This window comes from Cupriavidus sp. DL-D2, assembly GCF_039710735.1.
GTDB lineage: Bacteria > Pseudomonadota > Gammaproteobacteria > Burkholderiales > Burkholderiaceae > Cupriavidus.
In genome coordinates this window covers 1-109027 of the sequence record NZ_JBDKXK010000030.1, presented here as the reverse complement: position 1 = coordinate 109027, position 109027 = coordinate 1, and the positions used below count along the sequence as shown (strand labels likewise).

Sequence of the window (109027 nt, the reverse complement as noted above, 5' to 3'; positions counted from 1 at the left end):
AGCACGCTGACGCGCTGGGCCGACGTCACCGCCAGCGCCCGGACCTTGCCCGACTGGATCGCGCCCAGGCTGGGCGAACTCTGGTTGAAGAAGAAATCGACCTCGCCCGAAAGCAATGCCGTCATCGCCGGCCCCTGCCCCTTGTACGGAATGTGCATGTAGCTGGTCTTGGAGGCTGTGGCGAACTGGGTGCCGGCCAGATGGCCCGAAGCGCCGTTGCCGGTAGACGCGTAGTTCAGCTTGCCCGGCTCCTTGCGCGCCGCATTCAGCAGATCCTGGCAGGTCTTGATCTCGGGATGCTTTTCCGGATTCACCAGCAGGATATTGGGCAGCGTTCCCAATAATGCAATTCGCGAAAAATCATTCACCACATCGAATTGCAACTTCGAATATAGGGCTGGATTAATGGCGTGCGTGCCGGCCGTTCCCAACAGGAAGGTATAACCATCCGGCTTTGCCTGCGCGACCAGGCTGGAGGCGATATTCCCTCCGGCACCCGGTCGATTATCCGAAATCACCGGCACGTTGTACTCCCGGGTCAGTTCGGCACCCAGCTTGCGCGCGTAGATGTCTGTGGCGGCACCGCCAGGGAAGCCGCTGACGATGGCGATGGTGCTCTGCGGCCACGCAGCGGTGTCTTGCGCGGAGGCAGCGGCAGACCCGAGCATCAGTGGCAAGCCGAGCGGAAAAATGAGCGGGAAAGCAAGCAGGGAGGCGGGAATCGAGGCAAGTCGGTGCAACGTCATGGTAACGCTCCAAGGCAGGTGGTGGGGGGCACGGTGGAGACCGGGGCAATCGCTCCGGCCCTGCACTCCGTCCTGTATACAGACTTTAATTATTGATCTGTATTCTGTAAAGCGTTATGCTGCGCTTCACCGTTGCACCGAGAATGAATCCCTGTTCTGGGTCATCGGCACCGAATCAGCGCAAAAATCGCACACCCCGGGTACACCCGGATATCGCCGCCCTGCCAACCATTCATTGCCGAGCAGAAACAATGACTTTCACCCTTTCCGCCGTCGCTTCCCGCACTGTTTCCGAAAATCCCTCGACCGATACTGGTGCATGGCGCGCCGTATTCGTCGACGCCAATCCCACACTGTCGGAAGTGTCTTCACGCCTGCACCGGGCCGATGATCTGCCGCTGACCATCAACCGCCAGCCCAACATCACCCCCGCCGAGCTGCCCGCAGCGCTGGCCGGCGCGCCCATCGCCATCGTCGATCACACGCACCTGCCCACCGACATTGCCCGGCAGTGCGAGGGACTGAAGCACGTGGTGTTCCTGGGCACCGGCCCGCGCAGCTACATGAACCCCGAGGAGCTCGCGGACATCGGCATCACCGTGCATACGATCAAGGGCTATGGCGACACGGCCGTGGCCGAGTGCGCGTTCGGGCTGATGTGGGCAGCGGCGCGAAATTTCGGGCGCATGGATCGCGAGATGCGCGCCGGCAACTGGTTGCGCTCGGACGCCCTGCAACTGACGGGCAAGACGCTGGGTCTGGTGGGCTTCGGGGGTATCGCGCAGGAACTGGCGCGGCTGGCGCGCGGCATCGGCATGCGTGTCATCGCATGGAACCGCACGCCGAAGACCCACGACGGCGTGGAGTTTGTCGAGCTGGATTCCCTGCTGGCGCAGAGCGATGTGGTCTCGCTGCACCTGCTGCTGACGGACGAAACGCGTGGCCTGATCACCGCGGAGCGGATCGCGTCGATGCGCGATGGCGCCATCCTCGTCAACACGGCGCGCGGTGCGCTGGTGGATGAGGCCGCCATGATCGCGGCGCTGGAGAGCGGCAAGCTCGCCCATGCCGGGCTCGACGTCTTCACGGTGGAACCGATGCCCGCCGGCCACGTGCTGACCACCCTGCCCAATGTCACGCTGTCCGCCCATTCGGCATTCCGGACGCCCGAAGCCAACAACAACCTGATCGGCGCCGCGCTGGACCACTGCCGCCGCATCGTCAAGACGCAAGCCTGAGGCCGCCATGACCCGTACTTCCGCATCGACCGCACCCATCACTCGCCTGGACCAGAACCATCGCCGCAGCCGCGCCGTGATCGCCAACGGCATGGTCTTCCTGGCCGGTCAGGTAGCCGACGACAAGACTGGCGACATCGCCGTGCAGGCGCGCCAGGCGCTGGCCAAGGTGGACGCCCTGCTGGCCGAGGCAGGTACGGCCAAACGCCACGCACTGACTGCGCAGATCTGGCTGGCCGACATGGCCGATTTCGACGGATTCAATGCGGTCTGGGACGCCTGGGTGGCTCCTGGCGAAACGCCCACACGCTGCTGCGGCAAGGTGGAACTGGCCGACCCCGCCTACCGCGTCGAGATCGTCATCACTGCCCTGCTGGCATAACGAAGGGACCCAAATCATGATTTCCACGACCGATCCGCATCGCAACCGCAAGCCGCTCAATATCGGCGACGAGGAATGGGCGGTACGCGTGCAGTTGGCCGCCGCGTACCGGCTGGCCGCCAAGTTCAAGTTGACGGACCTGATCTACACGCACATCTCGGTGCGCGTGCCGGGCACGACCGACCAGTTCCTGATCAACCCCCACGGCTGGTTCTTCGACGAGATCACGGCCTCGGCCCTGGTCAAGATCGACACGGAAGGCCGGCCCATCGGCGACAACCGCTTCGAGGTCAACGCCGCGGGCTTCACGATCCATAGCGCCCTGCACCAGAGCCGTCACGATGTGGAGTGCGTGGTACACCTGCACACCGATGCGGGCATGGCCGTTGCCGCGCTGGAATGCGGACTGCTGCCGCTGAACCAGATCAGCATGCAGTTCTACAACCGCGTGAACTATCACGATTACGAGGGGATTTCACTGGATCTCGACGAGCGCTCGCGCATCGTGGCGTCGATGCGCGATGCCAACTACCTGATCCTGCGCAACCATGGCCTGCTGACCACGGGACGCTCGGTAGCCGAGGCGTTCACGCGCATGTTCTACCTGAACCGTGCCTGCGAGATCCAGGTGCAGACGCTGTCCATGGGCCAGAAGGTCACGATCCCTTCACCCGAAGTCTGCGAGCACGCGGCAAAGCAGCACGATGACTACGCCTATCTCGACACGGTCCACCTGGACCGCGAATGGACAGCGTTGCTGCGGCTGCTGGACCGGGATGGCGGCGACTATCGCTGCTGATCCGGCGTGGCGACGGCAAGGGCGGCCCCGGCACGATGCACGTGTCGGGGCCGCCCTGCGGCAGGCTACGAACGTCAGGCCGTCTCGATGGTCGGCTCGCAGTCGACCGGGAAGTTGAACGAATTGGCGATGTAGCACTTGTCGTGCGCATCATGATGCAGGCGCGTCGCCAGTGCCACGTCGTCGCCTGCACGGATCACCACGCGCGGGTGGAGCACGATGCCGGTGAACGCGCCGCGTTCGCCTTCGCGCATGGTGCCGTGCGCCTCGTCCTCGTAGGACAGCACGACGATGCCGGCTTCCGCGCAGAGATGCAGATACCAGAGCTTGTGGCAGGCCGATGCGGAGGCCACCAGCAGGTCTTCTGGATTCCAGCGCGCTGGATCGCCAAGGAAAGCGGGATCGGACGAACCGTCGATCGGCGGCTTGGCACCGGCCCGGATCACATAGTCACGACGATAGCTGCGGTACGAAGACGTGCCCGAGCCGGTGTTACCGGTCCACTGCACGTTGACACGGTAGTGATGTTCGCGGTTTGCCACGATGGTTTCCTGGTCTGCCTGGGTGGGAGACCGCCATCATAGCCGGGCGAGAATGCCTCCGGACATCGCATCGATGGCGCGCGACGCCACGTCCTGAACCATATTGCCAGGCAGCACATCGCCGAGCGGCGTGGCAAGCATCAGGGCGCCGGTCAAGGCACCGCCGATGGTGCCGGCAATCGCGCCGGTCAGCAGATAGCGGCGGCTGGTTTCCAGGAATGTGGACTTGGTCGTTGCGCAGAGACTCATGCCTGCTCCTCACGAGGAATCGATGGACGTTTCAGTCGGGCTTGAAACCGCCCGAAGACGGCCCCGACAACAGGGAAACATCGTATCCGCCGCGCCGCTTCCTGACTGCTGTACATGAGGAAGAGCCACCCCAACCGCCTGCGTATCCACCCCTATCCTTTCGGATAGGGTGGGCTTACCAAGAGGCGTGCCCCGCACAAGTTCTGTGCGGGAAGCGTCTTTGGCTGGCGCCTCAGATATGCGTGAAGACCGCTTCCTTCGGCAGGCGCGATTTCGGCAGTCCGGCGTTGAAGTCCTTCTCGCTGCGATAGCCCAGCGAGACCAGCACCACGCTGGTGAGGCCGCGTTCGCGCAGCTTCAGCGACTCGTCGAGCGCGGCAGCATCGAAGCCTTCCATCGGCGTGGCATCGATACCGAGCATGCCCGCGCCCAGCAGCAACCCGCCCAGTGCGAGGTAGACCTGCTTCTCCATCCACTGCGGTACGTCGCGCAGTGCGTAGCGGTGCAGGTCCACATAGCCGCGGCGGCTCTTGTCCTGGCCGGCACGCGCGGCGTCGTCCTTGAAGCGGCCATCGATCGCCTCCTGTGCCAGTACCGCATTCAGGTGCGCTTCATCGAGATCGGCGCGCATGCACAACGCAATCACGTGCGAGGCATCGGTGACCTTCGGATGGTTGTAGGCAAAGCCACCCGTCGTGGCCTTCGCGATCTGCTCGCGGCCTTCCGGCGTCGATGCCACCACGAAATGCCACGGCTGCGAGTTGACCGAGGACGGGCTGAAATGCAGCCAGTTCAGCAGTTTGTCCACCTGCTCCTGCGGCAGGCTGCGGCCACCTTCGTAAGCCTTGACGGTATGGCGGGAAAGTACGGCGTCGTTGAAGTCCATGGATCGTCCTGTCTGGATGGAAACTAAAAAAGCGGGAGATTACCGGATTGGCGCGGCGGCTCAGAAGCCTTCGAGCACGATCTTGCCGCGAGCGCGGCTGCTTTCGATCAGTGCATGGGCGCGTCGCAGGTTCTCGGCGTTGATCGTGCCGAAGTGCTCGCCGATGGTGGTGCGCAGCACGCCCTCGTCCACCAGCGCAGCCACGCGATTCAGGATCTCGTGCTGGCACACCATGTCGGGCGTCTCGAACAGCGAGCGCGTGAACATCAGTTCCCAATGCAGCGAGGCGGCCTTGCGCTTGAGCGGCACCACATCGAGCGTCTTCGGGTCATCGATCACGCCAAGCCGGCCTTGCGGCGCCAGCGCCTCGACGATCTGGGGATAGTGGTCGTCGGTATGGGTCAGGCTGGCCACGTATTCCACCTGCGGCGCGCCCATTGCACGCAGCCCTTCGAGCAATGGCCGCGTGTGGTCGATCACGTCATGCGCGCCGAGTTCGCGGATCCATGCTTCGGTCTCCGGACGCGAGGCCGTGCCGATCACGCGCAGCTTGGTCAGCTTGCGCGCAAGCTGCGTCAGGATCGATCCCACGCCACCGGCCGCACCGACGATCAGCAGCGAAGCCCCCTCGCCGCCGCCTTCCGGCACGCCGAGGCGATCGAACAACAGCTCCCAGGCGGTAAGCGATGTCAGCGGCAGCGCGGCGGCATCGGCATCCGACAGCGTCGTCGGTTTGCGTCCGGCGATCCGCTCATCGACCAGCCCATACTCGGCATAGGCTCCGGGGCGCGTGATCGAACCGGCGTAGTAGACGGTGTCGCCGGGCTGGAACAGTGTGACATCAGGACCGATGGCTTCCACGATACCCACGGCATCCCAGCCGAGGATGCGCGGGGTATCGGTGGGAGAACCGGCACGAACCTTGGTGTCCACCGGGTTCACGGAAATGGCCTGGATCTTCACGAGCAAGTCGCGCAAACCGGGCTCGGGCCGGGCAATCTCGGCTTCGTAAAGCGATTTGGGATCTGCAATGGGCAGGCCGTGCTGGCTGTAGACAATGGCTTTCATTGAAATTCTCCGGGCCGGGTAGATGGGATGCGAGGCATGGACAGCATCTTCGCCACTGCGGAGTTATTTAAAAACTGGGAGAATCGGGCAGGACTTTCTCTTCTGGCGTGAAAATGATCCGACTCGAAGACTTGCAGCTTTTCGTGCGCACCGCCGCGCTGGGCAGTTTTTCCAATGCGGCGCGCGAGGCTGATCTGCTGCCTGGGCAGGTCAGTGCAGCCATCCAGCGGCTGGAGAAGGAACTCGATATCCGGCTGTTCGCGCGCTCCACGCGCAGCCTGCGGCTGACTGCCGAGGGCGAGCAGTACCTGCCTTATGCCGATGAAGTGCTATCCACGCTGAGAGAAGGCCGCGACCGCCTGCATGGCGAGCAGAAGGCGCTGCAGGGCACGCTCAAGATCGCCGCGCCCTCTGACCTTGGCCGCAATGTCCTGTTGCCGATGCTCACGGCGTTCCGCGAGGCGCATCCTAAGCTGGTGCTGCGGTTGTCGGTCTCCGACCAGGTGACCGATGTGTTCCGCGATCCCGTGGACATCGCCATCCGCTATGGCGTGAATGAGGGCGCCACCTACGTGGCGTTGCCGCTGGCCGAGCACAACCGGCGCGTGCTGGTGGCGTCGCCCGAGTATCTGCAACGGCATGGCCGGCCTGCTGCGCTGGACGACCTGCTGATGCACCAGTGCCTGCCATTCGTGCTGGGTGGCCGCGTCTACGACCGATGGACGTTTCCGGCCGCCGGCATGCGCCGGCAGATCACGGTCAAAGGTGTGCTGCTATGCGACGACGCGGAAATTGCGCGCCGCTGGGCCATCGATGGACGGGGCGTCGCCTACAAATCGTGGATCGATGTCTGCGACGACGTGGAACAGGGCCGGCTGGAACTCCTGCTGCCGGACCAGCCCGGAGAGCCGGTACCGCTAAACCTGATCTGCCCGCACCGGCGGCAGTTTTCGCCCGCCGTGCGCTACCTGCACGCGGCGCTGCGCGAGCGGTTGCAGGCCATCAGCAACCGGCTCGCGGTGCATACGCGTTATCAAGGCGTCTGAACATTACTGACCGACCTTCTCCCAGCCCACGACCTGCCACTTGAACCGCGACGATTCGCCGATTTCCGAGGTATAGGTCATCTGCATCTTGCCGCCCTTCGCATAGATATCGAGGCGCGGCGCGTTCGGCAGGTCCAGCCACAGCGAATCGTTGTGGAACGACCACGTGCCGCACCACACGCAACGGTCCCCTGTCTGGTCTCCGGGCTGATGGAAGTTGAAACGGCCATCCGCGTCGATCTCCAGGTAGTCGAAGGCCCGATAGAAACTCAATAGCATCCGCTGCCCGGTGTACGCGGCGGCCGTCTGCTCCGGCGTGGCGGGAGCACCGAGATCGGATGGCGGACGCACCGTTGCGCCGTAGATTTTCCACTTGCCGATGAAATCGGCCTTGGCGGGCAGATACTCCGCTGCTGCGGCTGTGGCCGGATTGGCCTGCGCCGGTGCGGCATTGCCGAACGTGGCTGCCACGGCGAATGTGGCGGCAATGAGAGGAAGCGTGAAGGTCTTGATTGGCATAACGGAGGAGACGGCCTGGCGCCCGAGCGAATCGCCCCGGCCCACGGAAAGCCCCGCAGCCTAACGCTGATTCGCCAAAACCAAAGCGCCGAAGAGCCGTGATAAATATGGCGTTTTCGCCATATTGTAGCGTAGACGTGGCGCATAAAGATAACTATGATGCACACGCATGGTGCGTTGCCAGCCAATGCGTGACGCCCTGCCCGGACGGCCCGCCGTCCGCTCGTAGCAAAGGCGTCACAAGGCGCCATCACATCAGGAAGCAGCAATGAAAGCGAAGTCCCTCCGCACCCTCGCCGTGGCCGCGCTGGCCGTGGCCAGCACCGCGCACGCCGCCACCAAGCCCACGCCCGAGGCCGTCACGGACCTGTTCCTCCGAACCCTGGTTCTTTCGGACACGGCAGCCATGCAGTCGCTTAACGACTACACGCGCCCGGTGCGCAAGGCCAACAAGGCCGATGGCGACTTCATCAACATCCCGGACACGGTGCAGGCCGACAAGGACTACGCCAAGGATCTGGCGCCGGTGATGCTGGAGCAGGTGAAGCTCTCCGACAAAGACAAGGCTGCGCTCGTGCCGGCAGTGGAAAAGCTGATGCAAAGCGTGCGCGATGCGCAGAAGCGTTCGGTATGCACGGTCGGCAAGTCCGAGCCGATCACGCAAGACGTACCGAAGAACATGCTGGCCGTCAGCGTGGCGTTCGACTGCAAGGTGGTAAGCCCGCCGGAGAAGATCTCGGGTTTCCTGCAGCGCGCCTCGAAGAGCAGCTGGAACACCGCGCAATACCGCGAAGCCATCGACAAGCTGCGCGTGGGCTATGAGAACGCCCCGTTGACGCAAGCGTGGCAAGGCGCCCTGCCGCTGACCGCCGAAAAGAAGAACGGCGTGTGGCAGAACATCTTCCCGCGTGAGTCGATCGACGTCGCCGAAGTGCTGTTCTGATTTGCCAGTGGCCGCCGGGGGCCATGCGGCAACGTGCCGCGCCCCGGCGAGATCATGCGCGACACCGATCGTGCGGAACAGCCATCACCAGACACGCAAGTTTCCGGTCCTGCGCGTGGCATCACGCGGCGCATAGCTGGGATTTCGTCTCGCTGACGCAGCACCGTCCGGCATGGGACATCGTGGTGTGGCTGCTGTCGATCGTGGGCCTTGTGATGTCGGTCAGCGGTGTCGTGGTGGGCTGGCGCAGACTGCGCCGCTGAAAGACCATGCGCGGCGCGCCGCGTTCCACAGTGCGGCGTCGTGTCACATAGGCCGCCTGTCAGCGCATTCATACAATGCCTGCTCTCACATGAACGTGCCCGCACCACGCGCGGCACGCAATGCCGCAGGCCAATGATCGTTATCCGAAAAACTGCTATCGCCGCCGCCGTGGCGATGCTCGGCGTTCCCGCTTTCAGTCCCGCCTATGCTCAAGGCACGGAAGCCCCGGTGCATGAGCTGACGCCCGTCACGGTGACCGCCGCCACGGCGCCCACTGTGCAGCAGGAACCTGCCTCGGTCGGCTCCAACCTCGGTCTCACGCCGATGCAGACACCCGCCAGCGTGGATGTCATCACGCGCGAACAGATCGAGGAGCGCGGGGACGCATCGGTGGTCGATGCTGTCAGCCGCGCGCCCGGCCTGTCGAACCTCGGCCACCCGGGCAACGGCGGCTCCGCGCTCTCGGCGCGCGGCTTCACGGATGCGTCGTCGGTGATGCGCCTGTACGACGGCACGCGCCAGTACGGCGGCATCGGCGTGACCTTCCCATTCGATACCTGGTCCGTGGAACGCATTGAAGTGCTACGCGGCCCGGCCTCGGTCATCTATGGCGAAGGCGCCATCGGCGGCGTGGTCAACGTGGTGCCGAAGAAGCCTACGCGCGGCCCCATCGTGAACGAGATCCAGGCGACGGTGGGCAGCAACAACACGCAGAGGCTGGGCATCGGCAGCGGCGGCGCGATCAACGAAGAATGGTCGTACCGGCTGGACGTCAGCGGCAACCGCTCGGACGGCTGGGTCGATTTCGGCAACTCGCGCGACCTCACGCTCTCGGGCGCGCTGCAATGGGATCCCACGCCCGAGCTGAGCCTGAAACTCAGTTACGCCAAGGGATGGCAGGAACCCGAGCGGTACTTCGGCGTGCCGCTCGTCAACGGCCAGCAGGACGACAGCCTGCGTCGCAAGAACTACAACGTGGCCGACAGCCAGATCAAGTTCGACGACCAGTGGACGGAGCTCGCGGCCAAGTGGACGCCCAGCGCCAACCTCACCGTGCAGTCGCGGCTCTACTACATCGACAGCAAACGACACTGGCGCAACGCCGAGTACTACAACTACCTGCCCGCCAGCGGATTGATCGAGCGCTCCAGCTATACCGAAATCCTGCACGACCAGTGGCAGGTGGGCAACACCACCAGCGCCACGTACCGCCACGACGTGGGCGGCATGAAGAACACGATCTCGGCCGGCTTCGACGTCAACCGCGCATCGTTCCGCCACACCAACAACTCGCCCTACTCGGGCACGTCCACGGTAGACCCCTATGCGTTCGACCGCGGCACGTTCATCAACGTGGCGGGCACGGCGCCGAAGTACAACAACGAGGCCACGCAATATGCGTTCTTCGCCGAGGACCGGCTGGAGATCACGCCGAAATGGTCGGTATTGGCTGGCCTGCGCTACGACCATGCCGATATCCGGCGCCATGACCTGGTGACGAACCAGCAGGCATACGACAAGAGTTTTTCCAACGTAGGCTGGCGTGCTGGCACGGTCTACAACCTGACGAGCAACCTCGCGATCTATGCACAGTATTCGGAGGCGGCCGATCCGGTCAGCGCGCTGCTGATGCTCTCGCCGGCCAACAGCAACTTCGGGCTGGCCACGGGCCGGCAGGTCGAGGCCGGGATCAAGCAGAACTTCCTCCACAACAAGGGCGAGTGGACGTTCGCCGCGTACCACATCGTCAAGAAGAACCTGGTCACGCGCGACGTGCTGAACCCCTCGCTCAGCGTGCAGGTGGGCGAGCAGTCCACCAAGGGCATCGAGGCCACGGTGGGCGTGGAGTTCCTGCCGGGCTGGCGTGTCGATGCCAACGCGGCGCTGCTGCAGGCGCGCTATGACGACTTCACGGAATCGGTGGGCGGCACCCCCGTCTCGCGCGCGGGCAACGTGCCTACCGACGTGCCGGAACGCCTGGCCAATGTCTGGCTGACCTGGCGCTTCCTGCCGGGCTGGACGGCCGGCACCGGTATCCGCTACGTGGGCCGCCGCTTCGCGGATCGGGCCAACACGCTGGAGATGCCGGGCTACACCACCACCGACGTGCTGCTGCAATGGCGCCCCCGCCGCGACACCACGCTGTCACTGCGCGGCTTCAACATCTTCGACCGCCAGTACGCCACCACGGCGTACTACAACCCCACGCAATGGCTGCAAGGCACGGGCCGGCGCTTCGAGGTGACGGTGAACTACAAGTTCTAGGGTTTGGGCGTCCCAGCTACACGTCGGGTTGCCGCCCGGGCAAACCGGCGTTTACTATCTCTTCGCGGGTCAGATCCGGCTCCTGCCAACAACGTTGACACCTCAACCACGAGGTGATTACCCATCACAGGAAACCAGGCGATGAGAAAGGCCACCAAGAAGAAGTACCTGAAAGCACTGAACCAGAGCCTGCGCGAGGAAGCTGGCAAGGAGTTCGGCGCGACTTTCGTGTTTCATCCCGTTGGCGCCAAGCCGAAGGACGCCACCGGCGTGACGGCGAGCGGTGAGGCAGACGCGGCGATGCTGGAAGTCATGGACCGCGTCCAGGCCCGCGTGTCGGCGGCGTTCGACAAACCGTCCGCATCGGCGTGACAGCGGGGCAACGACGCCCGTCCGTCGAGCCGCTGCTTCCGGCGGGCACCAAACCCTCCAGCCCCACCGGCGAGTTTCCCACCTTCGAGACCTCCGATTTCGCGGGCGACGGATCGTTCTATTTCGATCTCGTGAAACTGGAGGATCGGGACGATATTCCGCGCGGCTTCCTGCACCGGCACAACTACTACCACCTGCTCTGGATGACCCGGGCCAGCGGTACGCACATGCTGGACTTCGCGCATTTCGATGTGCGCGACCACTCGGTCTTCTTTCTGTCGCCGGGGCAGGTCCATGCATGGATGTCGTCGGTCAAACCCTACGGCTACGTGCTGAACTTCAGCACGGACTTCTTCGCCCGAATGTTTCCGCGTGCGGACGACGTGGCCAGGTTTCCGTTCTTCCACCCCACGCGCGGCAATAGCGCCCTGTATCTCTCGCAGGCCGAGCATGACAGCATGCTGCCGCTGCTCGACGAGATGGACCGCGAGGCGCGCGATCGGCAACCCGGCTTTACCGATGTGGTGCAAGCCTGCCTGCTGATCCTGCTCACGCGTCTACGCCGGCTGATTCCCGACGACGATCACGCCACCGATATCGGTCCGCACCAGGCATTGACGCGGCGCTTCACCGTGCTGGTGGAAACGCACTACCTGCGCTTCGATACCATCGGGCAGTACGCCGAGGCGCTCAGCGTGAGCGAGCGCCAACTGAACGATGCGGTCAAGCGGACAGTAGCCCGCACGGCCAGCCAGGTGGTGCAGGAGCGCGTGGTGCTGGAAGCCAAGCGCTGGCTCAGCAATACCGAAACGGGCATCGCCGAGATTGCCTTCCGCCTGAATATCGAGGACCCCGCCTATTTCGCCCGCTTCTTCAAGAAGCAGACCGGCCTGACACCGGGCGATTTCCGCAAGAAATATTGCCGCCCGCTGGAGTGATCTGGACTGACGCGCAAAAAAGTCCAATACAACGTCTGATCCGTCCTAACGCCGCTGCCACGCGATTGCGTACAGTCTGTGCTCATGGTGCAGCCGAACGCCGGGGATCACGCCCGCATCGGCATGTCATAAGAAAACCAGAGGCACAGGAGACAGACATGTTCAAAGCAACCGCCCGGTTGCGGGGCCTTGCCGTGGCCGCCGCATTGGCGATCACGACCTTCAACGCCATGGCGGACTATCCGGATCGCCCCTTGCGCATCATCGTGCCCTTCGCCGCTGGCGGCGCCACCGATGTGATCGCGCGCACCGTGGCACAGGCCATGTCCGCCCGGCTCGGCCAGTCAGTCGTGGTGGAAAACAAGGCCGGCGCCAACGGTAATATCGGCGCCGTTGCAGCTGCGCGTTCGGATGCCGATGGCTATACGCTGCTGATGGCCACGTCGAGCCACGCCATCAACGCCTCGCTCTATCAAAAGCTCAACTACAGTCTCACGAAGGACTTCGTGGGCCTGTCCAACCTGGCCTCGGTCCCGCTGCTGCTGGTGGTCAACCCCTCGGTACCGGTCAAATCCGCCAGCGAACTCGCCGCCTATGCGAAGAAGAACGCAGGCAGCGTCAACTATGCATCGGGCGGCACCGGCACCGCATCGCACCTGGCCGGCGAGCAGTTCAGCACGCTGGCGGGCGCCAAGATGACACACGTCGCCTACAAGGGCGGCTCGCAGGCGCTCAATGACGTGATGGGCGGTCAGGTCCAGGTCATGTTCGCCAACCTGCCCGAGGTGCTCTCGCAGGTGCAGGGCGGCAAGCTCAAGGCACTGGCCGTGACCGGCAACAAGCGCCACGCCGCGCTGCCGGACGTACCAGCCTTCTCGGAGACGCCGTTCCCCAACATGACCGCGCGCTCGTGGTTCGGCCTGTTCGCACCGGCTGGCACGCCACCGGCGGCCGTGGAGAAACTCTCCCACGCCATCGTCCAGAGCGTGGCGGACCCCGCCGTCAAGGATCGACTCAAAGGTCTTGGCGCCGACCCCGTGGGCGACGACCAGGCAGCATTCCAGAAGTACGTGAACCAGGAAGTGACGCGCTGGGCCGTGCTTGTCAAACAGTCCGGCGCCACCGTCGACTGAATTTACTGAATGACTTTTAATCCGAGGTAACCCATGCTGTTCGACGTCCGCACCTACACCTGCCATCCCGGCACGATCAAGAAACACCTGGCGCTGTACGCCGAACATGGGTTCGCGGTCCAGAGCCAGCACCTTGGCAAGCCGCTGGCTTACCTGCAGACCGAGACCGGCAACGTCAACAGCTACATGCATATCTGGGTCTATGACAGCGCCGCCGATCGCGAAGCCAAGCGCCAGGCGCTGCAGAAGGACCCGGCCTGGGCAACTTACCTGAAGATGAGCGCCGAAGCGGGCTACCTGATCAGCCAGGAGAACAAGTTGATGACGCCGGTGTCGTTCTTCCAGCCGTAAATACCGGCATTCACCCGCATCACCCGTAGTCCTGAAGGGGAGAGCATCGCGCTCTCCCCTTTTTTCATTGCTGTGCCCCGCGTCCGCGACCGTGTAAACTCCCCCCTTTTTTTCATCCTGCCGACATGACGCAAGTGCCACAGCGCACGGGTTTCAGCGGCCCGAAACTGCTCCGCCTGTTGGCGCGCCTGACCGACGCCGGAACCTCCGGCGCCGCGCCATCGCTGTCCGCCGTGATGAGCCGGTGGCTGGGCTGGACCGACGCCATTGCGCTGTCAACCGCCCTGTCGACCCCGCCGGGCAGCCATTCGGCCGATGTGCCGTCCCGCGCACCGGTGCGCGGAAATGCCAGCGTGAACCTGGACGCCGCCGGCACACACGTGCGCAACATGCTGACCGTGGCGATTACCGGACAAGGCGCCTCGTCAGACAGCCGTCGCCGCATGCCGGCGCGTCAGATTGCGCCCGATCCGGTCGACGTGGATTTCGCCGTCCATCGCCAGCGCTACGTCACGCTGCAAATGCAGATGGAGCGCGAGATTGCTGGCCTGCGCGCGCGACTGCGCACGGCGCTGGCATCGAAATCGCCGCAGGCTGCAAGGCTGGCGATGCTGGATTCGGTCATGGAACAGGTGCTCGGCGCACGCGAACAGGCCGTGCTGGCCGCCGTGCCCGGCATGTTGGAACCGCATTTCACCAGGCTGCGCGGCGCGGAAGGCGCGTGGCTGAACGTGTTTCGCACGGATATGCAGAGCGTGCTGCTGGCCGAGCTGGAAATCCGCTTCCAGCCCGTGGATGCGTTGCTCGCTGCCCTGCGCGAAAACTGATCGACTGACGATTGGAAAGATATGAACAGACACCTCACACCACTCGTCGCACCCGTAGTCTTTCTGGCCGGTCTGGCCGTCGTGGGCTGGGTCGGTTTCGGCTATGCCGGGACGAATGCGCTGGCGCTGGCCGTCACGCTGCTGATCGGCGGGTTCTACGTCGGCGGCGCGCTGGAACTGCACCGCTATCGGCAGGCCACGCCCACGCTGACCACCGCGCTGGCTGACCTTACCGCGCCACCGGCCAGCCTTGGCGCTTGGCTGGACCGCCTGCATCCGAGCCTGCGCAACGCCGTGCGCCTGCGCGTGGAGGGCGAGCGCGTGGCGCTGCCCGGGCCGTCGATGACACCGTACCTCGTGGGCCTGCTCGTGCTGCTCGGTATGCTCGGCACGTTCCTCGGCATGGTGGGCACGCTGCGCACCACCGGCGTGGCGCTGGAGAGTGCCTCCGACCTGCAGGCCATCCGCGCCTCGCTGGCGGCCCCTGTGAAGAGCCTTGGCTTTGCGTTCGGCACATCGGTGGCAGGCGTGGCCACCTCGGCCATGCTGGGCTTGCTCTCGACGCTTGCCCGCCGCGAGCGCGTGCAGGCAGCCCAGCGGCTGGATGAGCGTATCGCCACCACGCTGCGCGTGCATTCCCGCCATCACCAGAACGAGACGGTCTTCGCGCTGCTGCAACGACAGGCCGAACTGATGCCCGCACTCGTGGATCGGCTCGATACCATGGCCGTGGCGATGACCCGACAGAGCGAAGCACTCGGCGAGCGCCTGTCGGCCAGCCAGGACACCTTCCATGCGCGTACCGACCTCGCCTATGCACAGCTCGCCGATACCGTGGGGCAATCGCTGAAGGAAGGCATTGCCGACAGTGCCCGCGCGGCCAGCGCAGCGATCCAGCCAGCCGTGGACACGACGATGGCGGGCCTTGCGCGCGAAGCCACCGCACTGCGCGATACCGTGCGCGATGCGCTGCATGAATCGATTCAGGTGACGCTGATGCAAACCGTTCAGCAGCATCTCGACGGTGTCTCCAAACGTTTCGACACCACCACAACCACCGTTGCCGAGACCCTGCGCAGCGCACTGGCCGATCAGCGGCAAGCCAACACGGCGTTGACCTCCGAACTGCGCACTTCGCTCGATGGCTTTACTGAGACTTTCTCGCAGCGCTCTGCAGCACTGGTCGATGGCATCGGCACACGTCTTGATGCGGCAACCACACGTGCAGCGCAGACGTGGGACACCGCCCTGACGCGCCTCGAACAAACGGGCGAAGCACTCGCCAGCGCCAACCGCGAGGCCATGACCGAAGCCTCCACGGTCTTCGCGCAACACACGGCAGGTATCGCCGATACGGTCAGCCAGGGGCACGCGAATCTGCAATCGCAACTGGCCGCGCAGGAAACTGCACGCCAGACGGCCCTCGCCACGCGCGACGAACAACGCCTCACCGCCTGGCACGAAACGCTCGCTGCCATGGCCGCCACGATGCGCGAGCAATGGCAGCAGGCCAGCACGCAATCGGCCGATCACCAGCGCGAGATCCGCGACGCCCTCACCCAGACCGCCGCCGATATTGCCACGCACACGCAGCAGCAAGCCAGCGGCACCATTGCCGAGGTCGCGCGTCTTGCGCAGATTGCCACCGAGGCGCCGAAGGCCGCCGCCGATGTCATCGCCGAACTGCGCCAGAAACTCACTGACGGCATGGCGCGTGACAACGTCATGCTGGAGGAACGTGGTCGCCTGCTGGAGACTCTCGGCACCCTGCTCGACGCCGTGAACCACGCTTCCACCGAACAACGCACCGTTGTTGACGGACTCGTCACCACCACCGCCGACCTGCTGGAACGCGTAGGCACGCGCTTCACCGAACAGGTGGCGCAGGAGACGGGCAAGCTCGATGGCATCGCCGCGCAGGTCACCGGCAGTGCGGTAGAGGTGGCGAGCCTGGGCGAGGCATTCGGCGCAGCCGTGCAACAGTTCAGCGCATCGAACGACAAACTCGCGGAGCACCTGATCCGTATCGAAGGCGCGCTCGACAAGTCGATGGCGCGTAGCGACGAACAACTGGCCTACTACGTGGCGCAAGCGCGTGAAGTGGTGGATCTCAGCATGCTGTCGCAGAAGCAGATCCTGGAGAACCTGCAGCAGTTCTCCGCGCAGCAGGCTGGCGCGGAGGCAGCATGACGGACGATTTCGATGCCGGCGTAGAGCCGACCGTTCCGGCCTGGGCTGTGTTCGGTGACCTGATGTCGGTCATGCTGGGCGCCTTCGTCCTGGTGCTGCTGGGTGTCATCGGCGTGCAGATGGAGCTGTCAGCGCGCCTGGAAAACGAGGTCAAGCATCGACAGGAAGAACTGAAACGGCGCCAGACGCTGGAAGAGGCGCTTGCCGGACCGCTGTCGGCTGGCCGCGTCACGCTCAAGGATGGGCGTATCGGCATCAGCGGCAACGTGCTCTTTGCGCTGAACTCGGACCAGTTGCAGCCGGAAGGCCGCACCCTGCTCAAGAGCCTGGCCGAGCCGCTATCGGCCTATCTTGGCGCACGCGACGAAATCCTGATGGTGAGCGGCTTCACCGACGATCAGCAGGTGCGCGAAGGCAACCGTCGCTTTGCCGATAACCTCGAGCTGTCGGCCCAGCGCGCACTCACCGTGACCCGTGCGCTGATCGATGCAGGCGTGCCCGCTTCCTCGATCTTCTCGGCGGCATTCGGCGCGCAGCAGCCGGTGGCATCGAACGCCACCGAAGAGAGCCGCGCGAAGAATCGTCGCGTGGAAATCGCGCCGGTGCCGAGAGTGTCGGGTGATGCGAAACCCCATGCATAGCGAAGCCGCAAGCGATCACGACACCCTGCTCGACGACTGGCGCAACACCGGCGCCGATCGTTTGGACCCGGTACGTTTTCGCCTGATCGAGGCGATGGCGAGACGCGCACGCGACCACAACGGCGAAACGGGACGGCTGCTGCAATCGCGTATCGCGCAATTGGTTGCCGAGTATCGTGAAGCATTGACGCGCGCCTCGACCGAGACATCGCCAACCGAATCCCCCACGCCATCATCCCCCGCACTCGCCGACCTCGCAGCGCTCACGAGACGACTCGGTGCGCGCACGCATGCGATGGCAGTACCCGCCGCCACCGCATCGCATCGCTTGCACGCCACAGAGCCTGCACTGGCCGACTACTTCCGCGACACGTTTGCACGCGTCAGTGTAGACCGCCAGTTGCGCGAATCACAGGCCGTCGTACCGGAAAACGCAGGACCGCTGAACACGAACCAACTCGTGCATCGCGCGCTCTCGCTGATGCAGGAAGTCTCGCCCGGCTATCTGGAGCAGTTCCTGTCGTACGTGGATGCCCTGGCATGGCTGGAAGGTATGCACACGATCTCGCTCGTGCCCGAGAAGAGGACGCGTGCGAAGGCGGGCAAGGCGCCGAGCGCGTAGGAAACTGCGCGCGGAGGATGAGGCCGTGGACGGCGTTGGTGTACACATAGCGACGCGTCGCGCATACAAAGCGAAACGCCCGTAGTAATATGCTCGGCATTGCATCCTGTGTCCTTCCCCACCCACATGCCAGAAGAAAAGAAGAGCCTGTCCGAAACCATCCGCACCGCCATCGAGCAGGACATTCTCTCGGGCAAGCTGCCCAGCGGCAGTCAGTTGGAAGAACAACAGCTTCTGGCACGTTTCAATGTCTCGCGCACGCCCGTGCGCGAGGCGCTGATCCAGTTGGAGTCTGCTGGGCTGGTCGATCTGGTGCCGCGCCAGGGCGCAATCGTCAAGTCGATCTCGTTGCGCGAGTACGTTGCCATGAGCGAGATCCTCGTGCAACTCGAAGCCCTCGCGGCGAGGCTCGCTGCGCGGCGTATGTCTGCGGCGCAGCGTCAACAGATGCAGGATGCCTACGAAGCCTGCAAGCGCGCGGCGGAAACTGCGGATTCGGATGCCTATCGCACCGCAAACGACCTGTTTCATCGCGTGATCTACGAAGCCAGTTGCAACGACATCCTGTCGCGCCAGATCCGCACGATGCGCGCACGCATGCGCGGGATGCGCGATCTGCGTTTCCAGAAGCCTGCGCGTATCCTGGCATCGCTTGAGGAACACGGACACGTGATGCGCGCCATTCTCGAAGGCAGCGAAGAGGCGGCAGGCGACGCGATGATCCGGCACATCGCCACGGGCGGCGACGTCTATGCGGACATGATCGCCTCGATGCCCGCCGAGGCCGACACGCGCAAGCGCACGCGCGGCTCCTCCGATACCGAGTAAATCCGTGCAGCTTAGTTGAGCTTCACGCCAGCCTGAACGAGCCGCTCCAGCGCGTTCTTGCCATCGGCGGCGGCCCATTTGCCGAACTCTGCCGGCGATGGGGACAACGACACCTCGCTGCCATTGCCAGCCAGCTTCGCGCGGATCTGCGGATCTGCCATCACCTTCGTCGTCGCGGCAAAGATCCGGTCCCGGATCGCCGGAGGCAAACCCGCAGGGCCATAGAGCCCGAACCAGAACGTGAAGTTGAAACCGGGCAAACCCGACTCCGCCAGCGATGGCAATCCGGGCGCCACCTCCGACGGCTTGGGCGTGGTCACGCCAATCATCTTGATCATGCCTTGCGTGCCCATCGGCAGGACCGAGGCCGCAGTGCCAAACGACAACTGAACCTCTCCTGCAGCAACCGCTTGCAGCGCCGGCGCGCCGCCCTTGTATGGCACGTGCGTCATCGGCACGCCGGTGGCCCTCTCGAACTGCAAGCCTGCCACGTGGGGAGATCCACCGATGCCCGACGACGAATAGTTGAACGCGCCGGGCTTGGTGCGCGCCTTGGCAATGAGTCCCTTCAGGTCCGAGACCCCAAGATTCCGATTGACCGCGAGGATCAGCGGCGAAACCGTCAGTCGAGTGATCGGCGTAAAGGCATCGCTCTTGTAGCGAGCGTTAAAGAGATGCTGGTCGATGCCATACAACGTGGCGGTCGCCAGGCCAAGCGTATAGCCGTCCGGCGCGGCGCCTGCCAGCGCCACAGAGGCCAGCGTACTGCTGGCGCCCGGCTTGTTCTCCACGACGATGGGCTGCCCCAGTTCCTTCGTTAGCGCCTCGCCCAACACGCGTGCCACCACATCCGCCGCGCCTGCGGGCGTATAGCCGACCAGCAGCCGGATCGGCCGGTTCGGGTAGTCATCGGCACGCGCGGCAAGCGGCGCCATCCCTGCGGCGATGCTGGCCGATACCACCAGCGCAGCGCGCATCTTCAACAGTCTTCTTGTCATGTGTTGTTGTCTCCTCGGTTCGCGGATCGGTCCGCGTCAGACCGCGACGTTGCTCTCGCGTAGCCTTTCGATGGTCGTGTCGTCCAAACCCAGCGATCGCAATATGTCGTGCGTATGCTGGCCAGGATCCGGCGCGGCACTGTCGAACTGCTCGGGATGCGGCGCTGCCGACAGGTTGATCGGAGAACGCAGCAAGGACAGCGATCCCAATAACGGATGCTCTGCAGGGCGCGTCATGCCCAGATGCCGCACCTGCGGATCTTCGAATGCCTCACCGATATCCAGCACCGGCCCGCACGGCACACCGGCCGCATTCAACCGCGTGGTGAGTTCGTTCACGGAGAACCCGGCGATGCATCGCTCGATGCCCGCCTCCACGCGCTCCCGATGTTCGATGCGCCCCGCTGCCGTATGCAGTGCGGTATCGGCAAGCAGCCAGTCGGCATTCAGCGCCTCACAGAAATTGCTCCACATCCGATCCGTGCTGGCCGCGATGTTCACCACGCCATCCTGGCAACGATAAGTGCCCATGGGGACAAGCGTGGGATGTGCGTTGCCCTGCTGCGTCGGCACGACGCGCTCCACCGTATAGCGCGCGCCCTGGAAATCGAGCTTGTTCAGCATGGCTTCGATCAGCGAGGTATGCACCCATTGCCCGCGTCCGGTACGCTCGCGATGCAGCAGCGCCAGCAGGATGCCCTGCCCCAGAAACATGCCCGCCGTGGTATCCGATATCGCTATCCCCACGCGCACCGGCCCCTGCCCCGGCATACCCGTCACCGAACTGAGCCCGCACATGCCCTGGACGATCTGATCGAGCCCCGGCCGCTCGCAATACGGGCCGTCCTGCCCGAACCCCGAGATGCTCGCCAGGATGATGCGCGGATTGATCGCGCTGAGCGCCTCGTACGTCAGCCCCAGCCGCTCCTTGACCACGGCGCGGAAGTTCTCCACCACGATGTCGGCCTTCGCCACGAGCGACTGGAAGATCTCGCGCCCTTCCGGCGTCTTGAGGTCCAGGCAGAGGCTGCGCTTGTTGCGGTGAAGGTTCTGCTCATCCGACCCGCGCCTGCGTCCAGTCACCGAACCGCGATCGCGCAGCGGCGGCGGTTCGATACGTATGACATCGGCGCCCCAATCCGCCAGCAGACGGACGGCGACCGGACCGGCTCGGGCGATGGACAGGTCGAGGACCGTGGTGCCGGATAAAGGAAGTTCTGTGCGCATCGGTGGAACTCATCCTGTGACAATCGACGCAAAAGTATACGGATAACACTCATATGAATACGTATACGGACTTACCATGATGCGAATTCGCCGCCTTTGCTCTACGATGGCAGCGCTTTCCCGGTTCCATGCATCGATTTATCCGCACCGTTCCGCATGTTTCCGGCCGCCCCAAGAACAAGTCCAAGCATGGATTCTCCGTATGCAGACACTGGCATTCCGTATAGCGAAACACGGCGAACCTGACGTACTGGAACGCTGCACGGTCACCGTCGATGCCCCTGGCCCCGGTGAAATCCAGATCGCGCAGGCAGCTATCGGCCTGAACTTCGCCGATATCTATCAGCGCCGGGGCGCGCACGGGCCGCACAGCGCCACGCCTTTTCCGGTCACGCTGGGTTCGGTTGGCGCGGGAACGGTCACGACAATCGGGTCAGGGGTTGACGGGTTTCAGGTGGGGCAGCGCGTGGCCTATATGTATCCCGGCGCGTATCAGGTCGTCCGCAATGTGCCGGCGGATCGTGTCGTCGCACTGCCTGACGATATTCCGCTCGACGTAGCGGGTGCCACGCTGCTGCGCGGCCTCACCGCCGAATACCTGCTGCGGCGGCTCTACGTGGTGAAGCCCGGCGATGTCGTGCTGGTGCATGCCGCAGCCGGTGGCATGGGTGTTCTGCTCTCGCAATGGGCGCGCTCGTTGGGCGCCACGGTGATCGGCACGGTGGGCAGCGAGGCCAAACGCCAGGTCGCCTTGGATCACGGCTGCCATCACGTGATCGACTACCGGAATACGGACTTCGCCAGTGAAGTGCTGAAGCTGACCGATGGCAAGGGCGTGGCGGTGGTCTACGACGCTGTGGGCAAGGACGTCTTCCTGCCCTCGCTCCAGTGTCTGCAGCCATGCGGCATGGCCATCAACTACGGCACCGCGTCCGGCGATGTCGAGGCATTCGATCTGCAACGCCTGCACGCCAGGTCGCTGATCGTGGCGCGGCCCACGCTGCGAACCTTCATTGCCGATGCGGCATCGCTCAGGCGCGCGGCACAGGTGCTGTTCGATGCGGTGACCACCGGGGCGCTACGGCTTGAAGTGGGCCAACGATTCGCATTCGACGATGTGCGGATTGCACACGAGATGCTGGAGAGCCGCCGCACCATCGGCTCGACCGTACTGATTCCTTGATCACGACAGGACGCCACATATGAAGCTATTCCATGGATGGCTGTCCAGTGCCTCGCGTCGCGTACGGTTGTGTCTCGCAGAAAAGGGCATCGCCTACGAGAGCGTGCCGGTGGATCTCGCCGCGCAGGAACACCACTCTCCCGCGTTTCTCGCCATGAATCCGAATGGTGTGGTACCCGCGCTGGTCCTCGACGATGGCCGCTTTCTCTACGAGAGTTCCACCATCTGCGAATACCTCGACGAGACATTCCCGACGCCCTCGCTACGTCCCGCAGACGCTTATGTCCGCGCGCAGATGCGCAACTTCGTGCGCTGGACCGACGACCACGCACTGCCCCACCTGTTGATCCTCAACTGGAGCCTGGCGCTGCAACCGGTGGCCTCGCAATGGAGCGACGATGCGCTGGCCACGCGGCTGGCGAGAATCCCGACGGCATCGCGGCGCGAAGCCTGGCTGCGCATCGCCCGCAAGCCCTACACCGACGACGAGAAGCGCCAGGCACTGGAAAGCCTGCTGGCGTTGATGCCCAAGATGGAGACGTCGCTGGTCAACCACCCCTGGCTAATGGGCGACGACTACTCGCTCGCAGACATCGCCGCCGTGCCTTTTGTGGCGCGCATCGCCGAACTTGCACCGCAGGCGCTGACACCTGCTGTCTCGGACTGGTGGCGGCGCATCCAGGATCGCCCCGCCTTCGCGCTGGCCAACATCCACAGCTTCAACGCCGCCCTGCAGGCACGCAGCGCGATGGTGCAGTGAGGCATGACCCATCACTTCTGACAGGACCGCTTATGCAAAACGAAGGCTCGCTGCCCACGCTCGACATCGAAGGCCACATTGCCACGCTGACGTTGCGCCGTCCCGATGTTGCCAACCGGCTGGGCCCGGACGATCTTGAGGCGCTGCACCAGCACGTACAGACCGTCAATCAAAGCGAAGCGCGCGTCCTGCGACTGCGCAGCACCGGCAAGTACTTCTGCAGCGGCTTCGATATCGGCAAGCTCGCCGCCGGCCAACGCGGCGTCGGATTCGAACCGCTGGTGAATGCGGTCGAAGACTGCCGCGCCGTCACCATCGCGGAAATCCAGGGCGGCGTATACGGGGGCGGCACCGACCTCTCACTCGCCTGCGACTTCCGGATCGGCACACATGCCACGGAGATGTTCATGCCCGCGGCGCGGCTGGGCCTGCATTTCTACGAACGCGGCATGCGCCGCTACGTCACGCGACTCGGGCTGAACCATGCGAAACGGCTGTTCCTGACCGCCGAGCGCATTCAAGCCTCGGACATGCTGGCATGCGGCTTCCTGACCGAGCTGGTCGCGCAGGACGCCCTGCAGGCGCACGTGGATACGCTGAGCGACACCATCGCCGATCTCGCGCCGCTGGCCGTCCAAGGCATGAAGCGGCATCTGAATGCCATCGCCTGCGGTACGCTCGATGCGGAGGCACTGGCCAACGACATCCGCAGGTCCACCCAGTCGGAGGATATTCGCGAGGGTGCCATGGCGTGGAAAGAAAAGCGGCGCCCGAACTTCCTGGGCCGGTAATCGCAAAGAACAAAAAAACAAGGAGACAACATGGGCAATCAGGGACCCACTTTCACGCGTCGCCAGTGGCTCGCCACTGCAGGCGCACTCGCCGCTACCACGACTCTTCCTACCTCCGCACAGGGGTTGGATGAAAGCTCGGTGTTCTCGATCGTCGAGACCGCCGACGGCAAGGTGCGCGGGCTGAAGTCGGGCGGCATCCACGTATTCAAGGGCGTGCGATACGGTGCGGATACGTCTGGAGCCAACCGCTTCCAGCCGCCGCAGCCGGTATCGCAGTGGACCGGCGTGCGCGACGCCACCGCCTACGGCAACTACGCTCCGCAAATGCCTGCGGATCGTCGGATCGCCTACGCGGACCTGATCGCCTACGACCTGCAGCCCGGTGGCATGGGCGAAGACTGCCTTGTCCTGAATCTCTGGACGCCCTCGCCTTCCTCATCTGCAAAGCGCCCGGTGCTTGTGCATCTGCATGGCGGCGGCTTCTATGCGGGGTCGGGCAATTCGCCGCAGTTCGATGGCGAGAAGATGGCGCGCTTTGGCGATGCAGTCTTCATCACGGTCAATCATCGTCTCGGCGCCTTCGGCTATCTCAATCTGGCCGAAGTGGGCGGCGAGCGTTACGCGCAATCCGGTGCAACGGGCATGCTCGATATCGTGGCGGCGCTGCGATGGATACGCGAAAACGTCAGCGCGTTCGGCGGCGATCCATCGCGCGTACTTGTCTTCGGCCAGTCAGGTGGCGGTCTGAAAACCAGCACGCTGATGGCCATGCCTTCCGCGCAGGGCCTGTTTCATCGTGCGGGCGTCATGAGCGGCTCGGGCATTCACACGATGACGGCTGCGCAATCCGCCACCATCGCCGAGAAGTATCTCGGTGCGCTGCAGATCGGCAAGTCATCGCTCGATCGCCTCCACACCCTGCCCTTCCAGCAATTGCTGGCCGCGCAGATACTCTTCGAGAAGGCCGACCGCGCCAAGGGTGAAGCCCCGCGTGCGTTCTCGCCCGTGGTGGATGGCGTGGCCATTCCCCGCCATCCCTTCGATCCCGATGCGCCCGCCATCTCGTCGTCGGTGCCGATGATCATCAGCACCACGCTCGATGAGCGCGCATACCGGCAGATCAACTTCGATCTCGATGACGCAGGATTGCTGAAGTTCGCGCAAGCCCGCGTCGGTGAAGACGCCGCGCGCCTGCTGAAGATGTATCGCGACGAAGACCCGCACGCCACGCCATTCGTGCTGCAAGCACGCCTCGACACGGACATGACATTCCGACGCGGTGCGCAATTGCAGGCCGACCGCAAGGCAACCCTCGCCACGAAGGGCGGCGCCCCGGTGTGGACCTACCTGTGGAAAACGCCCAGCCCCGCATACGGCGGCCGCTATGGCGCCCCGCACGGCGTGGATATCGGCCCAAGCCTGCACGACATCCGCATGGGCCTGAACGGTCCCAGCGAGACGAACCTTCGCATGGCCGATCAACTCGCCAGCGCATGGGTGCAGTTCGCTGCAACCGGCGATCCGAACAACGCGCGCACGCCGCAATGGCCCGCCTATACGACGGCAAAGCGGAGCACGCTCGTGTTCGACAAGGATGCCGCGCACACACAGGCACAGGACGATCCACGGCGCGCGTTCAGGGAGTATTGGGCAAGGCAGATGTAGGCCCCGCCCCCCAGCTCATCGCGACTTCCCTGCCCCCCGCCGCCGGACGATGACTTCGGCAAGTGCCTGCAGGTTGAACGGCTTGGCCAGGCAGGCATCGCAGCCTGCCTCCCGCGCCAGGGGTTCTTCCTGCGGCACGGGTCGGCCGGTGACCGCAACTATCGGAATGTCAGCACAACGGGGGAGCCGTCGCAATTGCCTGACAAGCGAATAGCCGTCCATGTCGGGCAGATCCACGTCCGTGACCACCAGATCGAAAACCGATTCGTTCGCGATTTTCTCCGCCTGGGTGGCGTTGGGCACACCCGTGACGCGCGCTTCGTACAGCGCAAACAGGTCCGACATCGCCTGCAACGAGTCCTCGTGATCCTCCACCAGCAAGACACGCAGGTTGGCGAACAGGGAAAGGTCGGCCGGCCTGTCGCCTGCCTGTCGATGGGCGAAGGACGCGTCCGTAGGCAGCCATACCGCGAAGCGCGTCCCCTGCCCTCTGCCATCCGAGAATACCTCGGCGCGTCCGCCATGCAGTTCCGCAAGCTGACGTACCAGCGACAGGCCAATGCCGAGACCATGGGTCCGCGCACGTGAGGTCACGTCGCGCGCCTGCTGGAACATGTCGAAGACGGTGCCGAGCGATTCACTGGCGATACCCACGCCGGTATCGATAACCTCCAGGCTGATCGCCACGGCCGTACGCTGCAGCCGGATGACCACCTTGCCGCCAGCCGGCGTGAACTTCAACGCATTGGTGACCAGGTTCCACGTGATCTGTTCGAGCCGGACGCGGTCGCCGTGGATGATGAATGGCTCGGGTGGTGCATCGACTTCCAGTACGATGCCCGCCCGGGTGAAATCCGCCTGCACGGCTTCCACGATGGCCTGCACGACGCCTCGCATATCGATGGGTGCAAAGCGCAGCGTGAGCTTGCCGGTCTGGATGCGCGAGAAATCCAGCAGGTCGTCGATGATCTGCGCCTGGGTCAGCACGGATTTCTGGATCGAGTCCGACACCTCCTGCACACGCCGGATATGCTGCGCCTCCGGAATGCGGGCCAGCATTTCCGCCTTCATATGAATCAGGTTCAGCGGGTTCTTGAGTTCGTGCGACAGGATCGCGATGAACTCGTCCTTCAGGCGACTGAGCTTGCGAACTTCGGAGTGGTCGGCGCGCTCCTGCGCCAGCACCATGTCCTTCTGCCCTTCCATCAGCTTGCGCCGGGTGGCGTCGTGGACGATCTTCGTGAAACCGGAGAAGCCCGGTACGTCGATGCGGCTCAGGAAGCCGCTGCAGAACACCGGCTCGCCACTCTTGGTGGCGTGCCAGCGTTCGTCTTCGGCGCGCCCGTTGGTCCGCGCCTTGTTCCGTTCGTGCAACGGCATGTCCGCCGCGACATCCTCGGCCGTGAAGATGGCATCGAGCGGCTTGCCCAGCATCTCTTCGGAGCGGAACCCGAAGATGCGCGTGGCACCCACGTTCCAGCTCACGATCATGCCCTGATCGTCCAGCAGGATGATGGCGAAGTCGTGCGTCTCCTGCGCGGCCAGCTTCAATTTTTCCTCACTGACGCGCGCGGCATTCTGCGCGGCCTTCTGCTCGGAAATGTCGATCAGCGCCAGCACCGCGCCGTCGATGCGGTCGTCATCGGTGCGGTACGGAATGACGCGGGCGAGGAAGGTCCGGCCATCCTTGCTGCGCACTTCCTTCTCGGCTTTCTTGAGGGATTCGAACGCGGCCCGCAGGTCCTCGACCATGTCGGGGTAATCGAGCCGGTGCGTCAGATGCTGCAGCGGCCGGCCACGGTCTCCGGGCAGGATGTTGAACAGCGTCTCCGCCGGCGACGTATTGCGCTTGATGTTGAGCGTACGGTCGACGAACACCGTTGCCACGCCCACTAGTGCAATCAGGTTCTGCAAGTCGTCGCTGACGCGGGCGGCTTCCTGCACCTTGGCGAGCAACTCGGAGTTGACGGTCACAAGCTCCTCGTTGAGCGATTGCAGTTCCTCGCGGCTCGCTTCCAGTTCCTCGGTGGCGGAGCGCAACTCCTCGTTCATCGCCTGCAGCTCTTCGTTCGACGCGCGGAGCTCTTCCGTGGAGTTCTGCACATCCTCCAGCGACGTGCGCAGGCGAGCCTCGCTGCCATCGAGTGCCTGCCGCAGGGTATCCATGGTCTCCTCGCCTGCTGGGTCCTCGGCCGCCGATTCGCCCTCGGGCAGCGGCGTCAGGATGTCGCAGGTAATCGAGATCAGGTCTTCGTCCCGCGCCCGATCGCGGTAGACGCGGAATGACAGGTCGACCATCGCCTCGCCGGACGCCGTGGCCATGGGCACAGCGCTCTCGTCGCGCCGCCCCCGCACGCCGGTGCAATGCCGGATGGCCGCGCGGATTCGGGCGTGCGCATCTTCCCGGATGATGTCGAAGAGGTTAACCGCCCGCGCATGCTGCGGATCGGCCGTCAGCCGGATGGCATTGGCCGACCGGTGAACGATGGTGCCGTCCGTGTGGATCACGATGATGGGTGGCCCGAACAGTTCCAGCGATCGCGCCTGGCCCGGCGGCGTGGCAGCCATCTGTTTCACATCGATTGGCATGGAGAAATACGTTTGGCCGCCCCCGGAATAGGTATGCGCCTGCAGGCTGGCATACGTGGCCAGCCCCGAGCTCACCGCGCCGGGTTGCGCCCGATAGATGCGCTTGTGCTTGAGCACCGGGGTGAAAAGCTCCTGGGCGAAATCCGCGGATTCCGCCGTGCCGAGGAACAGCAGGCCGTTGGGCCGCAGCGAAAAATGAAACGCCTCCAGGACCTGGGTCTGCGCGCGGCGGTCCAGGTAGATCAGCAGATTGCGGCACGACACGAGATCGACGCGCGAGAAAGGGGGATCGTGCAGCAGGTTGTGCGCCGCGAAAATCACCGTGTCGCGCAGCGACTTCACCAGGCGATAGCGGTCGCCTTCCTTGTTGAAATACTGTGCCAGCCGCGCCTCCGGAATGTCGTTGGCAATCGCGGCCGGATAGCTGGCGGCGCGTGCGATGGCGATGGCATGCTCGTCCACATCGCTGGCATAGACCGTGATGCGCGGCCGATGGGGCAGGCGTCGTGCGAATTCGTCCAGGATGATGGCGACGGAGAAGGCCTCCTCCCCGGTGGCGCAGGCGGGCACCCAGGCGCGTATCTCTTCCCGGTCGTGGAGCCTGCGCAGCAGCTCCTTGCGCAGGGTGTCCTCCAGCGCGTCGAAGGCTTCCGCATCTCGGAAGAAGTTCGTCACCCCAATCAGCAAGTCGGCCAGCAGCTTCGAGGTTTCCTCGGGCATCGCGACGAGGTACTGCCGATACTCCTGCACCGTCTGCTGCCCGTTGACCTGCATGCGGCGCTCAATCCGCCGCAGGATCGTCCCGCGCTTGTAGTTCGAGAAATCGTGACGGGTGCGCGACCGCAGCGTATCGAGGATGTCGTCCACCGCCTTGTCCGACGAGGGCGACAACTGGGACTCTTCGGTGTCGTCGTCCGCAGCGTCGGACGGCGAAGGCAAATCGATGGCGGCGGCATTTCTCGCCAGTTCCAGCAGGCGCGGCACGATCTCCATGACCGGCAACACCAGATCCACATCCCCCGTGGCGATGGCATTGCGCGGCATTTCAGCGTACTCGGCTTCGGCGGGGTCCTGGGCGATGGTGATGCCGCCCCGCTCGCGCACCCGCGCGATGCCAACGGACCCATCGGCGCCGGAGCCGGACAGCAGGACGGCTACCGCTCGGTCCCCATGGGCATCGGCCAGGCTCCGAAAGAACACGTCGATGCTGGTGGGCGGCAGACGTGGCGGTTCGGGATCGGTCAGGCGCAGATACCCGTCCACCATCGAGAGCAGCTTGCCAGGGGGAATGACGTAGACGTTTTCCTTTTCCAGCGGCACCGAATGGGCCACCTGACGCACGCGCAGATTGGTGACGTTCTGGATGACGTCGTGCGCGTGGCTCGTGTGATCCGGCGACAGATGCAACACCACCACGAACGCCGCGCCCGTGGACGAGGGCGTGGACTCGAACAGTTGCAGAAGCGCCGGCACGCCCCCAGCGGAGGCGCCAATCCCGACCACCGGAAAGTCAGGGCCGGAATGTTTGCGACCGATTGCGCTGCTGCTGGCTATTGCCATGATGTCTCCGAGCCCTCTGCGGCGCAGTACGGCGCCGCGCGATACGTTCTGCTGCCTGATTGGCGATGACGAGAGACATTCCCTCCGGAAGCACGGAGCGCCACCACGCCAAACGCCAGGATGCGCGGCGGATTCTAGCCTATTCCAGATCACATGCGGGCGTGGGTATGCCGCGAACCGGACGGGCAGCACCCGTCCGCCATGCCCTCATGCTCCGCCTTTTTCGCGCCATTGGCAAAGGTATGGAATTTGCGTCGCTCGCATGCCTTCGATCCCCATCCCATGGCGGACACGGCAAGCAGCGTACTTGATGCAAATTCCCCACGGAGAACCGACATGGACAAGTCAAAAGTACCAGTCGAACAACGCCAGGCCATCGGCCTGCTGATGGACGACCATCGCGCCGTCAAGAAACTGTTCAAGCAGTTCGAAGCGGCATCCGGCCTGGCCGAGAAGCGATCCATCGCCCAGGAAACCTGCCAGCAACTGACAGTCCACGCGCAGATCGAGGAGGAGATTTTCTATCCCGCCCTGCGCGGCGCCTCAGACAAGCTCGACGACATGCTCGATGAAGCCAAGGTCGAACATGGCGTTGCCAAGGACCTGATCGCCGCCATCGAGCAGGATGACGCGGAGATGCTGGAGGCCAACTACAAGGTGTTGACGGAATACGTGGGACACCATGTGGAAGAAGAGGAAGGCGAACTCTTTCCTGCGGTGATCAAGGCAAAGATCGACTTGCGCGACGTTGCCACGCAGCTTGAATCCCGCAAGATGGAGTTGCTTGGGCAGCCGGCCTGATGGTTGGTGTGTGCGGTGGCCCTGGGAGTCTGATTTCAACTCCCAGGGCCGGCCCCAAGGCGCCCCACCGTCTACACCCTTGCCATTCCGTCTTTCCGGAATCGATAGTGCATCCTTGAAAGGGCCTCTCAAAGAACTTCCCTACCATCGCTCTCGACCGTGATGACCCTGTCATGGCAATCACACACCAATCTGGAGCGATCATGAAACTGTCCACCCTTTCCGTAGCGCTGGCATTCCTCGCCGTACCCCTGATCTCCTCCGCAGCCACTAGCGATGCAAAGACCGACGCAAAAACCGTGAAGCCGTTCAAGATGTCCTGCGAGGACTTCCTGTCGGTGAGCGAAGCCTACAAGCCGGCAGTTGTCTACTGGGTAGCCAGTGTCGACAAGCACGGCGTTCGCGAGAACGACGAGATCGTGGTGGATGAACCGCAGATCGTGGACAAGCTCGTAGACGAGTGCAAGAAGACGCCGAAGCAGAACTTCGCCAGCAAGGTGAAGTCGTGGGTCAAGCAACGCGTCCTGTGGGTCGAGAGCAAGGTCTGACAGGCACCGGGGGCGATGTCCGCCGCCCCCGATCGTGGCAGCCGCGCGCTTCTGTGCTTAAATGCCGGCTGTTAGCGCCCGACTGCCACGCCCCTGTTTCTCCCAGCGTCGGGCCTCGATATCATCATGGCCGACACCGACACCACCTGGCAATACTCCGAGCACATGCACGCCGACGTCACGCAGACGATCGTCAGCCGTGCCCTGCCGTACTCGCCAGTCGGTATCACCCGCGTCAACACCAACCGGCGCCACTCCGGCTTGACGGACCCGTACGAACGGGAATCCGCTTACCTCGTCATTCTTCAACTGCAGCCGTTCGGAGAGCAGGAACTGTGGCTCGCGGGCAAACCCGCGCCGCACGTACCTTATGGCGCGGGCTGGCTGGCCATCTACGACCTTGAGCGCAACTGGTCGGCCAACCTGATCGGCGAGTATGACTGCATGCAGTTCTATATCCCACAGGCCGCACTGACCGAAACCGCCAAGGATCTGGGTATCCGCGCCGTGCAACACCTGCATTGCCCGCCGCATCTTGCCGTGGCCGACCCCGTGGTCCACCACCTGAGCCTGGCGCTGCTTCCCGCGCTGGCGCATCCCGACCACGCCTCGGCGTTGTTCGTCGACCACATGGCGCTGGCGCTGCGCGCTCATCTTGTGCAGCACTACAGCGGCGTGCAAGTGCCATCGCGCCGCGTGCAGGCCGGGCTGGCCCCGTGGCAGGAGGAACGCGCCAAGGCACTGATCATGGCGCACCTCGACGGTGAAGTCCTGCTGGAAACCCTGGCGGAAGCCTGCGGCGTCTCGCGTGCGCACTTCGCCAAAGCCTTTCGTACGAGCGTGGGCATGCCGCCGCATCGCTGGATGGTGTTGCAGCGGATCGAACGCGCGCAGCACTACCTGCACCACACCCAATTGCCGCTTGGCGAAATCGCCCAACTGTGCGGCTTTGCCGATCAGAGCCATTTCACACGGACCTTCGGCCGGGTGGTCGGTGCCAATCCGCGCGAATGGCGCCGACAGAAGCGACATTGACGCGAGATTGACCCGTCAATGGCACCTCGCGTGCGGCACATTGCGGGGACCAAGCACACGTTTGTACAAAAGCGGCACAGCGGTTCTATCCACTGGCGGCATCGGCTCGTAAAGTCCAGCATGCCACTGGATTCAAAGGACTTGCCGCATGATCGCCGCCGAACACTCTTACCCCGCCGCGCGCCGTGATGCCCCTTCGCCCACCTCGGAGGCGGTTCAACTGGTGCGCGACATGGCGCAGGCATTCGAGCAGCGCATCCTGGCGGCCGAAGCCGCATCCTGTGGCAATGCTGACGCCCTGCATACCATGCGGCATTGGGAATCCCATCTCGTCCACCTGTCGCGCGTGTCCACGCTCGGCACGCTGGCCGCATCCATCGCCCATGAAATCCGCCAGCCGCTGACCACGATCCAGGTGGAAACGTATGCGATCCAGCGCTGGATGCACCGCGAGATCCCGAATCTGGCGGAGATCGACGAAGGGGTGCGCCGTATCCAGGGAGAGTCCGAACGCGCCGAACGCGTGATACGCAGCCTGCGCGCACTGATGCGTTGCGAACCCGCTTCCAGCCAGCCGTTTGCCATCGGCACGGCCATTGCCGATGTCCTGCCCCTGATCGAAGCGGCGCTCCAGGAGGCCAACATCGCCACCGAGATCGACATCGAGGCCGGCTTGCCCCTGATCCAGGGAGATCGTGTCCAGATCCAGCAGGTCGTGCTGAACCTGCTGCTCAATGCCATGGACGCCGTGCGCCATTGCCCGCAAGGCACGGCCGCGCTGCGGCTGTCGGCGCGGCGGCATGGCGTCTGCCAGGTGGTCATCGCGATCACCGACAACGGCAAAGGCATCGTACCGGCGGATCTGGAACGCGTCTTCACGCCCTTCTTCAGTACGCGGGCGGACGGCATGGGAGTGGGACTGGCCATCTGCCGGCTGATCGCGGAGGCCCACGGCGGCAACATCCATGCAACGAGCCAGCCCGGCCACACCACGATCACGATGCATCTGCCTGCCATCCGCGAAGCGGCAAATAGCTGACAGATGCTTCTCTTTGCCTATCGCAGCAACCGCTTCATCGCGTTCAGCAGCGATGCGGTGTCCGGTTCCCCGTCATATCGTGTGCCATTCAGGAACAGCGTAGGGGTGCCATTGACGCCGCTGTGCATGCCGCCACGGAAATCGGCTTCCACCTTGCTCTCGAAGTCGCCGGCGAATGCCCGCTGCGTCAGGGCGTCGGGCACGCCCAGGTCGCGCGCATAGCGCAGCAGATCCTCGTCTTCCAGTGCGGACTGGTTCTCGTAGAGCCGGTCGTGCATCGCCCAGAACTTGCCAGCCTGCCCCGCCGCCTCGCTCACCAGCGCCGCGGCACCGGCATGCGGATGCATGTCCACAAGCGGAAAATGCCGGAAGACTACCGCCAGGCGGGGCCCTAGCGCCTGCTGCAGATTCTTGATGACGAGATACATGCGCCCGCAGTACGGGCATTCGAAATCGCCATACTCGACCATGACGATGGGCGCATCCGCTGCACCCTGGATGTGGTCGGCGGGACCGACGGGAACCGTGAGGCGGGTCATGACAACTCCTTGTCCAGTGTCTGCGTATCCGATTGCAATTGACCGAGGGCGGCGAGCACCCCATCGACGCCGGGATTGATCGCCAGCGGCGACACATAGCTCCAGCGAATCATGCCGTCGCCGTCGATCACGAACAGGGCGCGTTCCGATGTGCCATCCGTCTCGCGATAGACGCCAAAAGCTCGCGCCACGCCACCCTTCGGCTCGAAATCGGCCAGCAGCGGGAAGTGCAGTTTTTTCTGGTCGGCGAAAGCGACGTGACTCCATACGCTGTCTACCGAGATGCCAAGCAGCACGGCGCCATGGGACGCAATCTCATGGCGGGCCGCATTGAACAGGCTCATTTCATCGCCACAGACCGGACTCCAGTCCGCCGGATAGAAAGCGATCACGACGGGGCGGCCCCGTAGCTCATGCAGCGACACCGTCTGGTCGGGCGTGGCATGCAGGCGGAAATCGGGCGCCTGCTCCCCTTGCTTGAGACATGCGGCTGGTAGCGCCATGGGAAGCTCCTTCATGAGGCGGTGCGAGTGGAATGACGACGCGTGGCGTGTGTCGCGCAACGCCGCGTCCGTCGCCTCATTGTTATCGACCCGCCGAAGCCGGGTTGGCTCGTCCGCCCGACGGTTTTCGTATGCGAACGACTTCGCGCCGTGTGTGGCAGCGTGCCACTACGACAAAGGTCGTAGTCCCATAGGCCCAAGCTCGCAGGTATAGTTGCGGGTCCCGTTGTCGTTCCCTCGTGTAGCCCCCGTCGTGTAGTCCCCTTACACCCTGTCAGCCCGAAGATGGAAAATCTGGATCTGGAGGCGACCATCGCCTGGACCCATGCAATTGGGTCCAACCTGAACGTGGAAGGGGTCGTGCGATCCTTTCTGCTGGCCGCCATGCAACGGTTTCGGGCACGGCAAGTGGGCATGTTCTTCTGCGACCCCGTTGGCGGACATTTCCTGCCGGAAGCCCGCATCTTGTCGGCAAACGGACCGGAGCGGCTCCCCATTGGGGCCGACCGCCTCCCGCTGGCCTTGGCAAGCGACGTCCTCCAGACCACGCAAGGCTCGCCGCAGGTGGCTGTTCCCACCAATTCCTCGGTGGTTTGCCTGCCTGCCGAAACCGCCGGCAATGTCGTGGCGATTGTGTTTGTCGATCGACCCAACGCACTGACACCGGCGGAGCAAGCCGAATTCCGTTTCCTCGCCTCGCTCGCTGCCACGTCGCTGCACAATGCCCGGGTCCACGAGGCGGCAGCGCGGCAATCGCATGTCCGCGAGGTGCTCAACACCAACATTCTCGGCATCGTCGTCTGGGAGCGCGGCGGCAGGATTCTGGAAGCCAACGAAGCCTTCATGAAGATCGTCGGCTATGCTGGCCATGAGAGTTCGCTGCCGGCTTCGCTGGATGCCTTGACGCCCGAGGAATGGAAGCCGGTCATTCGCAATCGGGAAGCACAGTTCAGCGGCGGTGGCGTGCTTCCCCCCCTGGAACGCGAGTTCTTCCGCCGCGATGGCAGCCGCGCGCCGGTGCTGGTGACCGCTACGCGTCTCGATGAGGAATCGCTGCAACGCGTGACCTTCGTGCTGGACCTTTCGGAAAGAAGGCGAGCGGAAGAGGATCTTGAAAACGCCCGGGCCGAACTTGCCCACGTCTCCAAGGTCACCGCACTGACCGCGCTCGCAGGGTCGATCGCGCACGAGATCAACCAGCCGCTCATGGCCATCGTGGCGTATGGCAGCGCGGCCATCCGCTGGCTGAACAAGGAAACGCCCAATGTCGATGAAGCGCGCGACTCCATCGAGCGTCTGGTGCTGGAAGGCCACCGCGCCGGCGCCATCATCCTGGGCATCCTCCCCCTCTTGAAGAAGCACGCGGAGAGAACGGAGCCGCTGGACCTGAATGCCCTCGTGAAAACCACGGTCCAGATCTTCCAGCCCGATGCCGTGCGGTCGAAAGTCCGCATCCAGCTCGACCTCGCCGCACAGCTTCCGCAGATCGTCGGCGACAAGCTGCAGCTCCAGCAGTTGATCGGCAACCTGGTGGTGAATGGGCTGGAGGCCATGGCGGGCCTGACGCCCGACGCAAGGTTGCTTTCCATTTGCTCCGCGCAGCGGGGAGACTGGGTGGAGGTTTCCGTTCGCGATTCCGGCAAGGGGCTGGGCGCGGAAGCCACGGAGCGCATCTTCGAGCCGCTTTTCACCACCAAGGAGGAAGGACTCGGCATGGGGCTGAGCGTCTGCAAGCTGATTGTCGAGGCGCACGCCGGGCGACTGTGGGTCAGTCGCGACGAAGCCGGCCACACTGCTTTCCGGTTTGCCTTGCCGGTCATGTCGCCGCTGCATTTGCCCCCGATGACCGATACGGCATCGACGAAATAAGCGGGCATTCCCAAAGCCGCACCTGGCGTCATCGGCTCACGATGGATGCGATTCGAAACGAAACAGCAAGCCCCCGCCGTTCGATCGATCCCCTTCATCGATACAGGAGCCGCATCATGGCCAATAACGCCAGCAACGCCGATAACGCCGATAATGCCGAATACGCAGGTAACACCGACAACGCGATCGTCCAGCCCGTCCGGGGCACCCGAGGCGCCACCGATCCCGGCCCGCGCAATGTCGCACTGGATCTGCAGAACCCCGACATCCTCATGCCGCCGGACACCGACAACGGGTCCATCCCCAACCTGAAGTTCCCGTTTGCGATGGCCCACAACCGCCTGGAAGATGGCGGCTGGGCGCGCGAAGTTACCGTGCGCGAACTGCCCATCGCCAAGTCGATGGCGGGCGTGAACATGCGCCTCGATGCCGGCGTGGTGCGCGAACTGCATTGGCACAAGGAAGCCGAGTGGGCCTACATCCTGCAAGGCAACGTGCGGCTCACCGTGGTGGACTCGGACTACAGCGTGGTGGTTGACGATCTGAAGCCGGGCGACGTATGGCTCATTCCCACCGGCATCCCGCACTCGATCCAGGGACTGGAAGGCGGTTGCGAATTCCTGCTGGTGTTCGACGACGGCAACTTCTCGGAAAACGAGACGCTGCTGATCACCGAGTTCATGGCGCACACGCCGCCGAGCGTGCTGGCGAAGAACTTCGGCATCGATGCCGAGCACTTTGCCAACATTCCCAAATCCGAGAAATACATCTTCCGCCAGCCAGTACCCGAGCCGCTCGACGTGGTGCTGCAGCAACTGCCCGACCGTCCACCCGCGCTGGCCTACACGTGGCATGCATCGGAGCACGCCCCGGCGCGCTACGAGGGCGGCTCCGTCAAGACCATCGATTCGCGCGATTTCCCTGCCACCACGCTGTCGGCGCTCATCATCGAACTGGAGCCGGGCGGCCTGCGCGAACTGCACTGGCACCCCGATGCCGACGAGTGGCAGTACTACCTCGAAGGCGAGGCCCGCATGACGGTGTTCGACGCCACGTCGAAGGCACGCACGTTCAACTTCCAGGCCGGCGATGTGGGCTTCGTGCCACGCACGATGGGGCACTACATCGAGAACATCGGCACCACGACGATGCGGGTGATCAACGTGTTCAACAGCAAGCATTGCACCGACATCTCGCTGAACCAGTGGATGGCGTTGACACCGCCTGCGCTGGTGCAGGGTCACCTTGACCTGGATGACGTGGCGATGGCCTCACTGCGACGCGATCGCCGGCCCGTGGTGCCGGGCACGCCGCCAGACAAGAACTGATCGCGCCTCCACATCGCGCATCGAGCATGAGCTGTCGATGAAACGTCCGCCCCTGTGGCGGACGTTTTGCTTCTGGAGCGTGCGCAACGAAAACCCGTTCCCGATGCCGGAAGCACGCCACCGATGGAATCCGTATTCTGGGGTCTGTCACCACCGCACCACCACACCACCACACCACCACACCACCATCACACAAGGACACATCATGAGCTACATCACCACGCAGGATGGCACCCGTCTCTTCTACAAGGACTGGGGCACTGGCCGCCCGGTTGTCTTCTCCCACGGCTGGCCGCTCGACGCCGACGCATGGGACGCCCAGATGCTGTTCCTGGTGCAGAAGGGCTTCCGCGTCATCGCCCACGACCGTCGCGGCCACGGCCGTTCGGACCAGCCTGCGCAAGGCAACGACATGGATACCTACGCCGATGACCTGGCTGCCGTGTTGAACGCGCTCGACATCAAGGAGGCCACGCTGGTGGGCCACTCCACCGGCGGCGGCGAAGTGGCGCATTACATCGGTCGCCACGGCACCGCACGCGTGGCCAAGGCAGTGCTGATCGGCGCGGTGCCGCCGATCATGATCAAGACGGAAAAGAATCCGGGCGGCCTGCCGCTGGAAGTGTTCGACGGCATCCGCGCGGGCGTGGCCGGCAACCGTTCGCAGTTCTACAAGGAACTGGCGCTGCCGTTCTTTGGCTTCAACCGTCCGGGCGCAAAGGTCAGCCAGGGCACGATCGATACGTTCTGGGCACAGGGCATGCTGGGCGGCGTTCTGGCCCACTACCTGTGCGTGAAGGAATTCTCGGAAGTGGACTACACCGAGGACCTGAAGAAGATGACGATCCCCACACTGATCCTGCATGGCGACGATGACCAGATCGTGCCGATCGACGATGCGGGCCGACTGTCGGTCAAGATCGCGCCCAATGCGACGCTCAAGGTCATTCCCGGTGCGCCGCATGGCATGTGCTTCACGCGTGCCGACGAAATCAATGCGGAGCTGCTGGCGTTCCTGAACGCTTGAGTATCGCCACGGCGGGAGATGCGGGCATCGTTGAAATGCCCGCATCTCCCGCGCTTGCGTTCTTACTGTTTGGCGCGTTACTTCGGTTCCACCGCGCACAGTCCAAGCTGCTGCGCCTGGAGCACGAGTTCCGCAAAATTCCTGGCGTTCATCTTCCTCATCACGTTGCCGCGATGAATCTTCACGGTGACTTCGCTGATGCCCAGTTCAGCGGCAATCTGCTTGTTGAGCAGACCGGTTGCCGCATAACCCAGCACCTGGCTCTCGCGCGCAGTCAGCGTCTTGTAGCATGCCGCGATCTGCAACTGCTTTTCCCGTCCGGCGCGGATCGTGCGATGCTTGTCCAGCGAGCCATTGATCGCATCCAGCAAGTCCTGGTCGCGAATCGGTTTCGGCAGGAAATCGTGCGCCCCCGCCTTCATCGCCGTAACGCTCATGGCGATGTCGCCAAAGCCGGTCATGAAGACGATCGGCGCATCGACATCGAGCGCCGCCAGCTTGGACTGCAGGTCCAGTCCGCTCTGCCCGCGCAACCGCACATCGAGCAGGATGCACGTGGGTACGTCCGGAAAGCGGAACGACAGCAACTCGGTTGCCGACTCGAACAGCGCCACTTCGAAGCCCACCGACCTGAGCAGGTTGTCCAGGCTCTTGCGAAGCGGCTCATCATCATCCACGACCAGTATCAGACCTGGACCCTGTTCCACTTCATCAAGTTTCATGTCACCCACCGTTGGCTCCGATTGGCTGGAGCATTGTTTAACTGCCGTTACCGCGCCGTGCCGCAAGGCCAAGTTCCCGGCCCATGATCACCAGATCGGCAAACGTCTGCGCCTGCATCTTCCGCATCGCCTCCCGGCGATGGATCTTCACGGTGGCGTCGCTGATGTTGAGCTGGTCCGCGATCTGCTTGTTGAGAAGCCCCCCAACGGCCAGTTGCATGACTTCCTTCTGCCTCTCGCTCATCGCTTCGAAGCGATCCTTCAGGGAGTGGCTGAGCGATTGCCCCATCCGCCGTGAGCCGTCCACTTCCAGCGCGGCATTGACCGCATCGAGCAACTGCTGGTCCCGGAATGGCTTGGTGATGAAATCGACGGCGCCCGCCTTCATGGCCGCCACGGTCATCGGGACATCGCCAAATCCAGTGATGAAGATGATGCCCGCGCTCTTGCCCTGGGCCTTCAGCTGCGTCTGCAAATCCAGCCCGCTGGTGCCCTTCAGGCGCACGTCCAGGATGATGCAGGTCGGCACATCGGGCAGAGGAAATGCCAGCAACTGATCCGCCGACATGAATGTTCGGACATTCATGTCCACCGAACGAAACAGGCTTGTCAGCGAGTCCCTCACGACCTCGTCATCGTCCACGACGACGACGAGCGCCTGCGCCCTGGTGTCGCGCGTGTCTGCGGCATTGTCCATCGCACTTCCCCCTGTCATGCCCATCATTGCCATCAGGCAGCGGCATGCACCGGACGGGCGACAACCATGCCCCATTCAGATGCCTGCCACTGCGGCGGGCCTTGCCGCCGTAGCTTTGCAACAGACTCCCGGTCTGTCTGGCGGCGAGACTACAGCACTTCCGGGCGGGCCGAAAGTTAGCTAAAAGTGGTATTGCTCCGGCGCGTTCCCGGCGGATGCCGCCGGGAGACAGACGAAGAAAACGCAACCTGTGCGGTCTCCCGCGTGTTGTTCCAGCCAGATCCGGCCACCATGCGCGTCGACAATCGAGCGGCATATCGACAACCCCATGCCCAGGCCCTCCGCACGCGTGGTGAAGAACGCATCGAAGAGCCGATCGACCGCACTGTCCGGGATGCCGGGACCGCTGTCCTCGATGCGAATCAGCACGTCATTCTCCCCGGACCGGCTGGTTGCCAGCCGCAGGTTCCTGGAGCGCGTATGCGGCAGCGTGGCCATGGCCTGGATGGCATTGACCGCGAGGTTGATGATGACCTGCTGGAGCTGGATACGGTCGCCACGCACGGGCGGCACCGCATCCTCGCCGTGCACGGATATGTCCACGTGCTGGGCGTTGGCCTGAAACTGCACGAGCGTCACGGACTCCCGCACCAGTGCGTTCACGTCAAGCTCCGTGAACCGGCCCGTATCCTTCGTGGCCAGGTCGCGGACGCGCTGGATGATTTCCCCCGCCCGGACCCCCTCGTTGATGATCTTCCGGATGTTGGCGGTGACTTCCTCGACATTGGGCGGCTGGCGATCCAGCCACCTCAGCGACGCATCGCCGTATGTCAGGATGCCCGCCAGCGGCTGCCCTACTTCATGCGCGATGGAAGCCGCCATCTCGCCCAGACTGGTCACCCGCGATACGTGTGCGAGTTCCACCTGCATTTTCTGCCGGTCTGCATTCTCTGCCAGCAGCCGGCTATAGAGCCTTCCGTTCTCGATCGCCATCGCGGCCTGCGCGGCCAGCATGGTCAGCAAGGCCGAGCGGCCCGGTGTGAACGCACCGGAGATCTGGTTGTTCTCCAGATAGAGCAGACCAATCGGATTCGACTGTTTCTGAAGCAGGAGGCACGCGACGGACCGCACATTGCGGCGACGAATGTCATCGTCGTAGGAGAACACGGGATGATGGCGCGCATCATTGATGAAGAGATCGCTTCCATCGGCCAATGCGTACGCCAGTATCGCCCTGTTGTACGCCACGTCGTCGCTGGCCCGGGAGACAACGATCTCCTGCTCCCTGAGCCGCGCGGCGCCCACAGCCACAGTACGGCCGTCTTCCTGCAGCAGCAACACACCGCTCTCTGCGGCACCATGGCGCAACGTGTTCGTCAGCAACTGAGCGAACAGCCTTTCGAGATCGACCTCCCCGACCAGCGCCTGGCTGGCGTGGATGACCGCCTCGATATCCAGCATGGCCAGCGTCCCGTGAAGGTGCGTGCCTGTCGTCACGGCTTCCGGCCGCTGGCGCATCGCGCCCTCGCCCGCCCCCTTCTTCAGCCATGACTTGCGAAGGTAACGCACGACACCATCGGCACCCCACGTGCGATACACCTCGCACGCCTTCTCGATATACATGCCACCCACGCTGTCGAGGCCGCTATCGAAGCAGCATCTGGCGGCCAGGTTGTAGGCCAGGGCCTCGTCCTGCAGATGACCATCCAGCGCCGAGACACTTGCCGCCGCTTCATACAGCCGCAGCGCCCCCATTTGGCGACCCTGCCTGCGTTCGTGTTCCGCTTCGATCAGTCGCTGCTTGCCGCCGAAATTCCTCGGGGCGTGGGCGGCGTACTCGTCTACACGCGCACGATGCGCGTCGAATGCCGCGCATGCCAGCGTGCGCAACGACGCCTTGCCCGCCGCGCCGACGGAATCGGCGAGCGCTCCGGCGACGAGCGCGCCATAGACATGGAAGTCCACCACCTCGGGAAAATATGCGGCGGTCCATTCCAGCGGCGCCGCATGATTCCTGGCCTCCCAGGCGGCGTCGTAGTCGCCGGCCAGAAACTTGGCCTGGAGCTTTCTGACCCAGTAGCAGAACGCTGCCACGGACAGCGAGCGATCACCGGCGATGCGCTGCTCGAACTCGCGCCGGCGGGACTCGATCGGGATAATCTCTCCGAAATCCCGTCCGCGCCCGTTGAGCGTGTCGATGAAACCGCTTTGCGTCAGCAGGATGTCGACCACCCGACGCAGCCCGATCTCCCGCGCGAACGTAAGGCCCAAGTCGATCTCGCGGCGAATCTCGTGCAGCGGCATGCTGCTCGCCAGCATGTTCGACACGATCTGGTTGCGACTATAGGCCGCGAAGTTGACATCTCCCTCCCGCCTGCCTTCCTCATAGGCCGTGCTGACGTATTCCAGTCCCTCCGCGTAAGGACGCGTCCACGGCAACAGCAAGGCACCGAAGCACATGTTCACCTTGGGCCTGAACGGGCTGGACAACTCTCCGCGCGAGAGTTCCACTCCCGCCAGGCCAAGCTGGTAACCGGTCTCATACCGTCCCGTGCGCGGCCCCATGACCATGCCGAGGTGCACATAGGCGATGCACGACGATGGCGCGTTGCCACGCTCGATGCTGAGCATCGTCATCCAGGCGGGCACAAGATCGCGCAGATGCCGGCTCATGAAGGATGCTGGCGACATCAGTTCGGCCAGCACGCTCATGGCCGCACGGCAACCCTCGTCCTGCATCGCCGGCAAGGCCAGCAGCTTTCGCGTGCCATCGTGATCGAATCCCGAGATCAGCCGCGCGTAGAGGCTGTCGATCTGCGCGTCGATATCCGCGTCTGGCACCAGACCGAAGCGGGCAAGATAGGCCAGTCCAAGCGCAACCGCTTCGTTCGAGGCATCCAGCGCCGTATGCACCGCGATCTGCAACCGAACCACCTCGGCCAGGCGCACCAGATCGCTGCAGTGCGCGGCGAGGTCCTGGAGCCGTTGCCGCGCCGTATCGGCCTCACCCGTCCTGAAATCGCACTCCGCCAACCCCAGGTGAATCGCGAAGGCGGTCTCCGGGTCGCTGCTCAGGGAGAGCCCTGCGGAGAAGACGGTGCGCGCGGCCGAGTAAGCCGAGCGGTGCAGTGCATTCCGACCCAGCGCCAGGCAATCCTTTGCAGTCTGCGGACCGGTCTCGACCGCACGGGATGCGTGCAGGCGTTTGCTGGAGATACGTGCATGCGTGATCCATTCATCCAGGCAGCACTGGAGTTCGTCATGCAACGTCCGGGCATCCTGAAAGCGGTCGTCCGGTGTCTTGTTGAGCAGTTTCAACACGATGCCGGAGAGCCTTGGCGGGATTTCGGTGACATACCCCGCCGGATCTGGCGGACGCATCGCCAGATGCGCATGCAACCATTCGGCCGGCGTCGAGGCGTCGAACGGCAGCACGCCGGTGAGCAACTGGAAGAAGATGACACCCAGCGAATACAGATCCGCGCGCCCATCCACTTCGTGCGTGGTGCGCCCGGTCTGCTCCGGCGCCAGATAGGCCAGAGTGCCAACCATGTGCGCCATCTCGGTTGCGCTGTATGGCTCGGACATGCGCTGCGCAATGCCGAATCCGGTGATGTACGCCTGCCCGCCCTGCCTTACCAGCAGGTGGGAGGGCGTGATGTCCCGATGCAGGATGCCGGCGGTGTGCATCCGGTGAATGGCGGACGACAGCGATACCGCCAGGGGCAGGAACTCTTCGAGCGAAAGCTTCTGGCCCAGCTTCCGCTTCAGCGGATAGCCGCCGGGATCGCGCAGCAGCAATGCTGGCTGACCCGAGAAGCGGGTCAACGCGACGGGCACTGCCGCCCAGTCAGGCGACAGTTGGGAACGGAGCTGCAGTTCGCGTGCGAGCCGCCTCTCCTGTGCAAGCACAGGAAGCGCGGGATTCGCCACGGCGATCAGCAGCGCTTCGGCATCGTTGCCAAAGCCTCGCAACAACCAGCTCTCACCTTCGAGCAGATAACTGATCGTGTTGTCGTCCAGCGGGGTCATGAAATTGGCTTGGAAATCCGGACCTCATGGAGATTCGCAGGGTTGGCCAGGCGCCGGTTCGGCGCCGCAGCCCGTCGGGCGAGGTCAGGTCGGGGAACACCGGGTACCACGGATACATACCGCAGTATTATGGTCAGCGCTCCGCGGCTCGCCTACTATCTCATCGTGTTAGATCGCCCCGGAAACCATCCGTGAACCCCCGACTCGTGATTGCTGTGGTGGAAGACGACGATGCCGTACGGGACTCCCTCGCCAGCCTGATTCGCTCGCTGGACATGACACCTCGATCCTATGCGTCGGCACGGGACTTCCTGAATGAAGAAGGATGGGGTGGCACGGACTGCCTGCTGGCGGACATCAGGATGCCGGTGATGGACGGAATTGCCATGTACCAGGCGCTGCTGGCACGCGGCATCCGCCTGCCGGTCATTTTCATGTCGGCCTCGGCAAGCGAACGCACCCTTGCCGATGTCTTGGATCTTGGCGCGAGCGGTTTCATCAGGAAGTCGCGGCTCGGCGCCAGCTTGCTCCCGTGTGTCCGCAAGGCGCTTGGCCTCGGCACGTAACTGCCCTCCGCATTCCTTGCCACATTGTTGATCCCCATGCCTCCTCAGATTCGCGAGCGACTGGCGCTGTGTGCATGCGGCTTCTTCTCGGCTGCATCGGTGCGCGCCACCGACACCCTCATCCCCGTCTTCGCCCGGGAATTCGCCGTCAGCATCGGCACCGCCAGCACCCTGCTGACCGGATTCCTCCTGGCATATGGACTGATGCAATGGGTATTTGGCCCGCTCGCGCAGCACCACGGCACCGTTCGCGTCATGCTCTACGCGCTGGCGGGCAGCACCCTCATGAACCTCGGGGTCGCGCTGGCGGATTCCTACCACACCCTCCTCGTCTTCCGCACCCTGGCCGGGGCCAGTGCCGCCGGGATCGTACCACTGTGCCTGGCCCGCATTGCGGAAACCGTGCCGCTGGTGAACCGGCAAAGTGCCATCGCCCGCTTTTCGCTGGCAACCATTACCGGCTTGATGGCGGGCCAATGGATGGCGGGCCGCATGGCAGACACCGTCGGCTGGCGCGTCACGTTCGTCATCCTCTCCTGCGGCTTTCTGATTTCGCTGCTTGCCCTGCGCCGCCATTCGCCCACGCCACAGGCGATGCCGAAACAGCCGGGGACGATTACGCTGCGGTACGTGGTGACGGCCCTGCAGTCGCCCGGTGCGCTCTCCACGCTCGGTCTCACCACATTGCTGGCTTCGTTCGGATCGGGTGTGCTCTCGTTCGTCGTCGCAAGCTTGCGCCACACCACGCAAATGACGCTGTCCGATGCAGGACTGCTCACGGTGTGCATTGGCGCAGGCGGATTGCTGTACGCCGCATTCGCGCCGAAGATCCTCGAACGTACGCCATTGCCCAGGCTGGCGCTCTGCGCAGGCGTCCTGCTCTGCATGGCACTGACGTCGCTGGCGGTGGTGCGTGAGCCGTGGCAGGTTGCACTCGCCTGCCTGGCCGCAGGCCTGGGCTACTACGCCGCCCTGAACATCATGCAGACCGCAGCTACCGAGTTTGCGCCAGACTTGAAGCCCACCGCCGTGACGCTTTTTGCATCCTGCCTGTTCTGCACCCAGGCGCTGGCTGTCCTGGTGTGGGGACAGGTCGTCGACCGCCTTGGCTTTCCGGTGCTGTTCGTGATTGGCGGATGCGGCGCACTGCTGTTCGGCCTGCTCCTGCGAGGCTTTCTCACGACGGGATCGCCCTTGTCCGCGCGCGTTGCCCCGCGCTGAACTACCACTTTGGTCGTAGTGGACCCCGCCAATCTGGTGAGCCCACTACACCGCGATGCGAAAAGCCGTTCGAGAGAGTCCTCCAGGAGGCAATAGCTCAACTCACGCCATTTCCGACACAATATCGGGATCCATCCGAGTCTGTGCCAAGGCATGAGCGACAAGCACTACACATCCGCCAGCAACATTTCCCTCAGTGACTACTGTCTTGTGCCCATCCACCAGGATGGCATCATGGCGCTCTCGCGCGGCGTGCCGCCCGGAAGCGAGGAAACCGTTCTTCTTGCCCATGCTGCATCGGACCAATCGGAGGCCGTGGCCGCCCGGCTGCTGGAGAACGAGTACGCGTTGCGCTCGTTGCTGCGGACCAGTTGGGCCATCGTCCCCAGGACATTGTCCCGGGCGCACAGCGGCGTGTTCGCGGTCTACGACGATGACGCCGGCCACCCTCTCGGTGCGCTCGACGACGCGCAGCATTCCGTGGAACGCGTGCTGTCGATTGCCGTCAAGGCCAGCGTCGCACTGAAAGCGGCGCACGAAAGCGGATTGATCCACCGGTCCATCACGCCGTTCACGCTGTTCGTGGACGACGAGGACACCTGCCGCATCTCGAACTTCGGCTTCGCCCAACGCCAGACCGAAGGCGACAAGCAGGCGCCGCAGCAGATCGTCCTGCGTTCGGACGTACTGCCCTATATTTCGCCGGAGCACACCGGACGCACGCGGCATCCCATCGACACGCGCAGCGATCTCTACTCGCTCGGCGTGGTGATCTACCAGCTTCTGACCGGGCAGTTGCCGTTCAAGACCGGCCACGCCGCAGAGCCGTCGGAATGGCTGCACAGCCACGTTGCACGCACGCCCACCTCGCCCAATACGCTGGACGCCAACATCCCCGAGGCGCTCTCGGCCATCGTGCTCAAGCTGCTCGACAAAAGTCCCGCGCTGCGATACCAGTCCGCTGCGGGACTGGAGGCCGACCTGAAACGATGCGAGGCGGAATGGACAGGCAAGGGATTGATCGGCTTCTTCCAATTGGGCGATGCCGATCATCCTGCGGAACTGGTGCTGGCCACAGGGCTGTTTGGCCGCGACACCGAGATGGAGGCACTGTCTTCCGCACTGGACGATGCGCGCAGGTTGCAACGCCCCGTGGTGGTCACCCTCATCGGCCAGTCGGGCGTGGGCAAATCCACGCTGCTGCATGCCTTTCTGGCCCACGCGCAAGAGTCCGGCGCGCCCGTTGCCCTGGGCAAAGCCGATCAGGTCCGCTCGGACATTCCCTACGCGCCCATCGCGGAAGCCGTCCGCGCGCATGTGCATCACATCCTCGGACTGGACGAGGCACAACTGGCGTCCTGGCGCGCGCGCGTCAAGCTCGCATTGGGCACCTACGGCAAGGCAGCTTCCCGCATCGCCCCGTCGATCAGCCTGCTGGTCGACGAGTTTCCCGCGCCCGCCAGCGACGTAGCGGACGATGCGCACGTGGAAACAGCCATGCTTCGGATGATCGGCGTGTTCAGCCAGCCGGGGCAACCCTTCGTGCTGGTGATCGACGATTACCAATGGATCGACGAGGCATCGCATCGACTGCTCGCCGGACTGCTCGATGATCGCGACAACCTTCCCCTCCTGCTCGTCTGCACCGCCCGCGAAGAAGTCCTGAGCGGCGTCGTTGGCCATCAACTCGCGACACTGCGCCACGCGGCGAGTGCTTCCGCGAATCTTCACCTCGTACCGCTCGACCTCACGGTGCTGACGCGCGTGCTAGCCGAAACACTGCGCGACACCCCGCAGGAAGTGCAACCGCTCGCCCAGGTCATCCAGATGAAGACGGCGGGGAACCCGTTCTTCGTCAGCCAGTTCCTGCGCATGCTGGCGGACTGCCGTCTCATGCAAATCAGCGAAGACGGCAAGTGGAAGTACGATCTGGAGGCAATCGATGCCCATGAGATCACGGAGAACGTTGCGGAACTGGTCTTGCAGCGGCTGGAGCGTCTGCCCGACAGCACCTCCGAGATTCTGGCGAACATGGCGTGCCTGGGTCGAAGTACCGAGTTGTGGCTGCTCGGCGAACTCTTCCATCTTAGCGAGCGTGCCCTGCACGCGGCACTGTCTCCCGCGCGCAGCCTGGGGATCGTGAGCCTTTCCGACCAGAGCTACAGCTTTACCCATGACCGCGTGCAGGAAGCGGCAAGCCGGCTCATCGACCCTGCGCTTCGCGCAAAGACCTGCCTGCGGGCAGGCAAGCTGATGGCCGACTCGATGCTCGCCGACCAAGGCGCCCAAGCGGACGATCTGCTGTTTCGTACCGCAGGATGGATGGCACAGGGCATCGACAGCGTGACCGCGCCCATCGACATGATGGAGGTGTCCCGCATCTTCCTGTCGGCATCGCGCCGCGCGCGCAGCAGCGCCGCACTGGCCAGCGCGCATGCCTATGTGGAACATGGCCTGGCCTTGCTGGACCGTCTTCCCGTTTCGCATGCTGGTCGCGCAGATCTGCTCTATGCACTGCGGCAGGAATATGCGGCCACCCTGCTACTGCAGGGTCAGCTCGATTCGGCACTCGCCATTGTCAATGCGCTGATCGAGCTTCCCGTCCCGGCCCTTCAGGTGGCCAACGCCTACCTGCTCAAGATCGAGATCCATTCCCGGCGCTCCGAAAACAGCCTGGCATTGAAGACCGCGATTGACGGGCTGAAGCGGTTGGGCATCCAGTTGCCCAGCCATCCGACCGCACGCCAATGCGATCAGCAATACGCGCAGATCCTCCCCCACCTCTGCGCCTCGCAACTGGAAGCACTGCACGCGCTGCATGAAGTCACCGATGCGGAAGCCGCCGCTGCCATGGACCTGCTCACGGCGGCGTTCGTACCGGCCAGCTTCACCAACGCGGACGTGGCATTCCTGAGCCTGTGCGAGATGGTCAGGCTGACCGTAGCGCATGGCATGAGCGCTGCCTCGGCGGCGGCGCTTGCCTGGCTCGGCGTCCTGGTGTGTCATCGCTATGGGGCGAACCATGACGGATTCCGATATGGCGAGACAGCACGCCATATCGTTGCCCGCCGTGGCTACGTGGCATGGGAAGCCCGCGTACTGCTGCCGCTCGATCAACTCAGCGTCTGGACCCAGCCCCTGTCCTATGCGGTGGAATGCGCCCGGGCCGCGTTCGGCGCGGGTGTGGCGCATGGCGATATCACCATGGCGTGCTACGCGGCCTGCCATATCACCGCGAACCTGCTGGTCCGGGGAGACAACCTCGCGGAGGTCCGTCGCGAAGCCGGGCGGGGGCTCGATTTCGTGAGAAAGGCCGGCTACCGCGACGTCGAGGCCATCCTGGAACTGCAGCGCGCATTCATCGACGACCTGATGGCTCCCGATGGCGTCGTCCGAGGGCTGCTGGAAGCGGAGTACCGCGCGCCCGACGGCGAGCAACTTGCCACCTACGAGTATTGGCAATGGATCTACCGCGCGACGGTCCATTTCCATTCCGGACGAATCGGTGATGCAGCCCTGTGCCTGGACCAGGCCACTGCATTCGCATGGTCGGCGCCCGCGCACATCCATACGTTCGACTTCCATTTCCTGCGCGCACTGGTGATCGCCAGCCAGTACGCCTCGGCCAACGTCATCGCGATGTCCACGCTGCGCGAGGATGCGGCCAGGATTCGCGCGTGGGCCGATGACAACATGGAGACGTTTGCCGACAAAGCCGCACTGATCGACGCCGAGATCGCGCGCCTGGGCGGTGAGACCACGCAGGCGATGTCCTTGTACGAGGAAGCCGCCACACTCGCACGCGAACGCGGCTTCTGGCACGTGGCGGCAATCGCCCATGAGCGTGCGTCCACCCACTGCGATTCATTGAACCTGGGCCTGGCCGCCACCGCGCATCGGCAGTTTGCACTGGAGGCGTACCGGACCTGGGGCGCGACCGCCAAGGTCCGGCAGCTCGAAGCGCTTCATCCCGGCCTGTCCACCAAGGCGAGCGGGACGTGGCAGATTTCCCCTGGCGTCCACTCCTTCGACAACGAAAGCGTCATCCGCGCCTACCACGCACTGACGCAGGAAGTCCGTCTCGATCAGGTCATCCGCAAACTGATGACCATCGTCCTGGAGTATGCCGGCGCAGAGCACGGGCATCTGGTCAGGACCACGCCCGAGGGCCTGGTCATCGAAGCCAGCGCGCACACGTTGGATTGCGGCATTGCTGTCGATCTGGTGCATATCGCCGCCGATGCCACCCACCTGCCCCTTTCCCTGCTGAACACGGCCGTGCGCACCCAGCAAGCCATCCGCGTCAGCGAGCCGTTTGGCGCCAACCCGTTCGTCTCCGACCCCTACTTCGCAGACCGCCCGGATGGCTCCGCCATGTGCCTGCCGCTCGTTCGTCAGAACGAAGTGGTAGGCGCCCTGTATCTGGAGAATCGCCTGGTTCGCGACGGATTCACACAGACCCATACCAGGCTGCTGGAACTCATCGCCGTGCAGGCCGCCATCTCGCTCCACACCGCACGGCTCTACGATGACCTGCACACGGAGAACGAACGCCGCCGCCGCGTGGAACTCGAATTGAGAACCAGCGAAGCGACCCTTGCCATGGGCGAGATGGTGAGCCTGACCGGAAGCTGGCGGTGGGACCTGCGGCGCGACGAGTTCATCTGTTCGAGCGAACTCCTGCGGCTGTTCGAACTGGAGGATGCACCGGCGCCCATTCGCTTCGACCGCTTCCTGGAGCGGATGCATCCCGAGGACAGGGACGATGTGAACCTGAAAGTCGAAACCGCCATCCAGGACATGGCACCCATCCAGGTAGAACACCGGCTCGTCCGCAAGGATGGCTCGGTCCGCTACGTCGTTGCTGTCGGCAAACCGCTTCAGGTGGATGGCGAGAACTTCGACTACGTGGGAACCGTGTCCGACGTGACAGAGCGGCGCAAGGCGGAAGATTCCGTGCAAAGCGCGCAATCGGAACTCGCCCGCGTCACGCGCGCCACCACGGTAGGCCAGCTCACCGCATCGATTGCGCACGAGATCAACCAGCCCCTGATGTCCATCGTGTCGAATGCCGGCGCCAGCCTGCGCTGGCTCGCAAAGAATCCGCCGAACCTGGAAAACGCCAGGGAAGGCATCGAGGAAATCGCCACCGCCGGACAGCGCGCCGGCGCCATGATCAGGAGTCTTCAGGATCTGACGCGCAAGAACAAACCCGTACTGGCCCCCGTGGACCTGAACCGTACCATCAGCCAGATCCTTGCCATCGCACGCATGGAGATTGACCGCCGCAATGTGTCGCTCCGGCTCCATACCGCGGCCAACCTGCCTCCGACCTTCGGCGATGCCATCCAGTTGCAGCAGGTCATCCTGAATCTTGTTCTCAACGCGGTGGAAGCCATGGGGGATATGACGGATCGCCCACGCATCCTGGAGATATCCACCGAAACCAGCGGAGACGACATGATCGAGCTGGCCGTCTCGGACAACGGTGCCGGCATCAGTGCCGTCATGGAGGATGAGGTGTTCGAGCCGTTCTATACCACCAAGGAAAGCGGCATGGGCATGGGGCTATCCATTTCACGCTCCATCATCGAGGCGCATGGCGGCAAGCTGCGCGCGCGCCGGAGAACCCCGCACGGCAGCGTTTTCTCGTTCACGATCCCGCTTCGCAGAGAATCGGGGGAATCTTGATCAGCCCGGGCGTCCCGTCGTCATCGATGACAGGACGCCGTCGCGCCGGATCAACCCGTGGAATAGTGCGGCCGCAATATGCAGCACGACGACGGCGAAGAACAGGAAGGCCCCTACGGTGTGCGCCTCGCGCAGCCATGCGAACAGATAGGGGTCATGCGGAAGAATCGGGGGCAGTTGCAGGCTTCCGAACAGCACAATCGGATATCCCGCCGCGGACAACATCCCCCACCCGATCAACGGCATGGCGAACATCAACCCATACAGCAGCCACTGTGAAGCCATGGCAGCAAGACGTTGCGCCGGCGGCACCGACGCGGGTAACGCTGGCGCCGGATTCAGGAAGCGATTCCACAATCGAATGACGGCCAGCACCAGAATCGCAATGCCAATGGGACGATGCCACGACACGAGCGTCAGGTAACGCGACGATACGGTAGCGACCATGCCGATGCCGATCGCCAGCATGGCCAGAATCAGCACCGCCATGAGCCAGTGAAGCAGTCGGGAAGGCAAGGAAAATCCTTGCGATGGCGTCTTCATGATTTCCCCCCAGCCAGCACGTCAGTTTCCGTCACAGCGCTTGGCGGCTTGGCCGCCCGCTCCTTCTCCCGCAGCATGAACGATCGCGAGTAGGCTGCCGACCGCGCGCTGGGAATCGCATCTGCAGATGTGGAAATACCCGCTGGCAATACGGTCGGGTCGAAGTTGATATCGGTGCATGGACCGACATCTTCCGAGGTCAGCTTGTCCAGCGTCACCGTTCCAAGGTCGATGTGCTGGCGGTCCTCCGGCCACGGCAAGTCAGGACTCACCGGATCGCCGGGTTGACCGATGGTCGCAACCATCTTCCACGTCAAAGGGTGATGTGCCGCGTCCGCGATCAGCGCATCGAAGAGATAGTTGGGGTCCTGCTTGTCTTGCGGTGCGGCCGGGGAGAATGGCTGCGCGGGAACGGCAGACCATCGTACGGGAACGCTTCGCCCGTCCTTGTCCACGAATTCAAAAGTATCGAGGGCGTTGTACGTGTCATTCGAAAACCCCGAGGAAACCGCGCGCTTCCCTATCACAGCCATGGCGGCCACCGTTTCCGGGTGTGCTGCCTTGAAGGCCTGCATCTTTTCAGGATCGGGCTTTCCCGTGTTGCGGTCGGGAATCGACGCGATCATCTGCGCATAGAACGCCTGCACGTTCGCGACCGGAAACAGCGGCAGGTCAATCATGGCAGTCCGCCACTCCTGGCCATGGGGCGGCTTGAACTGTAGCGCGAGGCTACGCACCAAACCTGGTGAATCGGGAATGAAGGGCATGCCACCGGCAAACGCAAAGCGCCCGATCACCGGGACACGTCCAGAGGCCAGGACGTCGGCCTTGCTGAATGTGGCGCCCTCTCCGGTGCTATCGAACCAGCCTGCGGCACACAAGCCCTTGGCGTGATTCCTGCGGAACCCGATGTGCGTGCCGTTCTGCGCTTCGAAGCCGTCGATGACGGTTGTCTGGGTCAGACGGCCCGGGGTTAGCCACCCGCCGGCATAGGCAAATCCAGCCGTGACGCCAAGCACGACGGCCCCAATGGCCCCCAACCGGACTACCCTGGCGCCACCACTCAGCTTGGCCGATTCATCTTCCATCGCGATTCCCCCCGCACAGTTTGCAAGCGCTGTATGCGGCAACGGAAAACAATGCCTTGTGCCGCTGACTGCAAGTTATGCGAAGTCGGTAGGCCGCACCAGCCTACGATAGATTCCCCTATCCTATGTTTTGGCGTGCCCGGGCTATACCATCGCATAGGAAGGGAATAACGTCCCCCGGCTCATCGAGTCACACTGATCCGGCCACTGCTGCACCGAAGGAAGCTCGAGGCGCCAAGAGGTTCCGCATGCTCTCGTGGATACTGATTTCCTGCGCTTCGGGGAACAACGCAGCAACCGTATGCCGATCAGGCATGCAACGGGTTCGGCTTCTCCGGATCGATGCCGTACTTGCGAATGGCTTCCGATACGCGTTCGACAGGGAGGGTTCCCTCATCCGCAAGCGCCTTCAATGCGGCAACTGCGATCCACTGACGATCTACTTCGAAGAAATGCCGCAATGCCGCGCGTGTATCGGAGCGCCCAAAACCGTCGGTGCCCAGCACAATGAACTTCTGCGGCACATAGGCGCGGATCTGATCGGCCAGTGCACGGATATAGTCGGTCGCCACAACGACCGGTCCGCGCGCATCGTGGAGCAGTTGCGTCACGTGCGGCACGCGGGGCGGCGCCTCGGGATGCAGCAGGTTGTGTCGTTCTGCCGCGCGGCCGTCGCGCGCAAGCTCCGTCAATCCTGGCACCCCCCACACGTCCGCGGCCACACCCCAGTCCTGCTGGAGCAATGCGGCTGCCGCGATCACCTCATTGAAAATCGTGCCAGCACCCATCAACTGCACGCGCGGTACGGATGGCGCGGCCTGCGACTTGCTGAACGCGTACATGCCCTTGAGGATATGCTGCGCCACGTCCGGCCCCTCCGGCATGGCCGGCTGCGCATAGGATTCGTTCATGACGGTGATGTAGTAGTAGACGTCTTCCTGCTCCTGCACCATCCGGCGCAAACCATCCTGCACGATCACGGCCAGTTCGTATGCGAACGACGGGTCGTAGCTGATGCAGTTCGGCACTGAGGACGCCCACAGCAACGAATGTCCATCCTCGTGCTGCAGGCCTTCGCCATTGATGGTGGTCCGTCCCGATATGCCTCCGAGCAGGAACCCTCGCGCGCGCATGTCGGCTGCTGCCCAGGCGAGATCGCCCACGCGCTGAAAGCCGAACATCGAATAGAAGATGTAGAACGGCACCATGGGTTCGCCATGCGTGGAATAGGACGTTGCCGCCGCGATCCAGTCCGCCATGCCGCCTGCCTCGTTGATGCCTTCCTGGAGGAACTGGCCAGTGGCCGACTCCCTGTAGGACGTCAGCGCGTCGGCATCCTGCGGGGTATAGCGCTGGCCGTCCTGATTCCAGATGCCGATCTGCCGGAAGAGCCCTTCCATGCCAAAGGTGCGCGACTCGTCCGGCACGATGGGCACGATGCGTTTGCCCAGTGCCTTGTCGCGCAGGAGCGTGCCAAGGATGCGTACGAAAGCCATGGTGGTCGACATGCCCCGCCCTTCGGGGGTGGCCTTGAGCAGCGCGTCGAAGGCCGACAGGTCGGGCACCGGCAACGATGCGGCTTTCTGCCGACGCGCAGGCAGGTAACCACCCAGCGACTGGCGACGTTCGCGCATGTACGTGAGCGCCTTCGATCCTTCAGGCAAGCTGATATACGGAACGTCCTCGATATCCGCATCGGCAACGGGCAGCGCGTATTTGTCGCGCAAGGCCAGCAGGGCCTCACGCTGCACCTTCTTCTGCTGATGATTGACGTTCGAGGCCTGCCCCTGGTCTCCCATGCCGTAGCCCTTGATCGTCTTGGCGAGAATCACGGTCGGCACGTCGCGGCTGCGCGCCGCCTCCGCGAATGCCGCGAACACCTTCTCGGGATCGTGGCCCCCACGATCCAGGCTCCAGAGATCGTCGTCCGTGTAGTCGGCCACCAGCGCCTTCAGCGCCGGTGTATTGAAGAAATGCTCGCGCAGGTAGGCGCCGGACTTCGAACGGTAAGTCTGATATTCGCCATCGACCACTTCCATCATCCGTTGTGCCAGCGCCCCACTTGTGTCGCGTGCAAATAAGTCGTCCCAGCGACTGCCCCACAGCACCTTGATCACCCGCCATCCGGCCCCCAGGAAGATGCGTTCGAGCTCCTGCACGATCTTGCCGTTGCCACGCACGGGCCCGTCTAGGCGCTGAAGATTCGCATTGACCACGAACACGAGATTGCCCAGGCGTTCGCGGGCCGCCATGCCAATTGCGCCGAGCGATTCGGGCTCGTCCATTTCGCCGTCGCCAAGGAAGACCCACACCTTCCTGTCGTCGGTCTTCGCAATGCCACGCGCCTGCAGGTACTTCATGAAGCGGGTCTGATAGATGGCCATCAACGGACCCAGTCCCATCGATACCGTGGGGAACTGCCAGAAGTCCGGCATCAGCCACGGGTGAGGATAGGAAGACAGCCCTTGCCCGCCCACCTCGCGCCGGTAATTGTCGAGCTGCGCCGCATCGAGTCGGCCCAGCAGGAACGCCCGCGCGTAGATGCCCGGCGACACATGGCCCTGTACGAAGATCAGATCGCCGCCGTGCTCCGGCGTGGGAGCGCGCCAGAAGTGATTGAAGCCCACGTCATAGAGCGTGGCTGCCGAAGCGAACGAAGCGATATGCCCGCCAACATTGGAAGTCTTCCCGGCGCGCACCACCATCGCCATGGCGTTCCACCGGGTATAGGCACGAATGTGGCGCTCGAGCTCGCGGTCGCCCGGCATGCGAGGTTGCTGGTCGACGGGAATGGTATTGACGTACGGCGTGCCGGCGGAATGCGGCTGCATCTGGCCGCGCAGGCGTGCATGCGCCATCTGCCGCTCGATCAGGTAGTGCGCACGGGCGGGACCGACATTGCCAAGAACGCCGTCGAGCGCCTCCAGCCATTCCGCTGTTTCCTGCGGGTCATCATCCCGAGGATCATTGGTCGTTGCGATGTGATCAAGTTGCGCGGCAGTCATGGCAGGTCTCCTTCGGTGCTATCCGATGAGACCAGTGTAGGCCATAACTACGACTTGTACAGTCGGCGTTATTAGACTAATGCTTCGGGTGATCCGGGCATGGCTCATGAGAAGGGCCAGGCAAGGACCTTAAGTCCGCGATGTCGCCTGCCGCGCTGCGCTCAGGCGCGTGGGCAGAGCATGCCGAATGCATCCATCGGGCAATTGGCGCACGCGTCCTGATTGCACAGGCGGCATACGCTCATCGCCGACGTGGCATCGCTCGGCATGCTGACAAGCATCGTCTCCACCAGCCGCTCCAGCACCGCACGATCCGTGGACGACACGTGGCTCAATACCGACTCGATCGCGGCGCGGCGCCCTTCCAGGATGGTGGCCCGCTCCGTCTCGCCCGCCGCCGTCAGGTGCAGGGCGATGGCCCTGCGATCGCTTGCGGCGGGTGTGCGTTGAGCAAAGCCGGCTGCGACGAGCCTGTCCACCATACGCACCGCGCCAGGATGGCTCAGCCCGGACACCTTGCCCAACTGGTCGATGGACAATCCCGGCGCGTGGCCGATCACGATCAACGCGGCGGCCGCCTCGCCGCGCAACGATGTGCGGTGATCAACGGCTGCGTGAATCCGATCGGAAAGCCCTGTCGCCAGGGCACCGAGCATGTTTGCGAGTCGCGAAGGGTCCTTCTTCATTTGTCCTTGCTCCGAGTAAAAGCGTATCCTATTATATGCATGACTCATGCATATATGTAAGAGTTGTTGTGATGAAGGTGCAACACCTTCGAAGTTGGTTGCTGGACAGCCTAGGCACTCAGCGATTGACGTACATCCCTAATCTGTTCAGGAGCAACACCATGCACTCGATGTCTTCCTTTGCCGCGACGCATCCCCAGGCAGCCGTTCACGACCGTACGGTCTTCCTGTTGCGCTGGTCTCTCGTGGTTGTCTTTCTCTGGTTCGGTGGAATGAAGTTCACCCTTTACGAAGCGCAAGGCATCGCGCCATTCATCGAGCACAGCCCGTTCATGAGCTGGTTGCACACTGCCTTTGGAATACGCGGTGCCAGCGCCGTCATCGGCACGCTGGAACTCGCAACGGCCGCCGCGCTGGCCGTTGGCGCCTTCCACCGGGGCGTTTCGGTATTGGGTGCCGCGATGTCCTGCGCCACCTACGCGATTACGTTGACGTTCTTTTTCACGACGCCTGGTGTCGCCGAGCCCACTGCCGGCGGATTCCCCGCCATTTCGGCGCCGATCGGTCAGTTCCTGTTGAAGGACCTCGTGCTGCTGGCTGCGTCTGTCGTGCTGCTGCAATCCTCCCTCGCGCACTGGAAAGCCCGCGCATAACGCCCGCACTTTCTCGATGACGATGGCGCCTCACGGCGCCATTTTTGTTTGGCTATCTGCGTGAAATATTTCCCATATCAGCATGGGCGTGGAGTGTGCTCTGCACTGTCTGCTCTTCGCCGCGCGTACCGTGGAGGCGCTGCCCGCCGCGTATGACTGCCCTGGTGGTGCAGGGGTTGGTTGAGCAATCGCGCGGCAGACCGGCGCAGTATCCGCGCAGTATCCGATGAGGAAGCAGATAAAGAAGCGGATGATGGAGCGGATGAAGGAGCCAAACAAGAAGGGCGATCCCGGAGGATCGCCCTTCTTGTCTTCTTGCAGCCGATCAGGCCACGACGATGCGGCGTGGGTCGGCCGAGGCCAGGGCCTCGGCGCGGTTCGCGCTAGGCGGGTAGATCCATTCCGTGTTGATCTTCGTTTTCAGCGCTTTGGCTTCGGCACCGGACAGCTTCACCTGACGGTCCCAACCTTCGGTGTACACCGCGCCCCATGGGCCCAGGTCGAGGCACGTCACGTACTTCGGCTGGCTGTACGGGATCGGCGGGTGGCCCAGCAGGTCGGCTGCCACGTTGTGTCCCGCCGAGCGACCGAGGTTCATGGCGTGCTGGCAGGACATCATGGTCACGTTGCCTTCGTCGTCCGTGGCAGCACGGGCTACGTCCCCTGTCGCGTAGACGTGCTCCACGCCATCCACCTTCAGATTGCGGTCAACATGAAGGCGGCCGAAATTGTCGCGCTGCGCGGGAATCTGGTCTGTCAGCGCACTGGCACGTGCACCGGCAGTCCAGATCACGGTGTTGGCATCGATGCGTTCCCCGCTCTCCAGCGTGACGCCGTTCGCGTCAACCGATGACACACCGGAACCCAGCTTCCACGTCACGCCCAGTTCGGTCAGGGCCTCGGTAATCACCGGGCGCGGACCTTGTCCCAGATCCGGGCCGATCTCGCCATTGCGCTCCACCAGAATGACACGCACTGTGGTGTCGGCACCCAGCACTTCACGCAACCGCGCCGGCATCTCGGCCGCCGTCTCGATACCGGTGAAACCAGCGCCGGCAATGACCACGGTATTACGCGCGATGCTGTCGGGGCGGTCTGCCAGAGCGTGCAGATGCGCTTCCAGCCGCGAAGCATCTGCCACCTGATCGACATTGAAAGCATGCGCATCCAGGCCGTCGATGGCCGGGCGGAACAGCCGGCTGCCCGCGGCCAGCACGAGCCGGTCATAGTCCAGGGTCTGGTGCGACGTATCGGCGCCTACACCCTTCACTTCCACCTTGCGCGCTGCCACGTCGATGCGCTCGACAATGCCCTGCACGAAACGCACGCCAGTGGCGGCAAAGATCTCGAGCAGCGGCGCCTTCATCTTCAGCGGGTTCTGTTCATAGAGCCGAGGACGCACATGGAGCGCGGGTTCCGGCGCAACCAGCACGATTTCCACATCGGTGCGCGCGGCCTCGTCGAGCAGACGGGCCGAAGCAAGGGCGCTCCACATGCCGGCAAAGCCGGCGCCAATAACAAGAATGCGTTGGGACATCTCTACTGCTCCTGATTGGATCTTTACTGCACTGACCAGCGGCGGCGCCGCCTGCGTCTCCGGGTCGCGTCATTCGCCGCGCCTTAACTACGATTGTATGAGTCGTAGTTAAGATGAGCAAGAAATTTTTGGACCGGGTTTAGCGACGCCATCCTCTACTTGCAGCATTCCGGCGGATCGACTATCTTTATCTCCGACTACATTAGTCGTAGTAAAGAACTGGAGTTGATCATGAGACGGTTTGGTTGGGTAGGCGTGCTGGGCACGTTGGCTGTACTGGCTACCGGCATCGCCACATGGGCGGCAGCCGACGGTGCGCTTGCGCCGCAGGGCGCGCATGGGGTGCTTCTGGGTGCGCAACATGCCGATGGCACGAATGCCGCCAGCCAGGCATCCGGGCCTCCCTATCCGGTGACCTGACCGCCTCTGACAACCCGAACATGGAGATCGAGATGAAAATTGTTTCCTCACGCATGCTGGCGCCGTTATTCATGGCGGCCGGCCTCATGCTTGCCGGCGGTGCGATGGCACATGGCACCGGCGAGACCGTCACACCAAATTTCTCACGCGCCATTCCCAATATCCCGGGCAAAACGCTGATCGCGGTAGAGGTGAACTATGCGCCGGGTGGCGCATCACACCCGCACCGGCACGCCGGGTCTGCATTCATCTATGCCTACGTCGTTTCGGGCAGCATCGTCAGCAAGGTCAACGATGGCCCCGAACGCGTGTACAAGGCGGGTGAGAGTTTCCACGAAGACCCGGGCTCGACCCATCCGGTCAGCCGGAATGCCAGCAAGACCCAACCCGCGAAGCTGCTGGCCGTTTTCGTGGCCGATACCACGGACACCGAACTCACCACCAACCTTGGCACCAAGAACTGATCATGCGTATCGACTACACCCAAACCTCTCCAGCCGGCGTCAAGGCGCTCGGCACGGTCTACGGCTACATCACCCAGTCCGGGCTCGACGCCGTGCTGGTGGAACTGACCTACCTGCGCATCAGCCAGATCAACGGTTGCGCGTACTGCCTGGACATGCACACGCGCGAACTCACACGCAAGGGTGTTGACGTGCAGAAGCTCGCACTGGTGCAGGTCTGGCATGAAGCCGGGAATCTGTTCACCGAGCGCGAGAAGGCCGCGCTGGCCTGGGCGGAAACCGTGACACGCGTCGCCGATACCCACGTGCCCGACGAAGCGTTTGCGGCGGCCGCCGCGATCTTCGAAGAGAAGGAACTGGCAGACCTGACCATCGCGATCGGCCTGATGAACGCGTTCAATCGTCTCGCCATCAGCTTCCGGCGTGCGCCAGCGCAAGCCGTGTAACGACGAAATGCCGACGCCCGCCGCATTGCGACGGGCGTCGGGGCAAAGCGCGAAGCCTTACTTTGACGGCGTTGCCAGCGGCGCGCCCTTCTTCACGATGTACGTCGCCAGCTCCGACGATTTGCCGCTCCCCACGTTGCGGGCGGAATGTGCCATGCCCGCGGGAATGAACAGCGCCTGACCGGCCTTGAGCGTCACGGGCGGACTATCACCAAGCTGGTACTCCAGCGTGCCCTCCAGCACGTAAGCGATTTCCTCGCCCGGATGGGCGTGTTTGGGTGCAAATGCGCCAGGTTCAAAGTCCACGCGGACCTGCACCCCTTCGAGAAGCGGCGTGCTCAAATCGTGCTTGACCAGATCCGTGCGATGGATGCCAGGCGCCTGCGCCTGGGCGGTCGAGAACGCCATTGCGCCAGTGACCGCAAGCGCTGCAAGTGAAAGAGTCTTGTTCATGATGGTCTCCAATGGATGGGATATGCGATGCGGTGCCACAGGTCAGACGACCTGTATTTCCACGTCGATGTTGCCGCGCAAGGCTTTCGAGTACGGGCAGATCTGATGCGCGCGCGCCGCCAGGGAACGCGCAAGGTCGGTATCGATACCCGGCAGGGACACATTGAGGCGAGCCGCCAGCAGGAAAGCGTCGCCAGCGCGGCACAAATCGATTTCCGCTTCGACCGCCGCATCCGCAGGCAGGGTGATATCGGCAGCCTGCGCCGCCTTGCCGATCGCGCCGAGGAAACAGGCAGACCAGCCGGCACCCAGCAGTTGCTCTGGATTTGTGCCGGGACCGTTGCTGCCCGGTCCGGAAAGCTCGACCGCGAGACGGTCATCGGAACTGCGGGAATGGCCGTTCCGACCTCCCGTCGTGCGGGTCTTGCCGGTGTAGATCACGGTATCGAAAGCTTGCGTCATGAATTTCAGGGATGTCAGGAGTGTTCGCCACTTGTGGAATGCGACGGACCATGGTGGCGACACGGACCGCGCGAAGCGCTCAAGGACGGAAGGCGTCGCGGACTTCGTCGATGGTGTCGCCTGGACGCTGGAGGTGCGGGTAGTGGCCCGTGGCAGGCAACAACCGCAATGGCGCAGCGGTCCTGCGCGAGAACTCGACACCCATCTCCTTGTTGATATAGATGTCCTGTTCACCCCAGACAACACGCACCGACGTTTTCAGCTTCGGCAGTTGCGCTTCCAGTACATGCTGGTCTCGCGTGAAGTGCGCGTAGTAATGTGCAAACGCATCGGCGGACGAAAGGTGTCCGTTCTGCCAGCCGCGTGCCATGTCAGCCTGATACTCAGCATCGAGCGCATAGCGTTGCGCTTCTGGCAATCCGCGCGTGAATGCGTTCTTCAGAATCTCGTCGCGCGAGGCATTGAAGGCCCTTCGCACGGCTTCGGCAGACGCTGGCTCCTTCAGCGCCTGCAGGCGCTCCTGCATATACTGCGGCCGGTCGAACGGTGCAAAATCCCCGACAACGATCATGCGGGCGATATCCGGCCGATCGACGGCAGCAAGCAGCGCTGGCAAGGCGCCGATATCGGTCGCGTAGATCACCAGGCGGCTACCGCCGATGCCTGTCGTGTCGATGTAGCGCGTGAGGACCGTGGCGTAGTCGCGAGGCGCGTAGGCGAAACGCTCCACAGGCGGACGCGAAGATTCGCCGAATCCGGGCCAGTCGAAAGCATGAACTTCGAAATCCCGGCCGAGCGTCCTGGCAATCGCTTTCCAGGCAAACATGGTCTCGGGAAAGCCGTGCAGGAAAAGCACGGTGCCCTTGGGCGCTGACGGCCGGACCACCATGTGTCGCAAACGCAGATCGGCACCCACGTCCACATTGCCGACCTCGAATGCGACTTCGGCAACGTCATGTGACGCAGCGATGGCGGTGGAGGCGCTGCTCATCAGCGCTGCCGACACAGTGGCAACAGTTGCCACCATGCTGGCTGACCGACGCATTGCTGATCTCTTACCCATCTCCACTCCTCCTGGCACCAGGGAAGGTGCACGATATGTTGCATATGCAGCATTAGAGCCAGCCGATGTATCTCTCCTGTAAGGGTGAGCCGGTCAAAACGTATCGTTATGTGTGCAGGAGTCAGACGGATACATGCCTGTACAAAAAGCCAGCGCGTCTACTATGGCTTCAAGGCATCATCGGCGCCCGTTGGAGTTGTTATCCGTTTCCAGGAGTCAGACATGAGAGCCCTCGCCCCCTTATTTGCTGCCGCTATTCTCGCGGCCGTGCCGATCCATACCATCGCGCAGACTGCTGCCGACGCGATTCGTCCGCCGGCTGTCTTGCCACTGGATGCCGAGCCAGCGCCACGGATCGTGGCGTACTCAGCGTTGCCGGAACCACTCGCAAGGGGTGTCGTGATCGTGCAGTTCCGGACCGAGAATTTTCGTGTGATCCCGGTGTTCGGCAAGGGGGCTACGCAGGTCTCGCCGCGCGTCGGCCATCTGCACGTGACCGTTGACGATGGTCCGGCCACATGGGCACACACCAGCGAGGACCCCATCATCGTGGTGGGATTGCCGCCGGGACCGCATCGGGTGCGCCTGGAACTGGCCGACCCGACACACAAGATTCTGGCCACGGAAACAGTTGCCGTGACCGTGCCCGATACACGGTCGCCGAACACTCACGCGGCACCGCCAGCACATCGGCACTGAGTACGGTACGCTGGCGGTACATCCCTGCGTCACACATGACATGACTTCCGGAAAACGTTCCCCGTCTGGCACCACAGGCGCCGATATCTTTCAGCACTGCGTGATGACGCGCGCCCGGCAAATCTCGCGCGTGCTGACCGCCACCTACGATCAGGCGTTGCGCCCATTCGGCATCAACGCCACGCAGTTCACGCTGCTGGTGCTTGTTCATGAACTGGGGCCCATCAGCCGCGCTGATCTTGGACGACGGAATCATCACGATCGATCCACACTGACACGCAACCTGCAGCCCCTGCTGACGGAAGGATGGATTGCCGAGGACGTGGCAGAGGCCGCCGATGGCCGGTCGCGTCCGCTCTCAGTGACCCGCGCCGGAAAACTGGTGCTGAAGGACGCTGGGCCGGCGTGGGCAGAAGCACAGGCGATAGCTACAACGCTGATCGGAGCGGACGGCGTCACGGCCATCATGGGGATTGCGGGAAAACTCCCGAGGCGACATGGATAACCCAATGCAGGATTGAAGCGCGTGCTGACGGCTCGCCCGCACCTTCGCGTCGTCAGCCGTCAAGCATTGTTCGCCGCGTGGATCGGCTCGGCTGGCCGGGCGAGCGTCGTAGAGAGAAACCCGGTTAGCACGACGCAGCCCGCCAGCGTTCCCATCAATACAAAGGCCCACCGAACCCCCAGATACTCCGCCAGCGGCCCTGCAATCAGAAGTCCCACAGGTGCGGCCATTCCCATCACCATGTTGAGCAGGGACAGCACCCGGCCTTGCAGAGCGTTTGGCACTCTGGTCTGCAGTAGCACGACAAAAGGACCATCGCCCGCCGCGAACGCCAGGCCGCTCACCGTCCACCAGAATACTGCCGGCCAGAACAACGTGGTGGGGGTAAGGGCCGTCAGCGCCAGCGTGAAACACGACACGGCAAACCCGAGGATTACCCAACGCACAGGATTGCGGGGAGCCAGCGCGGCAACGGCGATGCCTCCCAGCACCATGCCAGCGCCGGTCATTCCTTCCATGATGGCCACTTCGGCAATGCCGCCTGCAAAGTGCTCCTTCACGAGAAGCGGCACCATCGTGTAAGTCGGCATGACGATGAGCGTGACGCCCGCCAGCAGGAAGTACAACCATCGAAGGGTGGCATCGCGCCATACGATACGGACGCCACCCAGAAAGTCGGCAAACAACGTGGCCCGTTGAGGCGCTCTCCCCTGCGGTATCTTGAACACGAGCAGAGGCAGCACACCGAGCACCGCTGTCACGGCATCAATGGCGAGCGCCCACCCGAAAGGCATGATGCTCATCGCCAAAGCGCCTAACGGGGCGGCCGCCACAAGGATCACGCCTTGCAGTGCCTGATTGAACCCTGCGGCGCGCGGCAAGAAGCTGGCTGGCACCAGGAGCGGCGTGCTTGCAGCCAGCGCGGGCGACTGGAACGCCTGCATCGCGCTGCGAATCGCCATCATCGTGTACACGTGCCACAACTGTTCGTCGCCACTCAGGAACAGGGCGATCAGCACGAGCATGCAGGCCGCGCTGATGAGGTCGGATGCGACCATGAGCGCGCGCCGGCTGAAGCGGTCTGCAAGAATGCCACCCACTGGAGAGAGTAGCGCCTGGGGAAGCAAAGCCGCCAGGCCCGCAGTGGACAGTGCCGCCGCACTGCCCGTCGTATCGGCAATCCACCAGAGCAGGACAAACTGGCTAAGCGCAGACCCGATCAGAGAGAACGCCTGACCGGCGAAGACACTCCAGTAACGCAGCTTCCACGCTGCCTGCCCATGCGTTTGTGTAGTTGACAAGGCCGATACGTCCAATGCTTGCTTGAACGCGAGATTCTCTCTGATGGCCTTCCGGCTTCAGTGGAGACGGGATGGAGATTTCGTGGAGGCGCAAAGCGCCCCAAGGCACACGGCAACGCCACGTCATGCGCGGGACGGCAACGCTTGTGGCCAGCGCATTTCAAAAGCGCAGCCTCCGCCTGCGGGCAATTCGCAGATAACGGTTCCTGAATGCGCATGGGCGATTGCCGCCACCACCGCCAGGCCGAGGCCACTGCCGCTGCGGTGCGCTGTGTGCGCCACCCCGGCACGGCGGAAGGCAGAGAAAACATGCGCCGCCTGCTCCTGTGGAATACCCGGACCATGATCGCGAACACGAAGATGGCAAGTGCCATCCTGAACAAACGCCTCAATCTGCACGATACCCGGGCCGGCATACCGGCGCGCGTTATCCAGCATTGCCAGGAGTGCCTGACGAATCCGGAGGGGATCGCCAAGAACGGACGGCGCCGTCACTTTCACCACGGGCACCTGGTCCGCAGATGCCAACTCGTTGCCGAAGAACTCCAGGACCTCGCCAATCTCCGCCTGCAAGTTCATATCCTGCACATGAAGATCGAGATGGCCACTCTCCGCCAGGCTGATCACACGCAGATCCTCGATCATGCGCGAGAGTCCCTCCACATGCGTGAGCAGACCACGGAACAAGGCTTCAGTCGGTGGGAACACGCCCTCGGCAAGTCCTTGCAGTCGGCCCCGCAGAACGGTGACCGGTGTCCGAAGCTCATGCGCCATTGCGGCGTTCCAGAATGTCTGCTCTTCGGTAACCCGCTGCAGCCTGGCCGCCAACGCATTGAAATCGTCGGCCAGCGAAGCCGCCTCTCCGAGAGACCGATCACCCGCAACGGCTCTCGCGGCAAGATCGCCACGGGAGACCCTTCGCATGCTGTCGGCCACGGAGTTCAATGGGACCAGGATCTTGCGCGCCAGCTTCCTTGCCACCGCCATGGCAACCACCGCCCCGAACAGGAACGTTGCACCCAGCCAGACCCATTCCGGACCACTGGGCAGGACAGCCGTCTCATCCACCCGCTCGGGCCAATACGTCATCATGACGTAGTAGAAGATGTAAGACGTGGACACGACGACGAATGTCATCCCCAGCGAGACCGCTGTCATCCACAGAGATATCTTCCGACCCAATCCGACGAGCTTCACTCAGAGCTCCAGCAACCGGTAACCGACGCCGCGCACGCCCGTGGGAACGCCACTCACGCCACACTCTTCCAATTTTTTCCGCAGCTTGCTGACATGGCTGTCAACCGTTCGCTCCAGCGCATCGCCTTCGGGCAAGCACGTGGAAAGCAGTTCTGCCCGACTGAACACCCGTTTCGGATACCTGGCAAGCTGCGCAAGGATCCTGTACTCGGTGAGCGTGAGACTCAGTACATGCCGCGCGTTGCCCGATTGGACAACGGCTTCATGCTGATCGAGATCGATCTCGAACGGCGGAACGCGCAGCACCCGGCTCGTCTCCGTCTCGGACGCCGTCCTGGCTCGACGCAACACAGCCTGCACCCGGGCGACCACCTCGGCCGGATTGAATGGCTTGACCACGTAGTCATCCGCACCGATGCGCAGACCCATGAGCTTGTCGATATCCTGGTCGAGCGCAGTGAGCATGATCACCGGCGTACTGCCCCGATGGCGTAGCTCGGAGAGGACCTGCCATCCGTCTGCCAACGGCATCTGTACATCGAGGAGCACCAGATCCGGCTTCAGGGACAGGTGGAGATCCAGTGCGCGTCGGCCGTCTGCGGCATGCACCGTACGCAAGCCGCTGCGCGCACAGTAGGCGGCAAGAATATCGGCAATGTCCGCGTCGTCCTCGGCAACAAGAATCAGAGGCTGCGGTCCGGCTGGAAGTCCTGATTGCATCTTCCGCTCCATAGACTTCGCTCTCCATCGAATCCTCCATACTAGTTCAACCGTGAGTCGAACGATGGCGGACAGAATCGACGGATAAAGTTGGGCGAGACGTCTGTGGACCGAGCCCGTACGAAGGGCGCGAATCCCTCTAGATGCGTGGCCCGCCCTAGAGGATTCGAACCTCTGACCGCTCGCTTAGAAGGCGAGTGCTCTATCCAACTGAGCTAAGGGCGGATTGGCCGTTTATTGGCATGCCGTGGCGGCAAGGCGTGCATTCTACCCCACTGTCGGCGCGTCCGAAATCTGATCAGATCGACTCGCGCTCCCGCACGCGGGGGCGACGCGGCATGCCGACGGATTCGGCCGTATCGTGCGACGAGACGCAATTGCGGCCCATCTGCTTGGCATCGTAGAGCGCGCGGTCGGCGCGGCGCATCACCGCATCGGCATTTTCACCAGCCTGCCGTTCCGCCATGCCGATACTGACTGTGTAGGTAATAGGATCGGGATCGGACGGACATGGCGTGCCACGCACCAGCGCACTCAGGCGGACACTGATGGCCCGGCCAGTCTCCAGCGTCGTATCGGGCATCACGATCGCAAATTCCTCGCCACCCAGGCGACCCAGAATGGCATGCTCCGGCGCGGCCTTGCGCAGCAGCCCGGCAAAGTGGCGCAGCACGCTGTCCCCGGCCAGGTGTCCGTAGAGATCGTTGATCGCCTTGAAGTGGTCGAGATCGATAAACGCCACGGTACAGGGGGCGCGTTGACGTTCCGCCTGCTTGCACGTGACTTCGAGTTCTTCCCAGAAAGCGCCGCGCGACAGCACATCGGTCAGGTCATCGTGGCGCGCCCGGCGCTCGATGATCCGGCGCAACCGGTCATGGGCCATCAGCGCGAAACTCACCGACAATCCCACCACCCCGAACACGAACCAGACCGTGACACCATCGCGCTGCTCGACCAACGGTAGCGGATGCCCGTCCACCAGCGTCGAAAGTGCCGGCCATGCCTGTGCACCTGCCAACACCGCGCATGTCAGCGCCACCAGCACCAGCGACAGCAGCGCAAGGCGGCCGGTGCCATGCTTGGCAGGCAACCTTGGCACTGTGACGCGCAGCAATTCGAGCAACAGCAACACCTGAACCACCGACGCGACCAGCGTCAACCCAGCCACCGCAGACGGCGCGGAGAGTCCGGCGTTTGCCGATGAGCGGGTCGATACGAACTGTGCAATACCCTGGCTCCCATGCAGCGCCAGCGCGGCAAGGCCGGGCAGGTTCAGGACGGCAAGCATCAGACCCCGCCCTGGCTTGCCAACGAAATGCCGTGTCCCATAGACCATCATCGAAAGCCCGGCAGTCAGCGCCAACTCGGGCAACGCCGTCACCGGCCATTCAGGCCGGTAGGCATGCACCGCCAGCAGGATCACTGCCAGCGTCACGATCAGGTCGCCGACGGCCCACGACGTGAGCCCGCTGCGCGCCATCCCTGCCGAGCGCCGCAACACGGCACAGACGATCGCCATCTGCAGCGCAAACAAGCCTGCGATCAGCACTACCACCTGCGACTGAAACATCTTCATTCCCGTTCACAAAGGCATCGCCGGCGCTCCGCACGCACCCGCCAGCCTTCTGTTTCGCGGCCTGCGAACGGCCGTTCTGTGTTGTTTCCGCAGGTCCGGTTGCCCCGAATGCCGTCGATGCGCACGCATCGGGCGGGGCAATGCTCAGGCACGGCGCAGTCAACGCTTCGCGAGCGCTGCTGGCATGCCATTGTTCTGTTGATCGGGACCAGGTCCGGGTGGGCACTGCTATGCCAGGCGCGAAGCGCCGGGTCGGACCGATACGGTGTGCGGATTATGTCAGCGCGCCGCACCAAGTCAAGCCAAAACAGCCCCGGCTGAAGCAGGGTGCGCCCATGCGCCCCAGCCGTCACAACACCACCACATCCGATCTCTTCGAATGGCAATTGACCTGCGAGGAACAATCGCGATAGAATCGCCGGCTTCGGAGCGTAGCGCAGCCTGGTAGCGCATCTGATTTGGGATCAGAGGGTCGTAGGTTCGAATCCTATCGCTCCGACCAGTATTTGCAGTAGTAAAGGCAGTGGAATCAACGGCTTACGCTTAACGGCGTAGGCCGTTTTTTCTTGTCCGCCGCCGACCTTCCAATATCCATCCAATGTGGTTTCCAAAATACAGTGTCTTGTACAGCACTGTATGGATGATCAGTCCACCCCCGGTTCCCTCTCCCAGTCGTCGCACATGAAGACCGGGCATGAATACCCGAGCCTGCAATCCATGCGGATTCTCGGGTGAGGATATTCAAAGGGTACGGTGACCAGCAGCCGTGAGCATGTGCGGCATGCGTATCTATCCCAGATCACATAGGACGGAAGCGGCGGCGGTGGAGGCTGGAACCCGGTAGGCATGCCGATACTGTATATCCATACAGTCTATTTTGGCCATGCCTCCACCGTCTTCCGATGCTTGGCCGCGCATTCCCCCAGCGCCTTCAGCACGTCCCCCATCACCCATTCCTGCCAGGCGTCGTAGTCGCGTTCGGCTGGCGGGTCCTGTGGCCACCGGCACGGCGCGCCCAGCGCGCTATCGAGCGCCGGCGGCTTGCTTGGCAGCCTCGTAGGCGTCGGTGAGCTTGCGCACCCTGAAATCATCAGGGCGGCAATCAGCAGGCAGTGGCTTCTTCGCATTCCGGAACTCCTTCACGGCCTGATCGACCTTGGCGCCCAGCGCGCTCTGGGTGGTGTTGAACTCGTCGGCCTTGGCCCGGATCGTCTCGCCGGCCTGGCGCAGGTCTCCCAGCGCAGCATTGGCACTTGCCAGGTCTGCCTGAGCGCTGGCCGTCTTCATGCGGTCGATCTCTGCGTCTTTGCGCCAGCCGTTGGCTGCCCAGCCGGCGCCGAAGATGACGGCGGCCAGCACGGCCACGCCGATCGCGCGCCAGGGCAGCGCCTTGAGCATCAGCAGCATTACCAGTCCTCCGGAAACGCCACCATCGGCACCGTCTGGCCCGCCAGTTCGTGCGTACAGTCCGACAGGTACTGGATGTGCCCGTCGGTAACGAAGGTATGGCAGATGCCGCAGGCGAAGTCGCGCGGCTCGTCCGGATGCTCCTGGTAGTAGGTGCACCAACACGAACCGTTCTCGTGACCCGGCACGTAGTGCCCGGTCCGAGCCAAGACGCTCGGCGTGAACGTCGGATGTTCCGTATTGCCGTTCCAGCCCCACCGCGGCCCGGGGCCAGAGCCGTGCCGGATGGTGTTGGAGTCTCTGCAGCCCGGGCACCAGAAGGAAAGCGCCCCGGGCGAGGTCTCGCGGAGGACTTTGGACAGTTCGGTCATGGAGTCGCCGCGCACCGCGCGTAGAGATCCGCCGTCACGCGGATGTGGTCGAGCATGTCGGCGCGCGTGGCGCCGGGCTTCAGGGTGGGCAGCGTCTCGCAATGACGCGACGGCGCTGGTGCGGCCGGCGGCTCAGCCACGGCGCAGCTGGCCAGCAGCAGACAGAGCAGCAGGATCTTCATTTCCGGGACTCCCTTACCTTTCGATTCGCGGCCTCGATGTCGCGGTTCACGTCCTGCCGTTCCGCCTCGGTAAGCGGGCGCGGAGCGGCGGCCGGCGCAGCAGCTGGACGGGCAGCCCGCTTCACCGACTTCGCCGCCTCCACCGACGCCTCGGCCGCCTGAGCAGACGAGTTCGCCGCCGCCGCGACCTTCGGCGTCAGCACGGCCAGCGTCTTCGTGTACGCCTCCTGCAGCCTGGCGATCTCGGCTTGGTGGTCGTCACGCTGCTGCGCCATCAATTCCCGGTACTGCCAGACACAGAACAGGTAGCCGGTGCCCATCCCACCGCCGAGCAGCAGGACCAGCACCGTCACCGCTTCCATCCGGTGACCCACCAGGATGAACTTCGCCCGGTACCGCGCCAGCCAATCACGTAGCCTTGCCATCGAATCGCTCCCGCATCATCTGGATCTGCATCTCGAGCGCGGAGATCTTGGCTTCGAGCTTCCCGATCGCCTGGTAGGCGTCGTTGCGCTCCTTGTAGGCCAGGTCCGCCCGCTGCTCGGCCAGCGTCACGCGCTCGTTTGCCTTGTCGAGCTGCGCGGACAGGCGCTCGATGATGTCGATCTGCGCCTTTGATTCCGCTCCGTCGACCCTGTCCCGGCGCCAAGCGCTACGGATGAACCAGATTGCGCCACCGATCGCGGCCACGACAAAGCCGAGCGCCCCGCCCGTGCCCCCCGGCACTGTCATCACAGATAGGTCCATCTCGGCTCCGTTGTGCGTGCTGCTCTGCTGGCAGTTCACGGTTGATCAGTCGGCTGCTGCTCGTCCGGTTTGATGGATTGCTGGGCGACATAGCGGAGCGCGCCGATCAGCACGGCCAGCGCCAGCGTGATCTGGGCGAACTGCTTCGGCTCCAATACAGCCTGGAGTGAGGGCAGCACCAGCTGCGCGGCCGACAGCATGGCCAGCAACGCAGAGAGCAGCACGGTGGTGCTCTTCCACAACTTGTTCCAGTTCTCGACGATCTGCATCACACGACTCCCAGTACGCGCTTGGCGCGTTCCCAACGCTGCTGCCGGTCGGCCAGGCCGTTGGTTCCGCCATTGATCCGGCGGGTAAGGGTTACGAAGTCGCCGGCATCAGCCAGCGCATTCAAGTTCTTCCGCTGCCAGAACCAGCAGGCCGAGCGCGCGGCAAGGGCCTCGCCCTGCAGCTGCGTCGGATCGGCTTCCAGATCGATGCCCAGCGCGGCGCCGCACGCTCGATAGTTGGCGCGCCCGGTGACTTGGATCAGCCCACGGCCCATGAATCGTTTGCCGTCGCCTGGCTGCGTGTTACCCAAGTCCGCTCGGCCCTCGTAGCGCGTCTGCGCCGGTGTCGGCCCCCAGATTTCACGCGTGTAGACGAAACCGGCCGACTCGTGCCCGATCTGCCCGAGCCATGCAGCCTGCCGGGCGGGCGTGGCGATCCCGAACTCAGCCCATGCAGCGGTGATGTGCGGAAACCATCGGTCGGCCATCGCCTGCGTCAGGCCGGCGGCCAGCTTGAAGGTCTGCTTATCCATGACCTCTCCAGAATTGAAAAAGCCACCCGAAGGTGGCTAGATGACGGGGCGCGGGGCGATGCGCAGCGTGGACGTTCGTCGATCCTTTCGACCCGCCGATGTGCTGATCTGGCAGGAGACGTCGCAGAATGTCTCGGCCACCCCACCACCCAGCCAGAAGACGACCTTGCCGCCCTCGATCTGCGTTGTCTTGCCATCCGGGTTAATCGTCAGGCCGGGCGCGGTGATCACGGCGCCGCCGTCGGGGATCGTCTCGCCATCGGTCAGCCACCCCGACCAGTCAAAGCAGTAGTCCAGCACTGCGGCGGGATCCTTCGGCGGGAATGCGTTCGTCATACTGGGATCTCCACAATTCGTGTTTCGGCTTCGACCTGAACCAACCGCAGCTCGTCTGGCACGGCGGCGACCAACTCTGCAGCTGGCACGGTATAGACACGGATTTCGGTGGGCACAACCACCAGGCGCTGCTCGGCCGGCACGACCACCATCGACGGGTCCACGGGCGCGCTTTCCTCACCCACCACCTGCCCGGTCGCCAGCAACACGGCGGGTGCAAGCACGGCACCGACTTGGCCGCTGAACGTCTGCCGGCCGATGATGCTGCCCACCGTGGCGCCAAGGGTTGCCGCCATCGTGCCGGCGACGCCATCGATTGCCGTTCCGCTGAAGTTCGCTGCCACCGGCGACAGCGCCGCGGCCACTACGCCGCTCAGGGTCTGCCTTCCTGTGATGGCGGTTGCCACACCGCCGAGGACCGGTGTCAGCGCACCAGCGAACGTCTGCCGCCCAGCAATGGACGCTGCGACCGGCCCCAGCGTCGCCGCGATGACGCCGCCGGACGAGTCCAGCACCAGGCCGATTAGGGAAGCCGACAGCGGCGCTAGGCTGGCCGCGGCAGCGCCGTTGAGCGTCTGCGCGCCAGCCATTGAGCCGACGACACCACCTAGCGATGCGGCGATCGAGCCGGACAGCGTCTGGGCGCCGGACACGGCCGCCGACACGCCGCCCAGGGTGGCGGCAATGGAACCTGACACCGTCTGGGTGCTGCCGATCGAGGCCGTCGCGCCCGCCAGTGTGCTGGCCACCACACCGCTGACCGCCTGCCCGCCCGCGATGGATGCCGTAACGCCGCCGAGCGTTCGCGTGACAGAACCGGCTAAAGTCTGCACACCGGTGGCTGAAAACGTGACAGCGCCGAGCGTTCGCGAAACAGTGCCCGTGAACTGCTGGCTACCAGTGATGGCCGCCCCTACCGCGCCGAGCGTGGCAGCGATCGTCCCGGTGACACCGCTGGGTGCCGAAGTGTAGGTGATACGGATCTTGCCGAGCGCGCCCGCGCCGCCTGCATTGTTGGCCGAACCGTTGTTGGACGATCCGCCGCCTCCGCCACCACCTGGCGCGCCGCCCGCACCGCCGGCCGCCGGGTTGCTATTGCCGCCGCCACCCCCACCGCCGCCACCGTTCGTATTGGCCGTTCCAGTGCCACCGGTGCCCGTGTTGCCCGCACCGCCGGAGCCACCTGAGCCAGCATTCCCAGCGCCACCCGCACCGCCGTTGTTGTAGCCGGTCGGATCGGCACCGTTGACGCCGTTGCCGGCCGGGCCGCCCGCGCCACCGCCGCCGCCCGGATTGAAAAACCCCGTGGCTCCGCTGCCGCCATTGCCGCCCGAGTACTTCGTGGTGCCGACACCGGCAGACGCCTGGCCGCCCTGCCCGCCCAGTCCCGTCCCGAGACCCGAGATGCCGCCGGCTCCGCCCTTCGCCAGCACGGTCGACGTTGCGCCGAACCATGTGTCGCCGCCCGCGCCACCATTCGTGGGAGTGGCAGCGCCCGCTGTGCCGGCCGCGCCGATCTGGTAGGAGACGGCCGAGGAACCTGGCCAGGCGAAGTTAGATATGCTGGAATACGCCCCGCCTCCGCCACCTCCACCACTACGGTCGTTGCCGCTGTTCGCGCCACCGCCACCGGCCGCGCCGCCCCAGCATTCGATCTTGCTGCCAGCGTCCTGCCAGTCGGACGGCTTGGCTACAGACGTGCCAGACGTCAGTTCGATAGTCGGCACCGCGCGCTCCGGTTACGCGTTCGCTTCGGTCAGGGTCGCCCCAGTAATGGCCACGGCCGCGCCCGCTGAGATTACGTTCGAGTTCATGTTCAGGTCCGCGCCGCTGGTGCCCACGTCCATGTCCATCACAAACGTGTTGTCCGACTTCACCAGGCGCGCCCACGTGGCCGTGCCACTGGCATCGGCGGACGAGTCGCTGGTGATGGCGTTCAGCGTCAGCACACCGCCCGACGCAGCGCCTGCCAGCGTGGCGCCGCAGGTCAGTTCGGCCAGCAGCGTGGTAGCGGTGCCGCCCGTAGCCGGCCGCGTGCCGTTGTAGAGCCGCAGCTTCGCATTGGCGCCGGCAATGGTGGTGATTGCGTCGAGGCGTGCGTTACGCAGCGCAGCGGACATGCCGATGGTCATGATCGAACTCCAGAAATGAAAATGGCCGCTCTATGGCGGCCGGTGGCTTTATCGCAGCGGCGTCTACGCCGGCTTCACCGGCCAGTTGATGGTGCGCGGGAAGCCCACCTGCGAGGTGACCGCGCGCAGCGCCTTCCGGTACTGGCTCAGGGCCTTCAGCCGAGCCGAGTCGTCTTCTGTCAGCTCGTCCAGCACGAAGCCGTCCATCAACGGTGCGATCAACTGATCGGCCTCGGCGAGCAGCGCTCCCTGTTGCACACGAGCCGCCGCTGCGAGCTGCTGCGTCTCCAGCGCGACGTCCAGCGTCCATTCGTCGCCCAGCCAAACGTGGGCCGGCGACGGGCGTGGCTCGTCAGTCAGGAAAGGCGGCAGGTCACCCAGGCCGTTGTATTCCTGGCTGAGATCGAACGCCGTGCCATCGGCTGTCCGGTACAGCGGCACGCCGCGGTAGTCGGGAACTACTGTCCACGCGCCGTCACCCCAATTCTGTGGAGGTGTGCCATCCGCCTGGCGATACACGGCCACCCTGCCTTGTTGCACCGCGGGCGGAGCCGTCGGCGTGGCATAGCCAGGCACGATCGGGTTGTCCGGTTCAAGCGGGTTATCGTCAGCGATTCCGATACCAAGGTGCTGCCCGGTGGTGGGATGATAGTTGTGGATTTCCATTTGGCGGTCCTTCAATACTTGATGCAGGCGAGAAGTGCGATGTTGCGGGGCCGTGTTTCGGTGCCACCGTATGACGATGTTCCGAAGGAATTGCCGGTCGTCAGTGCGGCGTTACCCCCCGGCGCCATGATCGAGGACGATCCACCATAAAGGTGGGTGTGAGCCTCTATGGACTGCGCCTGCGCAGAACCGAATGTGCGCCCCGAGTCCACACCGCGCGAGTCGTCCCAGCCTCGAATGAACTCGGCACGCAGCTCGGGAACATTGAACGTCGTCGATCCGTCCCCCACGCCGAACGTGGTGCCGATCTCGGCGAACAGATCGGCATACGTGGTGCGCGATACAGCGCCACCGTTGGCCTTCAGGAAACCCGTCGGTGCAGCGTTCTTTGCGTGATAGACAACCATCCCCGGTTTGATGTGGCCCAGCAGTGGCACATCGAGAAGACCCAGCGTGACCCACGCCGAGTTGGCCCCGTTCCGAATCTTCAGCAGACCGGTGTTCGTGTCGGCCCACATCTGATATGCGTACGGCGTCGGCGGTGCGGCCGCTCCCGAGCTATGACTGGCCAACGCCTGAAGCGCGTTGTTCACGTCCGCACGATAGGAAGCGCCTGCCTGGTTGGCGACGATGAAATTGTGCTGAGACATCTATGCTCTCCGATTAATACGCGACCGCATCCCAGTCGAATCTGCGCGACACGGGCGTGCTGGAAGCGTTGAAGAAAGTGATCGTGAAACCGGTTGCCGTCTTGCCGGTGATGGAGAAGTAGTCGCCCTGAGCCATGTTCTGCGCGGTGATACCCAGGACCGGATCGACCCTGAATGGCTTGCCGAACACGATCGGGTATGCGCCGGCGCCGGAGACAACGTTCTTCCCGGATTCGCGCCGATCCGGCATATCGACACTGACGGTCAGGCCGGCCACCACCACGTTGTGGGTGGACGATCCGCTCTCCAGCACCACCTTCCACTGGAAGGCGCGGGCCTCGTAATCGCCCATCGAGAATCGCTGCCATTCGGTCCAGGTGGGAGCGCCAGCGGGATCATCGCTGGTGGTGCGCACGTACAGCATCACCGCGGTGTCGTTGATCCGGCCGCCGTCGATCGACTCCCAGCTATCGATCAGGTCGTAGCGGAAGTCGATCAGGTCGCCCGTATCGAAGGACAGCGCATCGATCGTCGCCGTGAGGCGCGATTTCTCCACCGTCCCAAGATCGAATGTGCTGGCGAACTGATATGTCCCGTTCGACACGATCCCGCCCAGCGAATCGATCAGCCCCCAGCCGCCGGCGCCGACCACATCGTCGATTGGCCCAAGGCTGTCGATCGTGCCTTGGTCGTCCCATAGCCCGGTTGCGTCAATCAGGCCCTGGTCATCGATCAGCCCATTGCCGATCAGCTTGATGCCGTTCAGCGCCGGATCCAACACGACGTTGGACTTCGCCCCTGCGAATGCCGGATGCTCAGCCACCGTGGCGACGATGTTTAGGCTCGACAGCGACGGCGCGGTGGTGATCACCATGGCCGCCTGCGGCGACTCGTGCCCGGTGGAATCGATCCACTTGGCCAGGTAGACGCCCTCCAACAGCGGCAGCTGCGCGGAATTTGCCGCGCCCGACACGAAGCCTCCGATGTCGATCGCGCTGGCCCAACTCGGCTGAACCAGGTCCGTCGTATGACGTATCCGAGCCTGCCCCCCGTTGCGCACGTCGAGGTCCGTCGCGGCGTCCCAGGTGAGGTTCGCAAAGCCGTTCAGCACGGTCAGCGACAAGCCCGTCAGGTTGCTCGGTGGCGCCAGCTTTCCGACGACCACGTGGACCGGCGAATACGACCAGCTGGGGCTACGCACGCCCAAGGCTGACACGAAGCGTGCCCGGACTTGGTAGGGCTTGCCGTCGTCCACCGGCGAGATGTACTGGCTGGTGGTGTCGGCCGAGACCGGCGCCAGCACCTGCCAATCCGCCTGATCGGCGCGCTTGTACTGGATCTCAGTGCGTCCGGTCTGGCGCACCGACAGTTCCGTAGGCTGCGGCCAGGTGACGAGGATTCGAGAGGTCACCACGCCGCTGGACGACAGCACCAGGTGCGCCTCGCCGGAATCCATGCTGATGGGCCCCACGTTCTCCACCACGAATGGGCTTGGCAGGTTGGTATCGGGCGCCGGATCGTAGTTTATGGCGTTGCCTGCGTTCCAATCGTAGACCGCCGCCGCTTCCTCGTTCAGGATCAGATCGACGCCGCCAGCGTCGCTGAGCTTCCAGTCCATCACCCGGAAGACCTTGTTTGTCCAGCCGAACTTGGCCAGCGTGACCTTGACGGTGCTGTAGGCCGACAGCTGGAAGGCCGTCAGCTTCGCTGGGAACTCCACGACGATGCCCTGCCGCGACCGCTCCAAGATGATCTTGGCCAGGCGCTGGGCCATGGTTGCATCCGTCGTGAACGGGAGTTCAATGTCTCGCTCGATGACCTCGCCATCCTGCTGCGCATAAAGCGGATTGCTGACGGCTGGGAAGTCGCTCGGCTGCCAGTTCTTCGACGGGTCGACGAACGTTCCCTTGACCACATTGAACAGGTCCTTACGCGAAGTCCGAGGCCGCACCTTCACAGGCCCCCTCAGGTCCGACTCGGTCAGCGTCACGGTCGGGATGTCGTAGGCGCCGGCGAACATCCGGAAGACGCCACCAGCAATTACCACCGTCCCGCCGCTCGCTGACACCATCTCCGCAAGGTTGTCGCGTGGCGACTTGTCCGTCATCACGATGCCATTGCAACGGTAGCGCAGCTGCGCACCACCATTTGCGAGGGGCACCACTTCGTCCGAGATATTCCCGGCCGCGCCGAAAGCCTCCATGTCGATGTCCTGCGGGTCGCAGCCGAAGCCGCGTTCGTCCGTCAGGTAGTCATAGACACACATCGCCCAGTTGTCGGTCCAGTACCTCGTGCCATAGAACGGGTTGTACAGCAGCTTGCCGCGCACCATCGCCTTGATGTTGGGCAGGCCGTTGGGGAAGATGTCGGCGTCGAACTCCAGGCGCACATAGATGTAGGTCACACCCTGCAGTCGGTGATCCCAGGTCCAGCCGGGGACCTCCGCCACCATGTCAGCATCAGCCGCCTGGTCGGCGGATCCGAGGTGCCGCTTCACCCGAACGTAAGCATGCGTGTTCTGGATCTCGTACGTGACCATCAGCTCCGACGTGTACGGCAGCAGGCCATGGACCGTGATCGTCGACATGCCAGGGGTCCACGACACATCGGTCACAACGTAGGTGTTCGTCTCGGTGCTGTTGGGGTTCGGTGGGACCGTCGCCACGATTGACGGCAGGCTGAACAGGTTGCCGTCCGGGATCGAGAAGGTCATCGACGTTGCGCCCGGCGCCACGACAACGCTCATGGCCGCCGACGTGCCCCATATCTTCAGGAACTTTCCCCCGGTGGGATAGACGCTTCCCTCCGGAATGCTTGCCGGATCTTCCCCGAGATAGATCTCCTCGATCCCGTCGCACTGGTGGTCTGCCAAAGCGATCACGAGGTGCATGAACTGGTTCTTCTTGTCGCCGTCTGTGCTTGCCGCGTAGATGAGCGGCCCGGAGGTCATCGCGCGGCCGTAAATCAGGTTGCGCGGTTGCACGTTCGAGCGCACCACCTGCGTGCGGCCCTGAGCCTCAGCCGAAAAGCCGTTGTTCGATTTCGGCTTGAAGATGGCGCCCATGAGGGAGCCGATGGCAAACGAAATGGCCAATGAAACGACCGCATACGCGAGCCCATAGGCAATGGTGGCAGCCGCAACTGCCGCGACACCTGCCGCCACACCGCCCGCTGCCGCGAAGGCTGACGCCGCGGCGGCAGCTGCTGCTGCTGCTGGCATATGTCGCTCCTAGACTTTCCACGCAGCCTTAGCTGCTGCGATTGGATGAAATTCAATGCCGCCTACGCCTTGGGCGGCAATACGGTCGCCGATGCACAAGGCAAGAGCGTTGCCCTCTGGTGTATCGATCAGCACAACGTCGCCGCGCCCAGCCGACGCAGGCACGACAGGCGGGCCCAAGATCAGCGTGGCGAGCCCGCTCACGCCCCCGTTGTCGCGCAGCACACGACGCGCACCCTTCTCGGTGCTGTACAAGCCCCTCCAGCGCTCTCCCGGATCGGTTCCCGTCATGGACTCGATTCCGTCGCAGACGAAAAGGGCGCAGTCCGACTCGCCCCAAGAAAAAGCCCGCTCGCGGCGGGCTTCGACAAATTCGGCAAGGCGCGTTGGCCAATCTTCGAATCTCTGCATCAGCGCCCCCACGAAAGATTTTTCTCCACCATTTGGGCTACAAACTCGAATCCGCGATCTCCCGCGTACCGGCTCTGCTGGTCCTCGTTGTTGTAGCGTCGGGTCTTCGCGCGCTCCCAGGCGACCATGCGGGATTCAACCGAGACGGTGATGGTCGCGGTATCGCCCACCTCGGTGTCCATGGTGTCCATGCGCCCACTGAACGCCCGGATGGGGGTCGACAGCAACTGCATGTCATCCCGCAGTGGTGCGAACCAGGCCTGGCACGGCTTACCTTGGTACTGTTCGCCGAGCGTGATGGCGATAACGTCCGTTGGCACCCCGGAGAGTGTCAGCTTAAGGCCGATCGCCTCAAGGCCCGCCTGCTCCTGAATAGGTTCGATTGAACCCAGCAACCCAAGGCCTAGCCACGTGAACCCATTCCACTGCATGTCATAGCCAGCGCTACAGACACATAGCGGTGTCGAGAAGTCCATCTTCACGAAGAAGACGTAGGGCACGTGTCCGGATGTGACCGCGTTAACGGTCATCGCATCCATGGCGCGGTTCATACAAACACCTCGACTGCACTGATTACTACCGCGTCGGAGATGCGGCCCGGCAATACTGAAACCGAATACTCGTCGCTGGACAGCATCATCGTGGCACGCGGCCGGTCCGTCGTGATGGGCGCGAGATTTCCCGGCTGCTTACGGAACGGCGGCGCGACCGGGATGGTGGCGAGTCCGCTCGCGTTGCTGGTCACGTCAGCCGTGACGATCTTTAACTCGCCGCCGGCTGCGATGTAGTCACCCGCTCGCAGAATGACCGTGTTTGGCGCCCAGTTGAAAGACGGCAGCATTCGGAAATCCGTCAGGTTGCCGTTCACCATCGGGCTGTACAGCGAATTGCCTGGGCGCTGGTGCGGCCACACCGTGAACCTTCCTGCCATCCCGCCGAGCGAAGCCAGGAAAGCCTCGAGCAACCCGCGATCGAAATCGTTCTTGGGTGGAAACTCCCACGACGCCTTCCACCGCGCACCGGGACGCTCGACGGTCTGTACAGACCGGTTGAGCGGAGAAGTGAATGCCTCGGTATTTGACTGCAAGCCCCACGTCGACTTCGCCGGCACAAGGCTCAATGGCCAATCGATTGTTGGCATTCCCTATCTCCTGGCCATTTGCTGAAGGTCACCGCCGCGAGCCATGTTTGCCCGCACTTCCGCTACGGCGGCGTTCTTCGCCTGCACCATCGCCTGTGCGATCGTCGCCTGGTCGGACCGGCTGTCGATGTTGATGTGCTGCACAATCGTCACATCGCCGCCGCCTGCAGCGCCAGCGGCCAGCGCGCTGTTCGGGACGATGTTCCCCGAGGCCGGCGGCACGAACAGCTCCGGGCCAACCTCGCCGACGATGTACGGCTGCCCGGCGTTCACCGGTCCGCCTGCCGCGCGCTTGTCGAGACCCGCGATGAGGGAGTCGAGGCCCGCTTGCGTTTCAGGGCCATACACACCGCCGACCGACGCTCCGGTCGCATCTCCATAAGCACCCAATGCCATACTTCCCAGCTGACTGAAGATGCCGGAGAGTGCCGCGCGCGTCTGGATGCGAATCAGGTCCGCGATCACGGATTGCGCGAAGTCGCTGAAGTTGAATTTTCCCGTCGTGGCGAATGACACAGCCCCATCTTCCAACCGCTTGAACGCGTTCGTTCCTGCCGCGCTGGTCTGCGCCATCACGTTCCGCGACGATTCGGCGTAGTTCGCCATGGCCTCGGTCGCACCGTTGACCCAGTCCGCCTGCTTCTCCTTCAGCGTCGCGTAGTAGGTGTCGTAGTCCTGCAGCGACTTATCCAGGCCGTCCCGGATGTCCTGCTGCGCCTTTAGGTATGCCTCGGAACCACGCGCGGCCTCCGGCGTTGCCTTCTCCAGCTGCAACTGCAGGTTCTGGTACTGGGTATAGATCGACTTGACCTGCTCCGCCTGGCGCTGCGCGTCACTACCGCGCCCCATGGCGTCGAGTTGGCGCTGGTACTGCTCAGCCTGCGACTTCTGGTAGTTGCCGATCTGGGCGTTCACCGCGGCGGACCGCTCTTCCAGCTTGGCGATCTCTTCCTTGTACTTCAGCGCCTTCTCGTGCTCGACGTTCTGCGCGAGCTGCACCTTGATGGCGTCTTGGTTGGCCAGAAGACTCTTCTGATCGGCCGTGAGGATGTCCTTGCCTTTCAGGTCCGCGATCTTCTGCAGGAATTCGGCCTGCTGCTTCTCGGCGCCGGTCAGCTTCTGGGACGACTCCAGCGCCGCACGCGTGGCTGCATCCTGATCGCGGAGTTGCTGCAGGAACTTCGTCGCGGCGTCATCCTGGTATTCCTTCGGCTTCCGCGCCTTCGGCCCCTTCGGATCCTTGTACTTTTCCTCGATAGCAGCGGCACGCTTGGCGTACTCGTCGGCTGCCATGCCAACAGTCTCGGCGTCGCGCTTCAGCTGATCGATCTCGTCCTTCCGCTGGTCGGCGCGCGAACGAGTGGCCTTTGCTTGCGCATCAAGACGACCCTTCGCCGCAATGATCGTGTCCCGCTGCCGCTGCCGTTCGCCCGCAGCTTCCTGCTGGCCGTTGCTCGTCTCCAGTGTCTTGGCTTGCGCCTGCAGCTGCTCGAGGTTCTGGCGCAGGCGTGTCAGGGCCGCCCGGTTGAAGTTGCTGCTGCCCTCCTTCGAAGTAGGCGAGCTTTCCAGCTTCGCGATCTCCTGCTGCGTCCGCGTAATAGCACCGCGAACGTCGTCCAGCGTGGTTGCGCGCCCGACGCCCAGCATGGCATCCCAGGCGCCCTTCGCCGCCCCAGTTACCGCGTTCCAGGCACGTTCCATGTAGCCGAGATTCGCGATCACCTTGTCGGCGCGCGCCTTCATCTGCTCGGCATACGCCTGCTGAGCAACGGCAGCGGCCTGCTCCTTCTTGCCCTGCTCTTCCAGCGCGACGATCTGGTCGTACACCGCCACCGTCAGATAGTGGTACTGCTCATTCAGCTTGATCGACGCCTTGACAGGCTCGTCGGCCAGCTGCACGAACTGCTGGATCGTCTTGTCGACGGCTGTGCCGGTCGCCTTCTCCATCGCCTCGGCAGCAATGCCGATGGCAACCATCTGATCGCCCGCAATCTTGCCAGTGCTGGCGATCATGGCGAGCGTCTCCGCTGCCTGGCCCTGCGTGCCGATCGACCGGCTGACCGTGGCCGCCATGGTAGACAGCTGATCGGTCGACGTCACGGCATAGTTGCCGGTCATGATCAGCGCCTGATTCAGCGCTTTCGACTCGCTTTCACCTTGCGAGAATGCGTATGCCAAGGCGGCGGCGGCGGCGGCGGTGAGCGTCAGGGGGTTCACCAGGCCGCCGACGTACGAACCCACGGCGCGCGCGGCCGGGCCGATACCACCGAACATGTCCTTCAGCTGGCCACCCTGCTGCGTCAAGATCAGCAGCGGGCTTTGTCCGCCGGCGAGCTGCGTGACGATGTCGGTCATCTGCGCCGGTACCATGCGCATCGCAGCTGCCGTCTGGCGAGCGCTCACGCCTGTGGCCTGCAGGGCGTCGTCGACCCGCTTCATGCCGCTGCCGGCCGCGCCTGCAGCTTCGATCTGTGCTTTGTAGCCGGCAACCGCCTCCGTCACCCCGAGCTGGGCCAGGCGCTGCTCCAGAAGCTGTTGACGCGTTTTTCCCAGCGTGTCCGCGTACCGCGTATAGGCGTCGACGGCGGCCTTCACCTCGCGCGCAGTCGCGCCCGAACCGCTCTTCGCGGCTTCGGTGATCGCATCCTGCGCTGCCTTGGTGCGGCGTGCGGCTTCTTCCTGCGTCTGAATGAAGGTCTGGGCGCTCTTTCTCGCCTTGTCGACTTCGGCGGTATAGCCAGAGGCGTCGGCAGTGAACCGAGTGAGAGTTTCATTTGCCACGGGACAGCTCCTTCACCTTTGCCTCAAACACTGCTTCCGCCGCCTGGGCAGATGCCCGCTTCTTCGCTTCAAATGCCGGGCGCAGGAATGGTTGTGCTGCCATATTCGAAGTGCCGAACTCGAGGTAATAGCCATAGAACGCCTCCTTCGACCAAGTAACCAGGTACGAAGCGATGCGGCCCGGAACGGATACCTCGTCGTCGTAGGCGATGATGATGTGGTCGCGCAGGAAGCCCGGCGGGTGCTTTCCCTGTTTGCCCTCATAGATGCCCTTGTCGACAGGGGCGCGCAGCTTCGTTTCGAGGAAAAATTCCCTCGCTCCCGCTATCGCGGTCTGCCGGAGCACCGACTCCATTGCTTCGTCGCTGAAGGCGTCGAAAGAATCGATGAGAGCCTGCGGGTTCTCCACTTCGACGAAGCGTTTAGCCATCAGGACCTCTTGGGGAACATCATCTGGTCGATAAGGTTGGACTGTGCCTCGGGATCGGGTAAGAGCACTGGGATAACGTCGACCGGTTCCCGCCGATGATCGTTCCACCAGATGAAGTCCAGATCGCCAAAGGGATCAGACCGATGCTTCCGATCCCGATGGATGTTTCCGATCATGGAAGCCACTACCCCGGCCCGAAGGTCGTCGTAGTGGCTTCCCCACGGCTCCAACTCGTGGAACGCCATCCACATGACAAACTCGTCGCTATCGATCTCGGCCTGTGCCTGCCTTACGGACTTTCCGAGGGCGATGGCGAGGCGGAACCAGAACCGGAGTTCTGGTCTCCGTCGGAATTTTTTTTTGCCTCTTCGATAGCCGTCGGGCCCAGGCCGTTCATCTTGAGCGACACGGCGAGTACACGATCCATCGCAGCCTGGCTTTTCTGTCGCAACGGCTCGATGTCTTCCGCGCAAAAGAGCGGCTTGCCATCTTCGCCCACCACCGTCGCGACCAGAACACTCGCCGAGAACAGGCTGTATGGCATCTTCCCTTCGCCCTGACGCGCGTAAAACTCGTCGCGTTCACGGCCGGACATGACGGCCACGCGGACGGTGCCGCCCCACTCGGAGACCTCGACATCCTTCGTTTCGAGGTCGTCCGCTTCGAGAATTGCTGCTTTGGAGAGAATTGGCATGGTCTTATGCGTCCGTCACGTCACCGGTGATGCGCAGGCTGACGCCGGTCGCCTTTAGCACCGCGTCCACCCCACCTTCGAGCGGCGTGTTCTTCACGAAGGCGTCGAATGTCTTCGTCTTTTGGTTCGGCAGCGTGAGCTTGAACGTTTTCAGCGTGCCGGTGCGCTTGGCCGTGTCGAGGGCCACTTGCCCCGGGTCGGTGAAGTCTTTGTTCACGTCGAAGCTGAAGGTTCCCCAGTCCTGCAGACCGAGCCGGAATTCCTTTGCCGTGGAGTCCAGGTCGGTCACATCGAGTTCGCTGGCCTGACCGTCGAATCCCTTGAAGGACACCAGGTTCTCGATCTTCGTCCAGCCCAGCGGTGTCGCGGTACCGGCCGCCGTGACGGTCTTGCCCGTCGTGTCGATGTCCACGGCAAACGTGTTAGTGGTCTTGTTCTTCACCACCACGGTCAGGCCATTGAGCAGCGCCGCATCAGCGCCAGTTATCCCGGCCAGCGTCGTCACGTCGCCGTTACCCAGACCATGGGCCGCCGACGTCAGGATCGTCGGAAAGCCCAAGGCGATACCTGTGATCGTCTTGGCTGCGCCTGCCGTGCTGGAGATTTCCAGTTTCGAGCCCTGCGCGGAGATTGCGGTAGATGGCATGTTGACCTCTTCAGATGAAAAAGCCCGCGCAGGGCGGGCGAGGGAAAATCAGTTGCGGGGAACTGCTCAGGGCCGGAACCAGACCGAGAAATCAAGCCTGCTGCCGTACAGCTTCGTGTCGGCTTCGTACTGGCTCACGGCCGCGCCGATCGGAATACCACCTGCAGCCACTAGGGCCGAGCGCGCGCCGCGCATCGTGTCCCCCGTCGCCGCGCGCGTAGCCGACCACACCGTGATCTGCATGCGCTGGTTTTCCAGGTCGGCAGGGCCGTCCAACCCGTTCACGTCCTGACCGCCGACAGCCTGATAGGTGACGTACGGCCCGGTCGTGCCGCTCGGTGCGACGTCGGGGAAGATCTTGAGCCCGGTGATGGTCTTCAGCGCCTCGACGACCACCTTTTCTGCGGAGTTAGCCATCAGCGGCCCCTGTCTCGCAAACCAGATCCACGAACTGCCGCTTCACGCGGTCCGGCAAGATCGCCTTGATACCGTACGCCGTGCCGTCGGCACACAGGACGCGCATGGCCGTGGTCACGCCGTCAGCCGCTGGCCAGGGAATGCGCACGCTGGCCTGCACGATGGACGTCGGCGCGTCGGCGCGGATCGCCTCGATGCCGGTACGGTGGAGGATGTTGGCCCACACGGGCCGCACCGTCTCCCAGCCAATGGTGGGCTGCTCCAGTTCGTCTTTGCCATTGGCCGGTCGCTGGATCTCGACGCGCTCACTGCGCTGACCGGCCCTCATACGCCCAGCCCCACGCGGTACGGCTGCAGCATGTCGAGCGCGCCACGCGGCAACTCTGCCACCGTTGCGCCGATCACCGAATCCTCGCGGTTGGCGTACAAGTGGCCGACCGTCAGCAGCACGGCCGCCTGAATCTCCGGATTCGCGACCATCGGATCGTCGCCGGCAGTGTCAGCGAGCACCGCCGCGTCGAGCGCCGCCTGATCCGGGTAGACTTTGCGGTTCAGGAAGGAAGCGGCAGAGCCTTCTGCGGCAGCCAGGTACAGGCCGATCAGCTGATCCTCGTCCGCCCACGTGACCCGCAGGTGCGACTTCACCATGTCGAGAGCGAGGATCGGCATGTCAGACTCCCTTAGGCTTGGCTTTGGTCTTCGCCTCGGCGGCCGGCTTTTCGTCGGCAGCCGCGACAGGCGCTGCGTCCGCTGCCGCCGATTCGCTGGCGGGCTGACCTTCCGGCGCGCCAGCAGGCACCTTCACCAGTTCGCGCACCTTCGCCTCGTCCTCGTCGGTGAACAAGCCTTTGAAGTGCGATCGCATGGCGCCGACGACGTATTCAGGGTCGTCGTTTTCGCCGGGTAGCTCGGCCAGGGCCTTGTCGAGCTCGGCGCGCGCGGCGGCAGAGCGATGGTCGTCTTCCTTCACCAGCACCGCCGCGCCGGTGTCGATGAAGTGCTGGCCTCGGCTGCTGTCCATCTGAACAACGGTCCCCCCACGCGGGTCCGGCGCCTTGAACTTGATCTTCATGATGATCTCCAGAGAGTGACAAAGACCCGCCCGGAGGCGGGCCCATCTGAGCAGCTGACGCCGATCAGGTCACGTTACCGAAGTCGCCGTAGATGAACGCCTCGGGGCGGTAGACGGCCAAGGCCAGGCGCTCTTCGGCAAGGATCGTCACCAGGTTCTTCACGAAGTCGTCTTCGTTCTCGGTAGCGACCTCCACGCGTGCTTCCCAGCGATCGAACACCTGCGCACCGAGCTTGAAGGCGCCCGTCAGGAACTTGTCGATCGAGATCGCCTGAGTGGCCACGACGGGCTGCCCCCAAAGCGTCGGCTGTGCGACACCCTGCGGGTTGCCGATGATGTAGCGGCCGGTCGTGTCCTTCAACAGCTCGATCCGCGCCCAGTCGCTCGGGTGCATCACGATGCCGGTAGCCGGGAATTCGGCAAGGGTCGCCTGCAACATGGCGAGGCGGATGTTGTCGATGTTCGTCTCGGTCCCGGCCGGGTCGAACGGAGCCGCGAACGCCGAGGCCTGCGGGATGATGCCCAGCAGGTTCTGGCCCGTGCCGTCGCCATTCAGCAGCTGCTGCTCTTCCTTGAACGCCAGGCCGTAGCGCAGACGGCCGTCGATGTAGCTGGCCAGTTGCGAGGCATCGCTCAGGATCTGCCGCGAGGCCTTCACGAAGTGCGCGATGACCTTGGCCGAGGTCGTCACCAGGTCGAACTTCAGCGTCGATTCCGGCTTCTTCGCGGTTTCTGCCACCATTCCGGCGTTGTTCGTGAAGCCGGTTTCCTTCACGTACTCGAGCACCTGACCGTCCATACGGCCCGGGGTGATCAGGTCGCGCACGGTCATGCGACGATCGGGCGGTGCAATGACACCCGGCAGGCGCGTTGCCGTCACCAGATCGCCAGCCGAGCCGTCCGCATCCGTGGTCAGCGTCGTGATGGCAGCATTGAACGTCATGTCGACGCGGCCGCGCGGCGTGGTCTTGCCCGCAAAAGCCTTGAACTCGTCGCCATTCACGAAACGCTGACCGAATGATTCGTGTTGCACGTCGCCGCCAGCGCCGTTCGCTTCGAGCTTTGCCAGAGCTTGCTGAGCGGTCTGCAGATTGGCCTGCAGTTCACCTTGGGTCACCAGCAGCTTGTCGACCTCCGCCTTGGTTTCCTCCGACAGCTTGCCTGCGGCCTTGGCCTCGGCCAGCGCCTTTTCGCCGGCCGCCTTTACGTCGCCGCTGATTTTGTCGAGGGATGACTTGATTTCTTTGACGTCATCGTCGCCGAACGCAAGCACCATACCGGTGCGCTTCATGTGACGGAACAGGATAGCGTATGCCGTCTCGCCGAGCGCCATCAGCACGGCGGTGGCGGTCTTCTTCAGATGAATCGGTTTCATGGATTGTCCTCTTGGGATGGTGTGAGGGATCTACAGGGAGAACGCGTGCAGCGTTTCCAGGAACGACTTCGCTGCTACAGCAGGCGGATCACCCGCGCTGCGTTCGGTGGGATCGCCCACACCGCCGCCGGCAGGATCACCCTGGCCGGACTTGAATTCGCTGATGAGGCGAATCGCCTCGCTCTTCGGCATGCCGCTGGACCGCAGCGCAGCCTCGATCCGGCGGACCGCCGAGGCACTGGCCTTGCCTTCGCCCTTCTTCACCTGGTCGGAGGGCAGGAAGTCGTCCGCGAAACCGTCATCGATGGCGGCTTGCCCGCCGATCCACGTCTCGGCATCCATCAGCTTGGCCATCGCCTTCATGTCCTGACCGGTGCGCGCCGAGTAGATGCTGGCCATCGCGTCGTCGAAAGGCTGTAGCGTGGCGGCCACCTCGATCAGGTCGTTTCGGTTGCCGATCGCCATCACCCACGCGTTGTGGATCATGAGGAAGCCGGCGCGCGCAATCTGCACCTTGTCGCCGGCCATCGTGATGATCGACGCAGCCGACGCGGCCAGTCCCAGCACGTTCACCGTGACCTCGCCGTCGTGTTCGCGCAGCAGGTTGTAGATGGCCAGGCCCTCGAACATGTCGCCGCCAGGCGAGTTCACGTTGACCGTCACCGGGCCGGCGCCCATGCCACGCAGCGCGCCGGCGATGCGCTTAGCCGTCACGCCATCGCCAGTCCAGTAGTCGTAGCCGATGACGTCGTAGACGCTGATCGTCCGATCGGCGTCCTGTTCGGAGGCGGCGCGCACGCCCGACTGCCAGCGGTCGAGCGCACGAGGTTGCAGCTGGCTCGAAACACTGGCGCAGGGGCGCCCCTCCGGCGCACCCGGAAGCGTCTTCTTGCTCATGGGATCAATCCCTCTTCTGGTCGTCTTCGAAGCCGAGGAAGGCGCGGATGGCCGCCCTCGCGTTGTTGGCATCGCTGGCGTCGGCGGTGCCGAGCCCATCGAGCGTGGTCATGGCTGACTGGACGGTGAGCACCGCGGCGTTCCCACCCATCGGCTCGCGGTCCTCCAGTTCCCGCACCTCGTCGCGGGTCAGGATGCCGTTGTTCACCATGGCGGCGTAGAACGCAGCGCGCGCGGCGCTGTCTGCTCGCAGCAGCCCCTCTACGGAGAACTTCGGGTAGTAGCGGACCCGCTCGGCGGGCCGCAGCAGGTCCTTGCTGATCGCCTGCTCGATTCGTTTCAACCACGGCGCCAGCGTGAAAGTCAGGAAGCCGATCATCTGCTGTTCGATGCCGGTGCCCCAACTGGTGGACTTCTCGGTGTGTCCCACCATCCACGGCGGCACGCGGAACCAGCGGCAGATCGCTTCCACCGAATAACCGCGTGACTCCAGAAGCTGCGCATCGGCCGGCTTGATGCCCACCGATTCCACGCTCGTGCCACCCTCCAGCAGAGGCGTCTCGCCGCGCTCCACGGAGCCCAGGAGGTTGGCCTTAAACTCCGCGCGCTGCTTCGGGTTCAGAAACGCCGCCATCTTGTAATAGACGGTCTGGAGCAATCCCGACTTGAACGTCTGGGCAGCGGCCTTGTCTGCGGCCATCGCGTTGCCAAACACCTTGGCACCGTAGGCGATCACCGATACGCCATTGATGCCGTCAAGCGTGAAACCGGGAATGGTCCAGATCCGGGACTCGGGAATCTCCCGCAGTGTCCCGTTCGGGCGCGGATACGTGAATTTCTTGCGACCGGTGTTGTAGTCCCGCGTGCAGGTGAGCTTGTCAGGGTCCAGGTAAGCCAGGCCCACAAGCTGTTCCCCCACATAAAGCTTTTCCGCCCGCCCGGCGCCACGCAGCAGCATCGCCGCCACCATGGCTTCCCAGAACACCGAAGCGGTCGAATCCGCGTTCGGCTGGTCGTGGATAACGAAGTGCAGCGAATGTTGCGGCGCCACGCGCTTGCCGGCAGACGTTTTCTCGTACATCGCCAGCGGCAGCGTCGCGATTGTCTCGGAGATCAGCCGCACGCAACTCCACACCGCATCTAGCTGCATGACAGCCTTCGGCGTGACCTCGACGCCCGCCTCGATCGCCGCGGTGCGGTTGTATAGCTCGGGGTCGGTCAGCGAGAACGAGCGCACGAAGCCGTCGATGGCCGCGCGGACGCCGTGTGTGACACGTGTGAGGTTGAATTTCATTATGCGTGGCCCGCCACAATGGGATTGCTCAGCCAGTCATCCATGGAGCCCATCCCTTCAGGGTTTAGCGACAGCAGCGCGACGGCATTGAACAGCGCCATCAGCGGGTCGATCTTGGCCCTGCCGCTGGCCTGCTTGGTGATCAGGATCGCGTTGCCACGCTGTTCCACCTTCGCATTGCCGACGCACCAGTTCATCAGGTCGGTACCGCCGTGCCACAACGTGCCCTCGGCCAGCTTGCGCTCAGTGGTCTTGATCGTGCCGTTGAGCTTGAAGCCCTGCGTAATGCCTACGATCATGTCCTCGCCTTTGGCGTTCTTCTCGGGAATGCCAGCGGCGGACAGCGCGTCCAGCACCGCACCGATGCCGGTCGGGTCGACGCCGATCTTGTCCAGCAGTCCGGCTTCGTAGATCTGCAGGACATCCTGCGCCAGCTGCTCGACGTCCTCTCCAATCTCGTCGACGATCACCAGATCGCCGGAGGCGGACAGGTCGAGCAGCTTCGCGGCTTCGGACTTGCGGCGTTCCAGCACGATCGGATGCGCCCAGGCCTTGCACCATGCGAGCCAGTGACCGGTTTTCCGGCATCGACCCACCGCAGACAGGCCTAACAGGTCGTCCAGGCCGCCGCCATCCACGCCTACGTCGATCACTTCGCAGCGGCGTAGCAGTTCCGGCAAGGTGCAGCGCTTCGGCGCCGCCTGCTTTTCCCACTGCTCGGCGCCGGCCCAGCTGTCCGACCGCAGCGCCAGCCCGATTTCGACGTTCAAGTGCTGCGACGCCCAGGCGCGCAGTTCTTCTTCGCCGGTGTTGCGGGCGGTCTCGAACTCTTCCTGAAGGCGCTCGACCGTAATGGACTTGCCGTTGTTCGGCGTGACCATGGGCCAGTTCGCCGGGTTCTGCCATTGCGACGGATCTTTCTGCATCGCCGGCGGAAACTCGTACAGCACCGGCAGCATGGCACCGCGCTGTCGGCCGTCCCGGATCGCCCGGGCCTTCATCAGCTCGGCCTTGAAGACACCGACCGGCGCCTCTTCGCTCTGCGTGGTGATGAACGCCATGAACGCTTCGGGGAACGGCAGCATCCCGCCGCGCAGCTGCCGGATGGCGCTGGCCGCCTTGCTCATCTTGGCCACCACGTGCAACTCGTCGATCAGGACCGCCACCGGCTTCTGCCCGGTCAGCGCTGACGGGTCGAAAGACATGATTTCGAGTTCGGCTTTCGTCTCCCGGTGCACGATCTTCTTCAGGTGCTCGCGCACGTGCAGCTTCTTCTGCAGCACGGGGTCGAGCTCGATCGCGCCGTGCGCCGCGTCGAATGCCAGCGTCGCGACGTCCTGCACCGGCGCCGTCATGATCATCGAGGCATGCGGCCGGCGGTTCAGCAGCAGTGCCGTCAGCATCAGCAGCGCGCCGTTCGTCGTCTTGCTGTTCTTCTTCGGCACCAACAGGAACAGTTCGCGGATGCGCCGCGCCTGCGTGACGGGGTCGAGCGAGCCGAAAAGTGCCCGAGTGGGATCACGGAACCAGTCTCCAGTGGCATCTGCCAGCGTCGGCGTGCCAGGCACGTCCGCCAGCCGCAGCTTGTTCAGCACGGCCACGGCCCGCTCGCCCTCGACCACGTCCAGCGGCAGGTCAGGTACCAGCGAACGGCCGGTGCGCAGGCGGTCTTCCCAGTCGGAGCAGGACAGATCCCACGTCATTGCAGGGCAGCCGAGCCGGGCAGCAGGTCTTGCCAGTCAGTGCCGGCCTGCGCGTTCAGCGCGTCATCGTGTGCCTGCTCCTTCTTGCCCTTGGCCGGCGCCTTCGCTTTGCCGGCTGCAGGCTGGTCGGCCGGCAGCGGCGTGGCAGCGGCGCGCGGCATGGGCATTGCGGTGTACGCCTTCTGTGCGGCCACGTTGCCCTTCTTCGCGGCGGCGTGCATGGCCACCAGGACTTCAAGCCGCTTGGCATAGGCGCCGTGCGACAGCTCGGCTTCGAAATGCTTCTCCAGCGTGTTGCGGGAAATGCCGAGTCCGATGGCGATTTCCTCATGCGACATGCCTGCGCCCGCAGCGATCGCCACCTTCCTCCGCTGCACTGCGGTCGGTTTAAAGGTCGGTCTCGCCATATTTCGAATTCTGCGCAATAACCCGGTCGGGCTGAAATTCCCGAGGGGAGAAAAAAACCTCTGCGTGGGGGAACGGGCGGTCTAGGCCGATAACGTCACCTAGACATTTGATGCCCCCTCCCCTTTCACGCTGATGGTGACAAATGTGCGTCCAGATGCCTCCAGCACTTGCCTCGGGCCAACTGTGCCGGGTACGCCTCCGACACACCGTATGCACGTGCGATGGATGCGCCGCTTTCGCCTGCTCGATGGCGCTGCACGATCTCGCGCACCTGGTCGTCGGTCAGCTTGCGCCGATGCGCCAGCATGCCGGGGCCGATGGTGCCGTGTCGGATCGCGTCCGCAGCGTTCTCACCGTGCGTGCCCCATGCCAGATTGCCCGGCCGATTGTCGGTCGAGTGCCCGTTAAGATGCCGCCCGACCTTGCCTTCAGGCCTTGGCCCAGCGTACGCCAGCAGCACAAGCGCATGCACCAGCCGTGTCACGCGTCGGCCGCCTTGCCGCACCTTCACGTGCGCATAGCCATGCTTGTCGACGCGTTCGTACAGCGGCTCGCAGCCACCGTCCTTCAGCGCGCTATAGACGTGACCATCCGCCCCGGCAGCGTAGCCAGGGTAACCTGGGATCTCTCTCATGGGTTACCTCGAAGGGTCAGGGCTCGGTGCCTGCCGTGACCGAGATAGCCACAGGCGGATGGCCATGACCAAACACGGACAACCGGATGGGCACGCCAGCCAGGATGTTGGCGATGTCCTGCTCGGTGGGCTGGTACCACGACAGCCAGACGCCCTGCTGCTGGTCACGGTGCACAGGCAGGCCAATGCATTCGCCATGCACTGCGGGGTCCCAGTCCACAGGCGCACCCAGCATGACGTTCGTGTGGCTGGTCTTCACGGGCGGCATCATGGTGCGTGCTCCTGCCGCTGCTTGTCACGGCTGTGGTGGCTCCCGCATAGCGTTTGCCAATTCGAACTGTCCCAGAACAGCGCCTGGTCGCCACGGTGCGGCACGATGTGGTCGACCACGTTGCCATAGGGCAGCGGGATACCACGCGCCGCGCACTCCACGATCACCTCAGCCACCACTGTGGCCACGATGCGCTGCTCACGCAGGCAATACACGCAGAACGGGTGCTCACGCAGGAACGCTGTCCGGGCCTTCTGCCAGCGGTAGTCGTACCCGCGCTGGCTGCTGGTCTGGGCGCTGGTGCGCCACGAGCCCGGCTGCATGGTGGGCGTGCGGCTCCCCGCCTGGGCCACTCTGGCCCCCAGCGTGGGCAGTCGCCCCCGCTTCGTCACGACCAAAGCCCGAAGGCGTAGGACAGCGCTGCGCCAGCGCACGCCATACCGAAGAGGCCCCAGCCCAGCGCGCCAGGCGAGATGGCTGTCCGGCCCCGCACGGGCTGAGGCTGGGGAACCACGGGGCGCGAGAGGTTTGCCTTGATCTCCGCGACAGCACTGTCTTTGGCCGACTGCATCGCTGCCAGGATGCTTGCCTGATCCGCTCTACCGTCGACGTTGATGTGCTGGACTACCTTGACGGTAGCGCCTGTCGTGTCGTCGGCGAACGCCTCGGCTGGATCGCCCGCCGTAGCGGCGCCGGCCGGCACGAGCTTGTAGTTGGCCAGCAGCGGGCGAGCGTCAAAGCCCTCGGCGGCGTCTGCCTGCGGATGGTAGGCGCACCGGACCGTCACCACCTCGTCTAGCGCGCACCGCATCTCGAAGGAAACGGTGTTCTTCGGCAGGCCGAGCGCGTCCATCAGCGCCAGCACGAACGGGTTGCCCTGGGCGAACATGACTTTCGATGGCATCAGGCGGCTCCAGAATGCAAAAGCCCCGCCGGGAGTGATCCGGGCGGGGCTTGCCGTAGCATGGGATGAATTTAGCGCACTTGTTTCACAAAATCAAGTGCGGATTGCCCGCCATCCCTTACGCAGCAACACTTTCCACCGCATCACACGCTGTACGATCGACAATCAGGCCGTGGCCAGTGAATGACGGTTCCAGCCGATCCAGCGCCTTGTTCTCCAGCGTCCTGAAATGCGTTTCCATCCAGCGCGCGGCGCGGAACAGCGTGGCCGGCGACCCGCCGTGCTTGTCGGCCAGTGCGCGGAACGTCAGGTCCTGCCGCTGCTGTTTGGGCAGGTAGTGCCGCGCAGTCAGATTCACCAGCAGCTTCAGTGCGGTCAGGCCAGACGAGCGCCGCGCATACACCGCCAGCCGCTGGCAGCCCGCCAGCTTCTCCTTCCCATAGGCGAACCGCGCCAGCACGGCGGCGTACTCAGGCGACGGCAACCGGTTCTTGGCGGCGTCCGTCACCATCGCGCACTGCGCCCTGAATTCATCCATGGTCAGACGCTCCGGGTCGTAGTCCATGGCCGGGCCGGTGAGCTGGGCCAGCCACTCGCGCTGGGCGCGCGTCGGATGCTCGATGCTGTCGAGCACCTGGATCAGCATCGCCTTGAAGGGCGACTTCTGGCGCGGCGGCAAGGACAGCACCAGGTAAGAGACGTGCAGCGCGTGCGAGACGTCTGCGAACAGCGGTTTATCCATGGGCCACCTCCGGGACTTCTTCGCCATAATGGCTCGCCACCTTCGCCCGCATAGCTGCAACCAGGACACCCGCACCGGCACCACGCCCCACCGGCCGCACATTCAGCGCTTCCTGGGTTTCGTTCTGCGGCGGCAGCGTGCGGGTGGACGCCGAGACAGTGGCGCGCCAATGCCCGTAGACCTTCCAACCGTTGTTCGGACCGCCGTTGTAGTGGACAGCACCCGGCGGATTCAGGAAAATTTCATCGCGCTCGATGATTGGCCCGCCCGCCGCCCAATCGCTTGAGTAGCGCGGGCATTCCTGCACGCTGCCGAGGTTCCCCTGTTGGAGCCAATACCGGCCCGTGTCCGGATCAGGATCCGGGTGCGCGGGCGCCAGCCGATGACCTTCGGCGATTGCCACCCATAGGTCCAGCAGCGCCCCTTCCAGTTCAGATACCTTCATTTCTTTTCCCCGTAAGACGGACATCTCTTGCCATGATTCCTTCGTTTCCCGCCCGGCAGCAGCTTCGTGCATACCGTGTGCATGGTGCCCATCAGACGGGCGGTCTTCTCGTAGATGCAGCCCTTGCAGCTGCGCGCCTCGGCCTGCTCGTAGACCTCGGCCGGGTCGCGGTACATGTAGGCGGGCAGCGTCATCCGTGCACCCCATCAAACGTCACGCCGAAGTCGTTGGCCGCGCTGGCCTGCACCTTCGTCAGGTACTCACCGAACTCGGCCACCGTGAAATCCTTGGTCGACTTGCGATGCGTGACCAGCCGACCACTGGGTAGACACAGTTCCTCGCGCGGTGCGAACTCTTCGGCAAAGTGCTCGTGCCAGGCGGCCGTGCCGAACCGCTCCCCGTTCACCCATGCCTGTTCCGCGATGTCCCTCAGCACCACGCCGAAGTAGTAGGCGTTCTGTTCCTTTGTCCGGCGCCGCTCTTCGGACGTGACGATCAGGCGGATGGGCGTGCCCTTCTCCGCGCAGGCCGCCGCATTGGCCTTGATGAAGGCCAGCACCGTGGGCCAGATGCCCGGCGACTTGAGGGTGAATTCGCGGTACAGCGCCATGCTCAGTCCTCCAGCGCCTCGTCGGGATCTCCCCAGCCGGACTGGACCTTGGCCTGGTATCGCGTATAGCCTTCCTCGATCATGTCGCGGTAGCGCTGATAGTCAGCGTCGATGCCTGGGTAATAGCAGGCCGCGCACCACCGACAGCCAAACACCTGGCATGGCTTCCGGCACTTCAGGCAGTTTCCGTTCGGGTGCGCGCTCATGCCGGCCTCGCCAGGCGAACACCCTTCCACCGCGTGCAGCTAGACGCACGATGACCGAAGCCGCCGCAGTAGGTGCAGTAGCCGTTCCAGTTCTTGTCCATCTCACACCTCCGCTTCGCTGTGCATCATCGAATGGCGCATCGCCGGCAGCCGGATGTCTGCGTGGCGAATACCCCATGCGTCCAGCAGCGCCGTGAACGGCCCGACCGGCCGGCGGCGGCCCAGCATCGGGTTATGCGTCTGGACCTTTGGCCGGTACGCCTCCATGCCGGCCATGTCCACACACGAGAACTCGATCGGCGCCATGCGTGGGTGCATGCTCGGCAATTCGCGCGAGGTGACCAGGCCGCGCCTTTGCATGACCCTCAAACCATCAGACACTCCTTGCCGCGAGAAACCGTGCTGCTGCGCGAAGCGCGTGGCCACGATCTTCTCCCCACGCAGGAAGGCGGTGCGCAGGACCTGTTGCAGCGATTGAGGTTGTTCGAGCATCCCCATCAGGCCACCTCGCCGAACAGGCCCGCTTGCACCAGCTCGGGCTCGATCGCCGTGATCGTGACCACTAGGCGCCCTTCCCCATCCGGCTCCGCGCGCTCGGCCGTGATGCGGCGCACCCAGCGGTCGTCCTCGAACACGATGCCCTTGAGCGCGTCCATTAGCACCTTCTGGGCGTTGTCCAAGTCGATGCACTGCACAGAGTCGTCCCAGGAGGCGCCGTCACGGCGTTGGCGCTTTTGCCAGTCCTGCGGGCGGTTCGGGTAGAGCGTGTAGGCCACCGCAACGCGCCCCACCAGCGGCGAGCGGATGCCGGCGGCCTTGGCCAGCCAGCCGACCTCAGATTTGTATGCCTTGGCCTCCGCGCTCAGCGTGGTCACTGGCGCCTTGAAGCCCTTCGGCATGTACGTGCGCCAGTAGCGGTTTGCGCTTACGGGATATGGCAAGGTCAGAACGATTTTGGTCATGGCGTACCCGTTGCTGCGTATGGTTTCCGTTTCGGATCAAAGGTCAGCGGCGATGCCGCGCTTGCGTACAGCCGGGCCGTGACTGAGCATCGGCAGCGGTCCAGTCCATTCTTCGAACTTCGTCACGGCGCCGCGATACAACAGGGGCACGTCGCACAGCGCGCCGTTCCGGTTCTTGCGGATCAGCACCTCGGCGTAGCCCTTCAGCTCGTCGTTGTTCGGGTCGTACATCTCGGGGCGGTGCACGAACAGCACGACATCGGCGTCGGACTCGATGTCGCCGGAGTCGCGCAGGTCGGACAGCATCGGCCTCCGGTCGGGGCGGTCTTCGTTCTTACGGCTGAGCTGCGAGAGCACCACCACCGGCACGTTCAGTTCCTTGGCCAGTGACTTCAAGCCGCGCGAGTAAGCGCCGATCTGTTGGGAGCGCATCTTTTCCTCGCCCCCTGACATCAGGCCGAGGTAGTCGACGATCACCAGATCGAGACCGTGCCGGCGCTTGTGGGCCTTTGCTTTTGTCTTGACCTCCAACAGCGACAACGCCGGCGTGTCATCGATGGCGAAACGCATATCGCCCATGTTCTGGATCGCCCACGTCATGCGCGGCCAGTCTGTGTCGGAAAGGCGCCCCCGAAGTAGCGCGGACAGGTTGATCCCGCCGCGGTTGGCCAGCGCCCGGGCCACGATCTCCTGGTCGGACATTTCCATGGAGAACAGCAGCACGCTGAGACCGCTATCGGCGATGTTCAGGCCGATGTCAGTCGTCAGCGCCGTCTTGCCCATCGAGGGACGGCCGGCCACGATCACCAGGTTGCTGGGGTGAAAGCCACCGTTCAGCGCCGTGTCCAACGAGGCAATGCCGGTCGAGATGCCCGGCTCGATGCCGCTGTGGTATCGGGCGTCCACCTGCTCAACCACGGGAACGAGCAGCTCGGCGATCATCTTCGGGCCGCGTTGCACACCCACCTGGACCAGATCAGCCAGCAGGGCCTGGGCCTTGTCGACGACCTCCGCACCCTTGGTCGGGCCGGGCGTCTCCACAAGCTCCAGCACCTTGCGGGCAGCGGCGGCGGTCTCGCGCAGCAGCGCCCGGTCGCGCACGATCTCGGCGTAGCGAGCAATGTTGGCGGCGCTGGGCGTGTTCTGGGCAATAGCGTTCAGGTAGGGCAAGCCTCCAACACGTTCCGCCCTGCCCTCGACCTGCAACGTCTCGAACACCGTCAGCAAGTCTGCTGGCTTGTTCGCCGACACCAGACGCACGATGGCGCCGAAGATCACGCGGTGGTCGTCGCGGTAAAAATGCGCAGCGTCCAGGCCGTGGATGCGGTCGATCGCATCGTTGTCGAGCAGCAGCCCACCCAACACGGCCTGCTCGGCCTCGATGCTGTGCAGCACGCGGGCCTGCGGGAAGTCGTCGGGCGCGTTCATGCGGTCACCTGCTCGTGGTAGCGGCCTTCACGGATCTTCGTGAAGTTCTCGGCCTTCACGATCCAGTCCAGGCTGGCATGGAAAGGCTTGCGACCGACGCTGTTGCTGCGCCCCGTGAGAAAGTCCGACTCGGCCACGTAGCCGAAGAACTTGCGCCAGTAGCCCAGGTCCTGCCGCTTCGGGTCCTCGTTCCATCGGGCTCGCAGGGCTTGCGCACGGGCTGGCGTCCAGTCGCGGATGCCCGGGCACATCGGCAGCAGCTCGTGGTACAGCGCCACGATGGCCTGATGTGGGCAGTCTGGCTTTGCAGGCTTGGCTGTGGGCGAGCTGGGGTCGTCAGCGACGCTGTCGACGACCACCACGTCAGTGGTGGTTATGGGTTCTTCTGGAGTCTGGAGTCTGGAGTCTGGAGTCTGGCTAAGGTTTTTTTGGCTATCCGAATCGGAACCCACAGAAAACCCAGTGGGTTTCTGTTCGGTTTCAATTCGCTTTGGCCGACCACCCTTTTTACCGTTCGCTCGGTTCTTGTCCGCTTGCAGGTTGGCTTCCTCAATTTCACGTTCGCAGCGGTTCTGGAGCCAGATTCCGTCGGTCAAATGGAAGAATTCGACCAGCACGTTCTGTACTGCCTGCTGCTCGTCCTTCGACCGGGCACCAATGAGACGTGCTGCCTGGCCATCGGGGATGCCAGCCTCACGGGTGTAGTAGACGTCCATCAGGCGCGCGTAGACCCCGTGCTCGAGCAGCGTGAGGTGCGCAGCGTCCTTGATGTAGTCGCCGATATGGCGCTTGTAGAAATTCATGTGTGCATCCCTGCCGAGCGCGCCAACAGCATGCTTTCCAGCTCGTCGATCGCCCGCTTCGTCTCGGCCACCAGATACAGCCTGGCGCCGCGCGTCTCGGCCACGGTGATCCGGTGCAGCAGCTCGTTGATGTAGCCGCGCTGTGCCTGGAGTGCCTGCTGTGCGTCCATGGTTGCCTCAGTGCTGCGTGTTCTGTTCGGCCAGCAGGTCGTGCAGGCCCACCACGGTGAATGCTTCCGCGACGCGCGGATCCTGCTTGGCCTGGGCGATTGCCTTGGTCAGCCGGATGTCGTCTTCCCCGCATTGCTCCACCGCGTCTTGCATGGCTTTCGTGGCCACGTCGATCGCTTCCAGGTAATTCATGCACCCCTCGCTGCCACAATTGCTTCAAAAATGGTCAGCGCGCCACGATGCATGAGGTACTGACTCAGTACCCGATTGCCCAGCACGCGCTCAACGTCGGCGATCTTCTCGGCCGGCAGGGAGCGGCGCGGGTTGCCCTTAGAGTTCAGGGCTTCGCGCTGGAAATAGTCGCTGACGTGCGACGGGTACAGATCGGCCAGCACGGCCAGCGCCTGGAGGGTGAGGCCGGGTTGCGCGCGGCGATCCCAAGCCAGCGCGCAGGCGTCGCGGAAGGTTCCGCAGCCAGCAATCTCGGCATCGGGCAGAAAGCGCCCTTTGCCACTATCGAAAAATCCCTTGGACCCAATACCGGCGCCGGTTTCCGGCTGTTCGGCTACCCGCATTTCTTCTTCTCCTTATTGGAAAATTCAATCGATTCCACAGTTGCTTCCACAGTTGGCGGAAGACTCAAATAAAGCGTCGATCAAACGACGCTTTATTAACTTTTAGGGTGCGTACCCACAGCCATGGAACAATTGAGACATCTCACCTTCTCAACCACCCACGAAAGGGGTACGCATGGAAACTGGCTTGATCAGCCTTGCAATCACGATTGCAGCCGCGGTTCTGGGCTTCGCTCTGAAGTTCCCTGCTACAGCGGTTCGTCTTTCCAGGCCAGTCGAATTGCTGGCCTCACTGTTCTCGCTCGCCGCTTTAGGAATCATGTGCGGGTCGCAAATCGCCGCCTACTTCGCCAGGCAGGCTTTCCTCAAACTTCCATCTGGCTCAGAACAACAAGCGGGTGGACTCTCGGTTCTCCTAGGTCTTGGCCCACTGAACACTCTTTCGATTTCGATCGTCTTTGCCGTGATCTACCTGAACGTCCTGGTCAGCTTGGCGGCATTCCTTGCCCGCGAAATCCAGAAGGATTCGGTTGTAGTCGGCGACGGTACGAAGGTGAAAAAGAGCGACGAGTAGTAAGAAGGCGAGCCACGCTGATCTTTCAAGCCGCCGGCTCTCTCGCCCAGACCATTCAATGCGCCGAAGCCATGCATACAGTCGTTTCATGGCGGGCTCCTCAGGCGGCGGCCGGTTGCTCGTCGAGGTCCGGCCAGTATTTGTGCCAGTCGTTCGGTCGCAGACGCTTCCGGCTAACGCCGAAGTTCCTTTCGATCGCCGGACAATGCGGCGCCGCGACCGGTCGATGGCGTTTCGGGTCGTCGCTCGTCCACTGGGTGACCATCTGAGGCGAGACTCCAACGGCGCGCGCAAGGTTGCTCGGACCTTTGGCAGCTTCGACCGCCTCACGGATTGCCGCTAGGGCTTCAGGATTGATCGTGTTCATGACCTCAAACATAAAGCATTGCTTGCCAAACATCAAGCATTGCTTCGTTGATGAAAGCAATGATGTAATCGCGCGCATGAAAAGTTCGTCTGACACCGCATCCGTCGCAGCCCGCATAACGCAGGCCATTGAGCAGTCTGGAAAGACGTCTGCGGAGATAGCTGCCGCGTGTGGGGTCACACCCCAGGCGGTGAATGGCTGGAAGAAGACTGGACGAATTGGAAAGGGCCAACTGCCGGTGCTGGCTGAGCTGACTGGTCGGTCAGTGGATTGGTTGATCCGAGGAGTCGATGGTCCTGTTGCGGCCGGGGGAGGGCCGGTCAGCTTCTCGACTCGACCGATCACCGTCTACAACAACCTCGACGAACTCCCTGTTGAGTCGACCGTTCTAGTCAAACGAGTCGACGTTCAGTTGTCAGCCGGCAAGGGACGCCAGTCCTGGCACATTGAGGAGAAGGAGCCGCTTCCCTTCCAGGCCGCTTACATCCGTAGATTGGATGCAAAGCCAGCGAACCTGGTGGCTGTGAAGGTTCACGGCGACAGCATGGAGCCTCGCCTGTTTGACGACGACACCGTTCTGGTGGATAGCGCAGACAAGCGCGTGCCTGCGAACGGTGGAGTATTCGCCCTCGTCTATGCTGGCGAGATGCTGGTAAAACGACTCCGGCAGCTTCCGAACGGGGACCTAAAAATCATCAGCGACAATGCAGAGCGCTACGAGACCATAACGGTTGACGCCAACGATATAGAGCACATTCATGTAGTTGGACGCGTGAAGTATCGGTCCGGGATGGGCGATTTTTGAAGCAACCGAACTACGAGAGGAGACTAATATGTGGAAGATCGCGTTCGTGGTCGGCGCCTGCATGCTGACCCTACAAGGGTGCGCCACGAAAAATTATGGCCGTCAGGGAAATCTGACAAACATGGAAAAGGAGACGATGACCTGCCGCGAGATTCAGCTCGAACAAGCCAAGGTCATGGGTTTCACGCAGTACATTGATAAGGAAAGCGCATTCGACGGACGCGATGTGCTGGCGTTCCTGGGCGACTTCGGGATCGGCAACGCGATAGAGAAAGACGCCGCAGTAGATAGCGCAAGACAGCGCCACTATCAGCTGGAAATGGCCGCCTATGAGAAGGGTTGCACGACGGCGAAGCCCGAGCAGCCGCCAACCCCGCTGAAGTACGGGGCGCAGTAATCCGCGTCTGGCCTCCACGGCTCGCCCCACGGCGGGCCTTTTTATCGCCCGCTATCAAAGCATTACTTGCCATTGATAAATCTATGCTTGATTTATAGGAAGCATTGCTTTATCTTTCCTCCATCAACTCACCGATGGAGGCCCAAGTGCCACTTCCCCTGATTCTCTTCTTCGTTGCCGCCCTGCTGGCCGCTGGCCTGCTGGGTATCGGCATCGTTCGTGGCGCCAAGGAGGTCGAGTGATGGCCTCCGTTCAACGTGCCGCCTGGCCCTTCGCTGCTCCTGCCGCCCGCCCGGCCATCGCCTCGAGCAATGTGCGCGAGCGACTGTTGCGCCAGCCGCGCGGTAGCAGCGTGACCGAGATTGAGTTTCGAGGCCGAGATCGCGACGCCGTGCAAAAAGCAGCGCAGCAGCGCGCCGGCGGCATTGACGCGTATCGCAGCCCAGCTGTCCAGACCACGCGACTGGATGGCGATGACTGGGTCTGCGTGCTCAAGTATTACGGCGTCTGAGGTGCAGACCATGATGACGACCGACGACTCCCTGCCCGTCTACGGCACTACCGGCGAGAAGGCTTTTCTCGATCAGCTGGCCAGCAGCCCGAAGGCCCACCTCCTGCTGTCGAACTACATCAACGCCGCCGAGAAGCGCACGGTGTGGACCGGCATCAACAAGACCGAAGTGCTGCTGTACGCGGAGTTGCTGCTGGGCAACGCCCAGGCTGCGGCCCACTCGGCGCAACGCGTGGTGAGGGCAGCATGAGTGCCGGCACCTGCAAGCACGCGGCTTCGGGCTGCGACTACCCGGCCGGAGAGTGCGGCGGCGCTTGCGTGAGGAAGCCGACACAGCCTACGGACGCCGAGCGCTACACGCGCGCCATGATCGACGGAAATCTGACCACGCTGGTGATGATCGAGCGGAAGCACGATCTGTTCGGCTATCCGCCAGACATCGTCAGCATCGGGCTCCGCGCCGTCGCTAGGGGGCAGGACGCCCATGAAGCCATCGACCGCCACCTGGCAGATGACCAATCGTGAGCCGCGACCTCTTCTACACCGCCCTGCTGATCTACGTGGCGCCACCGCTGGTGGTGCTGATCGGCGCGGCCCTCGCGATGGTGGCGCAATGAACGCGCGCAACGACACCGCCATCAACCGCAACAACCACTGGCTGGCCGTCGCCGCGCTGGTCGCGCTCGGCTTCGCCCTGGTGGAGCTCGCCGTGGAGCTGCTGGCATGACCTACGACCCCGACACCAACCAGCTGCTGGCCGTGGCCAAGCGCAAGCGCTCGATCGAGTACGCGTGCGCCGCCGGCTTCTGCGTCGCAGCGCCCGTCATTTGGTATCTGACCGTCGCATTGCGCGCCGGCGCCCTGTAATCCGCTCTCTCTGGAGATCACCATGGAACAACGCACTCCCGTCATCGACATGCAGGAAGTCGAATCGTCGCAGATCCACAGCATCGGCCACCACGCCGAGACCGGCACGATGGCCATTCGTTTCCGCGACCGCCGCACGAGTCTGGCTACGTCTCTGTACCACTACAGCAACGTTCCAGTCGCCGACTTCGAGGCTCTCCGCGACGCCGAATCGAAGGGCTCGCACTTCGGCAAGCACATCAAGCCGTACGACAAGAAGTACCCGTACGTGAAGGTGGAGGGCGCTCCGGCCGCCGTCTGAAACCCGCTACCTCGGAGAGACCAACATGACCACCGTAGCCGAAGACGTGATCGACGTCCAAGCCGCTCCGCCGCGCGCCGCAGCACTCCCCGCCCAGCGCCAGACGGGCGCACTTGCGACCACCGGCCCTGTCACACCGGACACCCTACTTCTGATCGCCGTGGAGAAAGGCGCCGACCCCGAGTACATCGGCAAGCTGCTAGACCTGCGCGAACGCGGGATGGCCATGGCCGCCCGCCAGGCGTACGTGAAATCGATGGCCTTGTTCAAGACCGAGCCCGTCACGATCCGTCGCAGCAAGGAAGTCGGATACAAGACCCGCGAAGGCGACTTCGTGGGCTACACGCATGCCGAACTGTCGGACGTCACCGATGCGGTTGGCCCGGCCATGGCGAAGCACGGCCTGAGCTTCGCCTGGAACATTCTCCAGGGCAATGGCCTGATCACCGTGGAATGCGTGGTCACGCACGAGCTGGGCCACTCGGAAAAAGTCGTGATGTCCGGGCCGCCGGACAACTCTGGAAAGAAGAACGTCATCCAGCAGACCGCGTCCACGATCACCTACCTGCAGCGCTACACGCTGTTGGCCGTGACAGGCATGTCGACCAAGGGCATGGATGACGACGGCGACGGCGGTGCAGCCGAAGGCAGCAGCCAGCGGCAGGCAGCCCCCCAGCACAGCGCGGAACCCGAGTTCTACCCGCAAGAGCGCTTTGACGCCAACAAGGGCGCCTGGCGTGAAACGATCACGTCCGGCAAGAAGACGCCGGCCCAGATCATCGCCACCGTCCAATCGAAGGGCGCGCTGCTGACTGACGCCCAGAAAAACACCATCGACTCGTGGGCACACGAGAACGACTGACCACCTGAACCACTGGAGCCAAGATGAACATCGTCGATCTCGTGCAAGGCTCGCCGGAATGGCACGCCCACCGCGCGAACTTCTTTAACGCCAGTGATGCGCCGGCCATGATGGGCGTGTCGCCCTACAAGACCCGCTCCGAACTGCTGAAGGAATACGCCACCGGCATCCGCCCGGAAGTGTCTCCCATGCAGCACGACATCTTCAACGAAGGCCACCGCTGCGAAGCGCTGTACCGGCCCTTTGCCGAGTCGATCCTTGGCGACGAGCTCTACCCGGTGGTTGGCACCGAAGGCAAGCTGTCGGCGTCGTTCGACGGAATCACGATGTCGGAAGACGACGCCTACGAGCACAAGCTTCTAAACGAGGATCTGCGCAAGGCGTTCGACGACATCAACACCGTGGCGCCGGAACACCGCGACGCCAAGGCCGGCCAACTTCTGCCGATGACGTACCAGGTGCAGATGGAACAGCAGTGCATGATCGGCAAGTGCAAGCGCGTGCTGTTTGGCGCTTCGCGCTGGTCGTTCGGCGGTGAGATGGATGAAGAGCGCCACTGCTTCTACTACCCGAACCCGGAACTGGCCGCCAAGATCGCCGCCGGCTGGGAACAGTTTGAGAAGGATCTGGCCGCCTACCAGCCCGAAGTGGTCGAGGTGAAGCCCGAAGGCCGCACGCCCGAGACGCTACCGGCCCTGCGCATCGAGGTGCGTGGTCAGGTGACCGCCAGCAACCTGCAGGCGTTCCGCGAGCATGCCGTGGAAGTCTTCGGCGGGATCAACCGCGACCTGCAGACCGATCAGGACTTCGCTGACGCCGAGAAAATCGTGAAGTGGTGCAGCGACGTCGAGTCGCGCCTGGACGCCGCCAAGCAGCACGTGCAGTCGCAGATGGAATCGATCGACGAGGTATTCCGCACGGTCGACGACATCAAGGGCATCGCGCGAAGCACGCGCCTGGAACTGGCCAAGCTGGTTGATCAGCGCAAGATCGAGATCAAGGAAGGTCTGATCCGGTCTGGTCGCACCGCCTACAGCGAGCATGTGCAGGCGCTGAAGGAAGAGACCGGTGGCATCTGGGTTGATCTGGGCATGCCTGACTTTGCCGGCGCAGCCAAGGGCAAGCGTTCAGTGGCAAGCATCCGCGATGCCGTAGACACGCTGCTGGCCAACGCCAAGATTGACGCCGACGCTTCCGCCAAGCGCCTGCGCGCCAACGTGGCCTACCTGGACGAAGCGATCAAGGGCTTTGAGTTCCTGTTTGCCGATCGTCAAGGGCTCTGCACGCGCCAGCTCGACGACATCAAGATGACGGTTTCGAACCGCATCGAGAAGCACAAGCTGGACAAGCAGCGCGAGGAAGAAGCGACGCGCGAGCGCATCCGCCGCGAAGAGCAGGCCAAGGCCGAGCGCGAAGCCGCTGCCAAGGTCGCAGCTGAGAAGGCCGCGCAGGAGGCTGCAGAGCGTGCCGCACAGACAGCGCAACCCACGACAGCACCAGCCCCTACCCCGGCACTAGCACCGACCGCACGCCCCGCCGCCGCTCCCGTAGCCCGCCAAGCGCCAGCACGCCGGCCGGCCCCGCCTACCCGCCCGACCGACGCCGAGATCATCGCCGCCTTGGTCAGTTACTTCGAAGCCACCGAAGAGCAGGTCGTCGGCTGGCTGTGCGAACTGGACTTTTCTTCCTCAGGCCACGCGGCCTGATCCCCATCCACCACCGGAGCCAATCGAATGCTCGAACTCGACAACCAGATGGTGCGCATCCAGCACGTCAATGCCCGCAACGAAAAGCACGGCGACGAATCAGTGCTGGCCGTGGACATCAAGGTCCAGGCGCGCGCGTCGAACGATGTCCTGTCCTTCTTCTCGCCCACGCTGAAATCCAGCTTCTACTACAAGGACGACAACAAGCAGGGCGACCTGATCACGGACGCAGGCTACCTGCCGAACCTGAAGAACCCGAAGCTGAGCGCGGTGAAGTGGGACGGCGATTGGGAGCACCAGTTGCTGACGATCCACAGCAAGGTCCGTCCCGAGGACGACATCAAGCTGGACGACTGCCGCGTGAACAAGCTGGGCTTCGACATGCAGGAAGGCGGCACCGTGTTCGTCAACTTCCGCGTGCAGGCCCATCCCGACGAGAAGACGATCGCGCGGCTGATGGCGCTGCTAGGCCAGGAAGTGCACACGAGCCTTGGCGTCGACGAAGACGCGCAGGAAACGATCGACGACTGATCAATGGGCGGACGGCGGCGGGACAACGCCGAGTCCCGAAAAACAGCGCGCGACACCTTCTCCTTTTCAGGCTAGTCGCCGGCCCGCCCACCCCTACATAGCGAGACCACCATGACATGGCCCATCGACATCGCCTGCATGAGCCGTGCCGATCGACGCCTGAATGCTGACGTGGCCGACATGGCGATGAAATCCAGCGGACTGGAACGCGAAAACGCCCGGCTGCGCGCCGAAGTGCGACACCTGAACGAAGCGATCGAGACGCTGCGCGCGGCGCACGCGGTGGCATCCACCGAAGCGCTGCAGGCCCGCGTCATCGTCAGTGCGTTGGTTGCTGCTGCCGCGGCGAACCCGCATCAGAAGTTGGGGCGATGGGTCAGGCTGGGGAACATGGCCGGCTCGATCAAGCGGTTCATTGGAGGTATCTGACTATGTCGACCTTTTCCGAACGGCTGCGCCTCGCGCGCAAAGAGCGCGGTATGAATCAGGAAGTGCTGGCGCAACGAACCGGCATCGAGCGCTCGCACATCAGCCACTACGAAACGGGGCTGAACACGCCGCGCTTACCTTCCCTCATAGCGCTGGCCCAGGTGCTCGACTGCAGTACCGACTGGCTGTGTGGTCTAGAGGATTGACCATGGCAAATCAGGCATTCGCCCAGCGGCTGAAGCTCGCTCGGCAAGAACGAGGGATGACCCAGCGCTTGCTTTCTCAGCGCTCTGGTGTCCCGCAATCGACTATTTGCCATTACGAGATGGGCGATATGGAGCCGGGCATCGAGAACCTTATTGCGATGCTGAAGATTCTGGATTGCACCGCCGACTGGCTACTTGGACTGAAGGAAGCAGCATGACGAACGACAACGACGCGCGCGGGGCGCTGACGATCCGGGAAGGCTGGAAGCTGGTGCCAATCGAGCCGACGCGAGAGATGTGGGATGCCGTCAACAAGCTTGACGACCAGATGGCAGCCGGTGGCTATGACGGTAAGGGATGTTCCATCGAACAGGCGTGGAATTGCTTGCTCGATCATGCTCCCGCAGCCCCGAAGCTCCCAGCGGGGGATGGGCTGACAGACCTAATCAATGCTTATGGGCGAGCTTGTCGCCGCGATGGAAGCCCAGCATGGGAGAGCGATGAAGGCCGTGCATTAAAGGCCGTCCTCGCCGCCCCTCGCCAGCCTGGGGAAGTGGGCTCGGGGGTGCAGACGCGTGATGAGATCGAAGCGCGACAACGCGCAGGACTGAAACGTCGCTTCGCAAATCGGCCTTCTAGCCCCGCAACGGCCGATTTCGATTTACCTGCACCCAATGACCCCGGCCTTGACGGCATTGATCGCAATTACAGTCGGACGAGCACATCGGCGCAGCAGGATGGGCCGGAATGCGTGCGAAGCCATCCACACGAGAACATGAGCCAAGCCTGCGAGGCTAAGACGGTTGAGGCGCGCGCAGTGAATCGGGCGGCGCAGCAGGATGAGCGCGAGGCGGATGCATGGACCACGGAGGATGACCTAGAGCCGATTAGCGACGCACTGAAACGCGCTCGCCCCGATCTGTATGGCAAGAAATACACGGTGCCACTTGTCCGCGCCGCCCAGCAGGTGCAGGCCGATGCGGGGGCGGTGGACATCGACGCAGCAGAACGTGCTGCATTCGAATCGACCAACGATTCCGACAACCTTGCGATTTACAAACACTGGTTCCGGAAGGGCTTCAAGGCCGCCCACCCATCCCCTGCGGCAGAGAGCGACAAGAGGGATGAGAAATGAGCCGGATTGTTTGCCAATTCTCCTGCGGCGCCGCATCTGCGGTGGCGACCAAGCTAGCGCTAGCCGAGTACGCTGGCCAAGACGTGCAGATCATCAATGCCTTTCTGAAGAACGAGCACGAAGACAACCGCCGCTTCCTGGCTGACTGTGAGCGGTGGTTCGGCAGGACCATCACGGTATTGCGCGACCAAAAGTTCGACGCAGACATCATTCAGGTGTTCCGGCGCAAGCAGTTCATGAAGGGGCTGGCGGGCGCACCGTGCTCGCGCGAGTTGAAGCGAAAGCTGCTGGATGACTGGAAGCAACCCGGCGACGTGATGGTCTTCGGATATACGGCCGAAGAACAGGACCGCTTTGAAGACTTCATCGAGCGCAATCCGGACCGCGCAGTCATTGCGCCGCTGATCGAAAAGGGGCTTGGCAAGGATGACTGCAAGGCGATGATTCAGCGCGCCGGCATCGAACTTCCGCTCATGTATCGCAAGGGCTATGACAACGCCAATTGCATTGGGTGCGTGAAGGGTGGCGAGGGGTATTTCCGCGCGATCCGCGAGGACTTCCCCACCGAGTTTGAGGCGCTGTGCCAAGTTCAGGACGAAATCGGAGAAGGCGCCTACCTGTTCCGCAACCGGAAGACGGGTGAGCGTTACTCCCTGCGAGACATCCCGGATGGCCCCATCCGCCGCAATGAAGCACCGCCGTCTTGCTCGTTTTTCTGCGAGATGGCTGAACAGGAGTATGC

General features: G+C 63.6%; 125 protein-coding genes and 2 tRNA genes (1 of these 127 cut by a window edge). 52 read left to right on the top strand and 75 right to left on the bottom strand.

All coding sequences use genetic code 11. From position 1 onward, the window contains the following. Positions 1-746 carry the 5' portion of a tripartite tricarboxylate transporter substrate-binding protein gene (locus tag ABDB81_RS17495; RefSeq protein ID WP_237380118.1) on the bottom strand. It extends 283 nt beyond the left edge of the window, so the window shows 746 of its 1029 coding nt (coding positions 1-746); it begins with the start codon at positions 744-746; its stop codon lies beyond the left edge, outside the window. A gap of 251 nt (positions 747-997) precedes the next feature. On the opposite strand from ABDB81_RS17495, the gene ABDB81_RS17490 reads away from it, so the two are divergent. From ABDB81_RS17490 to ABDB81_RS17480, 3 genes are read left to right on the top strand one after another with little or no spacing between them, the layout of a single operon-like run. Further along, a complete protein-coding gene (locus ABDB81_RS17490; protein WP_346812423.1) occupies positions 998-1984 on the top strand; it encodes an NAD(P)-dependent oxidoreductase in 987 nt (328 codons plus the stop codon). Between the two features lie 7 nt (positions 1985-1991). Continuing rightward, a complete protein-coding gene (locus tag ABDB81_RS17485) occupies positions 1992-2366 on the top strand; it encodes a RidA family protein (protein ID WP_346812420.1) in 375 nt (124 codons plus the stop codon). 16 nt (positions 2367-2382) lie between these two features. After that, positions 2383-3165, top strand: a complete 783-nt coding sequence (locus tag ABDB81_RS17480) for a class II aldolase/adducin family protein (RefSeq protein WP_137926070.1) — start codon at positions 2383-2385, stop codon at positions 3163-3165. Between the two features lie 74 nt (positions 3166-3239). Here ABDB81_RS17480 and ABDB81_RS17475 read toward each other — a convergent pair whose 3' ends face one another. The 4 genes from ABDB81_RS17475 to ABDB81_RS17460 form a co-directional block, all read right to left on the bottom strand. After that, positions 3240-3707: an OsmC family protein gene (locus ABDB81_RS17475; protein WP_137926071.1), complete on the bottom strand. Its 468-nt coding sequence runs from the start codon at positions 3705-3707 to the stop codon at positions 3240-3242. A gap of 36 nt (positions 3708-3743) precedes the next feature. Continuing rightward, on the bottom strand, positions 3744-3956 hold the full coding sequence (locus tag ABDB81_RS17470) for a hypothetical protein (protein ID WP_137926072.1): 213 nt from the start codon (positions 3954-3956) through the stop codon (positions 3744-3746). A gap of 232 nt (positions 3957-4188) precedes the next feature. Then, positions 4189-4842, bottom strand: a complete 654-nt coding sequence (gene nfsB, locus ABDB81_RS17465; RefSeq protein ID WP_346812415.1) for an oxygen-insensitive NAD(P)H nitroreductase — start codon at positions 4840-4842, stop codon at positions 4189-4191. Between the two features lie 60 nt (positions 4843-4902). Next, positions 4903-5910, bottom strand: a complete 1008-nt coding sequence (locus tag ABDB81_RS17460; protein ID WP_346812413.1) for a zinc-binding alcohol dehydrogenase family protein — start codon at positions 5908-5910, stop codon at positions 4903-4905. 113 nt (positions 5911-6023) lie between these two features. Here ABDB81_RS17460 and ABDB81_RS17455 point away from each other — a divergent pair, with 113 nt between their 5' ends. Beyond that, positions 6024-6956, top strand: a complete 933-nt coding sequence (locus ABDB81_RS17455) for a LysR family transcriptional regulator (protein ID WP_160472628.1) — start codon at positions 6024-6026, stop codon at positions 6954-6956. Positions 6957-6959: 3 nt separating this feature from the next. Here the strand turns inward: ABDB81_RS17455 and ABDB81_RS17450 are convergent, their stop codons facing one another. Beyond that, complete coding sequence (locus tag ABDB81_RS17450) at positions 6960-7475, bottom strand: hypothetical protein (protein ID WP_137926076.1); 516 nt, start codon at positions 7473-7475, stop codon at positions 6960-6962. Positions 7476-7743: 268 nt separating this feature from the next. On the opposite strand from ABDB81_RS17450, the gene ABDB81_RS17445 reads away from it, so the two are divergent. Next, on the top strand, positions 7744-8418 hold the full coding sequence (locus ABDB81_RS17445) for a hypothetical protein (protein ID WP_137926077.1): 675 nt from the start codon (positions 7744-7746) through the stop codon (positions 8416-8418). Positions 8419-8539: 121 nt separating this feature from the next. Here the strand turns inward: ABDB81_RS17445 and ABDB81_RS17440 are convergent, their stop codons facing one another. Continuing rightward, positions 8540-8728: a hypothetical protein gene (locus ABDB81_RS17440; protein ID WP_160472631.1), complete on the bottom strand. Its 189-nt coding sequence runs from the start codon at positions 8726-8728 to the stop codon at positions 8540-8542. An 86-nt stretch (positions 8729-8814) separates the two neighbouring features. Here ABDB81_RS17440 and ABDB81_RS17435 point away from each other — a divergent pair, with 86 nt between their 5' ends. From ABDB81_RS17435 to ABDB81_RS17390, 10 genes are all read left to right on the top strand, one after another. Then, positions 8815-10947, top strand: a complete 2133-nt coding sequence (locus ABDB81_RS17435; protein ID WP_346812411.1) for a TonB-dependent receptor — start codon at positions 8815-8817, stop codon at positions 10945-10947. 141 nt (positions 10948-11088) lie between these two features. After that, positions 11089-11319: a hypothetical protein gene (locus ABDB81_RS17430; RefSeq protein WP_160472632.1), complete on the top strand. Its 231-nt coding sequence runs from the start codon at positions 11089-11091 to the stop codon at positions 11317-11319. After that, complete coding sequence (locus ABDB81_RS17425) at positions 11316-12257, top strand: helix-turn-helix domain-containing protein (protein WP_346812409.1); 942 nt, start codon at positions 11316-11318, stop codon at positions 12255-12257. The genes ABDB81_RS17430 and ABDB81_RS17425 overlap by 4 nt, the downstream gene beginning before the upstream one ends. 158 nt (positions 12258-12415) lie before the next feature. Continuing rightward, positions 12416-13390 (top strand): tripartite tricarboxylate transporter substrate binding protein, encoded by a 975-nt coding sequence (locus tag ABDB81_RS17420; RefSeq protein WP_137926080.1) that lies wholly within the window; start codon positions 12416-12418, stop codon positions 13388-13390. 33 nt (positions 13391-13423) lie between these two features. Next, entirely contained in the window at positions 13424-13741 is a 318-nt protein-coding gene (locus ABDB81_RS17415) for an NIPSNAP family protein (RefSeq protein ID WP_137926081.1), read from the top strand. 125 nt (positions 13742-13866) lie between these two features. Next, a complete protein-coding gene (locus tag ABDB81_RS17410) occupies positions 13867-14568 on the top strand; it encodes a DUF3348 domain-containing protein (protein ID WP_137926082.1) in 702 nt (233 codons plus the stop codon). Positions 14569-14589: 21 nt separating this feature from the next. Further along, positions 14590-16758 (top strand): DUF802 domain-containing protein, encoded by a 2169-nt coding sequence (locus tag ABDB81_RS17405; RefSeq protein WP_346812407.1) that lies wholly within the window; start codon positions 14590-14592, stop codon positions 16756-16758. Next, on the top strand, positions 16755-17399 hold the full coding sequence (locus ABDB81_RS17400; protein WP_346812405.1) for an OmpA family protein: 645 nt from the start codon (positions 16755-16757) through the stop codon (positions 17397-17399). Before ABDB81_RS17405 ends, ABDB81_RS17400 begins: the two co-directional genes overlap by 4 nt. Continuing rightward, a complete protein-coding gene (locus ABDB81_RS17395) occupies positions 17392-18021 on the top strand; it encodes a DUF2894 domain-containing protein (protein WP_346812403.1) in 630 nt (209 codons plus the stop codon). The genes ABDB81_RS17400 and ABDB81_RS17395 overlap by 8 nt, the downstream gene beginning before the upstream one ends. A 126-nt stretch (positions 18022-18147) precedes the next feature. Further along, positions 18148-18849, top strand: coding sequence for a GntR family transcriptional regulator (locus ABDB81_RS17390; RefSeq protein WP_346812401.1), 702 nt, complete (start codon positions 18148-18150; stop codon positions 18847-18849). A gap of 11 nt (positions 18850-18860) precedes the next feature. Here the strand turns inward: ABDB81_RS17390 and ABDB81_RS17385 are convergent, their stop codons facing one another. Both ABDB81_RS17385 and ABDB81_RS17380 read right to left on the bottom strand, forming a co-directional pair. Continuing rightward, positions 18861-19847 (bottom strand): tripartite tricarboxylate transporter substrate binding protein, encoded by a 987-nt coding sequence (locus tag ABDB81_RS17385; protein WP_346812399.1) that lies wholly within the window; start codon positions 19845-19847, stop codon positions 18861-18863. A gap of 36 nt (positions 19848-19883) precedes the next feature. Then, positions 19884-21074, bottom strand: coding sequence for a CoA transferase (locus ABDB81_RS17380; protein WP_346812397.1), 1191 nt, complete (start codon positions 21072-21074; stop codon positions 19884-19886). A gap of 202 nt (positions 21075-21276) precedes the next feature. On the opposite strand from ABDB81_RS17380, the gene ABDB81_RS17375 reads away from it, so the two are divergent. The 4 genes from ABDB81_RS17375 to ABDB81_RS17360 are packed head-to-tail and all read left to right on the top strand — an operon-like array spanning position 21277 to position 25476. Next, positions 21277-22257, top strand: a complete 981-nt coding sequence (locus ABDB81_RS17375) for a quinone oxidoreductase (protein WP_346812395.1) — start codon at positions 21277-21279, stop codon at positions 22255-22257. 19 nt (positions 22258-22276) lie between these two features. Next, positions 22277-23017, top strand: a complete 741-nt coding sequence (locus ABDB81_RS17370; RefSeq protein WP_346812394.1) for a glutathione S-transferase family protein — start codon at positions 22277-22279, stop codon at positions 23015-23017. A gap of 32 nt (positions 23018-23049) precedes the next feature. After that, a complete protein-coding gene (locus tag ABDB81_RS17365) occupies positions 23050-23808 on the top strand; it encodes an enoyl-CoA hydratase/isomerase family protein (RefSeq protein ID WP_160472641.1) in 759 nt (252 codons plus the stop codon). 30 nt (positions 23809-23838) lie between these two features. Continuing rightward, positions 23839-25476 carry a carboxylesterase family protein gene (locus tag ABDB81_RS17360; RefSeq protein WP_346812391.1) on the top strand — a complete coding sequence of 546 codons (1638 nt, stop codon included), beginning with the start codon at positions 23839-23841 and terminating at the stop codon, positions 25474-25476. Between the two features lie 15 nt (positions 25477-25491). Here ABDB81_RS17360 and ABDB81_RS17355 read toward each other — a convergent pair whose 3' ends face one another. Next, positions 25492-29625: a chemotaxis protein CheB gene (locus ABDB81_RS17355; RefSeq protein ID WP_346812390.1), complete on the bottom strand. Its 4134-nt coding sequence runs from the start codon at positions 29623-29625 to the stop codon at positions 25492-25494. 336 nt (positions 29626-29961) lie between these two features. Between ABDB81_RS17355 and ABDB81_RS17350 the strand changes: the two genes are divergently transcribed. The 4 genes from ABDB81_RS17350 (at position 29962) to ABDB81_RS17335 (ending at position 33048) form a co-directional block, all read left to right on the top strand. Further along, positions 29962-30426, top strand: a complete 465-nt coding sequence (locus ABDB81_RS17350; RefSeq protein ID WP_137924846.1) for a hemerythrin domain-containing protein — start codon at positions 29962-29964, stop codon at positions 30424-30426. A 203-nt stretch (positions 30427-30629) separates the two neighbouring features. Then, complete coding sequence (locus tag ABDB81_RS17345; RefSeq protein ID WP_160472644.1) at positions 30630-30974, top strand: HdeA/HdeB family chaperone; 345 nt, start codon at positions 30630-30632, stop codon at positions 30972-30974. A 126-nt stretch (positions 30975-31100) separates the two neighbouring features. Beyond that, positions 31101-32009: an AraC family transcriptional regulator gene (locus ABDB81_RS17340; protein WP_160472645.1), complete on the top strand. Its 909-nt coding sequence runs from the start codon at positions 31101-31103 to the stop codon at positions 32007-32009. Positions 32010-32157: 148 nt separating this feature from the next. Continuing rightward, positions 32158-33048: an ATP-binding protein gene (locus ABDB81_RS17335; protein WP_160472646.1), complete on the top strand. Its 891-nt coding sequence runs from the start codon at positions 32158-32160 to the stop codon at positions 33046-33048. 17 nt (positions 33049-33065) lie between these two features. Here ABDB81_RS17335 and ABDB81_RS17330 read toward each other — a convergent pair whose 3' ends face one another. Together ABDB81_RS17330 and ABDB81_RS17325 are read right to left on the bottom strand one after the other, a co-directional pair. Beyond that, positions 33066-33587: a DsbA family protein gene (locus ABDB81_RS17330; RefSeq protein WP_137924850.1), complete on the bottom strand. Its 522-nt coding sequence runs from the start codon at positions 33585-33587 to the stop codon at positions 33066-33068. After that, positions 33584-34090 (bottom strand): redoxin domain-containing protein, encoded by a 507-nt coding sequence (locus ABDB81_RS17325; RefSeq protein ID WP_346812386.1) that lies wholly within the window; start codon positions 34088-34090, stop codon positions 33584-33586. Before ABDB81_RS17325 ends, ABDB81_RS17330 begins: the two co-directional genes overlap by 4 nt. Positions 34091-34375: 285 nt before the next feature. On the opposite strand from ABDB81_RS17325, the gene ABDB81_RS17320 reads away from it, so the two are divergent. From ABDB81_RS17320 to ABDB81_RS17310, 3 genes are all read left to right on the top strand, one after another. After that, positions 34376-35959 (top strand): ATP-binding protein, encoded by a 1584-nt coding sequence (locus ABDB81_RS17320; protein ID WP_346812385.1) that lies wholly within the window; start codon positions 34376-34378, stop codon positions 35957-35959. A 116-nt stretch (positions 35960-36075) separates the two neighbouring features. After that, on the top strand, positions 36076-37287 hold the full coding sequence (locus ABDB81_RS17315; RefSeq protein ID WP_160472649.1) for a cupin domain-containing protein: 1212 nt from the start codon (positions 36076-36078) through the stop codon (positions 37285-37287). A 205-nt stretch (positions 37288-37492) separates the two neighbouring features. Next, positions 37493-38314 (top strand): alpha/beta hydrolase, encoded by an 822-nt coding sequence (locus tag ABDB81_RS17310; protein ID WP_137924854.1) that lies wholly within the window; start codon positions 37493-37495, stop codon positions 38312-38314. 77 nt (positions 38315-38391) lie between these two features. Here ABDB81_RS17310 and ABDB81_RS17305 read toward each other — a convergent pair whose 3' ends face one another. From ABDB81_RS17305 to ABDB81_RS17295, 3 genes are all read right to left on the bottom strand, one after another. Beyond that, entirely contained in the window at positions 38392-39036 is a 645-nt protein-coding gene (locus ABDB81_RS17305; RefSeq protein WP_137924855.1) for a response regulator, read from the bottom strand. Positions 39037-39073: 37 nt separating this feature from the next. Next, the gene (locus ABDB81_RS17300; protein ID WP_237380125.1) at positions 39074-39733 is read right to left on the bottom strand and encodes a response regulator; all 660 of its coding nucleotides are present in this window, start codon (positions 39731-39733) and stop codon (positions 39074-39076) included. A gap of 180 nt (positions 39734-39913) precedes the next feature. Then, positions 39914-43765: an ATP-binding protein gene (locus tag ABDB81_RS17295; RefSeq protein ID WP_346812382.1), complete on the bottom strand. Its 3852-nt coding sequence runs from the start codon at positions 43763-43765 to the stop codon at positions 39914-39916. A 191-nt stretch (positions 43766-43956) separates the two neighbouring features. On the opposite strand from ABDB81_RS17295, the gene ABDB81_RS17290 reads away from it, so the two are divergent. The 3 genes from ABDB81_RS17290 (at position 43957) to ABDB81_RS17280 (ending at position 51243) form a co-directional block, all read left to right on the top strand. Next, complete coding sequence (locus tag ABDB81_RS17290) at positions 43957-44331, top strand: response regulator (protein ID WP_160472653.1); 375 nt, start codon at positions 43957-43959, stop codon at positions 44329-44331. A 36-nt stretch (positions 44332-44367) separates the two neighbouring features. Beyond that, positions 44368-45552, top strand: coding sequence for an MFS transporter (locus ABDB81_RS17285; RefSeq protein ID WP_160472654.1), 1185 nt, complete (start codon positions 44368-44370; stop codon positions 45550-45552). 153 nt (positions 45553-45705) lie between these two features. Next, positions 45706-51243 carry an AAA family ATPase gene (locus ABDB81_RS17280; RefSeq protein ID WP_160472655.1) on the top strand — a complete coding sequence of 1846 codons (5538 nt, stop codon included), beginning with the start codon at positions 45706-45708 and terminating at the stop codon, positions 51241-51243. Here the strand turns inward: ABDB81_RS17280 and ABDB81_RS17275 are convergent, their stop codons facing one another. The 4 genes from ABDB81_RS17275 to ABDB81_RS17260 form a co-directional block, all read right to left on the bottom strand. Continuing rightward, entirely contained in the window at positions 51244-51786 is a 543-nt protein-coding gene (locus tag ABDB81_RS17275; RefSeq protein ID WP_137924860.1) for a cytochrome b, read from the bottom strand. It lies immediately after the preceding gene. Then, positions 51783-52874, bottom strand: a complete 1092-nt coding sequence (locus ABDB81_RS17270) for a catalase family peroxidase (RefSeq protein ID WP_137924861.1) — start codon at positions 52872-52874, stop codon at positions 51783-51785. Before ABDB81_RS17270 ends, ABDB81_RS17275 begins: the two co-directional genes overlap by 4 nt. Positions 52875-53182: 308 nt before the next feature. Further along, positions 53183-55879 (bottom strand): pyruvate dehydrogenase (acetyl-transferring), homodimeric type, encoded by a 2697-nt coding sequence (gene aceE / locus ABDB81_RS17265; RefSeq protein WP_346812379.1) that lies wholly within the window; start codon positions 55877-55879, stop codon positions 53183-53185. 161 nt (positions 55880-56040) lie between these two features. After that, positions 56041-56565 carry a MarR family winged helix-turn-helix transcriptional regulator gene (locus ABDB81_RS17260; RefSeq protein WP_160472657.1) on the bottom strand — a complete coding sequence of 175 codons (525 nt, stop codon included), beginning with the start codon at positions 56563-56565 and terminating at the stop codon, positions 56041-56043. A 170-nt stretch (positions 56566-56735) separates the two neighbouring features. Between ABDB81_RS17260 and ABDB81_RS17255 the strand changes: the two genes are divergently transcribed. Continuing rightward, a complete protein-coding gene (locus ABDB81_RS17255; protein ID WP_237380299.1) occupies positions 56736-57218 on the top strand; it encodes a DUF417 family protein in 483 nt (160 codons plus the stop codon). A 325-nt stretch (positions 57219-57543) separates the two neighbouring features. On the opposite strand, the gene ABDB81_RS17250 is transcribed toward ABDB81_RS17255, so the two are convergent. Then, positions 57544-58755 (bottom strand): NAD(P)/FAD-dependent oxidoreductase, encoded by a 1212-nt coding sequence (locus ABDB81_RS17250; RefSeq protein ID WP_160472658.1) that lies wholly within the window; start codon positions 58753-58755, stop codon positions 57544-57546. Positions 58756-58986: 231 nt separating this feature from the next. Here ABDB81_RS17250 and ABDB81_RS17245 point away from each other — a divergent pair, with 231 nt between their 5' ends. The 3 genes from ABDB81_RS17245 to ABDB81_RS17235 are packed head-to-tail and all read left to right on the top strand — an operon-like array spanning position 58987 to position 60085. Then, a complete protein-coding gene (locus ABDB81_RS17245; RefSeq protein ID WP_137924866.1) occupies positions 58987-59175 on the top strand; it encodes a hypothetical protein in 189 nt (62 codons plus the stop codon). A gap of 53 nt (positions 59176-59228) precedes the next feature. Further along, positions 59229-59639, top strand: coding sequence for a cupin domain-containing protein (locus ABDB81_RS17240; RefSeq protein ID WP_346812452.1), 411 nt, complete (start codon positions 59229-59231; stop codon positions 59637-59639). After that, the gene (locus tag ABDB81_RS17235) at positions 59636-60085 is read left to right on the top strand and encodes a carboxymuconolactone decarboxylase family protein (protein WP_160473271.1); all 450 of its coding nucleotides are present in this window, start codon (positions 59636-59638) and stop codon (positions 60083-60085) included. Before ABDB81_RS17240 ends, ABDB81_RS17235 begins: the two co-directional genes overlap by 4 nt. 57 nt (positions 60086-60142) lie before the next feature. Here the strand turns inward: ABDB81_RS17235 and ABDB81_RS17230 are convergent, their stop codons facing one another. The 3 genes from ABDB81_RS17230 to ABDB81_RS17220 form a co-directional block, all read right to left on the bottom strand. Next, on the bottom strand, positions 60143-60538 hold the full coding sequence (locus ABDB81_RS17230; protein ID WP_160472660.1) for a cupin domain-containing protein: 396 nt from the start codon (positions 60536-60538) through the stop codon (positions 60143-60145). A gap of 42 nt (positions 60539-60580) precedes the next feature. Beyond that, positions 60581-61000 (bottom strand): organic hydroperoxide resistance protein, encoded by a 420-nt coding sequence (locus ABDB81_RS17225; protein WP_346812376.1) that lies wholly within the window; start codon positions 60998-61000, stop codon positions 60581-60583. Between the two features lie 79 nt (positions 61001-61079). After that, complete coding sequence (locus ABDB81_RS17220) at positions 61080-62045, bottom strand: alpha/beta hydrolase (protein WP_346812374.1); 966 nt, start codon at positions 62043-62045, stop codon at positions 61080-61082. Positions 62046-62285: 240 nt separating this feature from the next. Here ABDB81_RS17220 and ABDB81_RS17215 point away from each other — a divergent pair, with 240 nt between their 5' ends. Beyond that, entirely contained in the window at positions 62286-62762 is a 477-nt protein-coding gene (locus tag ABDB81_RS17215) for a DUF6130 family protein (RefSeq protein WP_346812372.1), read from the top strand. A 40-nt stretch (positions 62763-62802) separates the two neighbouring features. After that, positions 62803-63267 carry a MarR family transcriptional regulator gene (locus ABDB81_RS17210; protein WP_346812370.1) on the top strand — a complete coding sequence of 155 codons (465 nt, stop codon included), beginning with the start codon at positions 62803-62805 and terminating at the stop codon, positions 63265-63267. A 59-nt stretch (positions 63268-63326) separates the two neighbouring features. Here ABDB81_RS17210 and ABDB81_RS17205 read toward each other — a convergent pair whose 3' ends face one another. The 5 genes from ABDB81_RS17205 to ABDB81_RS17185 form a co-directional block, all read right to left on the bottom strand. Next, positions 63327-64568, bottom strand: coding sequence for an MFS transporter (locus ABDB81_RS17205; protein WP_346812368.1), 1242 nt, complete (start codon positions 64566-64568; stop codon positions 63327-63329). Between the two features lie 123 nt (positions 64569-64691). Next, positions 64692-65765 carry an ATP-binding protein gene (locus tag ABDB81_RS17200; RefSeq protein WP_346812366.1) on the bottom strand — a complete coding sequence of 358 codons (1074 nt, stop codon included), beginning with the start codon at positions 65763-65765 and terminating at the stop codon, positions 64692-64694. Then, positions 65766-66485: a response regulator gene (locus tag ABDB81_RS17195; RefSeq protein ID WP_237380127.1), complete on the bottom strand. Its 720-nt coding sequence runs from the start codon at positions 66483-66485 to the stop codon at positions 65766-65768. 148 nt (positions 66486-66633) lie between these two features. Further along, positions 66634-66710: transfer RNA gene (locus ABDB81_RS17190), tRNA-Arg, on the bottom strand. 73 nt (positions 66711-66783) lie between these two features. Continuing rightward, the gene (locus ABDB81_RS17185) at positions 66784-68055 is read right to left on the bottom strand and encodes a GGDEF domain-containing protein (RefSeq protein ID WP_346812448.1); all 1272 of its coding nucleotides are present in this window, start codon (positions 68053-68055) and stop codon (positions 66784-66786) included. Between the two features lie 431 nt (positions 68056-68486). On the opposite strand from ABDB81_RS17185, the gene ABDB81_RS17180 reads away from it, so the two are divergent. After that, a tRNA-Pro gene (locus tag ABDB81_RS17180) sits at positions 68487-68563 on the top strand. A 521-nt stretch (positions 68564-69084) separates the two neighbouring features. Here the strand turns inward: ABDB81_RS17180 and ABDB81_RS17175 are convergent. From ABDB81_RS17175 to ABDB81_RS16950, 46 genes are all read right to left on the bottom strand, one after another. Then, positions 69085-69468, bottom strand: a complete 384-nt coding sequence (locus ABDB81_RS17175; RefSeq protein WP_346812363.1) for a hypothetical protein — start codon at positions 69466-69468, stop codon at positions 69085-69087. Next, the gene (locus ABDB81_RS17170; protein ID WP_346812361.1) at positions 69468-69839 is read right to left on the bottom strand and encodes a DUF6527 family protein; all 372 of its coding nucleotides are present in this window, start codon (positions 69837-69839) and stop codon (positions 69468-69470) included. The genes ABDB81_RS17175 and ABDB81_RS17170 overlap by 1 nt, the downstream gene beginning before the upstream one ends. After that, complete coding sequence (locus tag ABDB81_RS17165) at positions 69836-70021, bottom strand: hypothetical protein (RefSeq protein ID WP_346812360.1); 186 nt, start codon at positions 70019-70021, stop codon at positions 69836-69838. The genes ABDB81_RS17170 and ABDB81_RS17165 overlap by 4 nt, the downstream gene beginning before the upstream one ends. Further along, positions 70018-70446, bottom strand: a complete 429-nt coding sequence (locus tag ABDB81_RS17160) for a hypothetical protein (RefSeq protein ID WP_346812358.1) — start codon at positions 70444-70446, stop codon at positions 70018-70020. The genes ABDB81_RS17165 and ABDB81_RS17160 overlap by 4 nt, the downstream gene beginning before the upstream one ends. Next, complete coding sequence (locus tag ABDB81_RS17155; RefSeq protein ID WP_346812357.1) at positions 70430-70768, bottom strand: hypothetical protein; 339 nt, start codon at positions 70766-70768, stop codon at positions 70430-70432. The genes ABDB81_RS17160 and ABDB81_RS17155 overlap by 17 nt, the downstream gene beginning before the upstream one ends. A 35-nt stretch (positions 70769-70803) precedes the next feature. Beyond that, the gene (locus ABDB81_RS17150; RefSeq protein ID WP_346812355.1) at positions 70804-71037 is read right to left on the bottom strand and encodes a hypothetical protein; all 234 of its coding nucleotides are present in this window, start codon (positions 71035-71037) and stop codon (positions 70804-70806) included. Beyond that, positions 71037-71570: a glycoside hydrolase family 19 protein gene (locus ABDB81_RS17145; protein ID WP_346812353.1), complete on the bottom strand. Its 534-nt coding sequence runs from the start codon at positions 71568-71570 to the stop codon at positions 71037-71039. The genes ABDB81_RS17150 and ABDB81_RS17145 overlap by 1 nt, the downstream gene beginning before the upstream one ends. A gap of 36 nt (positions 71571-71606) precedes the next feature. Continuing rightward, complete coding sequence (locus ABDB81_RS17140) at positions 71607-71906, bottom strand: hypothetical protein (RefSeq protein WP_346812351.1); 300 nt, start codon at positions 71904-71906, stop codon at positions 71607-71609. Continuing rightward, on the bottom strand, positions 71903-73633 hold the full coding sequence (locus ABDB81_RS17135; protein WP_346812350.1) for a hypothetical protein: 1731 nt from the start codon (positions 73631-73633) through the stop codon (positions 71903-71905). Before ABDB81_RS17135 ends, ABDB81_RS17140 begins: the two co-directional genes overlap by 4 nt. 12 nt (positions 73634-73645) lie before the next feature. Further along, the gene (locus ABDB81_RS17130; protein ID WP_346812348.1) at positions 73646-74038 is read right to left on the bottom strand and encodes a hypothetical protein; all 393 of its coding nucleotides are present in this window, start codon (positions 74036-74038) and stop codon (positions 73646-73648) included. 63 nt (positions 74039-74101) lie between these two features. Then, on the bottom strand, positions 74102-74719 hold the full coding sequence (locus ABDB81_RS17125) for a tail fiber assembly protein (RefSeq protein ID WP_346812347.1): 618 nt from the start codon (positions 74717-74719) through the stop codon (positions 74102-74104). Then, positions 74716-75354 (bottom strand): phage tail protein, encoded by a 639-nt coding sequence (locus ABDB81_RS17120; RefSeq protein ID WP_346812345.1) that lies wholly within the window; start codon positions 75352-75354, stop codon positions 74716-74718. Before ABDB81_RS17120 ends, ABDB81_RS17125 begins: the two co-directional genes overlap by 4 nt. 13 nt (positions 75355-75367) lie before the next feature. Next, complete coding sequence (locus ABDB81_RS17115; protein WP_346812344.1) at positions 75368-78574, bottom strand: phage tail protein; 3207 nt, start codon at positions 78572-78574, stop codon at positions 75368-75370. Between the two features lie 9 nt (positions 78575-78583). Beyond that, the gene (locus ABDB81_RS17110; RefSeq protein WP_346812342.1) at positions 78584-78985 is read right to left on the bottom strand and encodes a hypothetical protein; all 402 of its coding nucleotides are present in this window, start codon (positions 78983-78985) and stop codon (positions 78584-78586) included. Further along, complete coding sequence (locus ABDB81_RS17105) at positions 78985-79536, bottom strand: hypothetical protein (protein WP_346812340.1); 552 nt, start codon at positions 79534-79536, stop codon at positions 78985-78987. Before ABDB81_RS17105 ends, ABDB81_RS17110 begins: the two co-directional genes overlap by 1 nt. Then, positions 79533-80126, bottom strand: a complete 594-nt coding sequence (locus ABDB81_RS17100) for a hypothetical protein (RefSeq protein WP_346812338.1) — start codon at positions 80124-80126, stop codon at positions 79533-79535. The genes ABDB81_RS17105 and ABDB81_RS17100 overlap by 4 nt, the downstream gene beginning before the upstream one ends. 3 nt (positions 80127-80129) lie before the next feature. After that, a complete protein-coding gene (locus tag ABDB81_RS17095; protein ID WP_346812336.1) occupies positions 80130-82907 on the bottom strand; it encodes a phage tail tape measure protein in 2778 nt (925 codons plus the stop codon). Then, the gene (locus tag ABDB81_RS17090) at positions 82897-83337 is read right to left on the bottom strand and encodes an HK97-gp10 family putative phage morphogenesis protein (RefSeq protein ID WP_346812334.1); all 441 of its coding nucleotides are present in this window, start codon (positions 83335-83337) and stop codon (positions 82897-82899) included. Before ABDB81_RS17090 ends, ABDB81_RS17095 begins: the two co-directional genes overlap by 11 nt. Then, positions 83337-83588, bottom strand: coding sequence for a hypothetical protein (locus ABDB81_RS17085; protein ID WP_346812333.1), 252 nt, complete (start codon positions 83586-83588; stop codon positions 83337-83339). Before ABDB81_RS17085 ends, ABDB81_RS17090 begins: the two co-directional genes overlap by 1 nt. 38 nt (positions 83589-83626) lie before the next feature. Further along, positions 83627-84031 carry a hypothetical protein gene (locus tag ABDB81_RS17080; RefSeq protein ID WP_346812331.1) on the bottom strand — a complete coding sequence of 135 codons (405 nt, stop codon included), beginning with the start codon at positions 84029-84031 and terminating at the stop codon, positions 83627-83629. A gap of 4 nt (positions 84032-84035) precedes the next feature. Further along, the gene (locus ABDB81_RS17075; RefSeq protein WP_346812330.1) at positions 84036-84677 is read right to left on the bottom strand and encodes a phage tail tube protein; all 642 of its coding nucleotides are present in this window, start codon (positions 84675-84677) and stop codon (positions 84036-84038) included. 66 nt (positions 84678-84743) lie between these two features. Continuing rightward, the gene (locus ABDB81_RS17070) at positions 84744-85094 is read right to left on the bottom strand and encodes a DUF3168 domain-containing protein (protein WP_346812328.1); all 351 of its coding nucleotides are present in this window, start codon (positions 85092-85094) and stop codon (positions 84744-84746) included. Next, complete coding sequence (locus ABDB81_RS17065) at positions 85087-85422, bottom strand: phage head closure protein (protein ID WP_346812326.1); 336 nt, start codon at positions 85420-85422, stop codon at positions 85087-85089. The genes ABDB81_RS17070 and ABDB81_RS17065 overlap by 8 nt, the downstream gene beginning before the upstream one ends. After that, complete coding sequence (locus tag ABDB81_RS17060; protein ID WP_346812324.1) at positions 85419-85763, bottom strand: head-tail connector protein; 345 nt, start codon at positions 85761-85763, stop codon at positions 85419-85421. The genes ABDB81_RS17065 and ABDB81_RS17060 overlap by 4 nt, the downstream gene beginning before the upstream one ends. Before the next feature lies 1 nt (position 85764). Next, positions 85765-86166 (bottom strand): hypothetical protein, encoded by a 402-nt coding sequence (locus ABDB81_RS17055; protein ID WP_346812322.1) that lies wholly within the window; start codon positions 86164-86166, stop codon positions 85765-85767. Between the two features lie 64 nt (positions 86167-86230). Next, the gene (locus ABDB81_RS17050; RefSeq protein ID WP_346812320.1) at positions 86231-87541 is read right to left on the bottom strand and encodes a phage major capsid protein; all 1311 of its coding nucleotides are present in this window, start codon (positions 87539-87541) and stop codon (positions 86231-86233) included. 30 nt (positions 87542-87571) lie between these two features. Continuing rightward, entirely contained in the window at positions 87572-88438 is an 867-nt protein-coding gene (locus ABDB81_RS17045) for a head maturation protease, ClpP-related (protein WP_346812318.1), read from the bottom strand. A 4-nt stretch (positions 88439-88442) separates the two neighbouring features. After that, a complete protein-coding gene (locus ABDB81_RS17040) occupies positions 88443-89732 on the bottom strand; it encodes a phage portal protein (protein ID WP_346812316.1) in 1290 nt (429 codons plus the stop codon). After that, entirely contained in the window at positions 89732-91435 is a 1704-nt protein-coding gene (locus tag ABDB81_RS17035; protein ID WP_346812314.1) for a terminase large subunit, read from the bottom strand. The genes ABDB81_RS17040 and ABDB81_RS17035 overlap by 1 nt, the downstream gene beginning before the upstream one ends. Continuing rightward, positions 91432-91842, bottom strand: a complete 411-nt coding sequence (locus tag ABDB81_RS17030) for a hypothetical protein (RefSeq protein WP_346812312.1) — start codon at positions 91840-91842, stop codon at positions 91432-91434. The genes ABDB81_RS17035 and ABDB81_RS17030 overlap by 4 nt, the downstream gene beginning before the upstream one ends. A 125-nt stretch (positions 91843-91967) precedes the next feature. Continuing rightward, a complete protein-coding gene (locus tag ABDB81_RS17025; RefSeq protein WP_346812311.1) occupies positions 91968-92477 on the bottom strand; it encodes an HNH endonuclease in 510 nt (169 codons plus the stop codon). 16 nt (positions 92478-92493) lie between these two features. After that, positions 92494-92748, bottom strand: coding sequence for a hypothetical protein (locus ABDB81_RS17020; RefSeq protein WP_346812309.1), 255 nt, complete (start codon positions 92746-92748; stop codon positions 92494-92496). Continuing rightward, a complete protein-coding gene (locus tag ABDB81_RS17015; RefSeq protein WP_346812307.1) occupies positions 92745-93071 on the bottom strand; it encodes an HNH endonuclease signature motif containing protein in 327 nt (108 codons plus the stop codon). The genes ABDB81_RS17020 and ABDB81_RS17015 overlap by 4 nt, the downstream gene beginning before the upstream one ends. Positions 93072-93136: 65 nt before the next feature. Then, positions 93137-93652 carry a hypothetical protein gene (locus ABDB81_RS17010; protein WP_346812305.1) on the bottom strand — a complete coding sequence of 172 codons (516 nt, stop codon included), beginning with the start codon at positions 93650-93652 and terminating at the stop codon, positions 93137-93139. 118 nt (positions 93653-93770) lie between these two features. Continuing rightward, the gene (locus ABDB81_RS17005) at positions 93771-94394 is read right to left on the bottom strand and encodes a hypothetical protein (protein ID WP_346812304.1); all 624 of its coding nucleotides are present in this window, start codon (positions 94392-94394) and stop codon (positions 93771-93773) included. Next, positions 94387-94839: a phage protein NinX family protein gene (locus ABDB81_RS17000; RefSeq protein WP_346812303.1), complete on the bottom strand. Its 453-nt coding sequence runs from the start codon at positions 94837-94839 to the stop codon at positions 94387-94389. The genes ABDB81_RS17005 and ABDB81_RS17000 overlap by 8 nt, the downstream gene beginning before the upstream one ends. Further along, positions 94836-95033 (bottom strand): hypothetical protein, encoded by a 198-nt coding sequence (locus ABDB81_RS16995; protein WP_346812302.1) that lies wholly within the window; start codon positions 95031-95033, stop codon positions 94836-94838. Before ABDB81_RS16995 ends, ABDB81_RS17000 begins: the two co-directional genes overlap by 4 nt. Further along, a complete protein-coding gene (locus ABDB81_RS16990; RefSeq protein WP_346812300.1) occupies positions 95030-95449 on the bottom strand; it encodes a recombination protein NinB in 420 nt (139 codons plus the stop codon). The genes ABDB81_RS16995 and ABDB81_RS16990 overlap by 4 nt, the downstream gene beginning before the upstream one ends. A 2-nt stretch (positions 95450-95451) precedes the next feature. Beyond that, positions 95452-95655, bottom strand: coding sequence for a hypothetical protein (locus tag ABDB81_RS16985; RefSeq protein ID WP_346812298.1), 204 nt, complete (start codon positions 95653-95655; stop codon positions 95452-95454). Positions 95656-95757: 102 nt separating this feature from the next. Beyond that, positions 95758-96147 carry a hypothetical protein gene (locus ABDB81_RS16980; RefSeq protein ID WP_346812296.1) on the bottom strand — a complete coding sequence of 130 codons (390 nt, stop codon included), beginning with the start codon at positions 96145-96147 and terminating at the stop codon, positions 95758-95760. Positions 96148-96152: 5 nt separating this feature from the next. Next, positions 96153-96617 carry a RusA family crossover junction endodeoxyribonuclease gene (locus tag ABDB81_RS16975; RefSeq protein ID WP_346812294.1) on the bottom strand — a complete coding sequence of 155 codons (465 nt, stop codon included), beginning with the start codon at positions 96615-96617 and terminating at the stop codon, positions 96153-96155. Positions 96618-96653: 36 nt separating this feature from the next. Next, positions 96654-98045 (bottom strand): replicative DNA helicase, encoded by a 1392-nt coding sequence (gene dnaB, locus ABDB81_RS16970; RefSeq protein ID WP_346812293.1) that lies wholly within the window; start codon positions 98043-98045, stop codon positions 96654-96656. Continuing rightward, positions 98042-98848, bottom strand: a complete 807-nt coding sequence (locus ABDB81_RS16965; protein WP_346812291.1) for a YdaU family protein — start codon at positions 98846-98848, stop codon at positions 98042-98044. The genes dnaB and ABDB81_RS16965 overlap by 4 nt, the downstream gene beginning before the upstream one ends. Then, positions 98845-99018 (bottom strand): hypothetical protein, encoded by a 174-nt coding sequence (locus tag ABDB81_RS16960; RefSeq protein ID WP_346812289.1) that lies wholly within the window; start codon positions 99016-99018, stop codon positions 98845-98847. Before ABDB81_RS16960 ends, ABDB81_RS16965 begins: the two co-directional genes overlap by 4 nt. 7 nt (positions 99019-99025) lie before the next feature. Next, a complete protein-coding gene (locus ABDB81_RS16955) occupies positions 99026-99211 on the bottom strand; it encodes a hypothetical protein (protein ID WP_346812287.1) in 186 nt (61 codons plus the stop codon). Continuing rightward, positions 99208-99594: an XRE family transcriptional regulator gene (locus ABDB81_RS16950; protein WP_346812285.1), complete on the bottom strand. Its 387-nt coding sequence runs from the start codon at positions 99592-99594 to the stop codon at positions 99208-99210. Before ABDB81_RS16950 ends, ABDB81_RS16955 begins: the two co-directional genes overlap by 4 nt. Before the next feature lie 175 nt (positions 99595-99769). On the opposite strand from ABDB81_RS16950, the gene ABDB81_RS16945 reads away from it, so the two are divergent. Next, positions 99770-100168, top strand: a complete 399-nt coding sequence (locus ABDB81_RS16945) for a hypothetical protein (RefSeq protein ID WP_346812284.1) — start codon at positions 99770-99772, stop codon at positions 100166-100168. Positions 100169-100268: 100 nt separating this feature from the next. Here the strand turns inward: ABDB81_RS16945 and ABDB81_RS16940 are convergent, their stop codons facing one another. Beyond that, the gene (locus ABDB81_RS16940; RefSeq protein WP_346812282.1) at positions 100269-100535 is read right to left on the bottom strand and encodes a YdaS family helix-turn-helix protein; all 267 of its coding nucleotides are present in this window, start codon (positions 100533-100535) and stop codon (positions 100269-100271) included. Here ABDB81_RS16940 and ABDB81_RS16935 point away from each other — a divergent pair. The 15 genes from ABDB81_RS16935 to ABDB81_RS16865 all read left to right on the top strand — a co-directional run. Further along, positions 100534-101340: a LexA family transcriptional regulator gene (locus ABDB81_RS16935; RefSeq protein WP_346812445.1), complete on the top strand. Its 807-nt coding sequence runs from the start codon at positions 100534-100536 to the stop codon at positions 101338-101340. The genes ABDB81_RS16940 and ABDB81_RS16935 overlap by 2 nt on opposite strands. 28 nt (positions 101341-101368) lie before the next feature. After that, complete coding sequence (locus tag ABDB81_RS16930; protein WP_346812280.1) at positions 101369-101737, top strand: hypothetical protein; 369 nt, start codon at positions 101369-101371, stop codon at positions 101735-101737. Between the two features lie 241 nt (positions 101738-101978). Continuing rightward, positions 101979-102248 (top strand): hypothetical protein, encoded by a 270-nt coding sequence (locus ABDB81_RS16925; RefSeq protein ID WP_346812279.1) that lies wholly within the window; start codon positions 101979-101981, stop codon positions 102246-102248. A gap of 10 nt (positions 102249-102258) precedes the next feature. Next, a complete protein-coding gene (locus ABDB81_RS16920; protein ID WP_346812277.1) occupies positions 102259-102498 on the top strand; it encodes a hypothetical protein in 240 nt (79 codons plus the stop codon). Further along, positions 102495-102773: a hypothetical protein gene (locus ABDB81_RS16915; protein WP_346812275.1), complete on the top strand. Its 279-nt coding sequence runs from the start codon at positions 102495-102497 to the stop codon at positions 102771-102773. The genes ABDB81_RS16920 and ABDB81_RS16915 overlap by 4 nt, the downstream gene beginning before the upstream one ends. Positions 102774-102971: 198 nt before the next feature. Beyond that, the gene (locus ABDB81_RS16910; protein WP_346812273.1) at positions 102972-103115 is read left to right on the top strand and encodes a hypothetical protein; all 144 of its coding nucleotides are present in this window, start codon (positions 102972-102974) and stop codon (positions 103113-103115) included. Positions 103116-103137: 22 nt separating this feature from the next. Beyond that, the gene (locus tag ABDB81_RS16905) at positions 103138-103416 is read left to right on the top strand and encodes a KTSC domain-containing protein (protein ID WP_346812271.1); all 279 of its coding nucleotides are present in this window, start codon (positions 103138-103140) and stop codon (positions 103414-103416) included. A gap of 25 nt (positions 103417-103441) precedes the next feature. Next, complete coding sequence (locus ABDB81_RS16900) at positions 103442-104278, top strand: ERF family protein (RefSeq protein WP_346812270.1); 837 nt, start codon at positions 103442-103444, stop codon at positions 104276-104278. Positions 104279-104301: 23 nt separating this feature from the next. Continuing rightward, entirely contained in the window at positions 104302-105984 is a 1683-nt protein-coding gene (locus ABDB81_RS16895) for a YqaJ viral recombinase family protein (RefSeq protein ID WP_346812268.1), read from the top strand. A 27-nt stretch (positions 105985-106011) separates the two neighbouring features. Further along, the gene (locus ABDB81_RS16890; RefSeq protein ID WP_346812266.1) at positions 106012-106515 is read left to right on the top strand and encodes a hypothetical protein; all 504 of its coding nucleotides are present in this window, start codon (positions 106012-106014) and stop codon (positions 106513-106515) included. Between the two features lie 111 nt (positions 106516-106626). After that, the gene (locus ABDB81_RS16885) at positions 106627-106944 is read left to right on the top strand and encodes a hypothetical protein (protein ID WP_346812265.1); all 318 of its coding nucleotides are present in this window, start codon (positions 106627-106629) and stop codon (positions 106942-106944) included. Positions 106945-106946: 2 nt separating this feature from the next. Then, positions 106947-107150, top strand: coding sequence for a helix-turn-helix domain-containing protein (locus tag ABDB81_RS16880; protein WP_346812264.1), 204 nt, complete (start codon positions 106947-106949; stop codon positions 107148-107150). A 2-nt stretch (positions 107151-107152) separates the two neighbouring features. Beyond that, complete coding sequence (locus ABDB81_RS16875) at positions 107153-107368, top strand: helix-turn-helix transcriptional regulator (protein ID WP_346812262.1); 216 nt, start codon at positions 107153-107155, stop codon at positions 107366-107368. Then, entirely contained in the window at positions 107365-108285 is a 921-nt protein-coding gene (locus ABDB81_RS16870) for a hypothetical protein (protein WP_346812261.1), read from the top strand. Before ABDB81_RS16875 ends, ABDB81_RS16870 begins: the two co-directional genes overlap by 4 nt. 41 nt (positions 108286-108326) lie before the next feature. After that, the coding region (locus ABDB81_RS16865) for a hypothetical protein (protein WP_346812259.1) at positions 108327-109027 on the top strand (701 nt) is incomplete at its 3' end.

Excerpts from the sequence above, each read along its gene's own strand:
- ABDB81_RS17075 (WP_346812330.1), bottom strand. The coding sequence starts at position 84,677 with ATGCCATCTACCGCAATCTCCGCGCAGGGCTCGAAACTGGAAATCTCC.
- ABDB81_RS17020 (WP_346812309.1), bottom strand. The coding sequence starts at position 92,748 with ATGATGCCGCCCGTGAAGACCAGCCACACGAACGTCATGCTGGGTGCG.
- ABDB81_RS17165 (WP_346812360.1), bottom strand. The coding sequence starts at position 70,021 with ATGAAGATCCTGCTGCTCTGTCTGCTGCTGGCCAGCTGCGCCGTGGCT.
- ABDB81_RS16980 (WP_346812296.1), bottom strand. The coding sequence starts at position 96,147 with ATGCTCGAACAACCTCAATCGCTGCAACAGGTCCTGCGCACCGCCTTC.
- ABDB81_RS17170 (WP_346812361.1), bottom strand. The coding sequence starts at position 69,839 with ATGACCGAACTGTCCAAAGTCCTCCGCGAGACCTCGCCCGGGGCGCTT.
- ABDB81_RS17025 (WP_346812311.1), bottom strand. The coding sequence starts at position 92,477 with ATGAGAGAGATCCCAGGTTACCCTGGCTACGCTGCCGGGGCGGATGGT.
- ABDB81_RS17365 (WP_160472641.1), top strand. The coding sequence starts at position 23,050 with ATGCAAAACGAAGGCTCGCTGCCCACGCTCGACATCGAAGGCCACATT.
- ABDB81_RS17445 (WP_137926077.1), top strand. The coding sequence starts at position 7,744 with ATGAAAGCGAAGTCCCTCCGCACCCTCGCCGTGGCCGCGCTGGCCGTG.
- ABDB81_RS16950 (WP_346812285.1), bottom strand. The coding sequence starts at position 99,594 with ATGCGGGTAGCCGAACAGCCGGAAACCGGCGCCGGTATTGGGTCCAAG.
- ABDB81_RS17110 (WP_346812342.1), bottom strand. The coding sequence starts at position 78,985 with ATGCAGAGATTCGAAGATTGGCCAACGCGCCTTGCCGAATTTGTCGAA.
- ABDB81_RS17370 (WP_346812394.1), top strand. The coding sequence starts at position 22,277 with ATGAAGCTATTCCATGGATGGCTGTCCAGTGCCTCGCGTCGCGTACGG.
- ABDB81_RS17070 (WP_346812328.1), bottom strand. The coding sequence starts at position 85,094 with ATGGCTAACTCCGCAGAAAAGGTGGTCGTCGAGGCGCTGAAGACCATC.
- ABDB81_RS17015 (WP_346812307.1), bottom strand. The coding sequence starts at position 93,071 with ATGCAGCCGGGCTCGTGGCGCACCAGCGCCCAGACCAGCAGCCAGCGC.
- ABDB81_RS16955 (WP_346812287.1), bottom strand. The coding sequence starts at position 99,211 with ATGAATTACCTGGAAGCGATCGACGTGGCCACGAAAGCCATGCAAGAC.
- ABDB81_RS16925 (WP_346812279.1), top strand. The coding sequence starts at position 101,979 with ATGGCCTCCGTTCAACGTGCCGCCTGGCCCTTCGCTGCTCCTGCCGCC.
- ABDB81_RS17360 (WP_346812391.1), top strand. The coding sequence starts at position 23,839 with ATGGGCAATCAGGGACCCACTTTCACGCGTCGCCAGTGGCTCGCCACT.
- ABDB81_RS16965 (WP_346812291.1), bottom strand. The coding sequence starts at position 98,848 with ATGAATTTCTACAAGCGCCATATCGGCGACTACATCAAGGACGCTGCG.
- ABDB81_RS16880 (WP_346812264.1), top strand. The coding sequence starts at position 106,947 with ATGTCGACCTTTTCCGAACGGCTGCGCCTCGCGCGCAAAGAGCGCGGT.
- ABDB81_RS17255 (WP_237380299.1), top strand. The coding sequence starts at position 56,736 with ATGTCTTCCTTTGCCGCGACGCATCCCCAGGCAGCCGTTCACGACCGT.
- ABDB81_RS17240 (WP_346812452.1), top strand. The coding sequence starts at position 59,229 with ATGCTGGCGCCGTTATTCATGGCGGCCGGCCTCATGCTTGCCGGCGGT.
- ABDB81_RS17175 (WP_346812363.1), bottom strand. The coding sequence starts at position 69,468 with ATGCTGCTGATGCTCAAGGCGCTGCCCTGGCGCGCGATCGGCGTGGCC.
- ABDB81_RS16885 (WP_346812265.1), top strand. The coding sequence starts at position 106,627 with ATGACATGGCCCATCGACATCGCCTGCATGAGCCGTGCCGATCGACGC.
- ABDB81_RS17050 (WP_346812320.1), bottom strand. The coding sequence starts at position 87,541 with ATGAAACCGATTCATCTGAAGAAGACCGCCACCGCCGTGCTGATGGCG.
- ABDB81_RS17320 (WP_346812385.1), top strand. The coding sequence starts at position 34,376 with ATGGAAAATCTGGATCTGGAGGCGACCATCGCCTGGACCCATGCAATT.
- ABDB81_RS16990 (WP_346812300.1), bottom strand. The coding sequence starts at position 95,449 with ATGGCGCTGTACCGCGAATTCACCCTCAAGTCGCCGGGCATCTGGCCC.
- ABDB81_RS17040 (WP_346812316.1), bottom strand. The coding sequence starts at position 89,732 with ATGAAATTCAACCTCACACGTGTCACACACGGCGTCCGCGCGGCCATC.
- ABDB81_RS17385 (WP_346812399.1), bottom strand. The coding sequence starts at position 19,847 with ATGACAAGAAGACTGTTGAAGATGCGCGCTGCGCTGGTGGTATCGGCC.
- ABDB81_RS16975 (WP_346812294.1), bottom strand. The coding sequence starts at position 96,617 with ATGACCAAAATCGTTCTGACCTTGCCATATCCCGTAAGCGCAAACCGC.
- ABDB81_RS17340 (WP_160472645.1), top strand. The coding sequence starts at position 31,101 with ATGGCCGACACCGACACCACCTGGCAATACTCCGAGCACATGCACGCC.
- ABDB81_RS17335 (WP_160472646.1), top strand. The coding sequence starts at position 32,158 with ATGATCGCCGCCGAACACTCTTACCCCGCCGCGCGCCGTGATGCCCCT.
- ABDB81_RS17420 (WP_137926080.1), top strand. The coding sequence starts at position 12,416 with ATGTTCAAAGCAACCGCCCGGTTGCGGGGCCTTGCCGTGGCCGCCGCA.
- ABDB81_RS17215 (WP_346812372.1), top strand. The coding sequence starts at position 62,286 with ATGAGAGCCCTCGCCCCCTTATTTGCTGCCGCTATTCTCGCGGCCGTG.
- ABDB81_RS17005 (WP_346812304.1), bottom strand. The coding sequence starts at position 94,394 with ATGGATAAACCGCTGTTCGCAGACGTCTCGCACGCGCTGCACGTCTCT.
- ABDB81_RS17280 (WP_160472655.1), top strand. The coding sequence starts at position 45,706 with ATGAGCGACAAGCACTACACATCCGCCAGCAACATTTCCCTCAGTGAC.
- ABDB81_RS17450 (WP_137926076.1), bottom strand. The coding sequence starts at position 7,475 with ATGCCAATCAAGACCTTCACGCTTCCTCTCATTGCCGCCACATTCGCC.
- ABDB81_RS17030 (WP_346812312.1), bottom strand. The coding sequence starts at position 91,842 with ATGGCGAGACCGACCTTTAAACCGACCGCAGTGCAGCGGAGGAAGGTG.
- ABDB81_RS17105 (WP_346812340.1), bottom strand. The coding sequence starts at position 79,536 with ATGAACCGCGCCATGGATGCGATGACCGTTAACGCGGTCACATCCGGA.
- ABDB81_RS17325 (WP_346812386.1), bottom strand. The coding sequence starts at position 34,090 with ATGGCGCTACCAGCCGCATGTCTCAAGCAAGGGGAGCAGGCGCCCGAT.
- ABDB81_RS17380 (WP_346812397.1), bottom strand. The coding sequence starts at position 21,074 with ATGCGCACAGAACTTCCTTTATCCGGCACCACGGTCCTCGACCTGTCC.
- ABDB81_RS16960 (WP_346812289.1), bottom strand. The coding sequence starts at position 99,018 with ATGGACGCACAGCAGGCACTCCAGGCACAGCGCGGCTACATCAACGAG.
- ABDB81_RS17010 (WP_346812305.1), bottom strand. The coding sequence starts at position 93,652 with ATGCCATCGAAAGTCATGTTCGCCCAGGGCAACCCGTTCGTGCTGGCG.
- ABDB81_RS17060 (WP_346812324.1), bottom strand. The coding sequence starts at position 85,763 with ATGCCGATCCTCGCTCTCGACATGGTGAAGTCGCACCTGCGGGTCACG.
- ABDB81_RS17055 (WP_346812322.1), bottom strand. The coding sequence starts at position 86,166 with ATGAAGATCAAGTTCAAGGCGCCGGACCCGCGTGGGGGGACCGTTGTT.
- ABDB81_RS17350 (WP_137924846.1), top strand. The coding sequence starts at position 29,962 with ATGGACAAGTCAAAAGTACCAGTCGAACAACGCCAGGCCATCGGCCTG.
- ABDB81_RS17300 (WP_237380125.1), bottom strand. The coding sequence starts at position 39,733 with ATGGACAATGCCGCAGACACGCGCGACACCAGGGCGCAGGCGCTCGTC.
- ABDB81_RS16910 (WP_346812273.1), top strand. The coding sequence starts at position 102,972 with ATGACCTACGACCCCGACACCAACCAGCTGCTGGCCGTGGCCAAGCGC.
- ABDB81_RS17250 (WP_160472658.1), bottom strand. The coding sequence starts at position 58,755 with ATGTCCCAACGCATTCTTGTTATTGGCGCCGGCTTTGCCGGCATGTGG.
- ABDB81_RS17345 (WP_160472644.1), top strand. The coding sequence starts at position 30,630 with ATGAAACTGTCCACCCTTTCCGTAGCGCTGGCATTCCTCGCCGTACCC.
- ABDB81_RS17410 (WP_137926082.1), top strand. The coding sequence starts at position 13,867 with ATGACGCAAGTGCCACAGCGCACGGGTTTCAGCGGCCCGAAACTGCTC.
- ABDB81_RS17490 (WP_346812423.1), top strand. The coding sequence starts at position 998 with ATGACTTTCACCCTTTCCGCCGTCGCTTCCCGCACTGTTTCCGAAAAT.
- ABDB81_RS17470 (WP_137926072.1), bottom strand. The coding sequence starts at position 3,956 with ATGAGTCTCTGCGCAACGACCAAGTCCACATTCCTGGAAACCAGCCGC.
- ABDB81_RS16895 (WP_346812268.1), top strand. The coding sequence starts at position 104,302 with ATGAACATCGTCGATCTCGTGCAAGGCTCGCCGGAATGGCACGCCCAC.
- ABDB81_RS17260 (WP_160472657.1), bottom strand. The coding sequence starts at position 56,565 with ATGAAGAAGGACCCTTCGCGACTCGCAAACATGCTCGGTGCCCTGGCG.
- ABDB81_RS17270 (WP_137924861.1), bottom strand. The coding sequence starts at position 52,874 with ATGGAAGATGAATCGGCCAAGCTGAGTGGTGGCGCCAGGGTAGTCCGG.
- ABDB81_RS16920 (WP_346812277.1), top strand. The coding sequence starts at position 102,259 with ATGATGACGACCGACGACTCCCTGCCCGTCTACGGCACTACCGGCGAG.
- ABDB81_RS16900 (WP_346812270.1), top strand. The coding sequence starts at position 103,442 with ATGACCACCGTAGCCGAAGACGTGATCGACGTCCAAGCCGCTCCGCCG.
- ABDB81_RS17210 (WP_346812370.1), top strand. The coding sequence starts at position 62,803 with ATGACTTCCGGAAAACGTTCCCCGTCTGGCACCACAGGCGCCGATATC.
- ABDB81_RS16915 (WP_346812275.1), top strand. The coding sequence starts at position 102,495 with ATGAGTGCCGGCACCTGCAAGCACGCGGCTTCGGGCTGCGACTACCCG.
- ABDB81_RS17115 (WP_346812344.1), bottom strand. The coding sequence starts at position 78,574 with ATGCCAGCAGCAGCAGCAGCTGCCGCCGCGGCGTCAGCCTTCGCGGCA.
- ABDB81_RS17150 (WP_346812355.1), bottom strand. The coding sequence starts at position 71,037 with ATGCAGATCGTCGAGAACTGGAACAAGTTGTGGAAGAGCACCACCGTG.
- ABDB81_RS17390 (WP_346812401.1), top strand. The coding sequence starts at position 18,148 with ATGCCAGAAGAAAAGAAGAGCCTGTCCGAAACCATCCGCACCGCCATC.
- ABDB81_RS16945 (WP_346812284.1), top strand. The coding sequence starts at position 99,770 with ATGGAAACTGGCTTGATCAGCCTTGCAATCACGATTGCAGCCGCGGTT.
- ABDB81_RS17065 (WP_346812326.1), bottom strand. The coding sequence starts at position 85,422 with ATGAGGGCCGGTCAGCGCAGTGAGCGCGTCGAGATCCAGCGACCGGCC.
- ABDB81_RS17220 (WP_346812374.1), bottom strand. The coding sequence starts at position 62,045 with ATGCGTCGGTCAGCCAGCATGGTGGCAACTGTTGCCACTGTGTCGGCA.
- ABDB81_RS16935 (WP_346812445.1), top strand. The coding sequence starts at position 100,534 with ATGACCTCAAACATAAAGCATTGCTTGCCAAACATCAAGCATTGCTTC.
- ABDB81_RS17405 (WP_346812407.1), top strand. The coding sequence starts at position 14,590 with ATGAACAGACACCTCACACCACTCGTCGCACCCGTAGTCTTTCTGGCC.
- ABDB81_RS17140 (WP_346812351.1), bottom strand. The coding sequence starts at position 71,906 with ATGACGAACGCATTCCCGCCGAAGGATCCCGCCGCAGTGCTGGACTAC.
- ABDB81_RS17035 (WP_346812314.1), bottom strand. The coding sequence starts at position 91,435 with ATGACGTGGGATCTGTCCTGCTCCGACTGGGAAGACCGCCTGCGCACC.
- ABDB81_RS17375 (WP_346812395.1), top strand. The coding sequence starts at position 21,277 with ATGCAGACACTGGCATTCCGTATAGCGAAACACGGCGAACCTGACGTA.
- ABDB81_RS17395 (WP_346812403.1), top strand. The coding sequence starts at position 17,392 with ATGCATAGCGAAGCCGCAAGCGATCACGACACCCTGCTCGACGACTGG.
- ABDB81_RS17120 (WP_346812345.1), bottom strand. The coding sequence starts at position 75,354 with ATGTCTCAGCACAATTTCATCGTCGCCAACCAGGCAGGCGCTTCCTAT.
- ABDB81_RS17310 (WP_137924854.1), top strand. The coding sequence starts at position 37,493 with ATGAGCTACATCACCACGCAGGATGGCACCCGTCTCTTCTACAAGGAC.
- ABDB81_RS16995 (WP_346812302.1), bottom strand. The coding sequence starts at position 95,033 with ATGACGCTGCCCGCCTACATGTACCGCGACCCGGCCGAGGTCTACGAG.
- ABDB81_RS17185 (WP_346812448.1), bottom strand. The coding sequence starts at position 68,055 with ATGTTTCAGTCGCAGGTGGTAGTGCTGATCGCAGGCTTGTTTGCGCTG.
- ABDB81_RS16890 (WP_346812266.1), top strand. The coding sequence starts at position 106,012 with ATGCTCGAACTCGACAACCAGATGGTGCGCATCCAGCACGTCAATGCC.
- ABDB81_RS17455 (WP_160472628.1), top strand. The coding sequence starts at position 6,024 with ATGATCCGACTCGAAGACTTGCAGCTTTTCGTGCGCACCGCCGCGCTG.
- ABDB81_RS16905 (WP_346812271.1), top strand. The coding sequence starts at position 103,138 with ATGGAACAACGCACTCCCGTCATCGACATGCAGGAAGTCGAATCGTCG.
- ABDB81_RS17085 (WP_346812333.1), bottom strand. The coding sequence starts at position 83,588 with ATGTGGATGGCGTTCCACGAGTTGGAGCCGTGGGGAAGCCACTACGAC.
- ABDB81_RS17230 (WP_160472660.1), bottom strand. The coding sequence starts at position 60,538 with ATGAACAAGACTCTTTCACTTGCAGCGCTTGCGGTCACTGGCGCAATG.
- ABDB81_RS17000 (WP_346812303.1), bottom strand. The coding sequence starts at position 94,839 with ATGAAGGTATCTGAACTGGAAGGGGCGCTGCTGGACCTATGGGTGGCA.
- ABDB81_RS17045 (WP_346812318.1), bottom strand. The coding sequence starts at position 88,438 with ATGAGCAAGAAGACGCTTCCGGGTGCGCCGGAGGGGCGCCCCTGCGCC.
- aceE (WP_346812379.1), bottom strand. The coding sequence starts at position 55,879 with ATGACTGCCGCGCAACTTGATCACATCGCAACGACCAATGATCCTCGG.
- ABDB81_RS17460 (WP_346812413.1), bottom strand. The coding sequence starts at position 5,910 with ATGAAAGCCATTGTCTACAGCCAGCACGGCCTGCCCATTGCAGATCCC.
- ABDB81_RS17275 (WP_137924860.1), bottom strand. The coding sequence starts at position 51,786 with ATGAAGACGCCATCGCAAGGATTTTCCTTGCCTTCCCGACTGCTTCAC.
- ABDB81_RS17315 (WP_160472649.1), top strand. The coding sequence starts at position 36,076 with ATGGCCAATAACGCCAGCAACGCCGATAACGCCGATAATGCCGAATAC.
- ABDB81_RS17100 (WP_346812338.1), bottom strand. The coding sequence starts at position 80,126 with ATGCCAACAATCGATTGGCCATTGAGCCTTGTGCCGGCGAAGTCGACG.
- ABDB81_RS17080 (WP_346812331.1), bottom strand. The coding sequence starts at position 84,031 with ATGCCAATTCTCTCCAAAGCAGCAATTCTCGAAGCGGACGACCTCGAA.
- ABDB81_RS17225 (WP_346812376.1), bottom strand. The coding sequence starts at position 61,000 with ATGACGCAAGCTTTCGATACCGTGATCTACACCGGCAAGACCCGCACG.
- ABDB81_RS17435 (WP_346812411.1), top strand. The coding sequence starts at position 8,815 with ATGATCGTTATCCGAAAAACTGCTATCGCCGCCGCCGTGGCGATGCTC.
- ABDB81_RS17090 (WP_346812334.1), bottom strand. The coding sequence starts at position 83,337 with ATGGCTAAACGCTTCGTCGAAGTGGAGAACCCGCAGGCTCTCATCGAT.
- ABDB81_RS16875 (WP_346812262.1), top strand. The coding sequence starts at position 107,153 with ATGGCAAATCAGGCATTCGCCCAGCGGCTGAAGCTCGCTCGGCAAGAA.
- ABDB81_RS17145 (WP_346812353.1), bottom strand. The coding sequence starts at position 71,570 with ATGGATAAGCAGACCTTCAAGCTGGCCGCCGGCCTGACGCAGGCGATG.
- ABDB81_RS16940 (WP_346812282.1), bottom strand. The coding sequence starts at position 100,535 with ATGAACACGATCAATCCTGAAGCCCTAGCGGCAATCCGTGAGGCGGTC.
- ABDB81_RS17245 (WP_137924866.1), top strand. The coding sequence starts at position 58,987 with ATGAGACGGTTTGGTTGGGTAGGCGTGCTGGGCACGTTGGCTGTACTG.
- dnaB (WP_346812293.1), bottom strand. The coding sequence starts at position 98,045 with ATGAACGCGCCCGACGACTTCCCGCAGGCCCGCGTGCTGCACAGCATC.
- ABDB81_RS17195 (WP_237380127.1), bottom strand. The coding sequence starts at position 66,485 with ATGCAATCAGGACTTCCAGCCGGACCGCAGCCTCTGATTCTTGTTGCC.
- ABDB81_RS17355 (WP_346812390.1), bottom strand. The coding sequence starts at position 29,625 with ATGGCAATAGCCAGCAGCAGCGCAATCGGTCGCAAACATTCCGGCCCT.
- ABDB81_RS17430 (WP_160472632.1), top strand. The coding sequence starts at position 11,089 with ATGAGAAAGGCCACCAAGAAGAAGTACCTGAAAGCACTGAACCAGAGC.
- nfsB (WP_346812415.1), bottom strand. The coding sequence starts at position 4,842 with ATGGACTTCAACGACGCCGTACTTTCCCGCCATACCGTCAAGGCTTAC.
- ABDB81_RS17155 (WP_346812357.1), bottom strand. The coding sequence starts at position 70,768 with ATGGACCTATCTGTGATGACAGTGCCGGGGGGCACGGGCGGGGCGCTC.
- ABDB81_RS16930 (WP_346812280.1), top strand. The coding sequence starts at position 101,369 with ATGTGGAAGATCGCGTTCGTGGTCGGCGCCTGCATGCTGACCCTACAA.
- ABDB81_RS17295 (WP_346812382.1), bottom strand. The coding sequence starts at position 43,765 with ATGACCCCGCTGGACGACAACACGATCAGTTATCTGCTCGAAGGTGAG.
- ABDB81_RS17415 (WP_137926081.1), top strand. The coding sequence starts at position 13,424 with ATGCTGTTCGACGTCCGCACCTACACCTGCCATCCCGGCACGATCAAG.
- ABDB81_RS17480 (WP_137926070.1), top strand. The coding sequence starts at position 2,383 with ATGATTTCCACGACCGATCCGCATCGCAACCGCAAGCCGCTCAATATC.
- ABDB81_RS17400 (WP_346812405.1), top strand. The coding sequence starts at position 16,755 with ATGACGGACGATTTCGATGCCGGCGTAGAGCCGACCGTTCCGGCCTGG.
- ABDB81_RS17305 (WP_137924855.1), bottom strand. The coding sequence starts at position 39,036 with ATGAAACTTGATGAAGTGGAACAGGGTCCAGGTCTGATACTGGTCGTG.
- ABDB81_RS17330 (WP_137924850.1), bottom strand. The coding sequence starts at position 33,587 with ATGACCCGCCTCACGGTTCCCGTCGGTCCCGCCGACCACATCCAGGGT.
- ABDB81_RS17485 (WP_346812420.1), top strand. The coding sequence starts at position 1,992 with ATGACCCGTACTTCCGCATCGACCGCACCCATCACTCGCCTGGACCAG.
- ABDB81_RS17130 (WP_346812348.1), bottom strand. The coding sequence starts at position 74,038 with ATGACCATCGGCATGTCCGCTGCGCTGCGTAACGCACGCCTCGACGCA.
- ABDB81_RS17160 (WP_346812358.1), bottom strand. The coding sequence starts at position 70,446 with ATGGCAAGGCTACGTGATTGGCTGGCGCGGTACCGGGCGAAGTTCATC.
- ABDB81_RS17285 (WP_160472654.1), top strand. The coding sequence starts at position 44,368 with ATGCCTCCTCAGATTCGCGAGCGACTGGCGCTGTGTGCATGCGGCTTC.
- ABDB81_RS16985 (WP_346812298.1), bottom strand. The coding sequence starts at position 95,655 with ATGAGCGCGCACCCGAACGGAAACTGCCTGAAGTGCCGGAAGCCATGC.
- ABDB81_RS16870 (WP_346812261.1), top strand. The coding sequence starts at position 107,365 with ATGACGAACGACAACGACGCGCGCGGGGCGCTGACGATCCGGGAAGGC.